At 32.2% G+C, this 115,343-nt stretch carries 110 protein-coding genes, 8 tRNA genes and 2 pseudogenes (1 of these 120 running past the window's edge); 88 read left to right on the top strand and 32 right to left on the bottom strand.

Translation table 11 applies throughout. The features are described 5' to 3' along the window. The 6 genes in view from LW133_RS06260 to LW133_RS06235 are tightly spaced (at most 56 nt apart) and all read left to right on the top strand, a layout consistent with a single transcriptional unit that may run on beyond the window. Window positions 1-264: the end of a peptidoglycan DD-metalloendopeptidase family protein gene (locus tag LW133_RS06260; protein WP_233077555.1), read on the top strand. 897 nt of this gene lie to the left of the window's left edge; only the last 264 of its 1,161 coding nucleotides appear in the window; its start codon lies beyond the left edge, outside the window; its stop codon occupies window positions 262-264. Between the two features lie 56 nt (window positions 265-320). Further along, window positions 321-866, top strand: a complete 546-nt coding sequence (locus tag LW133_RS06255) for an NUDIX domain-containing protein (protein WP_408610469.1) — start codon at window positions 321-323, stop codon at window positions 864-866. Further along, window positions 863-1,693, top strand: coding sequence for a plasminogen-binding N-terminal domain-containing protein (locus LW133_RS06250; protein ID WP_233077553.1), 831 nt, complete (start codon window positions 863-865; stop codon window positions 1,691-1,693). Before LW133_RS06255 ends, LW133_RS06250 begins: the two co-directional genes overlap by 4 nt. A gap of 14 nt (window positions 1,694-1,707) precedes the next feature. Further along, complete coding sequence (locus tag LW133_RS06245; RefSeq protein WP_233077552.1) at window positions 1,708-3,087, top strand: FAD-linked oxidase C-terminal domain-containing protein; 1,380 nt, start codon at window positions 1,708-1,710, stop codon at window positions 3,085-3,087. Next, window positions 3,088-4,026, top strand: coding sequence for an A/G-specific adenine glycosylase (locus tag LW133_RS06240; protein WP_233077551.1), 939 nt, complete (start codon window positions 3,088-3,090; stop codon window positions 4,024-4,026). It begins immediately after the preceding gene. Next, window positions 4,023-5,177 carry an MFS transporter gene (locus LW133_RS06235; protein WP_233077550.1) on the top strand — a complete coding sequence of 385 codons (1,155 nt, stop codon included), beginning with the start codon at window positions 4,023-4,025 and terminating at the stop codon, window positions 5,175-5,177. The genes LW133_RS06240 and LW133_RS06235 overlap by 4 nt, the downstream gene beginning before the upstream one ends. Before the next feature lie 4 nt (window positions 5,178-5,181). Here LW133_RS06235 and LW133_RS06230 read toward each other — a convergent pair whose 3' ends face one another. The 6 genes from LW133_RS06230 to LW133_RS06205 form a co-directional block, all read right to left on the bottom strand. Further along, a complete protein-coding gene (locus tag LW133_RS06230; protein WP_233077549.1) occupies window positions 5,182-5,604 on the bottom strand; it encodes a copper resistance protein CopD in 423 nt (140 codons plus the stop codon). 63 nt (window positions 5,605-5,667) lie between these two features. After that, window positions 5,668-6,948 (bottom strand): outer membrane family protein, encoded by a 1,281-nt coding sequence (locus LW133_RS06225; protein WP_233077548.1) that lies wholly within the window; start codon window positions 6,946-6,948, stop codon window positions 5,668-5,670. A gap of 2 nt (window positions 6,949-6,950) precedes the next feature. Beyond that, window positions 6,951-8,282 carry an outer membrane family protein gene (locus LW133_RS06220; protein ID WP_233077547.1) on the bottom strand — a complete coding sequence of 444 codons (1,332 nt, stop codon included), beginning with the start codon at window positions 8,280-8,282 and terminating at the stop codon, window positions 6,951-6,953. Further along, window positions 8,282-9,379, bottom strand: coding sequence for a 1-deoxy-D-xylulose-5-phosphate reductoisomerase (gene dxr / locus LW133_RS06215; protein WP_233077546.1), 1,098 nt, complete (start codon window positions 9,377-9,379; stop codon window positions 8,282-8,284). Before dxr ends, LW133_RS06220 begins: the two co-directional genes overlap by 1 nt. After that, a complete protein-coding gene (locus LW133_RS06210; protein ID WP_233077545.1) occupies window positions 9,379-10,206 on the bottom strand; it encodes a phosphatidate cytidylyltransferase in 828 nt (275 codons plus the stop codon). Before LW133_RS06210 ends, dxr begins: the two co-directional genes overlap by 1 nt. Before the next feature lie 54 nt (window positions 10,207-10,260). Next, window positions 10,261-11,190 carry a D-2-hydroxyacid dehydrogenase gene (locus LW133_RS06205; protein WP_233077544.1) on the bottom strand — a complete coding sequence of 310 codons (930 nt, stop codon included), beginning with the start codon at window positions 11,188-11,190 and terminating at the stop codon, window positions 10,261-10,263. A 269-nt stretch (window positions 11,191-11,459) separates the two neighbouring features. Here LW133_RS06205 and argB point away from each other — a divergent pair, with 269 nt between their 5' ends. Next, entirely contained in the window at window positions 11,460-12,278 is an 819-nt protein-coding gene (argB, locus tag LW133_RS06200) for an acetylglutamate kinase (protein WP_233077627.1), read from the top strand. Between the two features lies 1 nt (window position 12,279). On the opposite strand, the gene selA is transcribed toward argB, so the two are convergent. Continuing rightward, complete coding sequence (gene selA, locus LW133_RS06195; protein ID WP_233077543.1) at window positions 12,280-13,623, bottom strand: L-seryl-tRNA(Sec) selenium transferase; 1,344 nt, start codon at window positions 13,621-13,623, stop codon at window positions 12,280-12,282. A gap of 230 nt (window positions 13,624-13,853) precedes the next feature. On the opposite strand from selA, the gene fliP reads away from it, so the two are divergent. From fliP to LW133_RS06115, 16 genes are all read left to right on the top strand, one after another. Further along, a complete protein-coding gene (gene fliP, locus LW133_RS06190; RefSeq protein ID WP_408610466.1) occupies window positions 13,854-14,597 on the top strand; it encodes a flagellar type III secretion system pore protein FliP in 744 nt (247 codons plus the stop codon). Further along, window positions 14,594-16,636, top strand: a complete 2,043-nt coding sequence (ppk1, locus tag LW133_RS06185) for a polyphosphate kinase 1 (protein WP_233077542.1) — start codon at window positions 14,594-14,596, stop codon at window positions 16,634-16,636. Before fliP ends, ppk1 begins: the two co-directional genes overlap by 4 nt. 8 nt (window positions 16,637-16,644) lie before the next feature. Further along, window positions 16,645-17,955, top strand: coding sequence for a bifunctional UDP-N-acetylglucosamine diphosphorylase/glucosamine-1-phosphate N-acetyltransferase GlmU (gene glmU, locus LW133_RS06180; RefSeq protein WP_233077541.1), 1,311 nt, complete (start codon window positions 16,645-16,647; stop codon window positions 17,953-17,955). 75 nt (window positions 17,956-18,030) lie between these two features. Then, window positions 18,031-18,267, top strand: coding sequence for an HP0268 family nuclease (locus LW133_RS06175; protein ID WP_233077540.1), 237 nt, complete (start codon window positions 18,031-18,033; stop codon window positions 18,265-18,267). Between the two features lie 24 nt (window positions 18,268-18,291). Then, entirely contained in the window at window positions 18,292-19,611 is a 1,320-nt protein-coding gene (miaB, locus tag LW133_RS06170) for a tRNA (N6-isopentenyl adenosine(37)-C2)-methylthiotransferase MiaB (RefSeq protein WP_233077539.1), read from the top strand. Beyond that, window positions 19,583-20,224, top strand: coding sequence for a lysophospholipid acyltransferase family protein (locus LW133_RS06165; protein WP_233077538.1), 642 nt, complete (start codon window positions 19,583-19,585; stop codon window positions 20,222-20,224). The genes miaB and LW133_RS06165 overlap by 29 nt, the downstream gene beginning before the upstream one ends. Before the next feature lie 31 nt (window positions 20,225-20,255). Further along, window positions 20,256-21,209 carry a hypothetical protein gene (locus tag LW133_RS06160; protein WP_233077537.1) on the top strand — a complete coding sequence of 318 codons (954 nt, stop codon included), beginning with the start codon at window positions 20,256-20,258 and terminating at the stop codon, window positions 21,207-21,209. A 1-nt stretch (window position 21,210) separates the two neighbouring features. Next, a complete protein-coding gene (locus LW133_RS06155; RefSeq protein WP_233077536.1) occupies window positions 21,211-21,738 on the top strand; it encodes a hypothetical protein in 528 nt (175 codons plus the stop codon). A 17-nt stretch (window positions 21,739-21,755) separates the two neighbouring features. Continuing rightward, on the top strand, window positions 21,756-22,319 hold the full coding sequence (locus LW133_RS06150; protein ID WP_233077535.1) for a hypothetical protein: 564 nt from the start codon (window positions 21,756-21,758) through the stop codon (window positions 22,317-22,319). Between the two features lie 154 nt (window positions 22,320-22,473). Next, entirely contained in the window at window positions 22,474-23,892 is a 1,419-nt protein-coding gene (locus LW133_RS06145; protein ID WP_233077534.1) for an OprD family porin, read from the top strand. 19 nt (window positions 23,893-23,911) lie between these two features. Next, window positions 23,912-24,292: a YkgJ family cysteine cluster protein gene (locus tag LW133_RS06140; RefSeq protein ID WP_233077533.1), complete on the top strand. Its 381-nt coding sequence runs from the start codon at window positions 23,912-23,914 to the stop codon at window positions 24,290-24,292. Then, window positions 24,273-25,532 (top strand): tetratricopeptide repeat protein, encoded by a 1,260-nt coding sequence (locus tag LW133_RS06135; RefSeq protein ID WP_233077532.1) that lies wholly within the window; start codon window positions 24,273-24,275, stop codon window positions 25,530-25,532. The genes LW133_RS06140 and LW133_RS06135 overlap by 20 nt, the downstream gene beginning before the upstream one ends. Before the next feature lie 83 nt (window positions 25,533-25,615). After that, window positions 25,616-25,867 (top strand): YfhL family 4Fe-4S dicluster ferredoxin, encoded by a 252-nt coding sequence (locus LW133_RS06130; RefSeq protein ID WP_233077531.1) that lies wholly within the window; start codon window positions 25,616-25,618, stop codon window positions 25,865-25,867. Further along, window positions 25,867-27,318, top strand: coding sequence for a Ppx/GppA phosphatase family protein (locus LW133_RS06125; RefSeq protein WP_233077530.1), 1,452 nt, complete (start codon window positions 25,867-25,869; stop codon window positions 27,316-27,318). The genes LW133_RS06130 and LW133_RS06125 overlap by 1 nt, the downstream gene beginning before the upstream one ends. Next, window positions 27,318-28,331 carry a lipopolysaccharide heptosyltransferase I gene (gene waaC / locus LW133_RS06120; RefSeq protein ID WP_233077529.1) on the top strand — a complete coding sequence of 338 codons (1,014 nt, stop codon included), beginning with the start codon at window positions 27,318-27,320 and terminating at the stop codon, window positions 28,329-28,331. Before LW133_RS06125 ends, waaC begins: the two co-directional genes overlap by 1 nt. Further along, window positions 28,328-29,287: a lipid A biosynthesis lauroyl acyltransferase gene (locus LW133_RS06115; protein WP_233077528.1), complete on the top strand. Its 960-nt coding sequence runs from the start codon at window positions 28,328-28,330 to the stop codon at window positions 29,285-29,287. The genes waaC and LW133_RS06115 overlap by 4 nt, the downstream gene beginning before the upstream one ends. Here the strand turns inward: LW133_RS06115 and feoB are convergent. The 3 genes from feoB to LW133_RS06100 are packed head-to-tail and all read right to left on the bottom strand — an operon-like array spanning window position 29,273 to window position 33,044. Beyond that, window positions 29,273-31,432 (bottom strand): ferrous iron transport protein B, encoded by a 2,160-nt coding sequence (feoB, locus tag LW133_RS06110; protein ID WP_233077527.1) that lies wholly within the window; start codon window positions 31,430-31,432, stop codon window positions 29,273-29,275. The two genes, LW133_RS06115 and feoB, sit on opposite strands and share 15 nt — an antisense overlap. 46 nt (window positions 31,433-31,478) lie before the next feature. After that, the gene (locus tag LW133_RS06105; RefSeq protein ID WP_233077526.1) at window positions 31,479-32,291 is read right to left on the bottom strand and encodes a S1-like domain-containing RNA-binding protein; all 813 of its coding nucleotides are present in this window, start codon (window positions 32,289-32,291) and stop codon (window positions 31,479-31,481) included. A 3-nt stretch (window positions 32,292-32,294) separates the two neighbouring features. Then, window positions 32,295-33,044 carry a disulfide isomerase gene (locus tag LW133_RS06100; protein WP_233077525.1) on the bottom strand — a complete coding sequence of 250 codons (750 nt, stop codon included), beginning with the start codon at window positions 33,042-33,044 and terminating at the stop codon, window positions 32,295-32,297. 69 nt (window positions 33,045-33,113) lie between these two features. Here LW133_RS06100 and LW133_RS06095 point away from each other — a divergent pair, with 69 nt between their 5' ends. From LW133_RS06095 to LW133_RS06075, 6 genes and pseudogenes are all read left to right on the top strand, one after another. Then, window positions 33,114-33,653 (top strand): hypothetical protein, encoded by a 540-nt coding sequence (locus LW133_RS06095; protein WP_233077524.1) that lies wholly within the window; start codon window positions 33,114-33,116, stop codon window positions 33,651-33,653. Window positions 33,654-33,656: 3 nt separating this feature from the next. Then, window positions 33,657-34,364 carry a 3-deoxy-manno-octulosonate cytidylyltransferase gene (kdsB, locus tag LW133_RS06090; RefSeq protein WP_233077523.1) on the top strand — a complete coding sequence of 236 codons (708 nt, stop codon included), beginning with the start codon at window positions 33,657-33,659 and terminating at the stop codon, window positions 34,362-34,364. 187 nt (window positions 34,365-34,551) lie between these two features. Next, window positions 34,552-34,764, top strand: a pseudogene (locus tag LW133_RS06085) (hypothetical protein); the annotation flags it as partial. After that, complete coding sequence (locus tag LW133_RS07440; RefSeq protein ID WP_408610465.1) at window positions 34,757-34,867, top strand: hypothetical protein; 111 nt, start codon at window positions 34,757-34,759, stop codon at window positions 34,865-34,867. The pseudogene LW133_RS06085 and the gene LW133_RS07440, both read left to right, overlap by 8 nt. A gap of 32 nt (window positions 34,868-34,899) precedes the next feature. After that, a complete protein-coding gene (locus LW133_RS06080; RefSeq protein ID WP_233077522.1) occupies window positions 34,900-35,502 on the top strand; it encodes a hypothetical protein in 603 nt (200 codons plus the stop codon). A gap of 226 nt (window positions 35,503-35,728) precedes the next feature. Beyond that, window positions 35,729-36,244, top strand: coding sequence for a DinB family protein (locus LW133_RS06075; protein ID WP_233077521.1), 516 nt, complete (start codon window positions 35,729-35,731; stop codon window positions 36,242-36,244). Window positions 36,245-36,297: 53 nt separating this feature from the next. Here LW133_RS06075 and LW133_RS06070 read toward each other — a convergent pair whose 3' ends face one another. Then, window positions 36,298-37,125 (bottom strand): prephenate dehydrogenase, encoded by an 828-nt coding sequence (locus LW133_RS06070; protein WP_233077520.1) that lies wholly within the window; start codon window positions 37,123-37,125, stop codon window positions 36,298-36,300. A gap of 220 nt (window positions 37,126-37,345) precedes the next feature. Between LW133_RS06070 and bamA the strand changes: the two genes are divergently transcribed. The 5 genes from bamA to LW133_RS06045 all read left to right on the top strand — a co-directional run bounded on the left by bamA (window position 37,346) and on the right by LW133_RS06045 (window position 45,143). Next, window positions 37,346-39,721: an outer membrane protein assembly factor BamA gene (bamA, locus tag LW133_RS06065; RefSeq protein ID WP_233077519.1), complete on the top strand. Its 2,376-nt coding sequence runs from the start codon at window positions 37,346-37,348 to the stop codon at window positions 39,719-39,721. Between the two features lie 10 nt (window positions 39,722-39,731). Then, window positions 39,732-40,778 (top strand): dehypoxanthine futalosine cyclase, encoded by a 1,047-nt coding sequence (locus tag LW133_RS06060; RefSeq protein ID WP_233077624.1) that lies wholly within the window; start codon window positions 39,732-39,734, stop codon window positions 40,776-40,778. Further along, window positions 40,779-42,071: a M16 family metallopeptidase gene (locus tag LW133_RS06055; RefSeq protein ID WP_233077518.1), complete on the top strand. Its 1,293-nt coding sequence runs from the start codon at window positions 40,779-40,781 to the stop codon at window positions 42,069-42,071. It begins immediately after the preceding gene. Then, entirely contained in the window at window positions 42,068-43,495 is a 1,428-nt protein-coding gene (gene gatB, locus LW133_RS06050) for an Asp-tRNA(Asn)/Glu-tRNA(Gln) amidotransferase subunit GatB (protein WP_233077517.1), read from the top strand. The genes LW133_RS06055 and gatB overlap by 4 nt, the downstream gene beginning before the upstream one ends. 202 nt (window positions 43,496-43,697) lie before the next feature. Then, on the top strand, window positions 43,698-45,143 hold the full coding sequence (locus LW133_RS06045) for a sulfatase-like hydrolase/transferase (RefSeq protein WP_233077516.1): 1,446 nt from the start codon (window positions 43,698-43,700) through the stop codon (window positions 45,141-45,143). Window positions 45,144-45,203: 60 nt separating this feature from the next. Here LW133_RS06045 and folE read toward each other — a convergent pair whose 3' ends face one another. The 6 genes from folE to recR form a co-directional block, all read right to left on the bottom strand. Further along, window positions 45,204-45,743 carry a GTP cyclohydrolase I FolE gene (gene folE, locus LW133_RS06040; RefSeq protein ID WP_233038125.1) on the bottom strand — a complete coding sequence of 180 codons (540 nt, stop codon included), beginning with the start codon at window positions 45,741-45,743 and terminating at the stop codon, window positions 45,204-45,206. After that, window positions 45,736-46,668, bottom strand: a complete 933-nt coding sequence (htpX, locus tag LW133_RS06035; RefSeq protein WP_233077515.1) for a zinc metalloprotease HtpX — start codon at window positions 46,666-46,668, stop codon at window positions 45,736-45,738. Before htpX ends, folE begins: the two co-directional genes overlap by 8 nt. Window positions 46,669-46,677: 9 nt before the next feature. After that, window positions 46,678-47,793: a tRNA pseudouridine(13) synthase TruD gene (gene truD, locus LW133_RS06030; RefSeq protein ID WP_233077514.1), complete on the bottom strand. Its 1,116-nt coding sequence runs from the start codon at window positions 47,791-47,793 to the stop codon at window positions 46,678-46,680. After that, window positions 47,786-48,820, bottom strand: coding sequence for an alanine racemase (locus LW133_RS06025; protein WP_233077513.1), 1,035 nt, complete (start codon window positions 48,818-48,820; stop codon window positions 47,786-47,788). Before LW133_RS06025 ends, truD begins: the two co-directional genes overlap by 8 nt. Before the next feature lie 39 nt (window positions 48,821-48,859). Beyond that, entirely contained in the window at window positions 48,860-49,162 is a 303-nt protein-coding gene (locus LW133_RS06020; RefSeq protein ID WP_233038129.1) for a c-type cytochrome, read from the bottom strand. Window positions 49,163-49,281: 119 nt separating this feature from the next. Next, the gene (recR, locus tag LW133_RS06015; protein ID WP_233077512.1) at window positions 49,282-49,863 is read right to left on the bottom strand and encodes a recombination mediator RecR; all 582 of its coding nucleotides are present in this window, start codon (window positions 49,861-49,863) and stop codon (window positions 49,282-49,284) included. 76 nt (window positions 49,864-49,939) lie between these two features. Here recR and dnaJ point away from each other — a divergent pair, with 76 nt between their 5' ends. Both dnaJ and LW133_RS06005 read left to right on the top strand, forming a co-directional pair. Beyond that, window positions 49,940-51,064 (top strand): molecular chaperone DnaJ, encoded by a 1,125-nt coding sequence (gene dnaJ, locus LW133_RS06010; protein ID WP_233077511.1) that lies wholly within the window; start codon window positions 49,940-49,942, stop codon window positions 51,062-51,064. A 125-nt stretch (window positions 51,065-51,189) separates the two neighbouring features. Then, window positions 51,190-51,265 (top strand) — tRNA-Val (locus tag LW133_RS06005). A 232-nt stretch (window positions 51,266-51,497) separates the two neighbouring features. On the opposite strand, the gene cysS is transcribed toward LW133_RS06005, so the two are convergent. Next, window positions 51,498-52,895: a cysteine--tRNA ligase gene (gene cysS, locus LW133_RS06000; RefSeq protein ID WP_233077510.1), complete on the bottom strand. Its 1,398-nt coding sequence runs from the start codon at window positions 52,893-52,895 to the stop codon at window positions 51,498-51,500. A gap of 191 nt (window positions 52,896-53,086) precedes the next feature. Here cysS and LW133_RS05995 point away from each other — a divergent pair, with 191 nt between their 5' ends. The 16 genes from LW133_RS05995 (at window position 53,087) to LW133_RS05920 (ending at window position 65,870) form a co-directional block, all read left to right on the top strand. Beyond that, a complete protein-coding gene (locus LW133_RS05995; protein WP_233077509.1) occupies window positions 53,087-55,285 on the top strand; it encodes a TonB-dependent receptor domain-containing protein in 2,199 nt (732 codons plus the stop codon). 43 nt (window positions 55,286-55,328) lie between these two features. After that, on the top strand, window positions 55,329-55,787 hold the full coding sequence (locus LW133_RS05990; RefSeq protein WP_233077508.1) for a phosphoribosyltransferase: 459 nt from the start codon (window positions 55,329-55,331) through the stop codon (window positions 55,785-55,787). Next, window positions 55,787-57,106: a 30S ribosomal protein S12 methylthiotransferase RimO gene (gene rimO / locus LW133_RS05985; RefSeq protein WP_233077507.1), complete on the top strand. Its 1,320-nt coding sequence runs from the start codon at window positions 55,787-55,789 to the stop codon at window positions 57,104-57,106. The genes LW133_RS05990 and rimO overlap by 1 nt, the downstream gene beginning before the upstream one ends. After that, window positions 57,103-58,089, top strand: a complete 987-nt coding sequence (gene tilS, locus LW133_RS05980) for a tRNA lysidine(34) synthetase TilS (RefSeq protein ID WP_233077506.1) — start codon at window positions 57,103-57,105, stop codon at window positions 58,087-58,089. The genes rimO and tilS overlap by 4 nt, the downstream gene beginning before the upstream one ends. Window positions 58,090-58,163: 74 nt before the next feature. After that, on the top strand, window positions 58,164-59,636 hold the full coding sequence (gene ccoN, locus LW133_RS05975; RefSeq protein ID WP_233077505.1) for a cytochrome-c oxidase, cbb3-type subunit I: 1,473 nt from the start codon (window positions 58,164-58,166) through the stop codon (window positions 59,634-59,636). Window positions 59,637-59,646: 10 nt separating this feature from the next. Beyond that, window positions 59,647-60,330 carry a cytochrome-c oxidase, cbb3-type subunit II gene (gene ccoO, locus LW133_RS05970; protein WP_233077504.1) on the top strand — a complete coding sequence of 228 codons (684 nt, stop codon included), beginning with the start codon at window positions 59,647-59,649 and terminating at the stop codon, window positions 60,328-60,330. A 15-nt stretch (window positions 60,331-60,345) separates the two neighbouring features. After that, complete coding sequence (locus LW133_RS05965) at window positions 60,346-60,534, top strand: cytochrome c oxidase, cbb3-type, CcoQ subunit (RefSeq protein WP_233038143.1); 189 nt, start codon at window positions 60,346-60,348, stop codon at window positions 60,532-60,534. Window positions 60,535-60,545: 11 nt separating this feature from the next. Next, entirely contained in the window at window positions 60,546-61,418 is an 873-nt protein-coding gene (gene ccoP, locus LW133_RS05960) for a cytochrome-c oxidase, cbb3-type subunit III (RefSeq protein WP_233077503.1), read from the top strand. Window positions 61,419-61,427: 9 nt separating this feature from the next. Beyond that, complete coding sequence (locus tag LW133_RS05955; protein ID WP_233077502.1) at window positions 61,428-61,628, top strand: DUF4006 family protein; 201 nt, start codon at window positions 61,428-61,430, stop codon at window positions 61,626-61,628. Between the two features lie 150 nt (window positions 61,629-61,778). Further along, window positions 61,779-62,336 carry a hypothetical protein gene (locus tag LW133_RS05950; RefSeq protein ID WP_233077501.1) on the top strand — a complete coding sequence of 186 codons (558 nt, stop codon included), beginning with the start codon at window positions 61,779-61,781 and terminating at the stop codon, window positions 62,334-62,336. Further along, window positions 62,333-62,896: a hypothetical protein gene (locus tag LW133_RS05945; RefSeq protein WP_233077500.1), complete on the top strand. Its 564-nt coding sequence runs from the start codon at window positions 62,333-62,335 to the stop codon at window positions 62,894-62,896. Before LW133_RS05950 ends, LW133_RS05945 begins: the two co-directional genes overlap by 4 nt. Then, the gene (locus LW133_RS05940) at window positions 62,886-63,173 is read left to right on the top strand and encodes a hypothetical protein (protein ID WP_233077499.1); all 288 of its coding nucleotides are present in this window, start codon (window positions 62,886-62,888) and stop codon (window positions 63,171-63,173) included. Before LW133_RS05945 ends, LW133_RS05940 begins: the two co-directional genes overlap by 11 nt. After that, entirely contained in the window at window positions 63,170-63,574 is a 405-nt protein-coding gene (locus LW133_RS05935; protein WP_233077498.1) for a hypothetical protein, read from the top strand. Before LW133_RS05940 ends, LW133_RS05935 begins: the two co-directional genes overlap by 4 nt. Then, window positions 63,571-63,942: a hypothetical protein gene (locus LW133_RS05930; RefSeq protein WP_233077497.1), complete on the top strand. Its 372-nt coding sequence runs from the start codon at window positions 63,571-63,573 to the stop codon at window positions 63,940-63,942. Before LW133_RS05935 ends, LW133_RS05930 begins: the two co-directional genes overlap by 4 nt. Next, the gene (locus LW133_RS05925) at window positions 63,935-64,858 is read left to right on the top strand and encodes a type IV pilus twitching motility protein PilT (protein ID WP_233077623.1); all 924 of its coding nucleotides are present in this window, start codon (window positions 63,935-63,937) and stop codon (window positions 64,856-64,858) included. Before LW133_RS05930 ends, LW133_RS05925 begins: the two co-directional genes overlap by 8 nt. A gap of 1 nt (window position 64,859) precedes the next feature. After that, entirely contained in the window at window positions 64,860-65,870 is a 1,011-nt protein-coding gene (locus LW133_RS05920) for a glycosyltransferase family 4 protein (RefSeq protein ID WP_233077496.1), read from the top strand. A 116-nt stretch (window positions 65,871-65,986) separates the two neighbouring features. On the opposite strand, the gene lon is transcribed toward LW133_RS05920, so the two are convergent. Both lon and LW133_RS05910 read right to left on the bottom strand, forming a co-directional pair. Next, entirely contained in the window at window positions 65,987-68,395 is a 2,409-nt protein-coding gene (gene lon, locus LW133_RS05915) for an endopeptidase La (RefSeq protein WP_233077495.1), read from the bottom strand. An 11-nt stretch (window positions 68,396-68,406) separates the two neighbouring features. Then, window positions 68,407-69,045 (bottom strand): outer membrane protein assembly factor BamD, encoded by a 639-nt coding sequence (locus LW133_RS05910; protein ID WP_233077494.1) that lies wholly within the window; start codon window positions 69,043-69,045, stop codon window positions 68,407-68,409. 159 nt (window positions 69,046-69,204) lie between these two features. Here LW133_RS05910 and fliW point away from each other — a divergent pair, with 159 nt between their 5' ends. Both fliW and proC read left to right on the top strand, forming a co-directional pair. After that, window positions 69,205-69,627 (top strand): flagellar assembly protein FliW, encoded by a 423-nt coding sequence (gene fliW / locus LW133_RS05905; RefSeq protein ID WP_233077493.1) that lies wholly within the window; start codon window positions 69,205-69,207, stop codon window positions 69,625-69,627. Then, window positions 69,620-70,417 (top strand): pyrroline-5-carboxylate reductase, encoded by a 798-nt coding sequence (gene proC / locus LW133_RS05900; protein ID WP_233077492.1) that lies wholly within the window; start codon window positions 69,620-69,622, stop codon window positions 70,415-70,417. The genes fliW and proC overlap by 8 nt, the downstream gene beginning before the upstream one ends. On the opposite strand, the gene LW133_RS05895 is transcribed toward proC, so the two are convergent. Beyond that, on the bottom strand, window positions 70,414-71,307 hold the full coding sequence (locus tag LW133_RS05895) for a PDC sensor domain-containing protein (RefSeq protein WP_233077491.1): 894 nt from the start codon (window positions 71,305-71,307) through the stop codon (window positions 70,414-70,416). The genes proC and LW133_RS05895 overlap by 4 nt on opposite strands. A gap of 187 nt (window positions 71,308-71,494) precedes the next feature. On the opposite strand from LW133_RS05895, the gene LW133_RS05890 reads away from it, so the two are divergent. The 3 genes from LW133_RS05890 to LW133_RS05880 all read left to right on the top strand — a co-directional run bounded on the left by LW133_RS05890 (window position 71,495) and on the right by LW133_RS05880 (window position 77,425). Beyond that, on the top strand, window positions 71,495-73,753 hold the full coding sequence (locus tag LW133_RS05890) for a TonB-dependent receptor (RefSeq protein ID WP_233077490.1): 2,259 nt from the start codon (window positions 71,495-71,497) through the stop codon (window positions 73,751-73,753). A gap of 397 nt (window positions 73,754-74,150) precedes the next feature. Further along, the gene (locus LW133_RS05885) at window positions 74,151-76,427 is read left to right on the top strand and encodes a TonB-dependent receptor (RefSeq protein ID WP_233077489.1); all 2,277 of its coding nucleotides are present in this window, start codon (window positions 74,151-74,153) and stop codon (window positions 76,425-76,427) included. A gap of 56 nt (window positions 76,428-76,483) precedes the next feature. Beyond that, window positions 76,484-77,425: an ABC transporter substrate-binding protein gene (locus LW133_RS05880; RefSeq protein WP_233077488.1), complete on the top strand. Its 942-nt coding sequence runs from the start codon at window positions 76,484-76,486 to the stop codon at window positions 77,423-77,425. Here LW133_RS05880 and LW133_RS05875 read toward each other — a convergent pair. Both LW133_RS05875 and LW133_RS05870 read right to left on the bottom strand, forming a co-directional pair. After that, on the bottom strand, window positions 77,407-78,264 hold the full coding sequence (locus LW133_RS05875) for a glycosyltransferase (RefSeq protein ID WP_233077487.1): 858 nt from the start codon (window positions 78,262-78,264) through the stop codon (window positions 77,407-77,409). The genes LW133_RS05880 and LW133_RS05875 overlap by 19 nt on opposite strands. A gap of 226 nt (window positions 78,265-78,490) precedes the next feature. Next, a pseudogene (locus LW133_RS05870) lies at window positions 78,491-78,739 on the bottom strand (glycosyltransferase family 2 protein); the annotation flags it as partial. A gap of 132 nt (window positions 78,740-78,871) precedes the next feature. Here LW133_RS05870 and ureA point away from each other — a divergent pair. The 26 genes from ureA (at window position 78,872) to LW133_RS05740 (ending at window position 102,484) form a co-directional block, all read left to right on the top strand. Further along, window positions 78,872-79,549 carry an urease subunit alpha gene (gene ureA / locus LW133_RS05865; protein ID WP_233077486.1) on the top strand — a complete coding sequence of 226 codons (678 nt, stop codon included), beginning with the start codon at window positions 78,872-78,874 and terminating at the stop codon, window positions 79,547-79,549. A 10-nt stretch (window positions 79,550-79,559) separates the two neighbouring features. Then, the gene (ureB, locus tag LW133_RS05860) at window positions 79,560-81,269 is read left to right on the top strand and encodes an urease subunit beta (RefSeq protein WP_233077485.1); all 1,710 of its coding nucleotides are present in this window, start codon (window positions 79,560-79,562) and stop codon (window positions 81,267-81,269) included. Between the two features lie 48 nt (window positions 81,270-81,317). Further along, complete coding sequence (locus LW133_RS05855) at window positions 81,318-81,854, top strand: AmiS/UreI family transporter (RefSeq protein WP_233077484.1); 537 nt, start codon at window positions 81,318-81,320, stop codon at window positions 81,852-81,854. Further along, a complete protein-coding gene (gene ureE, locus LW133_RS05850; protein WP_233077483.1) occupies window positions 81,851-82,375 on the top strand; it encodes an urease accessory protein UreE in 525 nt (174 codons plus the stop codon). The genes LW133_RS05855 and ureE overlap by 4 nt, the downstream gene beginning before the upstream one ends. Further along, window positions 82,376-83,041, top strand: coding sequence for an urease accessory protein UreF (locus LW133_RS05845; RefSeq protein ID WP_233077482.1), 666 nt, complete (start codon window positions 82,376-82,378; stop codon window positions 83,039-83,041). A gap of 13 nt (window positions 83,042-83,054) precedes the next feature. Continuing rightward, window positions 83,055-83,657, top strand: a complete 603-nt coding sequence (gene ureG, locus LW133_RS05840) for an urease accessory protein UreG (protein WP_233038182.1) — start codon at window positions 83,055-83,057, stop codon at window positions 83,655-83,657. Then, a complete protein-coding gene (locus LW133_RS05835) occupies window positions 83,657-84,442 on the top strand; it encodes an urease accessory protein UreD (RefSeq protein WP_233077481.1) in 786 nt (261 codons plus the stop codon). The genes ureG and LW133_RS05835 overlap by 1 nt, the downstream gene beginning before the upstream one ends. 78 nt (window positions 84,443-84,520) lie before the next feature. Continuing rightward, window positions 84,521-84,596 (top strand) — tRNA-Thr (locus LW133_RS05830). Window positions 84,597-84,658: 62 nt separating this feature from the next. Further along, window positions 84,659-84,743, top strand: a tRNA-Tyr gene (locus LW133_RS05825). A 27-nt stretch (window positions 84,744-84,770) separates the two neighbouring features. Further along, window positions 84,771-84,847: transfer RNA gene (locus LW133_RS05820), tRNA-Gly, on the top strand. A gap of 67 nt (window positions 84,848-84,914) precedes the next feature. After that, window positions 84,915-84,989: transfer RNA gene (locus tag LW133_RS05815), tRNA-Thr, on the top strand. Between the two features lie 101 nt (window positions 84,990-85,090). After that, on the top strand, window positions 85,091-86,290 hold the full coding sequence (tuf, locus tag LW133_RS05810; RefSeq protein ID WP_233038184.1) for an elongation factor Tu: 1,200 nt from the start codon (window positions 85,091-85,093) through the stop codon (window positions 86,288-86,290). Window positions 86,291-86,304: 14 nt separating this feature from the next. Then, entirely contained in the window at window positions 86,305-86,463 is a 159-nt protein-coding gene (gene rpmG, locus LW133_RS05805; protein ID WP_095269274.1) for a 50S ribosomal protein L33, read from the top strand. A gap of 22 nt (window positions 86,464-86,485) precedes the next feature. Further along, window positions 86,486-86,561: transfer RNA gene (locus tag LW133_RS05800), tRNA-Trp, on the top strand. Between the two features lie 24 nt (window positions 86,562-86,585). Then, the gene (gene secE, locus LW133_RS05795; RefSeq protein WP_233038185.1) at window positions 86,586-86,765 is read left to right on the top strand and encodes a preprotein translocase subunit SecE; all 180 of its coding nucleotides are present in this window, start codon (window positions 86,586-86,588) and stop codon (window positions 86,763-86,765) included. A 17-nt stretch (window positions 86,766-86,782) separates the two neighbouring features. Beyond that, window positions 86,783-87,304: a transcription termination/antitermination protein NusG gene (nusG, locus tag LW133_RS05790; RefSeq protein ID WP_233038187.1), complete on the top strand. Its 522-nt coding sequence runs from the start codon at window positions 86,783-86,785 to the stop codon at window positions 87,302-87,304. 13 nt (window positions 87,305-87,317) lie between these two features. Further along, a complete protein-coding gene (gene rplK / locus LW133_RS05785) occupies window positions 87,318-87,743 on the top strand; it encodes a 50S ribosomal protein L11 (protein WP_233038188.1) in 426 nt (141 codons plus the stop codon). Window positions 87,744-87,774: 31 nt separating this feature from the next. After that, window positions 87,775-88,479, top strand: a complete 705-nt coding sequence (gene rplA, locus LW133_RS05780; protein WP_233077480.1) for a 50S ribosomal protein L1 — start codon at window positions 87,775-87,777, stop codon at window positions 88,477-88,479. 86 nt (window positions 88,480-88,565) lie between these two features. Then, window positions 88,566-89,051: a 50S ribosomal protein L10 gene (gene rplJ, locus LW133_RS05775; RefSeq protein ID WP_233077479.1), complete on the top strand. Its 486-nt coding sequence runs from the start codon at window positions 88,566-88,568 to the stop codon at window positions 89,049-89,051. 34 nt (window positions 89,052-89,085) lie between these two features. Next, window positions 89,086-89,460: a 50S ribosomal protein L7/L12 gene (gene rplL / locus LW133_RS05770; protein ID WP_233038191.1), complete on the top strand. Its 375-nt coding sequence runs from the start codon at window positions 89,086-89,088 to the stop codon at window positions 89,458-89,460. Between the two features lie 138 nt (window positions 89,461-89,598). Then, a complete protein-coding gene (locus tag LW133_RS05765; protein WP_233077478.1) occupies window positions 89,599-98,247 on the top strand; it encodes a DNA-directed RNA polymerase subunit beta/beta' in 8,649 nt (2,882 codons plus the stop codon). Between the two features lie 82 nt (window positions 98,248-98,329). Continuing rightward, complete coding sequence (rpsL, locus tag LW133_RS05760; protein WP_233038193.1) at window positions 98,330-98,719, top strand: 30S ribosomal protein S12; 390 nt, start codon at window positions 98,330-98,332, stop codon at window positions 98,717-98,719. 12 nt (window positions 98,720-98,731) lie between these two features. Next, window positions 98,732-99,199 (top strand): 30S ribosomal protein S7, encoded by a 468-nt coding sequence (gene rpsG, locus LW133_RS05755; RefSeq protein WP_233038194.1) that lies wholly within the window; start codon window positions 98,732-98,734, stop codon window positions 99,197-99,199. 21 nt (window positions 99,200-99,220) lie between these two features. Then, the gene (gene fusA, locus LW133_RS05750) at window positions 99,221-101,299 is read left to right on the top strand and encodes an elongation factor G (RefSeq protein ID WP_233077477.1); all 2,079 of its coding nucleotides are present in this window, start codon (window positions 99,221-99,223) and stop codon (window positions 101,297-101,299) included. Between the two features lie 160 nt (window positions 101,300-101,459). Further along, window positions 101,460-101,954, top strand: a complete 495-nt coding sequence (locus LW133_RS05745; protein ID WP_233077476.1) for a DUF2147 domain-containing protein — start codon at window positions 101,460-101,462, stop codon at window positions 101,952-101,954. After that, complete coding sequence (locus LW133_RS05740) at window positions 101,954-102,484, top strand: hypothetical protein (RefSeq protein WP_233077475.1); 531 nt, start codon at window positions 101,954-101,956, stop codon at window positions 102,482-102,484. Before LW133_RS05745 ends, LW133_RS05740 begins: the two co-directional genes overlap by 1 nt. 266 nt (window positions 102,485-102,750) lie before the next feature. On the opposite strand, the gene LW133_RS05735 is transcribed toward LW133_RS05740, so the two are convergent. Continuing rightward, on the bottom strand, window positions 102,751-102,975 hold the full coding sequence (locus LW133_RS05735) for a hypothetical protein (RefSeq protein WP_233077474.1): 225 nt from the start codon (window positions 102,973-102,975) through the stop codon (window positions 102,751-102,753). Between the two features lie 262 nt (window positions 102,976-103,237). Between LW133_RS05735 and LW133_RS05730 the strand changes: the two genes are divergently transcribed. Both LW133_RS05730 and LW133_RS05725 read left to right on the top strand, forming a co-directional pair. Next, complete coding sequence (locus LW133_RS05730; RefSeq protein WP_233077473.1) at window positions 103,238-103,645, top strand: hypothetical protein; 408 nt, start codon at window positions 103,238-103,240, stop codon at window positions 103,643-103,645. A gap of 539 nt (window positions 103,646-104,184) precedes the next feature. Then, window positions 104,185-107,703, top strand: a complete 3,519-nt coding sequence (locus LW133_RS05725; RefSeq protein WP_233077472.1) for a type IIG restriction enzyme/methyltransferase — start codon at window positions 104,185-104,187, stop codon at window positions 107,701-107,703. 550 nt (window positions 107,704-108,253) lie between these two features. Here LW133_RS05725 and LW133_RS05720 read toward each other — a convergent pair. From LW133_RS05720 to accB, 6 genes are all read right to left on the bottom strand, one after another. Next, window positions 108,254-108,330: transfer RNA gene (locus LW133_RS05720), tRNA-Met, on the bottom strand. A 40-nt stretch (window positions 108,331-108,370) separates the two neighbouring features. After that, window positions 108,371-108,802, bottom strand: a complete 432-nt coding sequence (locus LW133_RS05715) for a hypothetical protein (RefSeq protein ID WP_233077471.1) — start codon at window positions 108,800-108,802, stop codon at window positions 108,371-108,373. Window positions 108,803-108,922: 120 nt separating this feature from the next. Further along, window positions 108,923-110,026: a UDP-4-amino-4,6-dideoxy-N-acetyl-beta-L-altrosamine transaminase gene (gene pseC, locus LW133_RS05710; protein ID WP_233077470.1), complete on the bottom strand. Its 1,104-nt coding sequence runs from the start codon at window positions 110,024-110,026 to the stop codon at window positions 108,923-108,925. Continuing rightward, entirely contained in the window at window positions 110,026-110,631 is a 606-nt protein-coding gene (locus LW133_RS05705) for a flagellar FLiS export co-chaperone (protein ID WP_233077469.1), read from the bottom strand. The genes pseC and LW133_RS05705 overlap by 1 nt, the downstream gene beginning before the upstream one ends. A 41-nt stretch (window positions 110,632-110,672) precedes the next feature. Next, the gene (locus LW133_RS05700; RefSeq protein WP_233077468.1) at window positions 110,673-112,031 is read right to left on the bottom strand and encodes an acetyl-CoA carboxylase biotin carboxylase subunit; all 1,359 of its coding nucleotides are present in this window, start codon (window positions 112,029-112,031) and stop codon (window positions 110,673-110,675) included. Continuing rightward, window positions 112,031-112,492 carry an acetyl-CoA carboxylase biotin carboxyl carrier protein gene (gene accB / locus LW133_RS05695; protein WP_233077467.1) on the bottom strand — a complete coding sequence of 154 codons (462 nt, stop codon included), beginning with the start codon at window positions 112,490-112,492 and terminating at the stop codon, window positions 112,031-112,033. Before accB ends, LW133_RS05700 begins: the two co-directional genes overlap by 1 nt. Before the next feature lie 92 nt (window positions 112,493-112,584). Here accB and dcd point away from each other — a divergent pair, with 92 nt between their 5' ends. Further along, window positions 112,585-113,172 (top strand): dCTP deaminase, encoded by a 588-nt coding sequence (dcd, locus tag LW133_RS05690; protein ID WP_233038561.1) that lies wholly within the window; start codon window positions 112,585-112,587, stop codon window positions 113,170-113,172. A gap of 176 nt (window positions 113,173-113,348) precedes the next feature. Here the strand turns inward: dcd and LW133_RS05685 are convergent, their stop codons facing one another. Further along, window positions 113,349-113,945, bottom strand: coding sequence for a phosphatase PAP2 family protein (locus LW133_RS05685; protein ID WP_233077466.1), 597 nt, complete (start codon window positions 113,943-113,945; stop codon window positions 113,349-113,351). A gap of 49 nt (window positions 113,946-113,994) precedes the next feature. Further along, window positions 113,995-114,071 (bottom strand) — tRNA-Arg (locus LW133_RS05680). Window positions 114,072-114,205: 134 nt separating this feature from the next. On the opposite strand from LW133_RS05680, the gene rpsU reads away from it, so the two are divergent. Together rpsU and fabG are read left to right on the top strand one after the other, a co-directional pair. Further along, a complete protein-coding gene (gene rpsU / locus LW133_RS05675) occupies window positions 114,206-114,418 on the top strand; it encodes a 30S ribosomal protein S21 (RefSeq protein ID WP_095274037.1) in 213 nt (70 codons plus the stop codon). A gap of 85 nt (window positions 114,419-114,503) precedes the next feature. After that, window positions 114,504-115,247, top strand: a complete 744-nt coding sequence (gene fabG, locus LW133_RS05670; RefSeq protein WP_233077465.1) for a 3-oxoacyl-ACP reductase FabG — start codon at window positions 114,504-114,506, stop codon at window positions 115,245-115,247. Window positions 115,248-115,343 lie beyond the last annotated feature (96 nt).

The following is a 115,343-nucleotide window of genomic DNA, read 5'->3' as shown; positions in this document are numbered from 1 at the left end:
ATGATTAAAAAAGGACAGATTATAGGTAGGGTAGGTAGTACGGGAATGAGTACAGGTCCACATTTGCATTTTGGCGTGTATAAAAACTCTCGCCCTATTGATCCCATGGGGATTGTAAGAACTGCTAAAAATGAGTTAAAAGGCAATAAAAAGCGTGAATTTATAAATCTAGCAAAATCTCTGCAATCTGAACTTGATAGATTGCGTGAAGTGTATGATTTTGAAGTGCAAAAAGCATATTTAGAAACAAAGGCATTAGATTGAAATATTTTTCACCTCCTAAAAAAAGAGTTGATTTTACTAATATTAGTTGTACTCCTATGCAAGATTCTAAATATATTAAGCCCTTAAGGTTAAAATATACAGAAAATGGAATCCCTAAACAATGGGACATTATAAAATCTATGGATAGTGTTTGCATTTTGCTTTTTGATACTTCTAAAGAAGCATTTGTTTTGGTGCGACAATTTCGTCCTGCTGTGTTTTATAATTCTCAAAAAGATGGTTATACTTATGAGCTTTGTGCAGGGCTTGTTGATAAAGAGGGGAAAAGTTTAGAAGAAATTGCAAGAGAGGAAGTTTTGGAGGAGTGTGGATATGATATTTCCCTACAGGAATTGCAAAAAATTGGAGAGTTTTTAAATGCAACAGGAGCAAATGGAAATGTGCAGCATTTGTATTTTGCACAAGTGAGTGATAAAAATAAAGTTAATCAGGGTGGAGGTGTTGATGATGAGTGTTTGGAGGTATTGTATCTACCAAAAAACATAGCTTTGAATTTTATTTTTGATCAAGAGATACCAAAAACAACATCACTATTTTTAGGAATACAATGGTATTTTTATAGTTTTAAGGATGGAGAATGAGATTTTTATTTTTAGGAATTGTTGCTTTGACATTTCTTTTTGCAAATTTACAAAAAGAAGTAAGTGTAGAAATTACAAAAGTAGATTTAGGTAAAAATCAAGTGGAATTTGCAGCGGGGGATTTGCAGATTGGTGAGAGTGGGTGGATTAAAGTTGATTTCCATAATTATACAGGAATTATTAAGCAGGTAGTTGTTATTGCAATTGACAAAAAAAATGCAATAGGTAAGATGATGGATTTTGATACTTTGAAGCAAAAATATCTTCCTAGACCTACTAATAAAGTTAAGGTTGGAGATAAGGTTTATTTCAGAACATTAAACACTAAAGCGTTTTTGGTTGCACCGGATTTAGAATCTTATGAAAAAGTAAAAAATACACATAAAGAAGTGGAATTTTTAAGTCCAGATTTATTGATGGGGTTCTTGCTAGCTTATGGGGGATATGATCCTACTAAAGAGTTTTTTAAAAAAGCTTGCGGGAGCTATGCAGTAGGACTTTTGTATGTGGTAAATGAAAATGCACTAGATATTCTTGATTGCCAAAGCACAATTTCTTTGAAAACAGAGGATTTTGATACTTCAGGAATTAAAGAACCAAAAACCCCTTTTTATTCTCGTATTGATGAGATTAAAACAGGTACGCTTTTTAGTTTTATGCAGTCAAAAAAAGCAAAATATTATTTTCCATATTTTACAAATCTTGCACATCCTGAACGAGATTATCAAACAATGATGGTAAAAGAAAAAAGAGAAATTGATGCAAAATTGCAAGCACAAAAAGAAGAAGAAAAAAAACGCTTAAAGCTTGAAAAGAAAAAAAAATAAAGAAAAATAATTTTATGTTAGCGCGCGAACATTTTTTATTTTTTCAAAATATTGTAGGAGAGTTGGAGTGTCGGCAAGAAGAAGCGTATTTAAGAGCATATGCTTATGATGCAACTCGTGAGATTTACCAACCAGATTGTGTGCTTTACCCGCAAAATGAAGATCAAATTTCTCAGATTCTAACATATTGCAATACTCATCATATTCCGGTAGTTCCAAGAGGTGCAGGAAGTGGAATGAGTGGAGGTGCTTTAAGTATAGAGGGTGGTGTTGTACTTGCAATGGAGAAATATTTTAATCAAATTTTAGAAATTGATAAAAAAAATCTTATTGCTAGAGTGCAACCTGCTGTGATTAATAAGGATTTTCAAAAAGTTGTGGAAAAAGAGGGGTTGTTTTATCCTCCCGATCCTGCATCACAGGATTTTAGCACTTTGGGAGGTAATGTAAGTGAAAATGCTGGAGGAATGCGTGCTGTAAAATATGGAATCACTAAAGATTATGTTATGGCCTTGCGAATAGTTTTACCAAATGGGAAAATTATCCGTGCCGGAAAAAAAACTATCAAGGATGTAGCAGGATATAATCTCGCGGGTATTATTAGTGCAAGTGAGGGGACTTTGGGAGTAATTACAGAAATTACATTAAAATTGCTTGTTAAGCCCAAATATCAGCAGGTTTTAATGGGTGTTTTTCAAGAAATGCAAAAGGCAATGCAAGCGGTTTATGAAATTATGACAAGTGGTGTTGTGCCTGTGGCGTTGGAGTTTTTAGATTCTTTGACTTTAAGGGCGTTAGAAAAAAGATTTCCCGCTAGTTTTTCCTCTGATGCTCAAGTAATGCTTTTAATGCAAATTGATGGGGAGATAGTTGAATATTTGCAATATCAAAAAAATAAGATTCAAGAAATTTTTATAAAAAATCAATGTCAAGATTTCAAAGTATCACAAAGCAAGGAGGAAGCAGATTTTATTTGGTCTTTTCGGCGTAATGCTTCTCAAAGCCTTAGTATTTATGGAAAAAAACTCAATGAAGATGTTACTGTTCCAAGAAGTAATTTGCCTAAACTTTTGGAGGGGATTGAGGACATAGGTAGAAAATATGGTTTTAAGATTCCTTGTTTTGGTCATGCAGGTGATGGTAATGTGCATGTAAATATTATGGTAGAAAATCCAGATGAAGAACATTTAAAAAAGGGTTATGAGGCGGTGAAAGAGCTTTTTATGTTAGTGGTGGAGCTTGAAGGGACATTAAGTGGCGAACATGGTATAGGTATTTCTAAAGCACCTTTTATGTCTCTAGCATTCAATGAAGATGAAATGGAGCTTTTTAGAGCGATTAAAAAAGCTTTTGATCCAAATAATATTTTAAATCCGCATAAAATGGGGTTGTGATTGTTTCAAAAAGCTCATGATTCTTTATTGCGTTGGTATGGTTTGTATGGGCGTAAGGATTTGCCTTGGCGGAATCTTGTGGGGGAAAATGCGGCCTATGGGGTTTATGTCAGTGAGATTATGTTGCAGCAGACGCAAGTAAATGTAGTATTAGATTATTTTTATCGATTTATGCAAAAATTTCCTACTTTTAAAGACCTTTCATTAGCAAAAGAAGATGAGGTATTGGTTTTATGGAGAGGACTGGGGTATTACTCTAGAGCCAAAAATCTTTTAAAAAGTGCACAAAATACACAAGGAAACTTGCCAAATACTTTTGCAGAACTTAAGGCATTGTCTGGTATTGGTGATTATACAGCAGGAGCGATTTTGTGTTTTGGGTATCATCAAGCAGTAGGATTTTATGATACAAATATCAAAAGATTTTTAGTGCGATATTTTGGATTACAAACTTTTAGCCATAAAGTTTTAAAAGAATATGCAGAAAAATTTTTAAATTTTCAAAACCCCTTTGATCATAATCAGGCTTTGTTGGATTTAGGGGCATTGGTTTGCACAGCAAAAAGTCCAAAATGCTATAATTGCCCCCTTAATAGCACCTGTAAAGGTAGGGAAGATCCCTTATCTTTTGTTTTACATAAGAAAATAGAATATGAAAATTTAGTACTAAGGTTTGGAATTTATCAGGAGAGGGGTGGAGTTGCGATGTTTAGGGATAAAAAATGGAATAATTTGTATAGTTTTCCTGAAATTTTAGTTTCTACGGAGGAATATCTTGGAAGTGTGCGACACACAAGGACAAAGTATAGAATTCAAGCAGAGGTGTATAAAATTACAACTATGCCAAAAGATACAGAATTAATTAGAGATTTTGAGGATTTGCCAATGAGTAGTTTGGGTTTAAAAATCTTAGAACTAATAAATAGGATAAAAAAATGAGAAGCTATCAAGCAATTTTAGTTTTAGCATTAAGTGCCTTTTGTATGGGGGTTACAGAGTTTGTTGTAGCGGGAATTTTACCGAAATTAGTAGTGTTTTTTGAAGTTACAGAATCAAAAGCAGGATTTTTGGTGACAATTTATGCAATTGGCGTGGTGATTGGCGCACCTTTATTAAGTGTGCCATTGAGTTATGTAGATAGGCGTAAACAATTATTGATTAATTTGGCAATTTTTATTGTTGCAAATTTAATGATTGGTTTGAGTACAAATTTTTATTTAACAGCTTTAGCTCGATTTATCGCAGGGTGTATGCATGGTGTATTTTTTGTTAATGCAACTTTGAGTGTTTTAATGGTGGCGCCAAAAGGAAAAGAAAACTCTTCTTTGTCACTTATGGTATCAGGGCTAACAATTGCATTGGTAAGTGGTGTTCCATTAGGGACTTTTGTAGGACAGGTTTTTGGCTTTCAAAGTGTATTTTTTTTCATTGTATTTTTAAGTAGCTGTGCATTTATCGGAGTATTCTTTTTGATGCCAAAAAATTTAGAGAGCAAACAAGCAAACTTTTCTTCTTTATATAAGGCTTTAAAGATTCCTTTTTTGCTAAAAGTATATTGTTTGACTGCAGCAACTTGTGGGGGTGCTTTTGTTCTTTATACTTATATTGCAAGTTTTTTATCCACTTTGAGTGGTTTTAATGAGCATGCTATTGGGATTTTGTTGCTCGTGTATGGTTTTGGTGCAATATTAGGGAATCTTTTTGGTGGTAAGCTTACAGATTTGAGAGGGAGTGTGATGGCATTGCGTATAATTTTGGTATGTCAAGTGATATTTTTTTCACTCATGGGAATTAGTGCACATTCTCAAATACTTGTGAGTATTAATTTGTTTATCATGGGGTTTTTTGCTTTTGCAGGGATTTCTCCACTAAAATCTTTTGCAATGATTGCAGCACAAAAATATGCACAAGATTTTAAAGATAGTGCGGTAAGTGTTAATGAGGCATCTTTTAATGTAGGGATCGCATTAGCATCTTTTTTTGGCGGTTTGATTGTAGAGATATTTGGTGTGGGATACAATCCTTTTTTTGCTGCTTTGTTTGTGTTGCCTGCATTATGGATTGTCACCACACAACCTAGAACAATCTAAGGTTTTAGAGATAAAACATAAATTTTGCTAGAGTAATAATTAAAATACATAAAACAAAGATAATGGGATGAATGAATTTTCCCAAAGGATTTTTGCATTTAAAAATAAAATGGCAACTAAGAGAGAAGACTACAAAAATAAAAATTAGTGCTGCAAGACATATTTTGATAAGAAGGAGTTTTTGCAACATGCTTTCTAATGGTTGAGCAAAGTATTTTCCTGCCATAGCACCGCCTGTGATAAAAAGCATCAAAACCACAAAGGGCATAAAACGCGTGATTTTTTGTGAAATGGCATCAAGGGTTTTTTGAGAATCTGTTTTAGTTTTTATTTTTGCAAGTATTACTACATCAAAAAATAAATAGCCTACAAAAATAATTGCACAAAAAAGATGAATAATGAGAAAAAACGGATAAATTTTGTCCATGATAAAGCCTTATAATTGAAATAAGACAATTCTATAGTTTCTATTTAAATATTTGTAGGGTAATTATATTTTATAGATAATTTGTAAAATAAACTTGCTTCTATCACTATGAATATCTTTGTGTAAAACAATAGGATTATTGTGTATATCTACTGCTCCTAGCGTATAGCCTTTGTGTGTAATATCATCAAGATATTGTAATTTAAGATTCCATTTTAATTTTGGTGTGATTTGTGATTCTAGATAAAGTGTTATTGCATTTTCCGTGCTTCGAGGGCTCGTGGTGTGGCGTCCTTGGATTTTGAGGTTGAAATAATTATGGTTATATCCTAGATAAATAATTTCACTTAAAGCATTTCTACCTACAATATCACTTAGTGCACCCGTATCATAGAGACTACCATCCCAAATATCTACAGAAACAGGGTTCCCATAGATTCCGATTCTTCCATTTGCATTGCCAAAGTTTTTGTAGATACTACCACCAAAGTTAAAATTTTTATATGTGAAATTTTGCTCAAACATAAAAGTTTGTGCTTGAGAATCTAAAAGGCTTCCAAAAGCAATACTATCATTTTGTTGTGCAGATAGGTGGTGATGAAAAGCAAAAAGCGAAATTATTGTAGTTTTTGAGGAAAAATTTTTATTTTGATAGGTGTAGCAAAGGTTAATTTGTGGAGCAGTATAATAGTTTGGGCTTAAATAAATAAGGGTTTTTAATAAAAGTCCAAAATGGCTTTGATAATTTGCTCCTAGAATAAAAAGTTCATGATTTTGTGTATAAAATCTTCCAAAGTCATAAAACCAATCAGAGTAAACCGAAGCTCTTGCATCGGAAAAAAGTCCATAAAATAAAAAATCTTGTAAACTATAGCGTAATTCAATCCCTTGATTATAATCGCTAAAAAAATCATAATCTTCTAATTCATATCGCCCTAGTTTTATCATTAAGTTTTTATTTTGAAAGGATAAAAAGGCATTATGTAGGATAAAAAATCGTGGAAATGTATCTGTGTTTATCCCGCTATGTCCTTGGTAAAATCCAATATAGCTGGTAATATTTGGCGCTATGGGAGTATTTTTATTTTGAAACTTTGTACTATCTAAAATAATGCCATTGGCACTTATACCTAATTTGAATTGCAAGAAAGAAAAAGGGGAGTAAGTGATATTTCCTTGCGCTAAAAGAGTACCATAAGAATCTGTAGGATAGAGATTTTGCATAGGATTATAGGTTTTGTTAAAGAAACCAATTTTACTAAAAAGATTGATAGAACCATCGTATTGCAGAGGTTTTGCAAGGGTTATAGTAATGAAAAAAAATAGTAAAAAAATCTTATACATTATTAAAAACTATGTGTGATGTAGGTGGAAATAAAACTACGATCATCCCAGCGTGAATGTTGCAAATATGTTTTATAGATTTTATAATTTTTATGGGTATAGACTTCAAAAATAGTTAAATTGATACCAATATTGAGGTTTTTGGCAATATTATAAGTAGTACCAATAGAAAGACTTTCTTCAAAAACTCTTCTTGATGTAGTTGTGCGATTGAGAATTTTAATAGTATATTTTTCTCCTTTTTTAGCCCAGAAAAAAATTGCACTGAAAGAATCAGGGTCAAAAAGTCCATTATTTGCTGTACCACGATCATAGATTGTATTATCTTTAGCATCAATTCCAATGGGGTTTCCATTGTTTCCTACAAAGGCATTGGGATTATTTATTGTGCCATATAGTTGGAAACCAAGATTGTGTTTCCCCATAGTTTCTGAAGAAATATCAAAGCTTTGTTTGAGGGTAAGAACCACGCCCCCTTTTCCTACTTTTCTACCTTGATAGCCGTATAAATAAGGGCTTTTAGGGTCAATCATTCCTATAATGGGAGCATCTCCTGTATCATAGCTAGAGAGTTTGTCTCTTCCTTCTTGGAAATGAAAAGGTGCTAATATATAAAAATCTGTATGGCTACTAAGTTTTTGAGAAATATTTTTTTTATATCCTAGGTGGATTCCTGGAGCGATATAGCGAGTGAGTTGGAATTGTAAATAAGTATGAATGAGAAAATTTTTTGGTGTGATTTTGCTACCTAGGATCACGGCTGGCATTTTGGTGCCATTGATAAAGCGATATGTTTTTAGCCACTTACCCCCATAACTTGATTTTTTTTCACTAACTGTGATGTAATTATCAGTAATTCCTTTTTTATAATGCATTTCTATAGCTGCATGTCTTCCAGTGAGCCATTCCGTACTTTTTAGGAGGAAACGCCCCACCTGGATACTAAAGGAATCGTTTTTATATCCAAAATAAAGATCTTTTATAAAATAATTTTGAGTATTGCTTGGGGTAGCCTTGATATTACCTAAAAATCCACTATTGTAGCCTACATATTTATAAGCTAATCCACCTTTTGTGTCAGGATTGTTTTTTGTGTCATCAAAAATCAATCCTCCAAATGCAAAACTTGCACCAAAACTAAAGCCGTTATCAAGTATTTTGTTGTAATTGATTGCACTATAAATTGTTCCAAAACTTTCTGTAGGATAAGTGCCTTTGGCATAGTCGATTGGACTATGATTGAAACCAAACTTGCTATATTCTGTAAATTCTATACTAAAATCTTTTGCAAAAATAAAAGTGCATAAGTAGAGAAAGATAGTTTTTAGTTTCATTATAGATCCAATGTTTTAGTAATTTGTTGTTTAATTTCTTGATGTAGAGAAAAAATAGAATCAATATCATTGAGATTTTGAGTGTGATTGTAGAATTTCTCGATAATTTTAAGAAGATTCTCTGCGATTTGTCCAAAGAGAATTTTATTCTCCAAAAATGCATGTACTAAAATATCATTTGCGCTATTAAGGATTGCTCCGAGTTTTGGATTGTTGAGTAATTCTTGCTTGATTTGCCAAATAGGATATCTTTGGATATCAATAGATTCAAAATGTAAATTTTTTAGTTTTTCTAGTGGAAATGAGGGAATAATGTTTTCTTGTGTAGCTTTTTTGGGGTCTAGGGCATAGGCAATAGGTAGTGCCATATCAGGCAGAGAAAAGTGTGCAGTCATTGAACCATCTATAAAATGTATTAATGCATGGACACTTGAGCTTTTTTCAATAATGGCAGAAACTCTAGAGGTGTTAAAAAGCCATTTTGTTTCAAGAAGTTCAAAAAGTTTGTTGACCATGGTAGCAGAATCAATCGTGATTTTATGTCCCATTTTCCAGTTGGGATGCTTAAGTGCATTTTCTTTTGTTTGTTGATAGATTAAATCTAGAGTCATATCTCTAAAAGCCCCACCACTTGCAGTGATAACAAGTTCTTTTATGGGGCGATTATTTAAAAGATACCAGATTCCAAAATGTTCGCTATCTATTGGAATGATGGGATAATCATCAAAGAGCCATCCTCCACTAACTAAGCTTTCCTTATTGGCAAGTGCGAGGGTTTTTTGATATGTTTTTGCATAAAGACTAGGGCGTAATCCTGATAAACCAACAAGAGCATTGACTACAAGTGAAGATTGAGAGTTTCTAATTGCTTCTAAGATTCCATCCATACCAAATAAAACTTTACAATTTTTTGCTTGAAGTTTGGGGAGATCATTTTTATCGGCAATTACAACAATTTTTGGATCAAAGGTTTGGATTTGTTGATTGAGTAGGGATATATTTTTTCCTGCACAAAGCACCTCAACTTGCAAATTAAAGGCTTTTGCAATTTTTAGAGTTTGTGTACCAATAGATCCTGTGCTGCCTAATAAAATCATTAAAGATTCCCAAGTAAAAATAAACTATTAGATTTGTTAGGTAAAAAAGAAGGTAGAATGTAGTGCATGGTAACCGCACCAAATAAAATAGCATCAAAACGATCAAGGATTCCGCCGTGTCCTGGAAGAATATTGCCACTATCCTTGAGATTGGCTTTACGTTTGAGATAACTTTCAAATAAGTCACCTAGTATGCCAGAAATTGCTATGATAAGACTGATAAAAAATGCAAAAAATAAATTATAGTTAAGGAAATATGTGCCAAAAATTCCCCCCGTAACAACAGAAAAAAGAGTTCCTATAATTACGCCTTCTATTGTTTTTTTGGGACTTGTGGGACTTAGTGGTGTTTTGCCAAATATTCTTCCTCCAAAATATGCAGCACTATCACATATTGCAATAATAAGAATAAGCCATACAATAATGAAAACTCCAAAATCTCTATAAAGAGTAAAAAGGATGATAAAAGGTATGGTGGGGTAAATGAAAGCTAAAATAGCTTTGGGGGTAATTTTCTGTTTATAGGCAAGAATTCCAGCCAAAATCATTGTAAAAAACAATGCAGATTCTATAGAAGTTTCGAAAAAGAACGTATAGCACCATAAAACAATTGCAAGGCAAAGATAGGGGACATAAGATTCTTTACATTCAAAAAGTCTTAGAGCTTCTTTAAAACCGAGTAAAAAAGAAACACCAAGTATAATCCATGTAAAAATAACATTATCTAAAATAATATCTATTAAGATGCATGATGCCAAAATTGCAATTAAAATAACACCGGTGACATAACGCTTTGTTTCAGAAAAAAACGCCTTTTTCAGTTTCATTAAATTCCTCAAAATTACAAAATTACGTCACATTATAACAAAAAAAGGAATTTGTTATTCCTGTAGAAAGTCTTTAACATTTTGTAAAGTCTTTTGCACTAAAATATTCTTTGAATTTTCATAAGCCCAAGCAATGTGAGGAGTAATAATGATTTTTTTATGCAATAAGGGGTTTAAAAAAGGGTGATTTTTTTGCATAGGTTCTTTTTCTAAGACATCTGTACCAAAATAAATTTCACGCATTAGAAGTTCTTTTGCTATATCTTCTTCATTGACAATTCCTCCGCGTCCTACATTGATAAGCACAGCCTTATCTTTGAGTAGAGCAAGTTTTTTGGCATTAAGCAAATCTTTTGTTTGAGTTGTTAGAGGAGAATGGATAGAAATAATATCTGAGGTTTTAAGTAATGTGTCAAGATCTTTATAAGTATAATGGGTATCTTGTTTATTTTGACTAATAGAGGCATAAGAGATTTGTGCACCAAAAGCTTCTGCTAATTTTGCTACCTCTTTGCCAATGCTTCCTAGCCCTATAATCCCCCATTGTTTAGAATCAAGTTGTGCTAATCCATCTTGAACATGGGTAAAAATATCACTTTTTGTCCAGTCTCCACTTTTGCAATAAGTATCATAGTATGAAAGATTTGATAAAAGATTTAAGGCTAAAACTAGCGTATGTTGTGCAACACTTTTTGTAGAATATCCCGCAACATTTTTTACTACGATTCCTTGTTCTTGTGCATAGGCAACATCAACAATATCCATTCCTGTTGCCATGATCGCGATAAGTTTTAAATGCGGGCATTGTTGTAAAATTTCTTTTTTTAAAGGAACTTTATTTGTGAGAACTATCGTAGCATCTTGGATTCTTTCATAAATCTCTTGTGTAGAGGTTGTGGGGTAGGAGATAAACTCTCCATATTCTTTTAAAGAATCTAGATTTACATCACCTAGGGTTTTTGCATCCAAACATATAATTTTCATTATTGCTCCTCCAAGAATAAGTTCCTCTATTGTATTATTTTCCTTGAAAATATATAAAATAATTTTTGCAATTTTTAATAAAAAAGGTAAAAAAGTTACCTAAGGTAAAAAAATATTGAATTTTTGTAATTAAGGTTTAATTTAAAAATACGAGAAGATTATTTTGTAAGTTTGGGTTGATAGACTAGTTTTGTATTTTACAATGTAATTTTTGTATAATTTAAAAATATTTTATTCCTTGGAGATGGTTTGTGAATTCTAGCAATATTATTAATATTTTATTAGATTCTCTTCCTTTTATACGGCAGTTTCAAAATCAAGTTATGGTGATTAAATATGGTGGTGCTGCACAAATTAATCCCGATTTAAAGCTTAGTTTTGCGAAAGATATTGCTTTGTTGCATTTATTGGGAATTAAAGTGGTGATTGTGCATGGAGGTGGTAGAAGTATCAATGAAATGCTAGATCGTTTAGAGATTGCTAGTGAGTTTGTTGATGGTGTACGTGTAACAAGTCAAGAGGCAATGCCTGTTGTTGAAATGGTTTTGAGTGGAAATATTAATAAAGAGCTTTGCGATTTTCTTAATACAAATGGAGCGAGGGCTGTGGGGATTAGTGGCAAAGATGGGCACTTGTTTGGTGCGGTAAGTGAAAGTGGAAATTATACAGGCAAAATTACAAAAGTGGACCCTAGCCTTATATATTTGCTTTTAGATGGTGGTTTTGTGCCAGTGATTGCACCAATTGCATATGGAGAGAGTTTAAAACATGAAGGATTTAATATTAATGCAGATTATGTGGCTTGTGAAATAGCTAAAGCAATAAATGCATCAAAGATTATTTTCTTGACAGATATTAAAGGAGTGCTCGATCAAAATAGTAAACTAATTCCAACACTTGATAAGGAACTTTTTGAAACTTTAAAAAAAGAAAATGTTATCACGGGTGGAATGATACCTAAATTGCAATCTTGCTTTGAATGCACAAAAAATAATGTACAAAAAGCTCATATTATTGATGGCAGAATCAAACATTCTTTGCTTTTAGAGCTTTTTACAAGCGGTGGGATTGGGACAGAGATTTATTAATTTAATCAAGATCTTTTAAAATATTTTGTATTTTTGCAAAATGTTCTTGATTAATACATCGTAAATCAAGCAAAATTTGGTTATTTTTGATTCTTGCTATAAGACCTTGCAATCGTAGTTTGACACTAAGGTTTTGTACATTTTTGTGATTGTGTTGTAGTGCTATTGCATAAGAATCAAAAATCATATCTGGAAGGCTACCACCCCCAGCTTTTGAGGTGGTAGGTATAATTTGTGTGGAGAAATTTTTAAGATTTTTAAGAAGCTCTAAGAGATCTTTAGCTTTTTGTAAAATTTCTTTTGTATCTTGATTTAGCAATGCTATTGTAGGGATTTCTTGTAGGGAGTTATGAAGATATGCAAGAAGTGTTTCTTGTAAGAAAATTAGACTAATTTTATCAATACGCAATGCGCGCAATAAATGATTTTTTTTGAGTTTTTCAATTAAGTGTGTTTTACCAAAAATAATTCCTGCTTGAGGTCCACCTAGAAGTTTATCACCACTAAAGCTCACAAGAGATGGGGAAAGTTTTGCAATTTCAATTAAGGAAGGTTCATTGCAAGAAATTCCTTTGATATATCCACTTCCTACATCATAATAGTCAATAATATTATGTTTTTGTGCTAGTTCCTTAATCTCTTTGAAGTCTACATGCTGCACAAAGCCAGTCTGAGAAAAATTGCTTTGGTGTACTTTTAAAAGCATAGTGGTTTCTTCATTGATGGCATTTTGATAGTCTTTTAGATGCGTTTTATTGGTAGCGCCTACCTCAATTAATTTAGCTCCTGATTGTTTGATAACCTCAGGGATTCTAAAACTTCCTCCAATTTCTACGAGTTCTCCACGAGAAATTACCACCTCTTTTTCTTTAGCAAACGTATTGATAATGAGCATTACAGCGGCCGCATTATTATTAACAACAAGCGCATCTTCACATTCAAAAAGTGCACAAATAATTTCTTTTACATGTGTATATCGTTCACCTCTTTCACCTTTCATGAGATCATATTCTAAGTTATTATACTCGCTAAGCAAAGGTAGAGATTTGTGAATAATAGAAGGAGAAAAAATACTTCTTCCCAAATTTGTTTGCAAGACAATTCCTGTGGCATTGATGAGAGGCTGAAAAGATGGAGTAGTAATTTGATGATATTTTTTTTGGATACAAGAAAAGATTTCTTCTTGTCTAGGGGTAGTCGCGATAGTTTTTTGTAAGATTTTTTTGCGAATATCTTGTAAGATTTCTTTTGCTATTTGTTTAAGAAGCACGGGATTATAATGTGCGAAATCCTTATGTTTTAAAATATTGTCTATTTTTGGTAGCAAGGAGAGTAGTTTCTGCATTTTTTTCCTTTTTTTGTATAAAAATATTTCATTTTTTTATCAAGATTTTTTTATAAATTATAGCAATATATGAATTTTTTTGTATTTTACAAAAATGTGTTATTATTTCGGAATTTTGGAGTGTCTTAAATATAAAATGAGGTAGTAAAGAAGAAAAATAAATTACCAAATATTTTTAGAATAAGAGATGCTAAAACAATGTATTTACTTAATAGACAAAGGGTGAGTTTTTGAAAACAAATAAGTTATTTTGGGTGTTTTTATGTTTGACTTGTTCTTTTGTGTTTGCCGCAAATCCTACAATCCCTACAATTAATCTTTCTTTGAGTGCACCTGATACGCCAAAACAACTTGTGACTACCTTAAATGTAGTAGTTGTTTTAACTTTACTGGTTTTGGCACCTTCTTTAGTGCTTGTAATGACAAGTTTTACTCGTCTTGTAATTGTTTTTTCTTTTTTGAGAACTGCATTAGGAACACAGCAATCTCCTCCTACACAAATTCTTGTTTCTTTGGCAATGGTATTGACTTTTTTTATTATGGAGCCTGTAGTTAAAAAATCTTATAATGAAGCAGTCGTGCCATATTTGGATAATAAAATTTCTTATGAAGTAGCCTTTGAAAAAGGAGTAGAGCCTTTTAAGGAATTTATGTTAAAGAATACTAGAGAAAAAGATATTGCATTATTTTATAGAATTAGAAATTTACCCAATCCAGAAACTCCACAACAAGTTTCCCTGATAGCTCTTATTCCAGCTTTTATGATCAGTGAGCTAAAAACTGCATTTCAAATTGGTTTTTTACTATACTTGCCATTTTTGGTTATAGATATGGTTGTAAGTTCAATTCTTATGGCGATGGGGATGATGATGTTGCCACCTGTTATGATTTCTTTGCCTTTTAAGATTCTTATTTTTATTTTGGTAGACGGATTTAATCTTTTGATTGGGAATCTTGTTGAGAGTTTTAAATGAAAGATAAGGCAGTTTTTTTTAATCGTGAATTATCGTGGTTGCAATTTAATTCTAGAGTGCTTGATCAGGCAAGAGATGAAAAAAAACCACTTTTAGAGAGATTGAAATTTTTAGCAATCTATGGAACAAATCTTGATGAGTTTTATATGATTCGGGTTGCGGGACTAAAAAATCTTTATGCTAATGGTATTGTTAAGGCGGGGGTAGACGGTTTAAGTGTAAAAAAACAGCTAGATTTCATTGATATGTATTTGCGGAAAGAGAAGAAAGAATTTGAGGCATTGTATTTTAAAATTTGTGCACAATTAAAAGCAGAGGGACTTGGGATTTATTCATATCAAGAATTAGATGATACATTGAAAGAATATGCCAAGGAATATTTTTACAAGCATTTGTATGTAATTGTTGTGCCTGTGGTAATGGATTTTAAAAATCCATTACCACATTTATATAATCTTAGTGTAAGTATTGTGACTTTATTAAAAGATAAAGAAAATGGTGAGAGAATGTATGGAATTGTGCGGATTCCTAGAGCAATTGAGCGTTTTGTAATGCTAAAAAAAGGAGTGTATGTTAATATTGAGAGTATTGTTGATGCATTTTTGCCTAGTTTGTTTAATGGGTTTGAGGTGTTAGATACTCTACTTTTTCGCATTACTAGAAACGCAGATATTGAAATTGAAGAAGAAGAAGCAGATGACTTTATAGAGCTTTTGAGCGAAGGTTTAAAGGCTAGAGAAAAAGGAAGAGTTGTAAGGTTAGAGTTTGAAAAAAAAATACAATCTCAAGAATTGCAAGATTTTATCCAGTATCAAGTAGGTGTACATAAAGAGGATATATTTTTATATACAATATTGTTGCATGTAGGTAGCTTGTGGGAGATTGCTAATAAAAAAGAGTTTGCTCATCTTTCCAAAAAACCTTTTACTCCCAAGGTTTTACCTCCATTGAATTTTAAAGATTGTATTTTTAAAACTATTTCTAAACAAGATGTTGTTTTGTTCCATCCTTACGAAAGTTTTGAGGGAGTGGTAAATTTTATTCATCAAGCAAGCTTAGATCCTGAGGTCATATCTATTAGAATGACACTTTATCGTGTGGGTAAGGATTCTCCGATTATAGAGGCTCTTATTCGTGCGGCAGAAAGTAAGCAAGTAACCGTTTTAGTGGAATTAAAAGCTCGCTTTGATGAAGAGAATAATTTGCATTGGGCAATGGCTTTAGAAAAGGCAGGAGTACATGTAATTTATGGAGTACCTAGATTAAAGGTTCATGCAAAAATTACCTTAGTGGTGCGTCAAGAAGATAATCAGCTTAAAGGTTATGTGCATTTAAGTAGTGGAAATTATAATCCTGTTTCTGCAAAAATTTATACAGATTTGAGCTATTTTACTGCGAATCCAAAAATTGCAAATGATGCAATAAGACTTTTTCATGCATTATCTACAGGCACTTCTTATAGAACAACGTTGGAATATTTAAATATTGCTCCGACACAAATTAAAAATAAAATTTTATCAATGATTGATGAGGAGATGGTTTATGGAAGTGAGGGAAAGATTATTTTTAAAGCCAATGCTCTTGTAGATAGTGATATAATTAAAAAGCTTTATGAAGCATCAAATGCTGGTGTAAAAATTTGGCTAATTATACGCGGGATTTGTTGCTTAGTGCCAAATATTAAAGGAATGAGTGAAAATATTAAAGTGATTTCTTTGGTGGGAAAATATCTTGAACATGCAAGAATCTATTATTGTGCGCATCAAGAATATATTTATTTTTCAAGTGCAGATTTGATGCCACGAAATCTTGAAAGGCGTGTGGAGATTTTAATTCCAATTACGCAAAAAAATTTGTATCAAAAAATTTTAGATATCTTGCTTATCCAGCTAAGAGATGATATAAATGCTTATGAATTACAAAGTGATGGTAGTTATTTACCAAAAGAGCTTTGTGAGATGATTGATACACAAAGTTTATATGAAGAATATGTTAATAAACTTTATTATTTATATCAGCAAGGAAATATTTCTTTTTAAGGATTGGTATGCGAACTTCAATTGTGATTATGGCTGCAGGAAAAGGTACAAGAATGCATTCTGCTTTGCCAAAAGTTTTACATAAAATTTGTGGAAAGCCTATGCTTTTTTATATTATTAGAGAAGCATTGAAGGTTAGTGATGATGTGCATGTTGTATTGTCGCATCAAGCTGCAATGATTGAGGAAAGATTGAAACAAGATTTTGATAATTTACATTTTCACTTGCAGGATTTACAGAATTTTGCGGGCACTGGTGGAGCTTTAATGCAACAAGGAAGTAAGAAGCTTTTGGATACAAAATATAATCGTATTTTAATTTTAAATGGGGATATGCCTTTAATTTATGTAGATATTTTGGAAAATCTTTTGAGAGTAAATGCGCCGATGGTCTTAGGAATATTAGAATTGCAAGATCCTAGCGGATATGGTAGGATTTTAATGGATGGGGATTGTGTGAAGGGGATTGTTGAAGAAAAAGATTGTACGCAGGTCGAAAAAAAAATCAAAAAAGTTAATGCAGGAATTTATGTGGTAGATAAAAAATTACTACAAGAATTTATTCCAGCTTTGGAAAATCAAAATGCGCAACAAGAATACTATCTTACTGATATTGTACAAAAAGGTGTGCAAAAAGGTGTAGAGATTAAGGTTTTTATGGGTGATGTAGAGAGTTTTATGGGGGTAAATTCTAAGCTAGATCTTTGTAATGCACAAGAAATTATGTTGCAAAGATTAAGGAAAAAGGCAATGTTAAATGGTGTAATTATGCATTTGCCTCATACAATTTACTTGGAAGAGGATGTAGAATTTGTTGGGGAGTGTGAATTGCAAGAGGGAGTGAGGATTATTGGTAAAAGTGTAATTGAAGAAAGTGTGATTAAATCTCATAGTGTAATTGAAGAAAGTATAATTAAAAATAGTGATATAGGGCCATTGGCACACATCCGCCCAAAAAGTGTAATTAGGGATAGCCATATTGGTAATTTTGTGGAGGTAAAGGCAGGGGATTTAGAAGGAGTAAAAGCAGGACATTTGAGTTATTTGGGAGATTGTGAAATTAAAAAGGGAAGTAATATTGGCGCAGGGGTGATTACTTGCAATTATGATGGAAAAAATAAGCATAAAACTTGGATTGGTGAAAATGTATTTGTGGGGAGTGATAGCCAAATTATTGCACCGGTGAAAATTGATTCTGAAGTATTAATTGGCGCGGGAAGCACGGTTAATAAGGATTGTAATATAGGGGACTTGGTATTAAGTAGAGTGGAACAAAAAAATATTGCAAAAGGGTATTATAAAGTTTTCAAGGACAAGTGATTTTTAAAAGAAAATTTACTTTTTTAGAATCACGATGGTATAATTATAAAATTTAGTCAAGAAGTAGGAGTTTTTATGGAGTTAAAGTTAGCAAAAATTGATCATAATGTAGAATCAAATACGATTACTTTGGAAGAGATTATAAAAGCAGCACAAAGTGAAAAATTTTTTTATTTTGCGCAAGAAAACAAGGAAAAAGATTTGCAAAAAGTGATGCAGAACTTTATTGATAAAAATCGTTTTGCAAAACTTAGCAAGGTGTCTTATGGGTTGGATGAAAAAGATTTCGTTTATGAGTTACACATTATTTGATTGCGATTTGAGATAAAAAAGTAAATGAAGCTTTATATTGAAACTTTGGGTTGCGCGATGAATACGCGTGATAGTGAACATATGATTTCTGAATTGCAGAAAAAAGAGGGTTATGAATTAACAAATGATGCAAAAGATGCAGATTTAATTTTGATTAACACTTGCAGTGTAAGAGAAAAGCCTGAGAGAAAATTATTTTCTGAAATTGGACAATTTGCAAAGATTAAAAAAGTGGGTGCTAAAATTGGCGTATGTGGCTGTACAGCTAGTCATATGGGAGAGCAGATTATAAAAAGAGCCCCGAGTGTAGATTTTGTATTAGGGGCAAGAAATGTCTCAAAAATTACTGAAGTATTACATAAGCCTAAAGCTGTAGAAGTTAGTATTGATTATGATGATAGCACTTATGTATTTGATGTTATAAAAAATACTGGAATTAAAGCCTTATTAAATATTTCAATTGGTTGTGATAAAAAATGTGCTTATTGTATCGTGCCACACACTAGAGGCAAGGAAATTTCTATTCCTCTTGATTTGCTTTTAAAGGAAGCAAATAAGCTTGTTGCAAGTGGAGTTAAAGAGATTATGCTTTTAGGACAAAATGTCAATAATTATGGGTCACGATTTTCTATCCCTCATGAAAAAATTGATTTTGCTGGATTATTAAGAGAGTTAGAAAAAATTGAAGGCTTACATAGAATCCGTTTCACTTCACCTCATCCTTTACATATGGATGATACATTTTTAGAGGAGTTTGCACGCAACAAAAAAGTATGCAAATCAATCCATATTCCCTTACAGAGTGGGTCTACGCAAATTCTTCGTGCGATGCGTCGCGGATATACTAAGGAGTGGTATTTAAATCGTATTAAAAAATTAAGATCTTTAGTGCCTGATGTGGGGATTAGTACAGATATTATTGTGGGTTTTCCCACTGAGAGTGATGCAGATTTTCAGGATACTATGGATGTTCTTGAGGCGGTACGATTTGATACAATGTACAGTTTTGTATATTCCCCTCGTCCATATACAGAATCTGCAAGTTGGGGACGAGAAAAAGAAGTGGATAAAGAAGTAGCCTCAAAAAGATTGGCGATATTACAAAATCGCCATAAAGAAATTTTAAAAGAAGATGCAAAAAAAGAACTAGGAAAAACTTATACAATTTTAGTGGAAAATAATAAGCAATCTCCTGTAGAGGTGTTTTCTGAGGGGCGTAGTGATAATGGCAGATTAATAAAAATTCAAGGGGAATTTTTAGATATAGGAAGCTTTGCAGAAGTGGAAATTGTGGCGACAGATGGAGGCAGTCTGATTGGAAAAAGCAAAGCAGTTAAAGCGTAATATTCTTTTATTTTTTTTACCAAGACTGGTATGGGTATTGTTGTGGATACTTTATTTAACATGTCGGAATAGGTTTTATATTTCTAAAAAACTTGAAGAGACAAACTGTATTGCAACATTTTGGCATGGAGAATTTTTAATGCTTCCTTTTGCATATTTAAAATTAAGAAAAAAACCAAAAATTTTTGTAATTTCAAGCAAACATTTTGATGGGGAGTTGATGGTGCGTCTTTATAGTTATTTTGGTTTTAAAACAATCCGTGGTTCCACAAATTATGATGGAGTAAATCGTGGAGGAGTAAAAGTTTTAAAAGAATCTTTTAAATATTTAAGAAATGGATGGGATACAGGAATTACTCCAGATGGACCTAAGGGACCTTATCACAGCATTGCAGATGGTGTTGTTGCGATGGGACAAAAAACTCAAACTCCTTTAAGTGTTTTTAGGGTACGACCACATAAGTGTTGGAGATTGAATACTTGGGATAGATTTGAGATTCCAAAGCCTTTTAGCAAAATTGATTATTATCTAATGGATCCTTTTGTTTTAAAAAAGGAATGGAGTGTTGATGACGCGAAAATAAAAATTTATGAAAAAATGCAGGCTTTATGATAAAATTTTATAGTTTTTGTAAAAGAAGATAGTGATGTTTGGTTTTAATAAGATTTTGCGCTCATTGTTTTCCAATACTTTTATAGCAATTAATATTGATGGAAATATTTGCTATGTAAAAGTTCTACGCCTCAAGGAAGGGAGGATTGTTGAAGATTTTAGCAAAGAATTTAAAATTTTAGAAGGACAGCTTCCTTTTGAGTTGATTAAGTTTATTAAAAATTATAAAAGACGCTATCCTTTTTCTTATATAGGTGTGATGGCAAAGACCTATAATCAAGGTGTGTATAATCCCCAAAGACCAGAGATTTTAGAAAGCAATGGTGTAAATATTAGAGAGTGTAAAGTTTTAAAATTTGATAATTGGAATGCCTATATTAAAAAAAATGAAATTGAGGAGATTCAAAAGCAGCTTGATCGCTTTGGCGGAGTAGATTATATTTTTTCCCCTTTTGTAATTACTTATCTTGCGATTAAAAAAGAACTCGATTCTAAATCAAGACTTTATATTCTTTATGAAAAAAGTAATATTGCAATTTTGATTGCTAATTGTGATGAGGTATATTTTGCGGGATATTTTATGATTGAAAGTGAAATTTCTCAAGCTCAAGAAGAGGTAAAATATGCTAATGATTTATTAGAAAATACTTTTGATATCATGGAGGAATTGGAAGATTTTGAAGATTTTGAAGATTTTGACTTTTTTAATGAAAATAAGGAAGAAGAAGAGGTGGAGCAGACAATTCAAGATATGAATCAGGCATCTATTGTGGCAGGAATCATTCAAAACTCGCTTAATGAATTTTATAGTAATGATCTCTATGAGGAAAAATTTGTTGAAGAGATTGTTATTTTAGATAATGTTGGGATTTCTAATGAGGGGTTAAAATATATTGCCGATACCACTTTGATGGATATTAAAAAGGAGCAATTTGATTTGATGCAAGAGTTGCTTGCAATAATTCAAGTTGAATTTGGATTATGATATGAAATATAGTTTTACTTCTGCACAGACTAAACATATTTTAGGAAAAATTGTCAAAATATGGTTATTTTATATAGTTTTGAGTGTAGGGATTATGGTTGGTTTTTTTGTGGTGTTAAAGATACAGATTAGTTCTATTGGCAACAAAAGTGTTAATGAGGAGAAAAAAAAGGTATTTTTTGATAAAGAGATTGCTAAGATTAGTGAACGACACAAGCGGGCGGAATTTGAATTAAGTATTATTAAATCTGATGACATTGATAATTCTGTCGTTAAAGACGGAATTATCAATTTGTTAAATCTTATTCCTGATCAAATCACAATTAGTTATATGCAAATTAACAATAAATCTCTTATCATTAAGGGAGTGACACCATCTAAAGAGGTTTTTAGATATTTATTACAAAATCCATTAAGTGCAATTTTTGGACGGAGCGAAGTAACATTTTATATGCTTTCAAATGGATGGTATGAGTTTGTATCACAGAGTCATACGCAGGATTTATTAACTACAAATAAAATGGATTGAAAAGGTGAAGCAGAGTAATGGCAAATGAAAAAGAAGTGCGACAATGGTTTGTAAATTTAGATTCTGAACTTGTAGTTAAGAATCTTTTGTTTAGTTTTATTTTTGTATGTTTGGTTGCTATGGGAATAAATTATTTGCTTTTGCCTATGATTAAGGAATATAAAATTACTATCAGTGAAGAAAACAAAAATCGTGCTGTTTTAAATATTGTAAATAATAGATTTAATAGTGTGCAAGGTGCATATTCCTTATTTATTAATCAAAATAAAAAACTTTTAGATACTTTGCATTATCAAATTGAAGTTGAGAATATTAAAAACTTTTTAAGTCATTTTTTTATGGAAGCTAAGGTCGTGCAAAAGCAAAGCATACTAGATGAAGAAGCAGGATTGCTTAAAACAGATTTTGAAATTAAAGTGATTGCTAAAGATTTGCAATCTATACAGAATTTTTTTGATGCTACAAAAGATGCTCCGATGAATCTAAGGGTAATAGTACCATTTGTTATTAAAAAGCAAAAAAAGGGATTAGAGGTAAAATTTGTAATGCAGAATAAAAGATCTACGATAGATTTTTTTTAAAATTTAAAAAAAAGTTAATTATTTTTCTAAAATAAGAAAAAAATATACAAAGCCCATAACAAAATCTTTATTTTTTTGTGATTTAAGTTTTTTTTTATAAAAAAATAGTAATAATCAAGGCATGTGTCATTATAAAATAAAATAAGGAGAGTAGATGAAAACATCAAGAATGGCGACTGCTTTGATAAGTTTGGGGCTTATGGGATTAGAAGCGGGTAGCTTGAAAGATTTTGTTGAAAATGCAACAGTTGATGGATTTGGTAGAGTAAAATATACACATACAGAAGGTGAAGATGGATATGGTAGAGGATATCAAATTCTTTTTAAACCAGAGGTTACCTCGGGAGATGTAGCAGGTTTTAGCTTTACAGGAGGTATATTTTTCTCTACAGGCTCTGCAGCACCAGATGGAAATGCAACAGATGATTCTATTGGTGGAAGTAGAGGATTTAAATTTAATAATCAGCTTGATTGGTTTAGTGTTTCTAAAATGTATGTCACAAAAAAATTTGATAAAGAAAAAACAACAATTAAGTTAGGGATTATGGAAATTAATACCCCATTAAATGCAACTTCTGCATATGGTGATAGAGGGATTGGTGCATCTCTTGAAAATAAAAGTATCGAAGGAATGAAATTTTATATTTCCTTGTATGATTCTTGGATGACAGATAATTTGATGTTGCAGACAACAAACTCTGCAATCCCTGATGTATCGCCAAGTGGTGCTACAAAGAGTATTTATGCATTTCAAGGTGTGGGAAATAATCTTTTGATTGCTGGTTGGAGTGGAGATTTTGGTTCTGTAGGTGTAAAAGATTTGCATGGAACATTTTATTATGCCTATGCAAACAAGCTTTTTGATGCAATGATTTTTGGTGATTTGGGGTATACATTTTCATTCGGTGATTTTAAACTTGATGTAATGGGGCAAATAGGGTATACAGAAATGTTTAAAACCCCTGATTTTTATAGTAAAAGCCCAATACTTGATGGGTATTTCACTACTCGTATTCATGGGCTTGGAAAAAATGTAGAATATGCTAAAAATAGAGGTGTGTATAATCTAAGACTCGGATTCAATTATAAAGATTATAGTGGTGATGTGGGGTATTTAGGAAGCTTTGGAGAGGGATATGGTGCGATGCTTGATAATAAAGGGGCTTTCAAGTATGGTGGTGTATTGTGGAATGCTGTACTTGCTGGAGGTATGATGGGTGTAGGTTGGACAGGCACAGGTGGAATTAAAGATACGGATTTGATACTTGCGTATACAACGCATAGTTATAAAATTAATAAGTTTAAAATCGGGCTTGATTTTGTATATATTGGTGGGCATAATAGAATAGGATATATGAAAAAAGGGAGTGATAAAATTGCCGGTACTACTGCAGACAGAGGGGGAATTGTAGTTGGTAAAACAAATCATACTAGAGATGCTGATATGTTTGAAATTTCTCCAAAGATTGCTTACCAATTTACTAAAAACTTTAGCGTAGATTTTGTGGTTTCACAGATGCTTGGTGATATGCAAATTACAAGAGGAGTGCTAACTATGTTGTATAATTTCTAATTATACACAAGGGTTAGTGGTGAGTGATTTTAAATATTCATTTGATAATAGTGCTTGTGCATCTTGTGGGGGGAAGTGTTGCACAGGTGAAAGTGGTTATATCTTTTGCTCTATTGCAGAGTTGCAGAAAATTTGTGAATTTTTAAAAATTTCATTTAATGAATTTACACAAAAATATGTTAAAAAGGTAGGTTATAATTTTTCTTTAATTGAAAAGAGATATCTTGATGGTTATGCCTGTATTTTTTTTGACACTGAGACTAAAAAGTGTGGTATTTATGATGTAAGACCCAATCAGTGCAAAACCTTTCCTTTTTGGGATATCTATAAAAATGAAGAGAATTTTCAAGAATTACTACAACAATGCATAGGGATAAAAGTTGATAAAAAATATTCTTAGGATTTTTTTAATTATTATTCCATTGTTTGCACAAATTAATGAGGACTTGCAGATTTTTCTTGGTGCTGATGCATTGAGTAATGCGGAATTTAAGAAAGCAAGAGGGATTTATGCCGATCTTTACGAAAAAACTAAAAATATCTATTATGCAAGAGAATTGGCGATTATTGATGCAGGTAGTGGTGATCTAGGTAGCGCATTACAATTTGCTTTGTTATATCAAAATACCACAAAAGATACGAAAGATTTGCCTACAAGTAAAATTATCGCGGATAGCTATATTAAAAAGGGCGAAATACAAAAAGCCATAATACTTTTAGAATCTATTATACAGCAAGAAGAAAGTCCTATGCTTGATAATATTTTGGGTACATTATATCTTAACCAAAAACAACTACATAAAGCATTGGTATTATTGGAAAAATATTATGAATTTTCTAATGATGAAGAAGCGTTAAAAAAGATTCTTGCTATTCATTTTACGCGTAATGAAAACCATAGAGTAGTTGAGAGGTTACAAAAATTTTTTGAAAACAATTGGTGTAGTGATGAATTTTGTAGCAAGAGTATAGAAATTTTTAAGCAATTTGATAAAAATGATATTGCAAATAAGATTTTTAAAAAACATTATGAAGAAAATCCAAATATTAAAAATGCCAAATATTATTTGCAAGTATTAATGAATCAGGAGAAGTTTGATAAAGCAGAAGAGATTGTAAGGCTTTATCCTTTTGATGATGTATTATTACTAGATTTGTTTGTAGCACAAAATAAATTTAAAGAAGCTTCAGAGCAGGCTAGAAAAATTTATGAGCAAAAAAATGAAGCAAAATTTTTGGCTTGGAGTGCGATTTATTATTATCAACATCATGCAAATATTAATAAAGAAGATTTGCAAAAAGTAATTAATGATCTCAATCAAGCGATTGAATATCGCAAAGTACAACGTGAAGTTAATAAGGAAAATGCAAATAATGAGGATGCATATTTTTATAATTTTCTAGGATATATGTTAGTGGAATATAATTTAGATATTATGCGAGGTATAGAATTGATTAAAAATGCTTTAGAAATTGCTCCTAATGCAATTGCTTATATTGATTCATTAGCGTGGGGTTATTATAAATTAGGGGATTGTTCACAAGCTCAAAATACTTTTTCTAATATTCCTAGAGAGCAAGTCGGGCAAGATAAAGAACTTAAAAAACATTTTGAATTAATTAAGAAGTGCTATCGTTAGGTTATTTTTTGTTTAAAAAAATTCATTAAAATGCAGAGCTTTTTAAGTTAAGAGAAGTAGAAAATGATTTTTGGAGTTTGAATATGTCTTTAATGATAAATGAAGAGTGTATTGCTTGTGATGCTTGTCGTGAAGAGTGTCCAAATAGTGCTATTGAAGAAAATGATCCAATTTATGTAATTGATCCTGATTTATGCACAGAGTGTGTAGGGCATTATGATGAGCCAAGTTGCGTGGCAGTGTGTCCGGTAGATTCTATTATTCCAGATCCCGATAATGCAGAAAGTATTGAAGAACTCAAATATAAGTTTGAGCAACTCAATCAGGGTGAGTGATGGCAAAAATTACTACCGTTATTGATATAGGTTCTAATTCTATTAGAATGGCTGTTTTTAAAAAAACTAGTCGTTTTGGTTTTTCTTTGATTTATGAATTAAAATCTAAAGTTCGTATATCAGAAGGTAGTTATGAGGCCAAAGGAATGTTGCAAGAAGCCCCTATGCAGAGAACGCTTAGTGTTTTGGCTAATTTTATGCATATTGCAAAAACCTATAAAAGTCGTAAGATTTTGTGTATTGCTACAAGTGCTATGCGAGATGCACCAAATCGCCAAGTTTTTATTAAGAAAGCTTCACAGGAATGTGGTATTAATGTTAAGGTGATTGATGGTGGTAAAGAAGCATTTTTTGGTGCTATTGCATGTGCAAATCTTTCGCATAATCGAAGTGGTATTATGGTGGATATTGGTGGAGGCAGCACAGAGTGTGCATTGATTGAAGATGGGAGAATTAAAGAATTGATTTCTTTAGATCTTGGAACAATTAGATTAAAAGAATTGTTTTTTGATAAGAGATTAGATTTAAAGGAGGCTAGATTTTTTATTCAAAAACAATTAGATAAAATCCCCGCATCTTTTAAGCATGAGAATATTTTTGGCGTGGGAGGAACAATTCGTGCACTTGCAAAAATGATTTCTAAACAGGAGGAGAACTATTTAAATGTTTTACACGGTTTTGAAATTAATGTAAAAAAATATATAGATTTTTTTACAAAAATTGTGTGTGCAAAAGAAGAAAAACTTATAGATTTGGGAGTGAGTGAGGAACGACAAGATAATATTCAGGGAGGCGTTTTAATTTTACTGATGCTTTTAGAGCAGTTTAAGACAAAGATGATTACAACTTGTGGCGTTGGCGTACGAGAAGGGGTTTTTTTGGCAGATTTATTGCGTACGCACTCCCATCGCTTTCCTAGCGATATTAATCCTTCTCTACAATATTTAAAAGATAGCTTTTTGCTTGATGATTACACTTTAAGAATAAAAACAATTGCAAATAGACTTTTTGATTTATTTAAGGATAGTTTTGGAATCAAGGAAGATTTTAAGCGGTTGTTAAGTATTGCTGCAATTGCATCTGAAATGGGTGCTAAAGTTAATTTTTATAATATGAATAAACATGGTGCTTATATGGTAAAACAGGTTTTAAGTTATGGTTTTTCTTATTATGAGCGTTGTGTTATTGCCCTTTTGACAGAGTTTTCAGAAAAAAAGTTCCCCAAAGATATAGATATTGCACGCTATGGCATTAAGGCAGATTTAGGAAGTTTGCAAATCCTAAGTTATATTTTAAGTCTTTCTCGTATACTTGGAGTTATTGATTTTAAGGGTGAAATCAAGGTTTTTGAAGAGCAGGTTAAAATTTATGGTGTGGAAAACAATTTTTTGGCAAGAGAGAAAATTAGTAAAATTGCGCGTCCTAAAAATCTCTCTGTATTGTTTATGTGATGAGAATTGCAATTATACGACTTTCTGCGCTTGGTGATATTATCATTAGTGCAAGTTTTGTTTCTTGTATTGTGGAGATATTTGAGAATTGCGAGATTGATTGGTATGTAGATTCGCGTTTTGCAGGAATTTTACAAGATTCTCCATTGATTAAAACTTATGCTATACCACTTAAAACTTATATTAAAACTCTTAATTTTAGGGCATTATTTTCTCTGTACCGTAAATTGAAAAAGAAAGAATATGATTATGTAATTGATATGCAGGGGTTGCTAAAATCTGCTTTTATTGGTAGTTTTTTTCAGACAAAAAAATTTATAGGTTTTGATAAAAAATCAATCAAAGAGCCTTTAGCAAGTTTTTTTTATCAACAAAAAGTGGAGATTGATTATCAAGAATCTATTACAAAACGCAATGCAAAAATTCTTTTTGAAGCCTTAAAACCTTCCAAGGATTTTGAAAATTTCTTTCAACATGCAACAAAGAGTAGGAGCAGGATTTTTGGCTATACACAAGGGGCAAAAACATTGATACAACAAGAGATATTTCAAGATAAAAAAAATATTTTATTGCTTTTAGAAGCCTCTTTGGAGGCTAAAAGCTATAGTACTAGAAGAATAATTGAACTTTTAAAGCTTGTAAAAAATAGAGAATGGGGATTTTTGCTATTGTATTATCAGGATTTTGATAAGGCTAAAGAAATATTTGAAACTTGCAAAAATGATGTTGCAATAAAGATAATGCCAAAAATTAATCTTGATGCAATCAAGGCTTTAGTGGATAGTGTAGATTTGGTAATAGGTGGAGATACGGGAATTACACATCTTGCATGGGCTATGAAAAAGGCTTCTATTACGCTTTATGGTAATACACCTCTTAAGCGTTTTGAGCTTTTTGGTATACATAATATCTCATTAAGTGGGAATGAGCAAGCAAATTATGATAGAAATGATTTTTCAATTAATCATATAGAACCATCATTGATTTTAGAGGGTATGGAAAGGGTATTATGAAAATAATATATTTTTTTTTAAATGGGTGGATTGTATTTTTAGGGTTTATTTTTGCAAAGATGCCTCATATTTTATTTTATTTTTTTGTGTGTTTTTTTGCATTTTTAATGCGTTTGGTAGATAAAAGGCGTTTTTATGATGCGATGGCAAATTTGGACTTTGTTTATGGGGATTATTATAGCAAACAAGAAAAAATAGCTATTATTAGGCAATGTTATAAAAATTTTGTTTTTGTACTTTTGGAGAGTATGCGGTTGCCTTATATTAATCAAAAGAAATATTTTGATCGTTTTGAGTTTGAAAATGAAGATAATTTGCTTGATTTTTTGCAAGAAAAAAAAAGTGTAGTTTTAGTGTCTGCTCATTATGGATATTGGGAATCTCTAGGTAGTGCTATGCCTTTGAGGGTGCAAAAAGTGGTTCGAAATTATGAGGAATATAGTTTTTTTTCGTTGGGCAGATTGACAGATTTTAATTTTATTAATCAATTAATTATTAAAAGGCGAGAAATTTTTGGTGTAAAATTGATTGATAAAAAAGGGGCATTTAAAAAACTAATTAAAATCTATTCTTCAAAGGATATGGTTGTAGGCACAGGGATTTTGGTAGATCAAAATATTTCCAAAACCGAAGGTGTTGAGGTTCAGTTTTTTGGAAAAAGGACAACACATACTACTATTGCATCACTACTTTCAAGACGATTTGATATTTTTATTGTTCCTATTTTGATTGATTTTAATAAGGACTATTCTAAATATATTGTGCGTGTTTTGGAGCCTTTTAAGGCAATGCATACTCAAGATATGCAAAAAGATATTTTAGAATGTACACAAAGACAAGCTGATGTTATAGAAAATATGATTAAAAAGAATCCTTCAAGCTGGTTTTGGTTTCATAAAAGATGGAAAAGTTTTTACCCAGAGATTTATCAAAAAAAATCACTAGATAAAAAATAAAATATAAGTTGTTGCATAAAAGCTTAGAAGAGCAATAATATAAGCAACTATACTTGTAAAAATAAACAACTCAAATACGCTTTTAAATCCATTAGTTTCACGACCAAAAGTAATAGTTGCTGCAAAACAAGGAATATAGAAGATGATAAACATAATAAATGCAATCGCAGTTGGCATAGAGATGGAGTTTTTTATAGCACTTTGCAAATCTTGAGAAGTTTCATCTTGAGAATCTCCTAATGCATACAAAACACCAAGTGTAGATACAACTACTTCTTTTGCGGCAAATCCTGTGAGTAGAGATACAGAAAGTCTCCAATCAAAATGCATTGGAGAAAAAATAGGTTCGATTAAAGCTCCTAGTTTTCCAGAATAACTCTGTTCTAATAAAAGTTCTTGAAGTTCATTTTCTAAATACCAGATTTCTTTTTCTTTTTGTTCTTGGGGAATTTGAAGTGACATAACCTCTTTAATCTTTTTTTCATAAGTGTTTTGTAAAACTTCATTTTTAGGATATTGTGATGCAAACCATATTAAAACAGAACCAAAAAGTATAAAAGTCCCTGCTTTTTTGAGATACATGAGAGATTTGGTATAGATGCTAAACCAGATGATTTTATAACTAGGGAAACGATACTTTGGCATTTCCATTACAAATGGCTCATCACTGCCTTTAAAAATACTAAGTTTTAAAAATTTTGCCATCAATAGTGCAATTATTGCACCAAAAATATAAATAAAAAAAAGTATAAGTCCTGCATATTTTGCTGGAAAAAATGCCCCGATAAATAAAACATAAATTGGTAATCTTGCGCTACAACTCATGAAGCCAATAATAAAAAGTGTGATCATTTTTTCATTCTTATTTTGGAGAGTTCTTGTAGCCATATATGCAGGAACACTACAACCAAAACCGGTGACAAGAGGAATAAAGCTTTTGCCATGCAGACCAAATTTATGAAAGATTCCATCTAGTAGAAAGGCTACTCTTGCCATATATCCTGTCCCTTCTAAAAGCGAGATACCAAAATATAAAATTACAATGAGGGGTAAAAATGAAATTACTGCACCAACTCCACCAAAAATTCCATCACCAATAAGTGAGGCAAGATCTTCATTAGGGATGAAATTTTTACTAAATTCCCCTAAAATCTTCATGCTATTTTCTAGGCTATCTTGCAAATATCCTCCGATAAAAAAGGTTAATTCAAACAAAATAAACATAAAAAATAAAAAGATAGGGATTCCTAAATATTTATTTAAAAATAAATCATCTATTTTTTTAGTCTTGAGTAGACTTGTATTTTTTTGTTTGATACATTCTTGAGATGCACCTTTTGCAAAAGCGAAAGCTTCGAGGGCAAAAATATTTTTTATACTAGTTTCTTGAGTGTTTTTTCTGAGATTTTGTAATTTTTGTTGTAAAAAATTATTGAGTTCAAAATAACAGGGTTTATCGTGCAAAAAATGATAAATTTTTTTATCTTGAGAGAGAAGAAGAAAGGCGATATTTTTATTTGTATAGTCGGGATTATTCTCTTGTATAAATTGCTTAATTTCTTGATATTGCGCATTGTTTAAAAATAGAATTAGGTCATCAATTTCATTTTGAATTGTGGCGCTATAAAATTTTTTTGGAGGGCAGAAGGGTTGTTGGTGGGTGCGCAAGATAAGATCAAGAAGTTTTTGTTGATTTTCTTTTTGTGTTGCTGAAGTTGTGATGCAAGGCACACCAAGAATATGAGAAAGAAGATCGGTATCAATTTGGATATTTTCTTTTTGTGCTTCATCATGCATATTAAGTGCAATGACTGTTTTTTTATGTAGTTCTAAAATTTGCGATGTGAGAGCAAGATTTCGTTCTAGGTTTGTAGAATCTACAACATTTAGGATAATGTCATAATGTTGTGTTTCTAAAAATTCTTTAGTAACTTTTTCTTCCATTGTGAAGTCTTCGAGTGCGTAGATTCCAGGCAGGTCAATAATTTCAAAAAAGGTATCCTTGTAAGTGAGATTTGCTTGTGCTTTTTCGATGGTAACACCTGTAAAATTTCCTACTTTAAGATGTGCCCCGCTAAGATAATTAATAAGAGATGTTTTACCCACATTGGGTTGCCCGATAAGTGCTATAGTGATTTTTTGCATAAAAGACCTTAGTAAAATAAACTGTTGAGATTATAGCTAAATAGGATTAATTCCTATTATCCAGTTTGTAAATTTTATTATTTTCTAATTTGGCATATTTTTGTTCAATGAGTTCTGTTAGTGTTTTTTTAAATAGTTTTTTACTCATTTTAAAATGTTGTTGGATAATTTCAGTTGGTGTATCATAGTTAAAATCTAGGATTTTTTGGTGTTGTAGTGCAATTTTGAGGGCATTTTTTTGTTCTTGATAATCAAGTTTTAAGTCCAATTTGCCATCTTTGCGAATTTTTTGAATATAAACATGGATAGATTCTAAAAAATTGACTGGAGCTTTGAGTTCATTGTGATAAAGGATTCCATAATAATTTTTATCAACAATACATCCTATACCTAGAGGGGTTTTTTCAAAAGCAATAGCAGGGAGTTTCATATAGCGTTTTTTATGATTTTTGAAGGGTTTTAAATGGTCTTTGATTCCTAGTTTTGCGATCATGCGATTTTGTTTATCAAGTGTAATAAAGACACAAACTTTATCACCTATTTTAAATCTATTGGGGTTTTTAGTTGGCATGAAAATATCTTTGTCTAATCCAATATCTAAAAAACACCCAAAATCATCAATATTTTTTATATGTAAAAATGCAATTTCATTGTGTTGTGCTAGAGGAATTTGTGTGGTGGCTACAATTCTATCTTCAGAATCTGTATAGACAAAAACTTTTACAATGTCATTGAGTTTGAAATTTCCTTGTAGGAATTTTTTAGGCAACAAGACTTTGTTTTGATCCTCATCACTAAGATAAGCACCAAAACTTGTAAAACTTGTAATTTTTAAAGTATTGAAACATCCAATTTTCATATTTTATTTGTACTCATAAATAAAGGGAACGCCTTTAATTAAAGCAGAATCAGCAATTTTTTTTGTAATGTTTTCTACTTTTTTAACTTCTTTTTCATCGGCTTTTGTAGCTTTGAAAGTAGTAGAATAAATTTGTTGAATGATATCAACTTTTGCCTTTGTGTCTTTTGCATTTTGGATTCTCTCAAGTATTGTTGCAGCTTTTTTAATGGATTCTTGCCCCATATAGGCTACTAAAACCATATAGACATTACTATCTTTTAAGCGATCTTCAATATGGCGTAATTCATCTTGGCAGTGAGGACACATAGGATCAGACACAATATAGGTAATTTTTTTATTATCTTTTTTGCTAGATTGTAATTTGATGACATAGTCTTCAGGAATAGATTCAAAAAGTTTGTTGAGCGAAGCAGAATTAATTTGTTTATCATTATCCATCTGGATTTTTTGCAAAACTTCTGCAACAAGTTTTGTGTCATTGTCATCTTTTGCAAAAAAGACATTAGTGAGGACAAAAAGCATGTTTCCATCTTTATTTGTGATCACTGGAATTTGGTTTTTTGAAATACTATCTTTTAGAATAACGATTTTTAAATTACTATCTGATTTGAGATCTTTAATATCGTCAATTGTGATTTTTTGTTGTGTTTTGTCTTGGATAAGTTTTTTGAGATTCTCTTCTAGTTTAGTGGTATTTGCTTGTAGTAAGGAGCCAAAAATAAACACAAATATTACAAAAATTTTATACATAAAGTTTCCTTTGCAAAGAAGTTAAAAAATAGAGTAAAATTCTACAAAAAATAAGGCAAAAATCAAACAATGGGCAAAAAAATATTCGTTTTATTTATTATTACGGGAATATTGCCATTGTTCTATGCACTTTATAGTATTGATAAAAGTAGAGAGTTTTTTAAACCTTTATTGCATTTTTTTGGTAATGTTTCTGCGATTTTTCTTGTTGTATTGATGGTGTTTGGAGCGCTCTCACATTTTTTTAAACAAAAAATATTTTTACAAAAAATTTTATTTATTTTAGGTTTGTATGTTTTGATGTATGCGAGTTTGCATTTAGGAATCTATATTTTTGTAGAAGTTTTTTGGGATGAATTTTTTAGTGAAGTTTTTAAGAGAATTTATTTATTATTGGGTTTTATTGCTTTTTTATTGATTTTTTTCTTAAGTTTTTCTTCGATTTTTAACAAGGCGTTTTTTTTCAAAATTTCTTCACTTTCTTATGTAGCTGCTTTGCTTATAGGGATTCATATTTTATTGGGACAAAAGATTCCTTCCATGTTTTCTTTCATAATTTTTGCTATATTTTTATTTTTAATTTGTATGAGATTATTAAAAAAAGGATAAGCATTGATTATTATACCTGCACGCTTGAAATCTACGCGTTTTCCTCAAAAAATGCTTGCTGATATAGCAGGTGTTCCTTTGATTGTTAGAACTGCACAAAATGCTGCAAAAGTTGATGATGTTGTGGTGGCGTGTGATGACATGATTTTGTTTGAAGTATGTCAAAAACACAAAGTAAAAGTTATTATGACTTCCACAGAACATCAATCTGGTACTGATCGTTGTGCAGAGGCTTACAAAAAGTTGGGATTATCAAAAGATGAAATCATTTTAAATATTCAGGGCGATGAACCATTTTTGGAAAAAGAAGTGATTGTAAAATTACAAGAGACACTTAAAAAATCTGATTTTATGGCAAGTCTTGCAAAAAAAATCACGAAAGAAGAAGCAAGAGATTCTAACTTAGTAAAAGTGGTGCTATCAAATGATAAAAAAGCAATTTATTTTTCAAGATCTATTATTCCTTATAATCGAGATAATATAGATTTTACAGGTTACTTAGGGCATCTTGGGGTATATGGTTTTTTTGGTTGGAGTTTAGAAGAGTTTTGTATTTTGCAAAAAACACAGCTTGAAGAAATTGAAAAACTTGAGCAATTGCGTGCAATTTTTCATCAAAAAACCATCATGATGGATGTGGTTGAGACAAAAAGTATAGGTATTGATACACAGGAAGATTTGAAAAAAGCTTTAGCATTGCATAATGAGTAAAAAAATATGAGAATTTTTGTAACTTGTTTTATTGTTAATGGTGGCGATGACAGGATGTGCTAAAAAGCATTTATACGGAGATGCAATATCTAAGATTGAAGAGAAGCTAACAAATGCACAACTTAAGGAGATTCCTAAGTAGCTTGCTCGTGATTTTGTGCAAACCTCTTAACTTGATGGTAAAAAATATGTAATTAGTTTATCAGATATTACAAATGTAAGTGATCAAGATATTGATATTGAATTTTTTGGCAGATCTTTAGTGCGAGAAATACGAAAAAATTCTGATGTAATTTTTATTAATTCTATTGCAAGAAGTGGTGGTAAAAGAGATGATATGCTTTATTGGGTAAGAGATTTGAGAAAAGAAAAAGAATATAATCAAGAGCAGATTGTATAAAGAAGGAAAACTTATAGCACCAAATCTTTCTTTAAGTGGGAAAATTACACAAAAAAATACCAAGATCTCTAATGGAAAAATTAAAAAAGAATATGTTTTTTAATTTCTGTTACTAGTATTGAAACAGGTGAGGTGGTGTGGGATAAGGATATGATTATTACACAGATTAAAGATGTTAAGGAAGAGAAGCAATCTTATAATTTAGGGAAGAATGCAAGGCAATATACAAAAAGTTGGGAACTTCAGCCAGAGAAACCTTACGATAATAGCTTAGCGTCTCAAGAAGATTTCGACAAAGCTAATTATTCCACAGGAGAAAAAGGATTTCCAACAGATTTTAGAGTGTGGGAGGGTGTTTCATTAGAACGAAAAATACCTAAACAACAGCCACAACAACAAAATATTACACCTACGCCTCAACCTCAAGAGCCTGTTAAACAAAAAACACAATATGAAGAGTTCGTTGAGGCTGGTAAAGATGTTAGCCCTAAAAGAATAAGCGAAATATTTTCAGATGCTGGTGATGATTTACATATAGCTGTAAAACAATTTCAAGAGGCAGGTTTTCCTCAAGCAGATATAGATAAAGCCTTGGAGTTATTAAAATCTCAAAAACAAAAAGAAGAACCTGTAACTTATGAAAACGTTAAAAAAACACGAGGTAAAGATTTTGCAAATGAAGCTTTTAGAATAGCAGCAATTGAAGTTTGCTGCATATTGGAGGCGGTGGGCTTATAGGAATTGAGCACCTTGACTTTGTTTCTTATGTAGATGTGGGACTTTAGTATTTTTTTAGGATATTTGGGGAATGAATTTTGGATTACGCTATTATTTTCCCCTATGGATAAAAGCTGAAAATTCAAAGAGTTTGACATTTAATTTAGGTATATCATTTATATATTAAGTATATTTATTTGAGATTTTAAAATTCTAGATATAGTTTTAAAAACTAAGGAGTTTTATGATGGAAAAAAATATAATTTTATTACAAGCAAAATATAATCAATATGCAAATAGTAATCTTTTTGCGTTACTGGAACAAATAGATTCTAAAATTTTAACACATAATATGGGGACATATTATAAAAGCATTTTAGGAACAATTGAACATTATTTGACAAGTTCTATTGTTTTCTTTGCAAGAAATTTTTCAGGCCTTGCAGATAAAAATATCTGCATACAAGAAATAATGTCATTTTTGGAAGCAGATTTTGTTTTAAAATCAGAATATAAAAATAATCTTGCAGCATTAAAAATGGTAGTACAAAAAGTGGATTCTAAGATGATTGAAATTATTGAAAATATGAGTGATTTTGACAAGGATACAAAACTAGAGATCGGGAGTTTTTCTATTACAAAAAACCGCGCACAACTTTTGCTAACTTTTTTAAATCATAACACACATCATCGTGGTGAAATTTCTGCTATGTTGGATATTTTGGGTGTATCAAATAATTTTGCGGGGATGCTAATGATGTAATCATTTAGACCCTTTTTTGGGTCTAATATTTTATAAGGTAAAATAAATATAAACTACATAAATTTTTGCAACTCGTTTGCTTTCTTCATCCACTCTTGTAGATTTGCATAATCTTTGTTTTCTATCATGTTTTTTGCTTGATGGATTTGATATAAAAATAACTCTAAAGATTCTAATACATTTTTCCTATTGTGTTTAATAATATCCCTCCACATAATTGGAGAGCTTTTTGAAATCCTACTCATGTCTTTAAATCCCCCACCTATAAGTGTTAAAATTATCTCTTTTTTTTCTTGTGTTAAGACGGTATTGGCAAGTGCATAGCTAATAACATGGGGTAGATGTGAGATAAGTGCGATATGTTTATCATGATCTTTGCTGGACATCTTGACAATTTGCATACCAATAGTAATGAAAATTTCCTTGCAGAATGCAACTTGAAACTCCCCGCTTTCCTCAATATCAGTTAAAATTACAATTTTGTTCTTGAACAAATCTTTTATAGCAGCCTTTGGTCCATTTTGTTCTGTTCCACTCATAGGATGGGCGCCAATATAGTTTTTTTTGATATTATCTGGAATTGCACGCGTGATATTTGCTTTCGCGCTACTAAGATCAATAATTGTGGTGTGCTTGGCAATTTGTGGTAGTAATTTGAGTGTGTCAATCACGCAGTCTAGCGGAATAGCTAAAAATATTGCATCACATTGCGCAATCTCTTCAAATTTTACGCACTCATCAATAAGTCCAAGGGATAGTGCTTGTTGCATATGTAATGAATTATTGTCATATCCTAAGATTGTTTTAAATATTCTTGTTTCTTTAAGTGCTATACCTAGAGATCCTCCCATAAGTCCAAGACCAATAATACCCGCTTGCATTTTCCCTTTTTTCCCTTTCACGAATTGTAGATTGTAACATAGATGATGATAAAAAAATTAAATCAAAAAATTAAATATTTTTTAATTTTTTTTGTGGAAAAGTGTCGTATTTACAAAAAGAAAGGGATAATAATGTATAATATCCATTTATTTTTTCTTGTGTGATTTAGGGGCTTTTTGATTGAAGATTAAATATTTAATATTAGCCATTGGGATATGGATGGGCTATTGTTATGCAGATGATAAGATCTTGGAAGTGCAATACGATGGTCTAGTATATATGTCAGATCTCTTGGCTCAAGAAGTTACAGGGATACAAAAAGGTGATGTACTCAGTAAGGAAAAAGTCAATCAAGCTGTATTAGAACTTTATAACCAGGGTTATTTTAAAGATATTTACGCAACTTTTGACAAGGGTATTTTGGTATTTCATTTTGTAGAAAAACCTCGTGTTGCTAGTGTGGAAATTAAAGGATATGGCACTGAACAAGAAAGAGAAGGATTGTATAAGCAGATTAGCATAAAAAAAGGTGATGTTTTTGATGATCAAAAACTAGATCAAGCAAAAGAGATTTTACAAACTATTTTGGAAGTACAAGGGTATTATGGTACGACCATTCAGCTAATAAAAACAGAAATTAGCGCAGGGGTTTATGCAATTACTTTTGATGTAAATCGTGGAGATACAATTTATATTACACATGCCTTTTATGATGGAAGGAATAAGCTTCCTATTAGAGATTTAGAATCTTTGTCTGCAAATAAAAAGAAACAATTTTTGGGATTTTTGTGGGGGAGAAATGATGGGAAATTACGTTTGCAAGAATTAGAATTTGATGGTATGCGTATCCAAGATGTTTATATGCGACATGGTTTTTTAGATGCAAAAGTATCTTCACCATTTTTGAGTACTAATTTTTCAAATTCTAGTGCATCGCTTTATTATAAAATTGATGAAGGAAAACAATATAGTGTTTCTGATATTGATATTAAAATTGATAACGAAGTAGAATCTATTGCCAAGCTTAAAAAAATTTCTCGTGTGAAGATAGGAAAAATTTTTAATATTGAGGATTTAAGAGCAGATGCGCAATTGTTAAAACAAGCCATTGCAGATCATGGTTATGCTTATGCAGTCGTTTCTCCTGATTTGGATAAAAATGAAGAAGAAGGAAAAGTTAAGGTTGTTTATCATATTCAAGTAGGACAAAAAGTCAAGATTGGAGATGTGATTATTACGGGGAATACACGTACCGCAGATCGCATCATTAGGAGGGAGATTTTACTGGGACCTGGAGAGACTTATTCTTTAACCAAGATTATTTCTTCGGAGAATGCATTAAGAAGACTAGGTTTTTTTGAGAGTGTTAAAATCGATCAAAAAAGAATCAATGAAGGTTCTATGGATCTTGTGGTTAATGTATCAGAAGGTAGGACAGGTGAGTTACAATTTGGTATGGGATATGGAAGTTATGGGGGCTTGATGATCAATGGAACAGTTAGTGAGAGAAATCTTTTTGGTACAGGGCAAAGTGGAAGTGTTTATGCAAATATTTCCACAGGATCTGGTTTAAGTTATTATGGAATCAAGAATGCCGGTAAGTCTTTTTCTGGGAATATTTCTCTTACAAATCCTAGACTTTTTGATAGCTACTATAGTGCTTCATTTAATCTCTATGCTACATATTCTGTAAATTATAATTATGTACAGCAAAATGGTGGTTTTGGTATTACTATAGGTAAATTATTGACAAATACTTTGAGAGCTAGTATTGGCTATGATTTAAATATCTTAAAAACATCTAATTTTACCTCACCGCTTTATGAGCGTTATTATGCTTCAAAAAATAGAGTTGTAGGGAGTTTGGATACTATAGCAGGGCCTTTTTTTGTAAGAGGACTTTGGGAAAAAGATTACAGTTTACCAATTACAAGTTCAATTACTCCGAGTCTTAGTTTTGATAATACAGATGATTATTATTTTCCAAAAAATGGATTTATCGCTTCAGGATATGCGCAGTTTAATGGGATAGGTGGTCATGTTTATAATACAAAGCTTTATGCGAAATTTGCGGCATATTATCATCTTAAAAATCTAACAGGGATTGATCTTATTGCACGCTACAAGGCGCAGGGGGGATATTTTTTCCGTTATAGTGAAGAAGGTTTTTTACCCATTAATAACACATTTTATCTTGGTGGGGTTAGTACCGTTCGTGGTTTTAGAAGTGGATCGATTTCTCCTAAAGATGAGTTTGGCTTATGGGTGGGGGGCGATGGACTTTTTACTAACTCTGTAGAACTTTCTTATGGATTGCTAGAAGCGGCAAAGATGAGAATATCTGCTTATTTTGATTATGGTTTATTAAGCTATCGAGTGTATCCTAATGGTGATAGAGATTTGGCGAATTTTAAAAATTTTGGTATTTTGGGAAAAGGTGAGAGTGTGACAACTTGGCGGGCTGCAGTTGGGGTTGCATTAGAATGGGTATCTCCGATGGGACCTATTGTTTTGGTATTTCCGATTAAAACATTTAATAGGCAACCAGGTGACCTTACTTCAAGTTTTGAATTTACATTGGGAACGCGTTTTTAAGGATAGGAATATGACAAGAGTAAGCAATGATGAGATCTTGGATTTGATGAGAAATGCCTCATTAAAAGAGTTAGGCCAAAGAGCATATGCAATCAAAAAAGAATTGCATCCTGAAAAAATTACCACTTTTATTGTGGATAGAAATATTAATTACACAAATATTTGTTGGGTAGATTGTGAGTTTTGTGCCTTTAAGCGCAAAATTAATGAAGATGATGCCTATATTTTGAGTTTTGCAGATATTGATAAGAAAATTGATGAACTTTTAGAGATTGGTGGGACACAGATTCTTTTTCAAGGTGGTGTCCATCCTAAATTAAAAATTGATTATTATGAGGAATTGGTAGAGCATATCCATAAAAAATATCCACAGATCACTATTCATGGATTTTCAGCTATCGAAATAAACTATATTGCCAAAGTTTCCAACTTAAGTATTCAAGAAGTCTTACTGCGTTTAAAGGCAAAGGGACTTTCTTCAATTCCTGGGGCAGGTGCAGAGATACTTAGTGATAGAGTAAGAGATATTATTGCTCCAAAAAAATTAGATTCTGATGAGTGGATTGAGGTGCATAGACAAGCGCATAAATTAGATATAAAAACGACTGCTACAATGATGTTTGGAAGTGTGGATAATGATGAAGATATTGTTGAGCATTGGCAAAGAATTAGAGATTTGCAAGATGAAACAGGTGGTTTTAGAGCATTTATTTTATGGAGTTTTCAGCCTAATAATACTCCCTTAAAGGCCAAAATGCCACATTTACAAAAAGCTTCTTCTAATCGTTATTTGCGATTGTTAGCTTGTAGTAGAATCTACTTAGACAATTTTAAAAATATCCAAAGTTCTTGGGTTACGCAAGGTTCTCATGTTGGTCAACTTGCATTATTTTTTGGGGCAAATGATTTGGGAAGCACAATGATGGAAGAAAATGTTGTTGCGGCTGCAGGTGCAAAAAATTCTATGAATCAACAAGAAATGATAAGTCTTATTAAAGATTCTGGAGAATTTCCAGCTAAAAGAAATACTGCTTATGAAATTTTAGAAAGATATTAAATGAAGAAAATATTTTTAGTTTTTGTATTGTTTTTAGGAGTGAATATGCAAGCAAATGAAGTAAGTTATATAAAAATTAATAATCAACAAATTCCTGTAATTTTTGAACACTCATCTCTTATTCCTGTGGGATTTTTGCGTTTAAGTTTTTTGGGAGGAGGGAGTGTTAATGATGGTGAATTATCGGGTTTAAGCCTTTTGAGTGCTAGCTTGTTAAATGAGGGGACAAAAACATTAGGTGTGATTAAGTTTTCAGAAGAATTAGATAAGAGAGCAATTGAGATTAGTGCGATTTCTGGGGCAGAGACTTTAAATATAGAAGTTCAATTTTTGAAAGAAAAACAAGGAGATGCTTTAAAACTTTTGGGTGATTTGCTTTATGATCCAAATTATAGTGATGAAACTTTGAAAAAAATTAAAGAAAATGCAATCAATCGTCTTTTGATTAAGGAAAATGATTTTGATTATATTGCAAGTAAGAATCTTTCTGCAATGCTTTTTCAAAATACTCCATTTGCTAAGAATATGACTCCTGCTACTTTAAATAAAATTACCCTTGAAGATATCAAAGGACTTATTAATAAAAATTTTACACTTTCAAGATTGGTGATTACATTTGGTGGAGATATTCAAAAAGATGAATTTTTAAAATCTTTGGAAAATATTTTATCTAAAATGCCACTAGGCATTCCCAATACTTCTGTGAAATATCATGCAAATGCGCAGTCTCAAACCAAAGTAGTGCATAAACAAACAGATCAAACTTATATCTATTTTGGGGCACCTTTTAATTTGACAAATATACAAGATGAAGGCTATAAAGCAAAAATTTTAAGTTTTGTTTTAGGGGCAAGTGGTTTTGGTTCAAGGATTATGGAGGAAATTCGTGTAAAAAGAGGTTTAGCCTATTCTGCATATTTAAGAATAAATATTGAAAAAATGATGAACTATGCTTCTGGATATTTACAAACAAAGCTTGAAAATCAAGAACAGGCTATTGCATTAGTAAAAGAAATTGTTGCACGTTTTGTGCAAGATGGAATCACGCAAGAGGAATTAGATAGTGCTAAGCAGTTTTTACTGGGTAGTCAGCCACTAAGAGAGGAAACGCTTTCGCAAAGATTGGAAGCAAAATTTTTTAATTATCTTTTGGGATTGCCCTTAGATTTTAATAAGACGCAATTGCAGCAAATTCAAGAAGTTAGTCTTGAAGAAATCAATGCTTATATTAAAAAACATACAGAATTAAATAATTTGAGCTTTAGTATTGTAACTTTAGAGGAGAAAAAATGAGTGTTTTTGAAACAATTATAGGGTTAGAGGTGCATGTTCAGCTAAACACTAAGACAAAAATTTTTTGTGGTTGTGCAACAAGTTTTGGCGATGAACCTAATAAAAATGTTTGTCCTGTGTGTATGGGGTTACCTGGCGCATTACCTGTTTTAAATCAAGAGGTAGTAAAAAAGGCTATTTCTTTTGGCACTGCAATTAACGCACAGATCAATCAAAATTCTATTTTTGCAAGAAAAAATTATTTTTATCCGGATTTGCCAAAGGCTTATCAAATTAGTCAGTTTGAAATTCCGATTGTAGGTAGGGGTAATATTGAAATTGAAGTAAATGGCAAGAAAAAAATTATTGGCGTAACAAGAGCGCATATGGAAGAAGATGCAGGGAAAAATATTCATGAAAATGATTTTTCTAAAGTAGATTTAAATCGTGCTTGTACACCACTTTTGGAAATTGTTAGTGAGCCAGATATGCGTAGTAGTGATGAAGCAATTGCATATCTTAAAAAATTACATTCTATTGTAAGGTTTTTGGGTATTAGTGATGCAAATATGCAGGAAGGTAGTTTTAGATGCGATGCAAATGTTTCTATTCGACCTAAGGGTGAAGATAAATTTTATACGCGTGTTGAGATTAAGAATCTCAATTCTTTTAAATTTATTCAAAAAGCAATTGAGTATGAAGTAGAACGCCAAAGAGATGCTTGGGAGAGTGGAAAATATGATTCTGAAGTTGTGCAGGAGACGCGATTATTTGATACTGTTAAGGGTGTTACGCGTTCTATGAGAGGTAAGGAAGAAGCAGCGGATTATCGTTATTTTCCAGATCCTGATTTGTTACCTGTTTTTATTGATGAAAGTTTAATGCAGGAGGGTCGTGATATTCCTGAAATGCCTGATGAAAAAAGAGAGCGTTATGTAAAAGTACTTGGAATCAAAGAGAGTGATGCGGGGGTTTTGACTGGGGATTTGGATATGGCACTTTATTTTGAAGGAATGATTGAGGAGGGGGCTAGTGCAAAAGGTGCAGTTACTTGGCTTACAACTGAACTTTTAGGAAGGCTTAAGGGGGAAAATACCTTACAAAATTGTGGAATTAGCTATCAGGTTTTAGCTACATTAGTAAGAAGAATTGATGAAGGTAAAATTAGTGGCAAGAGTGCCAAAGATATTTTAGATGTTTTGGTTGAGCAAAAAGGCGGAGATGTGGATTCTTTGATTGATTCCATGGGCTTGGCGCAGGTAAATGATGATGGAGTGATTTTAGAAATTATTGATAGTGTTTTGGCTTCTAATCAAGATAAAGTTGAAGAATATAAAAGTGGTAAAGATAAATTATTTGGATTTTTTGTAGGTCAGGTTATGAAAAATTCTAAGGGTGCAAATCCTGCTAGAGTGAATGAATTACTAAAACAAAAGTTAGGTTGATGGTGTAAAAATTATTTTTGATTTTTACACCATTTTTAGATTTGTAAAAATTTTCTTAAATTAAGCAATTTAGGGTTTTAATTACAAAAATTGTGTTTAATGGCTTTGTAATAATATCTATGCAATACATGCAAAGCCCACCCAATTCTTATAAAGACAACTTTTGCCATTCTTTTTAATCAAAATTTATAGGGATTTTTTTATGTTTTATTTAAAAATTTTTTGTGTGGCCTGTATTGTTTTTATTGTAAGTTTGGGGAAATGGAGCGTTGGAAACTTTGGTGTATTAACATATGAGCAGATTTTATTTCATTTAAAAAGCCCACTACTTCATGGAATCCCAATAATAATTATATTAGATTTTATAAAAGATTGTGTTTTGCCTATAATAGTTTTTTGTCTTGCATATTTTTTTGTGAAGAAATATACACATAAATGGATTGAGAGAATAGTTTTTGCAGGATTGATGGTTATAGGGATTATTCTTGCACAAAAATTTTGGCATTTTGATACGCTTTATTTTGAAGCAAAAAATATCGAAAGTTATGGGGAGTTTTATGAAAAATATTATAAGCAGCCACAAAAAAGCCAGATTATTTTTCCTGAACATAAGAAAAATTTAATTGTGATTTTTACAGAATCTATGGAGGCGAGTTATGCAAATTTTAAGGGGCAAAATCTCATTCCAGAGTTAGATGCAATTGCCAAGAATAATTATAGCTTTAATGGACTTTTAACATCGCGGGAGGGGGGTAATGATTTTTGGCAAGTTTTTGGTGTGGGATGGACAATGGCAGGGATTGTTGGTTATAGTTGTGGAATCCCGTTAAATATTCCAATTGGCGGAAATGATTTGGGAAAAAGAATGAATAGTTTTTTGGGCGGAGCTATTTGTCTTGGAGATATTTTGCAAGCTGAGGGATATAGACAAGTATTTATGCTTCCGCATAAGAAAAAATATTCCGGTATTGGTGCATTTATTAAGACACATGGAGATATGGAGATTAGGGATTATACATATTTTAAGAAAAATAATAATTTACCAAAAGATCATAAGGGCTTTTGGGGAATTAGAGATGATTTAACTTTTATGTATGCTAAAGAGGCTTTAGAGCAGTTAGGCAAAAACACTAATACTCCTTTTGCACTTTATATTCTTACAATTGATACACATGCGCAAGATGGGTATGTAGATCCCAATAAATGTGTAAAGAATTTTAAAAGTAATTATAAAAATGCAATTGTATGTACAGATAAAATTGTGGGCGAGTTTGTTGCTTGGTTGAAAAAACAGGATTTTTATAAAGATACGACAATTTTTATTGTTGGTGATCATCTCTCAATGGTGCAGAATTTTTTCCCATCAGATAAAAAACGAGAAATTTATAATGTTTTTATTAATCCGCATTTTTTTCATACATTTAATCCAATGTATCCTAGAAAAATTAGTCATTTTGATTTTTTCCCTACTATTTTAGATTCTTTGGGTGTAGAAGTTAGGGGATATCAAATTGGTTTAGGAGTAGATTTAAATGCCCCTACTAAAACTTTACTTGAAAAAAATATTATCAATGAAGAAATGAAGAAAAAATCTAAAATCTATGATCATTTTTTATTTGATACTCATCCTTTTTTTGGGTATGAATAGTTTTATTTTTAAGAGAGTTTTGAATTTATGGATTTTTTGAGTGACAGAGTTTTTAAAAAATTAAGATTTTGTGAGTGCAATAAATTCTGCTCGGGTTTTAGAATCTGTTTTGAATATTCCTCTTAATGCACTTGTATGTATTGTCGTGTGTTGTTTTTGTATGCCTTGCATGCGCATGCAAAGATGTGTAGCATTGCAAGTTACCATTACCCCTTTAGGATTAAGTTTTTCCATTAAAACATCTGCAATTTGATTGTTGAGGCGTTCTTGGATTTGCAAGCGATGTGAAAAAATATCTACTAATCTTGCCAAACCACCGATGCCAGCAAGCTTTTTATCAGGAATGTAGCCAATAGTAATGCTTCCAAAAAATGGTAAAAGATGATGCTCACACATTGAGTAAAATTCTATATCTTTTAGAATAATCATTTCATCAAAACATTCTTCATTAAATACACTACCAAGTGATGCATCAATATCTTTTTGATACCCATCAAGTAGATGTAAATAGAGTTTTTGGATTCTTTGTGGAGTATCTTTTAATCCTTCACGATTGGGATCCTCGCCAATTTTTAGTAAAAGTTCATTAAAATTAAACATATTTTTTTCCTAACAAAACCCGAATCCTATTTTGAATGCTAGGGTGAGTGCTAAAAGCTTCATTATTAAAAATATAAGCTGCTTTTCGTGTGGGATTGATATCAATGGTGTTGTAATTGTTTTGTCCATAGTCTTGAGAGATTTTTTGCAAAGCAGAAATCATTGCTTGATTATCTTGCATTAAATATGCCGCTCCACTATCTGCCATATATTCTCTGGATCTGCTTAAATACATTTGTAGAAATAAGCTAAAAATAGGTAGGATAAATTGAAGGATTAAGAGAATAGTGCGCGCCAGATTTGCCCCTTGATTGCGATTGCTACCAAAAAGAAAAAAAGCAGCATAATTTGCAACAAGTAACAAAATATTACTTAATATTCCTACACATAAGGTTAGACGAATATCACCATGACGGATATGACTAAGTTCATGTGCAATTACAGCTTGAAGTTCTTTATCATTGAGTTTGTCAATAATTCCTGTAGTGAGTGCAATAAGAGAATTTTTTTCATTCCAGCCACTAGCAAAGGCATTCATGTAAGGTGCATCAATAATATAAAGCTTGGGGGTAAATGAGAGATTAGAGACTTTAATAAGGTCCAAAAGTAGATTATAGATTTTTTTTTCATGGGGATTTAGAGAGTTTTTAGGGTTAATTTCTTTGTAATTACTACCGCTTAGCATAATTTGAGAAAAACTGCTAATACTATAAAAAATAATCAAACAAGCAACAAGACACATGCAAAAAGTAATAGTAGGGAAAATTCGAAAACTTACTAATAGGTAGAGTGCATTAAGAAAATTTGTTGCATTAATTCTAATAATGTCAAAAAGCAAACCAATAAAAAGAAAAATCGCAATATAGGTAAGGATTACAAAGATACTTTTTTGGTGATTGTTACGGATAATTTTTTCAAAATGCATAAAATCTCCTTAATCAACTTTGATGGTTTGATGTGCAATTTCTTCGATAAAAATTGTAGCATAACTTCCCTTTGGAAGAAAAAATCCTATTTCAAACCATGCATTATTTTCTTTATATTGATAATTAATATCTTCTGGCCATATCCACGCATAGCGTCTTGTGCCTAATGCATATTTTTCTAAAGCAGGATCCAAAAAGCGTTGTTCAATTGTCAATGCATTTTCTAGACTTAAAAAAGATTTTTTACCATATAGTAATCCTGTGGGGGCGAGAGATCTTTGCAGGAATCTATCAAGATCATTGGTTTGTAGTGTGGTATGGAAAGTTTTTCCAAAGGGATAGTGCTCTAAAACATCTCCACAAAAAATTTTAAAAATTTGCTGTTGATTTTTAATGGAAACAATACTGGATTTATCTAGAGAAATATTTTCTTGTTTGAGTGCTTGTGCAATCTCATGGGGAGTGAAGTTTTGAAAAATTTTATTGAGCTTCATTCTATAGTTTAGCCATTGATTAAAAAGATAGCTTTGGTAACTTGAGATGAGAAAATTCTGTAAAGTTTTGTTGCGATATTTTGTAAGACTTTGCACAATCTTTTGTCCTTCAAGATAATTATCTCCATCTCTTCCAAATCTTTGATAACCAAAATAATTTGGCAAACCATGAATTTTGATATTTTCGATAGCTTCTTTGATTTGTAATGCCATAGTGGGATTGACTTTTTTGAGACGGATAAAAAAAGAATTTCCTTTAAGATGTCCGATTTTGATTTTATTGTTATGGTAGGTTTGATCTAAAATTTTTATTCCTTGCTCTTTGAGGCTATCAAGATGACTAGAAAGTGTGGTAGTAAATTTTTTATTAATAGAGATATATTGTGTGGTGGTAGCTGCTTTGTCCTTTAGGCCTGCATAACCAAATTCTTCTTTTTTACACCCCAAATGTGAAGCAAGAATTTTTAGCATATCTTGCGTGCTTAATCCTTTTTTGCGAATATGTAAAATCACATGTTCACCACTTTGGCTAAAGGGATAAAGTGGAATTTCTTTGACAATAAAGTCGCGTGCATTTTGTGAAAAATAAAAATTAATAGGTGAATGATTTAGGGCGTAGATTTTATTCATAAATAATAGTTTTTTTAATAAATGGAGATAGGCGTGTTAGAATCTCATGAGGAATGGTGTGAAAAATTTCTGCTAATTTTGTTACATCATCAAAAATACAGATTCTATTTTTTGTGCTAAGTACAGAAATGCAGTCCATAGAGGTTCTTTGCAAAACTAAATAACCATCGGCGCTATAATAAGGAATCTTTGTTTCATCAAAACGAAATAATCCATCTCCATACCCTATATCATAGGTGCTAACTTCACTTTCTTTTTCTAGGATACTTGCACCGCTATACCCAATTTTAGCACCTTTTGGAAGATGGTGTGTACAGATTTTATCCGCCCAAAGACTAGCAATGGGTTGTAAATTTTTGCTAGCTTCTAGAGGGAAATTTGCAGTGCAATATCCATATGCTGCAATACCTATGCGCACTAAATCATCATTAATTTCCAAGCTTCTTAGTGCGGCAGAAGAATTTAGAGAATGGAAACGCGGTTTTTGAAAGCCTATATTTTGAGCAAGATATAAGACTTCTTTTTTGAGAAGTTGGAATAAATTTTGCGCATCATCAAAATCCTGCATTAAATCATCTCCATAGCCATTATGCATAAAAATCCCTACTAAATCATGCTTGTTGTGTAAAATTTTTGTAATAGCATCTTTTAGCTGTGTTGGCATAATCCCATTGCGATTCATACCTGTATTGATCTTTAATTCCACTTTTGAATTTTGCGGTAATAAGTCAATTTGCTCTAAAGAATGGATAGTGGGGTGGATATTTGCAGGTAGTGGTGTGTTGGGGATTCCATATAATAGAGTGATATGTTCAAAAAGATTTTGGATTTTGCAAGCTTCTTGGATATTTTTTACAAAAACACTTTTGATACCATATTCTTTTGCAAGACTAGCTATTTCTTCTAACCCATGCCCATAAGCATTATCTTTTAGGACAATACCTAATTTATTTTTATCTTTTAAATGTGTTGCAATGATATCAAGATTGTTTTCAAATCTTTTCTTGTTAATGAGGAGTTCAGCCATTTTTTATAGAGGTGTGCCAAAGATGTTGGCACATTAAAATTATTTTGCAGGTAGGCTAGAAATATACTCTGCTAATGCTTCAATATCTTCGTCAGAAATATTTTTCATTTGAGCATACATAATATTTTTATTACCACCATTATCAGCAGTACCTGCTTTATAACCTTTAAGATCTGCTAATAATTTCTCTTTTGATTGACCAGCAATGATATGCTTTGCACCAGGAGCCATTTTTTGTCCTGTTGGTCCGTGACACATTTTACATTTTGTGAAAACAGCAGGAGCTTCTGCAAACACAAGACTCATAAAACCAGCTAATGCAAAAAGAATAAATTTTTTCATTTTTCTTCCTTTATGTTTTGATTTTGTTTAATTAAACAATGCGGGGTAATTATACTATAAAATTAAATAAATCATCTTGTTTTGATAAAAAAGTAATGATATTTAGATGGTTTTGGGTTTTAGATTTTAATTCTAGAAGTGAGGGCACGAGATAAGGAGAGTTGATCAACATGATCCAGACCAATTCCTGTTGGCACACCTTGCGCAATTTTGGAAAATGTAAGGTTGAGGTCTTTTAGTTTATCTTCTATATAGATCATAATTGCGTCATTTGCTAATGTGGGAGTGAAGGCAAAAATAATTTCTTGCGTATTTTTTTCTTTGAGATTTTGTTTGAGTTGTACGAAATTAATTTCTTCTAGATTCTTGATTACAAAATAAATTCCCCTGTAATCACCAGTCTCTTCAATGGTAAAAATATCTTTAGAATGCAATACCATGCAAAGCTGAGAAGTGTCGCGTGTGGAATCAATGCAGATTTCACAAATTTCATTTTCACTTAGAGCGTTACAGATTTCACATTCTTTGACATTATTAATAGCATTTTCTATACAATGAGCAATTTTAAGACCCAAAAATTTATTTTCTACACTGAGGGCATAGGCCATTTTTAGCGCACTTTTTTTGCCAATAGTAGGCATTTGTTCTAGTGCTTCAAGGAGGGATTTAAAATGGTGTAAATTATTCTTATATGTTTTCATGCTTTCTAACTCAATGTTTTATAAACTATATTTGCTATAATTCTACCATTTTTTAAAAAAATAAATACTGTGAGGAATGGTTTTGGAATATTATGATATTTTGGAAATTAGTGTAACAGATGATAAAGAAGTGATTAAAAAAGCTTATAGAAAAATGGCTTTAAAATATCATCCTGATAGAAATCCTAATGATAAAGAAGCCGAAGAAATGTTTAAAAAAGTTAATGAGGCTTATGAAGTTTTAAGTGATGATAATAAGAGAGAAATTTATAAAAAATATGGCAAGGAAGGATTGCAAAACGGGGGATATAGCGGCTTTAGCGGTGCTGATTTTAGCGATTTGTTTGGGGATTTGGGTTCGATTTTTGGCAGTGCTTTTGGAGGGGGATTTTCTCAAAGAACTAGAAAACAGACAGCGACTTTTAGTGAAGATTTGGAATTTATGTTGAATTTAAATTTTAAAGAAGCAGTTTTTGGTTGCAAGAAAAAGGTAAGTGTAGAATATAAAAGTTATTGCAAGGATTGCAATGCAACAGGTGCAAAAGATGGAAAATTACAAGAGTGTGTGCATTGTAAGGGAAGAGGGCAAATATTTGTTCAGCAAGGATTTATGGCTATTGGACAAACTTGTCCACATTGTCGTGGTAGCGGGCAAAGTAGCACAGAATCTTGCAAGTCTTGTAAAGGGCAGGGATTTGAGATTTTACAAGATGATTTTGAGATTGATATCCCAGAGGGTGTGGATAATGGCAATATTTTGCGCGTGTCTGGTCGGGGAAACTTAGTAGGGAAAGATAAAAAGAGAGGGACTTTGTATGTTCAGCTTGCAGTAGAAGAAGATGATCATTTTATTAGAGATGGGGATAATATTTTTGTAGAAGTACCTGTATTTTTTACTTCTATTGCATTAGGAGTGAATATTAAAGTTCCTACTTTAAGAGGTGAGGTAGAGTTAAAATTACCTCAAGGTACTAAGGATCAGGAGCAATTTATTTTTAAAAATGAAGGGGTGAGAAATGTGCGTAGTGGCAGAAAAGGAGCTTTTGTTGCGGTGATTAAGACGATTTATCCTAAAAAGCTTTCTGAAAGACAACAAGAGCTTTTGAAGCAATTGCATGAGAGTTTTGGTGGTGAGAGTGAGCCGCATAAGGGAATTTTTGAAAATATTTGTGACAAAATTAAACATTGGATTACTAAATAATAACTAAGTAATAAATATAGTTTTTAAGTAGAGGGAGGGGGATAGCAAATATTTAGAAGTTAAAATGTTATTATAAATTAAGAAAAAATAAAACTTTTTTTGCTATGATTTTAAGCAATATCTAAGATCGCGTAGCTCAGTTGGTAGAGCACTACCTTGACATGGTAGTGGTCGCTGGTTCAAGTCCAGTCGTGATCACCATTTATTTTTCTTCACCTTATTTTTTTACGACCTTAAAGTAAAATATTTAAAAAGTAATCAATTGTATAGATAAAACATCTAAGTTTAAAAGTTAGTATTTTAAATTAGAGTAGAGTTGTATAAAAATGGTTTTAATCCAAAAAAAATATAAAAATTAAAGAGTTTAGTACCTCAGCTACCCCTCCTTTTTTAAGAAATTTTTTGAAATTTATAAAGTTTTTGCTATATATATTTAGATTTTTTCCCAGGTGCTACCATCGTTATGGTCAAGAATCTTTATTCCCTGTTGATTTAAGAAATCGCGGATAGAATCTGCAAGAACATAATTTTTTTGTGCTTTGGCTTCTAGTCTTTCTTTAAGTTTTGTTTCAATTTCTTGTCTTTGCGTTTCTGAAACCCCTAGTTGAAAATAACTTATACTATCTTTATATCCGATTCCAAGAAGATTTTGCACAAAAATAAGATTACTTGTAATTTTTGCGTGTAATGCTTTATCTTTTGGAGTTTGATCAAGGCATTGATTAGAGTGATTTAACATTTCTTCTAAAGTACTTAGTGCTTTGGAGATATTTAAATCATCTTGCATTGCTTCTAGAATTTTTTCCTCAAATATATGATCTTTTTCTGGAGTTGTGGATATTAGCCTTTTTTTAAGGCGATAGATTTTATCAAGACGCTTTTTGCTACTTAATAAATCTTCTTCATTAAAATCTAAAATTGAGCGATAATGAGTAGAGAGTAGGTAGTTGCGTAAAATTTCTCCATCATAGGATTTTAGTGCGTCGCAAACAAAAAAACTATTGCCTAAGCTTTTGCTCATTTTTTCCCCATTGATATTTACAAAACCATTATGTAGCCAATATTTTGCAAGTTCTTTATTGTGCATACAGCGTGTTTGGGAAGCTTCATTTTCATGGTGAGGAAATAAAAGATCTGCCCCACCACCATGGATATCAATACAAAAATCTTGGTCTTTATATGCAAGATATTTATCAATCATTGCAGAGCATTCTATATGCCATCCAGGACGCCCAAAACCAAAGGGACTTTCATAACCAATATCATCTTTTCCTTTATAAGCTTTCCATAGGGCAAAATCTCTAGGATCTTTTTTTTCTTCATTATCTTTAATACGGCTTTGATTTTCATCATCAATGCCTCTTTGGCTAAGATTGCCATAATTTTTATCTTTAGTGACATCAAGATAAACATCTCCACTTTTTGTTTGATAAGCATAACCTTTTTGCAAAAGTGCTTGAATAAAATCAAAAATTGCATCTAAGCTTTGTGTAGCTCTAGGTTCTAGGTCAGGGCGTAAGACATTAAGTGCTTGCATATCACTATTATAAGAATCAATATGGGTTTTTGTGATGGCTTCAATAGGAATATTTTGCTGTAAGGCTTTAGTAATAATTTTGTCATCAATGTCTGTAAAATTTTTGACAAGTGTAGTGTGATACCCACTAAGAGTAAGGGTACGCTTTAAAAGATCAAAAACAATAGAGCTTCTTGCATGGCCTAAATGTGCTTGATCATAAACTGTTGGACCGCATACATAAATCTTTACTTTATTTTCCACTAGAGGAATAAAATCTACTTTTTTTTTGAGCTTAGAATCATAAATTTTCATTTTTTGCCTTGGCTGTTTGGTTTTTAGATTCTTGTTATTTTAACATATAAAAATAAAGCTTTGGAGAGCAGAAGATAATACAGAAAATATGTATTTTATTTAAAAAAATTAACATTTTATTAACAAGTTTTTATTTTAATAATAATTATTACTTTTAAAATAAGTCTAATGATTTTTAAAAAAGGAAAAGTATGAAGAGTAGAATCCTTGTAACTCTATTGGCAACTTCGTCAGTAAGTTTGATTCTTGCACAAGAAAAAGAAATGCGACTTGATAAAATTGTAACCTCGGCATCTGGTTATAATCAAGATATTAAAGACGCACCAGCATCTATTTCTGTGGTAACAAGAGAGGAAGTTGAAAGCAAACCTGTGAGAGATTTGGCAGAAGCAGTAAGCCTGGTTCCTGGCGTATCTATTGATCAAAGTATTGGAAAAACAGGGGGATATGATATTTCTATTCGTGGTATGCCAGCAAGTTATACATTGATTTTGATGGATGGGAAACGACAAAACACAACATCTGCAGGTTTTCCTAATGGTTTTACAGAAGCATTTGCGGGATTTATGCCACCCATTGCAGCTATTGAGAGAATCGAGGTAATACGAGGCCCTGCTTCAACACTTTATGGAAGTGATGCAATTGGTGGGATTGTGAATGTTATTACTAGAAAACAGCTTGATTCTTGGAGTGGAAGTCTTACTCTTGATAGTGTATTTCAAGAAGATTCTGCTTTTGGGAATCTTTATGGTGCATCTTTGTGGTTAGGTGGACCTTTGGATCGTGCCAAAAAATGGACACTTTCTTTAAGAGCTAGAGATCAATATCGTGCCGCTGTGCCAACTTCTGCACTCAAAGTTGTGCCAAGTAATAATGGTGATAATACTGCAGCAGGTAGAAATGTTATTATAGGGCTTAGTGAGAGCAATAATTCAAGTTTTGGAATGAGGCTAGGTTATCAGATGGATCCAAAAAATTATTTTTATCTTGATTTTGATCATGGTTTGCAGTGGTATGATAATTCACAATCTTTGTTGGGAACGATAGGAAGTCGAGGTGGATATAAAAAGAATGTATTTTTTATGCGCAACAATGTAATTTTTGCCCATCAAGGAAAATATGAAAATTTTCAAACAGATACAAGCTTGCAATACCTCTCAACATTAAATTATGGAAGAGTGATTACTTCTTCTGCAGTTCCTGCAGGAAGTCCTCTTGTAGGAGAGGATAGGGGATTGCTTGGACAAGATGTAATTTTTGAGCATCGTGGTGTATTTCATATTGCAGAATCTAGTGTTATTACTCTTGGGGGAAGATATTGGTTTTCATCTTTAATTGATAAAATTGTTCCTACGGATTCTTTTTTATATCATCATAATTTAGCATTATTTGCAGAAAATGAAACAATATTAAGAGATAATTTAGCATTGCAATTAGGAATGCGTGGAGAATATAATTCTTCTTTTGGTTTTCATGTATCTCCTCGTGCTTATCTTGTATGGAATATTTTGCAAAGTGGCCATGGTAATAGAGATTCAAATCTAGTGCTTAAAGGTGGTATTTCCACGGGATATAAAACACCCACAGTCATTCAACTTACAAAGGGGATTAATGGACTAACAGGACAAGGAGCAACACCAACATATGGTAATCCCGATCTTAAACCAGAGTCCTCAATTAATTATGAAACTAGTCTTTCTTATGAAAATAAATTTATTGATACGGGAATTACAGGGTTTTTTATCCAGTTTAGAGATAAGATTCAAACTGCAAGTGTAGCAAATGGAGTGCAAATACCGGTATCAGGAGGAGGACCCTGTTCAGCAGTATCGGGAAATTGCTCTTATTCAATTAATGCAGATTCTGCAATTTCTTATGGAGTGGAGAGTTATTTTGGTATTAAGCCTTTAGGAGTTGGTTATGGGCATATTGATTTTAATCTTTCTTATACCTATAATCATACAGAACAAACTTCAGGGGTTGCTAGGGGATTGCCACTTACTGGAATTCCAGAGCATACTTTTAATGGTGCAATAAATTATGGTATGCCATTTGGTTTAGCCTTTTATTTGCGTGGAGAATTGCGTGCTAACCAACTAAGAACTTATATAGGAGGAAGAAGTGGAAGTAGTGCATCAGATCAAAATGCTTTAGATCAATTCTTGGCAAAAAATCCTAATATTAGCAAGTATTATAAACCCTATTTTTTATTACATCTTGGTGGGAGCTATGCTTTAAATAAAACCTTAAGACTAAACTTTGGAGTTTATAATTTGTTAAATTGGGATTTTGTGGATTATGTTCAAGCTTCTGATGGAAATTACTATAACAACTATAATTATATTCGCGAGGGGAGAAGATATTATATTTCTTTAAGTATGGATTTTTAAAACCCTGCTATAATAGGCATTTTTAATTTAAAAGGTTGTTTTAATGTATTATGCTTATCATGATTTTTTAGAAGATTTAAAGGTTTTAAAATACAAAGTAGAGGAAAAAATCGGTATTCCTGATGCCATTGTTTGTATTGCTAGAGGGGGAATGACAATGAGTCATATGCTTGGGCTCGCGTGGAATATTAGAGCAGTTTATAGTTTAAATGCAATGTCTTATAGTGATGCAAAAGTGCAAAGTTCATTGATTATTGAAAATATGCCTTGTATTAAAGAAGAGCATAAAAAAATTATTATTTTGGATGAAATTGTAGATAGTGGAGTGAGTTTGAGTGAAGTGGTACATAAACTCAGTACAAATTTTCAACATGCTACTTTTTATACAGCAACAATTTTTCAAAAAAATACTGCAAAAATTAAGGCTGATTTTTTTATACGCGAACCCAATGAGTGGGTAGATTTTTTTTGGGAAACAGATTTACTTGAGGATAATAAATAATGGAGAAGACCTTGCATTTGGTTTCTTTGGGGTGTACAAAAAATCTTGTGGATTCTGAAGTAATGTTAGGAAGACTAAAAGACTATGAAGTTATTGATGATCCCAAAAGTGCAGATGTAATTATTGTAAATACTTGTGGGTTTATTCAGTCTGCTAAAGAAGAAAGTATTGCAATGATTTTACAAATGGCACAGGAGAAAAAAGAAGGTGCTATTATTGTTGCTAGCGGATGTTTAACACAGCGCTATCAAAAAGAACTCAAAGAATTGATTCCAGAGATTGATATTATCACAGGCGTAGGAGATTATGATCGGATTGATGTGATGATTAGTCAAAAAAAAGGACTACTTTCAGAATCTGTATTTTTGGCAGATGAAAAAAAAGATCGTGTGATTACAGGGTCAAATATCCATGCTTATATTAAGATTTCAGAGGGGTGCAACCAGTCTTGCAGCTTTTGTTCCATTCCAAGTTTTAAAGGAAAATTAAAAAGTAGGAGTATTGATTCTATTTTGAAAGAAATAGAGATTTTGACTCAAAAGGGGTATAGAGATTTTACTTTTATTGCTCAAGATTCTAGTTCATATTTAAGAGATAAAAAGCAAAATGATGGATTGATTTCTTTAATTAATGCTATAGATCAACAAGACTTAGCGCGTAGCGCAAGGATTTTATATCTTTATCCTACAACTACTTCTATAGATCTTATTTGGGCAATAAAAAACTCTAAAATCTTCCAAAATTATTTTGATATGCCGATACAACACATGAGTGCAGAAATGCTAAAAAGAATGAAGCGTGGTGCTTCTAAGGAAAAACATATGGAACTTTTGCAGGCAATGAGAGAGGTACCAAATAGTTTTGTTAGAAGTACAATTATTATCGGACATCCCCAAGAAAGCGAGGAAGAGTTCCAAGAACTTTGTGAATTTTTAGAGAATTTTGTTTTTGATCGTCTAAATATTTTTGCATTTTCATCTGAAGAGGGGACTTTGGCAGATAGGATGCAAGAGAAAATTCCTACAAAAATTATCAATCAAAGAATTAAAAAGGTTGATGACATTATTAAAAAACAACAAAAAAAGATTTTCGAGGATATGGTGGGGCGGCGTTATGAGGTACTTTTGGAAGGGAAAAGTAGTGTAAGTGAATATTTTTATAGTGCTAGAGTGCTTACTTGGGCGCCAGAAGTTGATGGGGAAATTTTAATCAATGATAGTGAGTTAGAGGATTTAGTTTTGGAGGCAGGGTATTATCAAGTAGAAATCACAGAGGTAAAAAATATGATGATTTTTGCAAAAGTTACCCAAAAGATTTGATAGATTTTAGTGATTTAAAAAACCATAAGAATCTTTTAGGTTTTTCAGGAGGGGCAGATTCTACAGCATTGTTTTTTTTAATGTTGAAAGCAGATATATGTTTTGATATGGCAATTGTGGATTATCAGATACGCAAGCAGTCTTATCTTGAGGTTTTGTACGCACAAGAATTAGCAGAAAAATATAATAAAAAGCTCTATATTTATAAATCAGAAAAAATTATTAGCGATTTTGAAAATCATGCACGCATGGTGCGTTATGATTTTTTTGAAACATTGATAAAAAGATATGATTATAATCATTTGATTTTGGGTCATCACCTAAATGATCGCTTAGAGTGGTTTTTGATGCAGATGATAAAGGGTAGTGGATTAAATACAATTTTAGGGTTTGAGCGTGTGGAAAAAAGAGATGGTTATAAGATTATTCGTCCAATGCTAGAACTTTGTAAAGCCGAAATTTTAGAGATCGTCAAACCTTATAAATTTTTTGAAGATTCTAGCAATCGAGATACAAAATTTTTACGCAATAAAATTCGCCATTCTTATGCAAATTCTCTTATAAATGAAAATAAACAAGGGATTTTAAATACTTTTAAATATCTTCAAAAAGAAAAAAATAGAATCTATCATCAAGAAATTTTACAGCTTGCAGATATATTTTATTTTGAAAAAAAACAAGAATTGGAAAATCTTCATGGTATTGATGTTATTTTAAAGCAAATGGGCTATGTGCTTAGTTTTAAACAGCGTGAAGAGATTGTTAAGCAAAAATACAGTCTAATTTTGGCAAAAAAATATATCATTGACTGCAATGTAGATTTTATTTTTGTGAGTACCCAAAATGAAGAGTGTGTGATGCCTAAAGTTTTTAGAGATGAGGCAAGAAGACTTCTTATTCCTAGGCGATTGAGGGCTAAAATTTTTTTTTTACTAAAGAAGGGGATTTTAAAAAAAAATCAAATTATTTTTAAAAAAAGTTAGATTTTTAAGGTTTTGCTAAAATAAATAAGACTAAAATGCTACCCATGCAAAATAGCAAAATTAAGGAGATTTCAATGCAACAAGAAGCAAAAATGCCTGTGGAATATGATTATTCTATAGCAAAATTATTTTTATATTCTATGTTGATATTTGGATTTATCGGTATGTTAATTGGTGTGGTTTTGGCTCTACAACTAGCATTCCCAAGTCTAAATTATTTAGCAGGAGAATATAGTATTTTTGGAAGATTGCGTCCACTACATACGAATGGAGTTATTTATGGCTTTACATTAAGTGGCATTTGGGCAGCATGGTATTATTTGGGTCAAAGAGTTTTAAAAATTACTTATTATCAACATCCTTTTTTAAAATTTATAGGACTGTTGCATTTTTGGACATATATTGCCTTGCTTGTTTTGGCGGTTATTAGTCTTTTTGCAGGTTTTACACAATCTAAAGAATATGCAGAATTAATTTGGCCATTGGATTTATTAGTGGTGGTTGTTTGGGTGTTGTGGGGGATTAGTATGTTTGGTAGCATGGGTGTGCGACGCGAACAAACAATTTATATTTCATTGTGGTATTTTATTGCTACCTTTACAGCGATCGCAGTACTTTATATTTTTAATAATCTTGCCATCCCTACTTATTTTATTGCACAAACTGGAAGTATTTGGCATTCTATTTCTATGTATGCTGGTAGTAATGATGCTATGGTGCAATGGTGGTGGGGACATAATGCAGTAGCTTTTGTCTTTACTTCTGGAATTATTGGAATTATTTATTACTTTTTACCTAAAGAATCTGGTCAGCCAATTTTCTCATACAAATTGACTTTATTTTCTTTTTGGAGTTTGATGTTTGTGTATATTTGGGCAGGTGGACATCACTTGATTTTTTCAACTGTTCCTGATTGGATTCAGACTCTAGCATCGGTATTTTCTGTAATTTTAATCCTACCTTCTTGGGGAACTGCTATTAATATGTTACTTACAATGCGTGGTCAATGGTATCAATTAAAAGAATCTCCTTTGATTAAATTTTTGGTTTTAGCATCAACTTTTTATATGCTTGCAACATTGGAAGGATCGATTCAGTCTATTAAATCTGTTAATGCTTTAGCACACTTTACAGATTGGATTATTGGGCATGTGCATGATGGTGTTTTGGGGTGGGTAGGATTTACGATTATTGCAGCAAGTTATCACATGATTCCTAGAATCTTTAAAAAAGAAATTTATTCTAAAAAGATTATTGAGATGCAGTTTTGGATCATGACAATTGGTATTGTCCTTTATTTCTCGAGCATGTGGATTGCTGGTATTACGCAAGGTATGATGTGGAGAGATGTTGATATGTATGGAAATCTTACTTATCAGTTTATTGATACAGTGACAAAATTACACCCTTATTATGTGATTAGAGGTGTTGGTGGATTGATGTATTTGGTAGGCTTTATAATGTTTATTTATAATGTTTTAATGAGTATCATAGCATCAAAGCCATTACAGCGTGAACCAAACTATGCCACACCAATGGCTGCTTAAGGAGAAATAAATGTTTAGTTGGTTAGAAAAAAATCCATTCTTTTTTACGATAGCGTTTTTATTGGTGTTTTCTGTTGCAGGAATTGTTGAGGTATTGCCAGATTTTACAAAATCTGCAAGACCGATTGAGGGATTAAGACCCTATAGTGTATTGGAAACTGCAGGAAAACAAGTGTATATCAAAGAGGGGTGTTATGCTTGTCACTCTCAATTAATTCGTCCTTTTCAAGCAGAAGTGGATCGTTATGGTGCTTATAGTTTAAGTGGAGAATATGCTTATGATAGACCATTTTTATGGGGTTCAAAAAGAACGGGACCAGATCTCCATCGTGTAGGAGATAGTAGAAGTACGGATTGGCATAGCAATCATATGTGGGATCCTGAAAGTGTTGTTCCCGGGTCTATTATGCCTGCTTATAAACATCTTTATAAAAAGAATGCAGATTTTGAAACCGCATATGCAGAGGCTTTTACACAAAAACAAGTATTTAATGTTCCTTATGATATTGAAGATGGAATTAAACTTGGCAATATGGATGAGGCAAGAAAAATTTATATACAAGAAGCTGCACAAATTGTTGAAGATATGAAAAATGCAGATGTGAAAGCTGCTTTTGAAAAAGGTGAAGTACAAGAAATTGTAGCATTGATTGCATATTTAAATAGTCTTGGTCAAGGAAGAATTGCAAAATAATTTTTGGAGTATAACATGGAAACAGAAGTATGGCGCGGTATTGCTTATGTAGTTATTACTTTTTTGCTAGTGATTTTTTTGTATGGCTATATTTTTAGTTTATATAGAAGACAAAAAAATGGCACTTGTGATTATGAGAATTATGCAAATCTTGCTTTAAAAGATAGGCTTGATGATGAAGTTATTGAGGAAAGAATAAAATAAAAGGAAGAGTAATGGGTTGGTTGAGTGATAATATAAATTTAATGGCTTTAATTGCTGCAATTATAATTTTAATTTTGACAATGATGATTTCATCTTTTTATATTAAAAAGATGCGTGATAGCAAGGCAGATGGAGAATTAACAGATCATAAGTGGGATGGAATTTCAGAGTTTGCTAATAATTTACCAATAGGTTGGACGATTAGCTTTATTGTACTTATGATATGGGGTGCTTGGTATGTGTTTTTTGGTTATCCTTTGAATGCATATTCTCAAATTGGCGAATTTAATGAAGAAGTTCAAGAGTATAACCAAAAGTTTGAAGAAAAATGGAAAAGTCTTTCGATGGAAGATAAGAAAAAAATGGGGGAAGGTATCTTTTTGGTGAAATGTTCGCAATGTCATGGAATTGATGCAAGTGGTATGGGTGCAAAAGCACAGAATCTTACAAGATGGGGTAAATATCAAGGTATAGAGGATACTATTAAACATGGAAGTGTAGGGTTAAATTATATGGCTGGTGAAATGCCTTCTATAGAATTAGATATAAAAGATTCTGAAATATTGGCAAAGTATATCATGGCAGAAATTTCTAATGCTCATCTAAAATTTGAAAACTTTGATGCAAAAAGTCTTAAGAAAGGTAAAGAACTCTGGGATAGTGCGACTTGCTCATCTTGTCATGGTGATGATGGAAAAGGTAATGCAGGTTTAGCTGCTGATTTGACACAATATGGCACTGCAGAATTCCTTAAAGAAGTGTTATCTAAGGGTAAAAAAGGTCATATTGGAAAGATGCCATCTTTTGAATATGCAAATTTTAGTGATGTGCAAATTGAAGCTTTGAGTGCATTTATCAATTCTTTGGAACCACTTGACGATTAAGGAGAAATAATGAATAAGTTGTTTGGAATCAATGGGATTTTAGGGCTTTTGATTGCTGTAGTATTATTGCTTGTTGTTGTATTTCTTTTAGGATATCAAGGGATTATGATTCAAAAAGAACAAGCAAGTAACTATTACACAATCGACAGAAGTGCGGTAGAGATGAAAAGTATTGATAATATCCAGCATTATAAGTTAAAGGATAAATAATGAAATTTAGTACACTTGAAAAAGTTTTGGCAGTTTTTATTGTGGCGATGATTGCAACTTCTATAGTTGTGGCATTAGTACCTAATATGTTTTTACACATTATTTAAGTTTTATATAATGCAATACATAAAAAGGTTGTTTTATTGTTTTTTGCTTTTACCTTTTTGTGTATTTGCAGATGTTTTTGTAGTGGGTGATACTTTTTTGCTTAATCCAAAGACATCGGCTATTATTGAAAAAATTGGTGATGAATTTTTTCAAAAAACAGGTATTTCTATGTATGTGGTTTTAAAAAAAGATTTAAGTTTAAATAAAGAGGAACGCCGACAATTTGTATTAAGAAATCTGATGAATACACAGAATTATTTTGTAATTTTATTTGCCCTTGAAGATAAAAAAATTGATTTTTTTATGAGTAGAAATTTGGAAAATACCATAGATGTGGATAGTGTTTATTCTGAATTTATGGTGCCATTTTTGCCAGTTAAAAAATCTGATATACTTGATACTGCAAGAATCTCAGCCATTCTATTAAATGGTTACGCACATTTTATTGATGCATTTGCGCGATACAAAAATATTTTAATACAATCTAATATTATTGATAGGAATGGGGAGATGTTGGCACAGGTCGCACGCGTGGCGATTTGGATAATGTTGCTTAGTTTGATAATAGGATTTGTGTGGATCAGAAGGAGAAGGAAGTGAAAAAAAATTATTGGCCACTAGGAATTTTATTGATTATTGTTATTGGGGTGGTACTTTTGGTACTTTTGGTATATATTTCTTTATTACAGCCTAATCTTAAAGATAATTCGTATTTGCAAGATTCTAGTGTCGTGGAGAAGAATACAGATTTATTTTTAGGGGAAACAAAAAAATTTGTCCAATCTTATGAGACGCAGGTGTATTTTGCAGGAATGAGCGATCTTTTTTTTCCGCCTTATTCCATAAAGGCTCAAAAAATAGAGAGAAAAAATCATAAAGAACTTTTATTGAAAGTGCAAGCACATAATATTGTGACATTAAAATTTATTCCTCTTGTAAAAAATCCACCAAAGATTCTTGATTACAAAGTTTATGCCATGCGCTATTATGATAAAGATTACCGCGATAAGGTTGATCATTTGCCGCAAAATCTCATAGAATCTTCTTTTGATTTTTATCCTCAAAAAGCAGGACGCTGGAAAGTAGTTTTAAAAATCAAAATTTTACACGATGGGGAAGAAAAAGAGGTTTATTTACAAAGAGATTTTCTTGCTAAATAGGGCTTTTATTACTTTAGAAGTTCTAATAGCTTTGATGCTTACTTTTTTTGTATTACAGATATTTTTTGATTTTAGAAAGCATTATCAAGAAATTATAGAAAGTATTAAAATTTTGAGATTACAAGGGGTTTTGCAAAAAGAGTTAATCTTAGGAGAAAATCTTTTTAAGACAGATGGAACTATTACTACGCAAAATAATCTTGTTTGTCAAGTGCGTATTTTGCATAATAAAGGAAATATTTTTTATAGGTATTTTGAGGTCAAGCAATGCGAATGAAATCTTTTGCTATGCTTGAATTTTTGGTGGGTTTGATGGTTTTTGCAATAATTAGTGTTATATGCACAAAGCTTGCTTTTTATGCCAAAAAACAAGAAGTAGTTATTTTTGATCTTGCATATAATTTTTTAGAAATACAAAATGCTCTAATACAAATCTCTCATCTTTTAGATAATGCTTCTAAAATTATTCTTGAAGATTCTAAAATCATTTGGCATGATGAGGAAAATAAACATGAAATATTTTTTGATAATCAAACACTTTTTTTAGATGGCTTTGTAATGCTTGAGGGAATTTTTGGCTTTGAGGTTAGGGAAATCAAGGAAGATATTTTACTAAAAATTTGCGGAAAAAAATCTTGTTTGATGCGCATGCATTTGCGTTATGGTGATACGTATTGAAAGCTTTTGTATTGTGGAAAACTTTAATTGTTTTGGTTGCATTAATTAGTGTAGCTTTTATGATGCCAAAAGCCTTGAGCATTCAAAAAGATAGTATGAGTAATTTTTATGGTAGTTTTCAAAATGAACTTTATGCAAAAAGTGTATATTATATTGCTAAGGCTTGTTTAATGCGATATGACTTAAAAAAATGTGAAGAGGATTTTATTGATTTTCAAGATGGATTCTTGGGGAGTTATAGATTACAAGAAAAAGATAAAAATTATATTGTAGAAATTTCTATAATGCACAAAAACCCAAGAAATTTACATATAATAAGGCACTTTATTAGAAAATCTATAAGGGGATCGCGTGTATCAGATGCTTGAAGTTTTAGGCGATTTGATCGCTAGAGGGGTGAGTGATATTTTTTGTTATGCAGATAAGCCATTGTATTATAAAATACAAGATCATTTATACCAAGGTAGAATTTTAACACAACAAATACTTTTGGATTTTTTAGTGCAACATACAGATAAATCATTAATTCATGCAGTTAATGAGGGGGATGAGAGAGATTTTTCTTTTTCCTATCAAAAATATTTTTGTCGGGTACATGTATTTTTGTCTGAAGGGTCAATAGCTGTATTTTTAAGAATTCTTCCTCAAGAAGTCTTAAGTCTTTTTGAAAATAAGATTTTTGATTCTTTTAAAAAAGTTTTGGAAAATGAAAAAGGTTTGATTTTGGTGGTTGGTGCTACAGGTAGTGGAAAAACAACAATGGCAAATGCGGTTTTAGATTATTTGAATAGTTCTTTTGTAAAACATATTGTGTGTATTGAGGATCCTATTGAATATAGGCATGTTAATAAAAAAAGCTGTTTTACTTATCGTGAAGTTGGCAAGGATACAAAAAGTTTTGAAAAAGGTATTGTGAGTGCGATGCGTCAAAATCCTGATGTGATATTTATTGGAGAGTTGAGGGATAAAAAAAGTATACAAACTGCTTTATTTGCAGCGCATACAGGGCATGTTGTACTTGCTACGATGCATGCTAGAAATAGTGTCGGCGCTATCTCACGGCTTTTGAATGTTTTTGAAGATAAGATGCGAACGATTGAAGTTGCAGAAAGTTTGGTAGGGATTATTGCACAGCAAAAACAGAATTTAGAATTTGATTGTGAAATTTTGCTAAATACTCTTGCGATCAAAAATCTTATCAAAGAAGAAAAACTTCATCAAATTCCTTCGGTTATGGCACTGGCACAAAATCAAGGAATGAAAGTTTTTAAAAATAAGGACTGACATGTGGATAGGTTTTTGCGTAAGTTTTTTATTATGTTTAGGCTGCATAGTTTTGGCAAAATTTTTTGGAATCGGTGTAGATTTTATTGTGGCTAAAAAGCCACAAAAATTTCATCAACAAAATATTTCTCGACTTGGAGGTGTGGGGATTTTTGTCGGATTTATTGTGTTGTTTTTACTAAATTTTCCCTTTAATTTATCTAATATTTTAATTTTTCTTGGCTTGAGTGTTGTTTTCTTGGCGGGGGTTTTGGAAGATGTTTTAGAGATTTTATCTCCGAGGGTGAGGTTATTTATCCAGCTTTTGGGGATTATAATCTTACTAAGTTCTGGAGTGGGATTGATTACAAATCTTTTGCCTTTGGCGATGCTTCCTTGGTATTGGGGGGTAGCTTTTAGTCTTTTTGGAATTCTTGGTGTATGTAATGCAATTAATATTATTGATGGACTCAATGGCCTTGCGAGTGGTATTGCTTTAATTGTCTTTGCGGCAATTATTTTTGTGGCATTTGGAAGAGAGATTGATTTTGTATATAGAATTGCACAAATGGCTATTGTCGTAATTTTGGGGTTTTATGTCTTAAATTTTCCTTTTGGTAAGATTTTTTTGGGTGATGGTGGGGCATATTTTTTAGGGACTTTGATTGCATTTTTACTTGGGGTTTTAAGTGATCATGGTGTTAGTGCTTGGTTTGGTTTGTCTGTAATGATTTATCCTGTATGGGAAGTAATATTTTCTATTTTAAGACGCAAAATAAAAGGACAAAAAGCAATGCACCCTGATGGTTTACATCTCCATTCTTTACTTTTTAAAATTAATCGAAATAATTCTTTTAGTGCATTGCTACTTGTGTGTTTATATGCATGTTATGTGTTTTTAGTGTTAGTTTGTGTGGATAACACGATAGGTTTTATGTGGGCATCTTTTTGTTTTTGTATTTTATATATGGTTTTTTATATTTATCTTTATAAAAAATATAAAAAAATAGAAGCAGGAAAAGTTGGTATTTAATAGGGGTATACAAAGTAATTAAAAATTTTAGTTTTCGTAAAGATTTAGATGGGGGGGCTTAAGGATTTCATTCTGAAATTTTTTAGGTGGTGTGCCCCCTCTTTTTAATTATAATCTTAAATTAATGTATGTTTTAAAACTTCTTTGATTGTTTTAACGCTGATAATTTCAAGATCATTTAGTACTTCGTTAGGGATGTCGCTCAAGTCTCTTTCGTAGTTTTTTGAAGGAATAAGGACTTTTTTCATTCCTGCCTTATGTGCTGCAATAAGCTTTTCTTTTAATCCACCAATAGGAAGGACTTCGCCAGTTAATGTGATTTCACCAGTCATAGCAATATCTCCATGGATTTTTTTGTTAGTAAGAATAGAAGCAATTACACTGGCCATAGCGATTCCGGCACTTGGACCATCTTTTGGTGTAGCACCTTCTGGTACATGGAGGTGTATATCATAGAGGTTATAAATTTGCATATCTTTTTGTTCTTTTGATTCTTTGTTCTTTTTCTTTTCTTTTTTGATAGTAAAAAATTTTTCATCAATTAAAACTTTGATAACAGAAAAAGCAATGCGAGCAGATTCTTTCATTACATCTCCAAGACTTCCTGTAAGCATTAGCGTTCCCTTGCCCTTGATTTTGATGGCTTCAATTTTTAGGACATCGCCCCCAACACTAGTCCATGCAAGACCATTGATAACACCGACTTTATCCTCATTGTCACCTTTCTGGATTTCAAAGACAATTTTATCAAGATAATTTTTTAAATTTTGTGAAGTAATAGTGGTTTTTTGTTGGTTTTGTAGAATCTCTTTTGCTCTTTTTCGTATCAAAGTGGCAATTTGACGGCGTAAGTTTCTTACACCTGCTTCACGTGTGTATTTTTCAATTAAAAGTGTGATAGCGTCTTGATGAATAGAGAACTCAGAGGGTTTTAATCCGTGTTTCTTAAGTTCTTGAGGAATGAGATATTTTTTTGCAATTTGTTCTTTTTCTTGTGGGGTATAGCTAGAAACCTCGATAAATTCCATACGATCACGCAATGGAGCAGGGATATTAGAAATATCATTTGCGGTAGCAATAAATACAATTTGTGATAAATCAATATTAAAATTTGCATAATAATCCCTAAAATCAGTGTTTTGTTCAGGATCTAATATTTCTAATAGCACGCTTGTGGGGTCTCCACGCATACTGCGCCCTACTTTGTCAATTTCATCTAAAACTATAACAGGATTCATTGCTTTCGCTTCGATAAGACCTTGTACAATCCTTCCTGGCATAGCACCAAGATATGTGCGTCGATGACCGCGTAATTCATTGACATCTTCTAATCCACCTAGTGCAATTTTTACAAGAGGTCTCCCGATAGCAGTAGCAATGGAGTTTGCAAGACTTGTTTTACCTACACCAGGAGGCCCATAAAAACAAAGAATTGTACCAATAGTTTTAGTAGGTTTTTGCTCACGCTGTTCTAAAAGCTCTTTGATGGCAAAAAATTCCACAATTCTCTCTTTTGGTTTTTTTAGTGAGAAATGATCCTGGTTAAGTTGTTTTTCTACAGAATTAATGGAGAGCTTTTTTTTGGCATGTTTGTCAAAAGGAATTTCAAGTACCCATTCAATATAATTTTGCACTATATTAGAATCAGCACTATCTTGATGCATCTTACTAAGACGATCAATTTGTTTTTTAATTTCTTTGTAGGCATCTGCATGAATAAAAGCTTTAATAGTTTCTAATTTTTTATTGTAATTTTCTATTTCTTCATCTCTTTGTTTGTCTAATCCTAGTTCTTTTTGGATTTGTTTTAGTTGTTCTTTAAGAAAATACTCTTTGTTGGTTTGTTCCATTTTTGTATGAACTTTATTTTTGATTTCTTTTTGGAGTTTTTGGGTTTGTGTCTCTTCGATTACATAGTCAATTAACATCATTAAACGTTTTTCTACGCTATTGCTTGCAAAAAGATTGTAGCATTGTTCTTTTGTGGGGCGCAGTATTGATGCAATCATATCTATAATGCGGTTTGGTTCTTCATTTTCTTCTATATTATCCTCAATGGTTCTAAGAAGATCTGGCGGGAAAAACTGGCTAATGTTTGCAAGAATTCTTACTTTTTCTTTAAGTACCTCGATAATAGCTTGAATTTTTTCTTGATTGTATTTTTTGTAGGTAATAGGTTCTATGATTCCTCTTAATGGGTCTTGACTCTCTATGGAAGCGATTTTTCCTTTTACAATACCTTGAAAGAGGATTTTAACTTTTCCATCAGGAAGGTTGACTTTTCTCATAATATTACCAAGCACACCAACATCATAGAAGTTTTGCGCATTTTGGCTATGATCTTTGATATTTTTTGCACAACAGACAAAAATCATATCTTTGTCTGTGATGGTGCTATTAATAGCTTTGATGCTTGAGGGATCAGTAATAAAAATTGGTGTAATCATAAAAGGGTACATAAAGGATTCTTCTTCAACAATTATAGGAACTTCTATTGGGAAGTCAATTTTATGTTTGTTTTGCATATGGCATTCTCCTACCAGTTAAAAATATAAACATACCAAGGAATATGTGATCGTGTGGGTTTTGCTTGTTCTTCAAGATCATAGTCGATACGATTTAAATACAACTCTTCTGCTTCTTTTTTATGTTGTTTTGCATAAACATTGGCAATGGCACGATTGAGTTCATTTTTTCCTAAAATAAGGCGTAATACTATCGTCTTGACAATATCAGCATATTTACTTTCAGGGTGTTTTTCTAAAAAAAGTTCTGCTTCCAAAATAGCATTTTCTAAAAAATCTTGATCCTTGCTATAGTTGGTGAAAGCAAGATAATGCGCGCGTATTTTAAGATAAGTAAGGTAGTCACTTGTTTCTTGAGTACCATAACGCTTAAAATATTCATCAAAATAATAATCAGCCAATACAAATTCTTTATGTTCTTGATGGGCTTTACCTAAAATAAGCATTGCATCTGGCAATAACGGGGAATTAATGTGCTCACTTTGTAGAGATGAGAAGAAATTGTCCGCACTCTCAAGATTACCCAATTTAATCTCTTTTAGCATTTCTTGATACCAATAGGTAGCAGGTTTGTTAAATTCATTTTTTTCTTTTGAACAACCAATAAAAAAAATAAAAATCGTGGCATATATAGAAGCAATTATTTTCACAAGTTTCCTCAAGAAGTTTATTGTCGCTGTAATTATATTATGAAAAAGTTAAGAAAAAATTTTTAAAATTTGATTTTTTAGAGAAAAATTAGATAAAATAAAGGGAGTAATTGGTTTTTCCAGTTTGTAAAATCCGTGTTTGATGAGGTTTATAGAATTATGATTTTTGATGTAAAATCCCCTATATTAGGTTTTGAGAAAGTCAAAAAAATGAAGCTTGAAAAGATTGATGATGTTTTTATGCGTCTAAGTAATGCTGAGGACAATTCTCCTGTCTTTACACTAATCAATCCATTTGTTTTGAGAGAGTATGAATTTGATGTACCTGCGGCAGTAAAATTACTTTTGGATTTGGAAAGCACAAAAAATATTTTTATTGCAAATATCATGGTTGTGCAAAATCCAATCCAAGATTCTACGGTAAATTTTTTAGCTCCTGTGATTTTTAATTTTGATAATCAAACAATGGCACAAGTTGTGTTAGATAGCCTTAAATATCCTCAGTATCAATTAGCAGAACCTATATCAGATTATTATAAAAACGAAGAAGCCAATGAAATGATGGAAAAGATTAGTGACTAAGCAAAAGGTTTTAATTCTTGGCTATGGTCAAATGGCTATTGCAATTATAAAGGGTATTTTGCAGGCCAAACTTTATGAAAAATATGATTTTGAGATCTCTGGACGCAATTTACAGAAAGCGAGAGATTTCTTGCAATTACATAATATCCAAACATATTTTAATGTTTTAGAAAACTCTTCCTCTATTTCAGTTGCAGATAAAATTGTTTTTTTGTGCGTAAAGCCTTATGGTTTAGGGAGTTTTGCTTTTAGCGGTGAAGCATTTAAGGTTATTAGTGTGATGGCAGGTGTGAGCATTCAGGTGATTCGAGAAAAAATTCAGGCAAAAACTTATGTTCGTGTGATGCCAAATACTGCAGCTAAATATCAAAAATCTTCAAGTGCGGTTTATTGTGAAAATTATTCTTCGATATCGGTTGATGTGTTGGATGAAAATCTTGATTTGTTAGAGAGCTTTGGTAATGTCGTGAGTGTAGGAGAAGAAAAACTTATTGATGCAAGTATTGCCACAAGTGGTAGTTCACCAGCCTTCGTTGCATTAATTGCACAAGCTTTGATTGATGCGGGTGTACGCGAAGGATTGGGGCGCATGCAAAGCAAGGAGCTTGTTAGGGGGATGTTTGAAGGATTTGCACTTTTATTAAAGCATGAAGATCCACAAAATATTATTGATGCAATTACTAGCCCAGCGGGTACAACGATTGAAGGATTAAGTGTATTGGAAAAAAGTGGTGTGCGTGGTATAATTATTGAGGCTTGCCACCAAGCAGTGGCAAAAACCAAATATTAAGTATTTTTTTCTTTTGAGGGAAGATAGGCAAATTTTACATAAATAGATAGACTGGTGATAAGTATTGCTACCCCAGCGATAAGATAAACTGCATAAAGAATCTTGTCAGGTTCGCTAATTGCGAATTTAAATACCAACATTAAAGATTCAATAGCTAGGGCGATAATAATAGATCCCAAAAACCTTACCATTGTATGTTGCAGAGCATGAGAGTTGTTATCTGTATTTTTTCCTAAAACTTCTGCTTCAAAGATAGCTTTTACAAGATCAAAGATTGCCAGAGCCAATGTTAGTTGTATAATAGATTTAAAAATTTCATCAATATTAAAGCTTTTAAAATGTCCTAGAGCGATATAAAGACTTAATACACCTTTAGAAAAAAGTGAAAGACAAACTAAGGTTAAAACAAAAGAAAGTAATCCATAAATTATTGTGCTAATTTGTGAGCATGTATTTGAAAATTTAGAAGGCGCACTGATATTGATTGCAGTTTTTAGAGAAAGATCAATGCATACAATGTAAAGAAGTTTGTGATTTTGATCATATACGGGATAAGAGGCTGTGACGATTAATTTTCCGGTTTCCATAGTAGGATAGGGGTTTGTAATAATGCATTTTCCCTCACGTACAGCCTCATAATAATAGGCGCGATCTGCGAAATTTTCTGTGCAAGTGATGCCTTGCGGGTTAATTTCATTGCCTACAGCATCTAAAACATAGATAGAATCAAAGGCATTGATTTCATCTTTAATTTTTTCAATCCCTAATAAAACGCTTTTTAAATTTGTACTAGGGATAAAGTTTTGAATATTTTGTGTAAAAAGATAGCACATATATGCACGCAATTCATATCGTATTTTTCGATATACTAATATATCTCTAGATAGCATAAAATTCCTTTTGTTTTTCATTATTTTATAAAAAAACTTATAAAAAAACTTATAAAAAATTAATTTTTATAAGTTTTATTCAATATCTATGTTTTATAAAATTATGAAGTTTTCTTGACAAGTATAAGTGGTTTCTAGTATAGTAATATTTTTTTAAAAAAAGTAATATCAAACTTAAGGAAATATTATGTGTAAAAAATACTGGCCTCTTGTTTTTGCACCTTTTGTATTGACAGGAATATTGGTTGCAGAAGAAACAAAAAAACTTGAAGCGATAGTAAGTACTTCAAATAAAATCCCTACTTTAATTTCTGAAGCTCCAGGCAATGTGAGTTTAGTTGATTCTGAACAAATTAAAAAGCAATCCAGCAAACAAATAAGTGATATTTTAGATAAAGTGGCGAGCATTAGGGTAGATAAGAATACAGGATATAATGGTCGCCCTCAAGTTTTTATGAGGGGAATACCTTATGGAACTCTTTTGATGCTTGATGGAGTAATTCTTAATGATTTGGAGGGAGAGTTTAGAATTATGCAATCCATTTCTCCTTTTGATATTGATCGTATTGAAATTGTAAGAGGAGCATTTTCTAGTCTTTATGGGACAGGAGGTATTGGTGGGGTGATTAATTTTATTACTAAAATGCCAAAAAAATTAGAAATGCAAGCAAGTTTGGGTTATGGTAATGAACTTGTGACAACTCAAGCAGAAAAAGATTTGGTACGAGGATATTTAAGTTTGGGAAATGTGTTTTTAGATGGGCGTTTAAGAGTGCGTGCAAGTTATTCTTTTAGTTCTAGTGATGGTGCTTATAGGGTTCCTGCAATTGCAAGGCTAGATAATGGTCAGACTGCTAGTGATGTTACTTTGCAAAATGGGGCAAATATCCAAAATGGCATGGAAGTAGGATGGGTAGGGAGAAGTGCTTATCTCACACAAGATGCAAGATTTAAGGCAGAATATGATTGGGGAGAGAACGATACTACAAACCTTATGTTAAATCTCTCAACAATCAGTGAAAATCAACATTCTCCAATCACAAAGTTAAAAGATAAAAGTGGTGCCAGTGTTTTTGGCTATGCGACAAGTGATGATAAATATTATAATCCTTTTATAGGTTCAGGATGGGCGGGATTTAGGCAAGAATATAATATTGTTGCTTCTATTGGTCATAAGCATTATTTTAATGAGACTTCTTTTTTGAATATTGTGTTTTCTAGTGTGAATTTAATAAACTACTGGGATGATGGTTGTAATGGTAAAAATTGCTCAGGACCAGGGAGAGATGTGACTAATGAAGCAAAGAATTCTTATATTTTTGGTGGCAGGGGAAGTAGTAGTGATAATTATGCCTCTAGTAACTATTTGGATATTACCTATACCAACGATTTAAATAAAAACCACTCTATAGTATCAGGAATTCAAGCACGCTTAATGTTTGCGCGTAATCAAAGGAGTTATGTAAGTGATTTTGCCTCTAAATATTTTTGGCAGACTTATGATTCTTATTGGGGTCAGGATAATAGTGCAGCTTATACTTTGGCAGCATTTGCTTCTTGGCAGGCAAGGTGGAATAAATATCTTTCCACTAATCTTGGTTTAAGATTAGATTATTGGAAAAATTTTAATATGAGTACAATTGACATTACTTCAGATAATCCAAATTTACAGAAATTTGATGGTGTAAATGAGTTTTTTCCTTCTCCAAAATTTGCAATTAATTATAGCCCTTGGAAATATACTGCCATTAAGGGTTCAGTAGGTTTAGCATTTCGTGCACCTAATACAAGACAAATGTTTGCGCATACACATGCAGGAGATAATCAAGTTTCAAATCCAACATTATCTCCAGAGTATGGAGCACAATTTGATATTGGAATTGAACAGCGCAATCCTTATGGTGGTGTAGCAAAGATTTATTATTATCACACAGAGATGTTTAATGCAATTTATAAGGGAGGAGCTGGAACAGCAGAAGATCCTTACAAGAATCAAAATGGTGGCAGAAGTCGTTTTTATGGTGTGGAAATTGAGATTGATCAAAAAATTTATGGAGATTTGAGTTTTGGTGCAAATTATACTTTTACAAAAGCAATTTTATTAAATGATCCTAAAAAACCTCAAAATAATGGACATCAAATGGCTTCAATCCCCTTGCATATGGGAGGAATTTCATTAAATTATGGTGGAAATAGAGGTTTTTTTGGAAGTTTGCAAATGCAAGGACAAAGCGATGCATACACAAGCATTGAAAATAAGCCAGTAAAATTTGGTTTTGGAAATGTCAATAAGCGTTTGATCTTTAATTTTAAAGCAGGGTATCAATTTAAAAACAATACCTATTTAAGTGTGAGTTTTTTAAATTTTACTAATCAAAAGTTTTGGGATTATTATCGCGGATCAGGTGCTAGTTTTTATGTAGAGATTGGTAGTAAATTCTTTTAAGGAGCAAAAAACTAATAAGATTTTAAATTTTCTTATGTGTATTATTTTGTATTTTGTCTTGGAATATAAGATTGTTTTGGAAGACATGAATTAAAACCTTATTAAAAAATTCTTTATCTTAATATTCTTTATAGAAATTCCTACCATGTTAAGGATATGGAAAAAGTGGTGGGAATCTAGTTGTGTTTTTGATGATGATATTGTGATCAAACTGCCCCATTAATTTTGATTGAAAAATTTCTTGCCGGTTATTATGCAAATTAATTTTTATAAGTTTTATTCAATACCTATGTTTTATAAAATTTATGAAATTATGAAGTTTTCTTGACAAGTATAAGTGGTTTCTAGTATAGTAATATTTTTTTAAAAAAAGTAATACTAAACTTAAGGAAATATTATGTGTAAAAAATACTGGCCTCTTGTTTTTGCACCTTTTGTATTGACAGGAATATTAATTGCGGAAGAAAAAAATCTTACACCGATTGTAAGCACATCAAATAAGATTCCAACACTTATTACTGAAGCACCTGGTAATGTAAGCTTTGTGGATTCTAAAAGAATAAAGATTCAATCTAGTAAGCAAATAAGTGATATTTTAGATAAAAGTGCTGGAATAAGGGTGGATAAAAACACTGGCTATAATGGTCGCCCTCAAGTTTTTATGAGGGGAATACCTTATGGAACTCTTTTGATGCTTGATGGAGTAATTCTTAATGATTTGGAGGGAGAGTTTAGAATTATGCAATCCATTTCTCCTTTTGATATTGATCGTATTGAAATTGTAAGAGGAGCATTCTCCAGTCTTTATGGGACAGGAGGTATTGGTGGGGTGATTAATTTTATTACTAAAATGCCTACAAAGCTAGAGGCTCGAGCAAGTTTGGGTTATGGTAATGAGATTCAAAGAAACAAAGCCGAAAAGAATCTTGTAAGAGGTTATTTTAGTGTCGGGAATGCCTTTTTAGATCATCGTTTAAGAGTGCGTGCAAGTTATTCTTTTAGTTCTAGTGATGGTGCTTATAGGGTTCCTGCAATTGCATCTGGAATTAAACAAGGACAAAAAGCAGGAGCAACGCATTTAGATGGTTCTGAGATTAATAATGGAGATATTGTAGGAGAAGTAGGAAGGACGGGTTATCTTACACAAGATGCAAGAATAAAAGCAGAATATGATTGGAATGATTCTAATACGACGAGTTTGAGTATTAATTTTTCACACATTAAGGATAATCAAAACAATGCTCTTTCTTTTATGAAAGATAAAAATGGCTCTGTCTTTGGATATGATATTTTAAAATCTGATGATAGTAGTTCTGTAGGATATTTTAATCCTTTTGTGGGGACTGGCTGGGGAGGTTTTCGACAGGAATATAATATTGTTGGATCTATTGGCCATAAATACTATTTTAATGATGATGATTATTTAAATATTGTTCTTTCTAGTGTGAATTTAGTTAGTCATTTTTCAAATGGTTGTAATGGACTAAATTGTCAAGGAAAGGGGGTTGTAGAAGATCATGTTGCAGAAGCAAGAAGAGTTTATCTTTATGGAGGTCCAGGAAGAAGTTTGGATAATTATGCTTCAAGCAATTATCTAGATATTAATTATTTTGGAAAAATTAATAAAAATCATTCTATTATAGCTGGATTCCAGGCTAGATTAATGCTTTCTAGAAATGAACATAATTATGTCAAGGATTTTGGTAAAGAGAATTTTTGGGATTTTTATGATGGAGTATTTGATAGAAATACGGGTGGTGCTTTTGTATTGGCATCTTTTGTTTCTTGGCAAGCAAGATGGAATAAATATCTTTCCACTAATCTTGGTTTAAGGCTAGATTATTGGAAAAATTTTAATATGTCTACCTTAGATAGCACAGCAGATAATCCCTTAAAACAAACTTTTGATGGTACAAATAAATTTTTTCCATCTCCAAAGTTTGCTATTAGCTATAATCCTTGGGAATTTACTACAATAAAGGGGTCTATTGGATTGGCCTTTAGAGCGCCAAATACCACAGAACTTTATGCACATGCCCATAATGGAGATTTTCAAGCTTCAAATGTGAATCTTTCTCCAGAATATGGTTTGCAGTTTGATATAGGGATAGAACAGAGAAATTCTTATGGTGGTGCAGCAAAGATTTATTATTATCAGACAGAAATGTATAATGCAATTTATAAAAGTGGTTCAGGGATACAGAGCGATCCTTTTGTAAATAAAAATGGTGGTCATAATCGTTTTAATGGTGTGGAGGTAGAGGTAGAACAAAAGATTTTTAGGGATTTAAGTATTAGTGCAAATTATACTTTTACAAGAGCAATTTTACTGAAAAATCCACAAAATCCTGCGTATAACGGCAAGATGATTCCGTCGATTCCAAAACATATGGGAGGAGTGGCATTGAATTATGGAGGTAATGGAGGATTTTATGGTAGTTTGCAAATGCAGGGGCAAAGTGGAGCTTACATAAGTATTGATAATAAACCTATAGAATCTAAATTTGGTAATATTACCGCGAGATTAATTTTTGATTTTAAAGTTGGATATGAGTTTAAAAACGAAAATTATTTAAGTATTAGCTTTTTTAATTTTACAAATCAAAAGTTTTGGGATCAATATCGTGGATCTGGTGCAAGTTTTTATGTTGAATTTGGTGGGAAGTTTTTTTAGGTAAATTTTAGGTAGAAAATACCAGAAGTAGTTTTGGATTAAAAAAGAGGACAAGAATGATTAAAAAAATTTTTTTGGTTTTAGGTTTATTGATAGTAGGTATGAGTGCCATTGAAGCAAAAACTATGGAATATGAAGATTATTTTGGAAAGCATACAATTGATCATTTTCCTCAAAAAATTGTATATTTAGGGACTTATGTAGAGATTCCTCCTATGCTTGGGATTTGGGATAAGGTTGTAGGACTTTCTGGTTATGCATTTGAGATAGATATTATAAAAAATACTCCAGATTTAAGTAGGATAGAGAAATTTCCTACCGGACATTATGCCAATATTGATGTAGAAAAATTAAAAACAATGGGAGTTGATTTGGTTGTCACTTATCCTGCAAATCTTCAAGCTATTGCATTTGCTGAAAAGTTTGGTATTAAATTCTTATCTTTGAAAACTCAAAGTGTTGCGGATGTATTTGAGCATATTAGAATACAAGCAAAGTTATTTGGTAAAAGTGATATTGCAGATAACAAGCTTGCTGTGATGCAAGAAGTTTTGGATCTTATTAAAAAACGCACAGAGAATGTAGAACAAAAAAGAGTCATTGAAATTTTTACAAAAATCAATCATCTTAGTGGTCATCAGAATATGGATTCTGCAATTTTGAAAGCGGCAAGTGTAGATAATATTGGGTTGAAATATATTAAACAGGGAAGAGCGGAAGTAAATTTAGAAAATATTATTAAAGAGGATCCTGAAATAATTTATTTATGGTGGTTTAGCCCTTTAAGTGTGGAAGATGTTTTAAAGCAGCCTCAATTGAAAAATATTCGCGCTGTGAAAAATAAACAAGTTTTTAAACTTCCTGCTATGGATATTGCAGGGCCAAGAATGCCATTAATTGCACTTTTTATTGCAATGAAAGCCTATCCTGAAAGATTTTATGATATTAATTATGAGGAATTTGTTAAAAAATATTATCATCAGGTTTTTGAATTATAATGCAGAATTAGGTTTTTTAGGAAGGCTTTAAGCTTTCTTAGAGCAACACGAATAATATTATTATGTTTAATAAATATCATTTTGATTTGGATTTTTTCTTTGAGAGAAAGATTTTTATAATAAACTTTTATAATAGGGTTGATATTATGCGGATCAATTTTTTTACATTGAAAAAAAATACCCCATTGTGTCAGAACGCATAGAGTAAGAAAAGCAAAACAAAATCTTTGCAAAATCTTTTTTTGTTCTATAGTACTTTGGGAGGCATTCTGCATGTTTTTTAGTGTTGTAGTAATTCTTAGATAGCAAGATGCTCCCGCATAGATTTTTAGCTGCTTATAGGTTTTAAAAAATTTTTTGATTTTTTCTAGATGCTCGGGCATTTTTGGTGGGAAATCGTTATCTAAATAAAAATTTGAGAGAGAATGTGGGCGAATGCGATAGATAATACCTATAAAATCTTTCGTTACAATGGAGTTTTTGGCAAGTAAAAAAAGTATCGTTCCAAAATCACAATCTTCATAATCCATTTGAAATTGAAATCTTAGATTATAGGCATTAAGAAGATCAGTTTTAAAAATTCCTTTCCATACCCAAGTGAAATAAAAGTTTTTATAATGTGAGAAAAAATCTATTCCATCGCGGTATAATCGGTTTTTTTCTTGATTAGAATCTTTTGTAAAAGTTTTGCTAGTATGTATATAGTTTTTATGTCCATGGCATACAATGTCATGCTGCCCATTTTGTGAAGATTCAATGCATTTTTGGATACAATCTTTTGTGAAATAATCATCACTATCGATAAAATGTATGTAGCGATTTTCTGGCAATTTTTGCAAAATACATGGAAGGTTATTGCAAAGATCTGTTTGTATATGGCGAGAATCTATATAATAAAAATATTTAGCTATATCAGCGATATTTTTGGATTGTACAGGACTTGAAAAATCATTTTGTCTTTCTATGGATTCTATAATTTTTAAATCTTGTGTGCTACCCCCCCCCCCTATGAGTTTTTTTATCTTTTAAAGGATTTGTATTTTCTAAATAATCTCTTAATAAGGTACCTTTTATAAATTCAAGCCCCATATTCCTTGCACTAGATAATCCGCCATTGGGTTTATCAATAAGTAAAATTCTAGAATCTTTTTCACAGTATTTTTTTGCAATTTCTAAGCTTTTATCAGTACTCCCATCATTTATTAGAATAATGTCTAAATTATGGTAGGTTTGATTAACAATACTATCTAGGCATTCTTTAAGATAATCTTCAACATTAAAAATGGGCACAATAATAGAAACAAGAGGTTGCATAAAATTCTTTCTTTAAATAATTTGAAAATTAGGTTTGAAATTATTACTTATAAGTGTTAAATATTTGTGAAGATATTTAAAAAAATATGTTTAAATTATATTTCATATCAAAAAAAAATACAAGGAGATGCAATGAGACTCACTCCAAGAGAATTGGATAAAATGATGCTGCATTATGCTGGCGAGTTGGCAAAAAAGCGTAAGGAAAGAGGAATAAAATTAAACTATGTAGAAGCAATTGCTTTGATTAGCATGGAGATTATGGAGCTTGCTAGGGAAGGCAAAAAAAGTGTTGCAGAATTAATGAGCTATGGTAAACAAATACTGAAAGCTGATGATGTGATGGATGGAGTTGCAAGTTTGATTCATGATGTACAAGTTGAAGTAAGTTTTGCAGATGGTACAAAACTTGTAACTGTGCATACTCCGATTGAAGATAATGGTAAGCTAAATCCTGGAGAATATATTTTAAAAGATGAGGATATTATTCTTAATGCAGGTAGAGAATCTATTAAAATTGTGGTAACAAATAATGGAGATAGACCAATACAAGTAGGGTCACATTTTCATTTTTTTGAGACAAACAAACTTTTGAGTTTTGATAGAGAAAAAGCTTATGGTAAGAGATTAGATATTGCATCAGGGACTTCTGTGCGATTTGAACCTGGAGAAACAAAAACTGTAGAGTTGATCGATTTTGGTGGGAATCAAAGGCTTTATGGATTTAATGATTTGAATAATGGGCAAATTAGTCAGGAAAATAAACAAAAAGCGTTGGAAGTGGCAAAAGCTAAGGGATTTATAAAATAAGGAGATAATAATGATTAAAATTTCAAGAAAAGAATATGCTTCAATGTATGGGCCAACTACTGGTGATAAAGTAAGATTAGGCGACACAGAACTTTTTGCTGAAATTGAAAAAGATTATACGATTTATGGTGAAGAGATTAAATTTGGTGGCGGAAAAACTATTCGTGATGGTATGGCGCAATCTGTAAGTGCAAATGCAAATGAATTAGATACAGTAATTACAAATGCTATTATTATTGATTATACTGGAATTTATAAGGCTGATATCGGTCTAAAGGGAGGTAAGATTGTTGGTATCGGGAAAGCAGGGAATAAAGATACACAAGATGGTGTTTGCGATACAATGATTGTTGGTGCAGGCACTGAAGTAGTAGCAGGTGAAGGGTTGATAGTAACTGCTGGGGGAATTGATACGCATATCCATTATATTTCTCCTACACAAATTCCTACAGCACTTTATAGCGGTGTTACAACAATGATTGGTGGTGGTACAGGTCCTGCTGCAGGGACATACGCGACAACTTGTACTCCTGGAAAATGGCATATGAAACAAATGCTTAGAGCTACAGAAGAATATGTGATGAACTTTGGCTTTTTTGGCAAGGGGAATAGTTCAAATGAAGAAGCACTTAGTGATCAAATTAAAGCAGGAGCTTTGGGATTAAAAGTGCATGAGGATTGGGGTTCAACACCAGCAGCTATTAATCATTCTTTAAATGTTGCAGAAAAATATGATGTGCAAATTGCAATTCATACAGATACTTTGAATGAAGCAGGGTGTATTGAAGATACATTGATGGCTATTGGTGGTAGAACAATTCATACTTTCCATACAGAAGGTGCTGGTGGTGGGCATGCGCCAGATATTATCAAAGCTGCAGGTGAAGCAAATATTTTACCAGCATCTACAAATCCAACGATTCCATTTACAAAAAACACAGCAGATGAGCATCTAGACATGCTAATGGTATGTCATCATTTGGACAAAAATATCAAAGAAGATGTGGCTTTTGCAGATAGTAGAATCCGTCCAGAGACAATTGCAGCAGAAGATGCGTTGCATGATATGGGGATTTTTTCTATTACAAGTTCAGATTCTCAAGCAATGGGGAGAGTGGGTGAAGTAATTATTAGAACTTGGCAGACAGCTGATAAGTGTAAAAGAGAATTTGGAAGATTGGAAGAAGAAACAGGAGAAAATGATAATTTCAGAATTAAAAGATATATTTCAAAATATACAATTAATCCAGCGATTGCACATGGTATTTCTGAATATGTGGGATCTATTGAAGTTGGAAAAATTGCAGATCTTATTCTTTGGAAGCCTAGTATGTTTGGTGTGAAGCCAGAAACAATTATTAAGGGTGGAATGATTGTGGCCTCTAAAATGGGCGATTCTAATGCTTCTATCCCAACTCCAGAACCTATTGTGTATGTAGATATGTTTGGAAGTCATGGGAAGGCAAAGTATGACTGTGGCATTACTTTTGTTTCTCAAGTTTCTTGTGATTTGAATATTAAAGAAGAATTTGGTTTAGAGCGAAAAATTCTACCAGTGAAGAATTGTAGAAATGTTACAAAAAAAGATATGAAATATAATGATGTGATTACACCGATTGAGGTAGATCCTGAAACTTATGAAGTCCGAGTAAATGGTAAAAAAGTTACTTCTAAATTTGTTGATAAAGTTTCTTTGGGACAACTTTATAACTTATTTTAATAGTATTTCTACCTTTATTAGGTAGAAAATTTATCTTAAGGAGGAAGAATGTTAGGTATTGTATTATTATATGTTGCGATTGTTTTGATTAATAATGGGATTTGTAGACTTGCAAAAATTGATGGAAAAACTACTTCTATCATGAATATTTTTGTAGGTTTTTTATCTATTGTTGCAAATGTTATTGTGCTAATTCACGGAGATATGGCACAGGGTAGCGCGGATATTGATGGGGATGGGCGTGTCGATTTTTATGCAGCGGCAACAGGATTATTGTTTGGTTTTACATATTTATTTATAGCATGTAACAATCTTTTTAAACTTGATGCTAGAGCATTTGGCTGGTACAGCTTGTTTGTTGCAATTAATTCTATTCCTGCTGCTTATATGAGTTATATAAGTAATACTACTGAAGGCTTTTGGTTTGCAGTAATTTGGCTTGCTTGGGGTATTTTGTGGCTTACAGGATGGATTGAGACTGTGCTAAAAATTGAATTATCTTTTGTGCCTTATTTATCAATTTTGGAGGGAATTTTTACGGCTTGGATTCCTGCTTGGTTAATTCTTACGGGATATTGGTATTGATTAGAGTAAATAAAATATTAGGCAATATCCATACGCAGGCGTTAGAAAATTACCAGAGCGATATAATAGAAATCGCTTGGTATGATACTCGCAAAAAAATTGCTAGGTTAATGACGCAGGCAAGTAGGGATATTGCAATGAAGTTAGAATCTGCTCCAAAAGAGGGGATTAGTGATGGAGATATTATTTATCAAGAAAATGGATTAGTGATTTTTTTTAAAATCTTAGCAACTAAGGTTCTATATCTTTATGCAAAAGATGTTGTTGAAGTTGCAAAAATTAATTTTGAATTGGGAAATCGACATGCCTCATTGTTTTTTGGAGATAGTGAGTTTGAATTTCAAACACCCTATGAGTTGCCATTGCAAAAACTTGCAGAAAAGCTTATGGTAAAATATGAGATCAAAGAAAGTGTTTTGGATTCTAAAAAGCGATTAAATGTGAGTATGCCACACTCTGAACCAAATGCAAAAATAGCGTTAAGTAATACATTTAGTGTGAATATTATTAAGGAAAAGTAGATGGATTTTTTATTATTACAGGTTAATGATTCGTTATTTCCAATCGGGGGTTATACTCATTCTTTTGGGCTTGAGAGTTATATACAAATGGGAAGGGTAAAAAATAAAGAACAAGCATTTGCGTATTTGAAATCTAATTTAAATACACAAGTGCTTTATACAGATTTATTGATGATTAAGTTGATTTATAAGGCAGGCGAGAATCTTGACCGAATCTTAGAGCTAGAAGACTTGGCAAATGCAGCTACTCCTGCAAGCGAGATGCGTGATGGTATGAGAAAACTAGGAATGCGATTTTTAAAAACCATACAAGCCTTGCCCTTGGAGGAAAAGGAGTTTCTTAAACAATATAGGGAAAGGACAGAATTGCCGATTCATGCAAGTGTGTATGGTGTGTTTTGTATGGTGAATCAAATTGATTTTGAAAAGGCTATTAAGCATTATCTTTATGCTCAAAGTTCTGGAATTGTGACAAATTGTGTTAAAACAATTCCTTTATCTCAAACTGATGGACAAATTATTCTAACACGCTTGCATCAAGAATTTGATGTAATTTATAAAAAATTGCAAAGTTTAGAAGAAGGGCATTTTTGTAATGCTAGTATTCATAATGATATTAAAGCAATGCAACATGAGAATCTTTATTCTAGACTATATATGTCATAAAAAGGAGTGAAATATGGTAAAAATTGGGATTTGTGGGCCTGTTGGTAGTGGAAAAACCGCACTTATAGAATGTCTTACGCGTTTAATGAGCAAGGATTATTCTATTGGTGTAATTACAAATGATATTTATACTAAAGAAGATGCAGAGTTTATGAGTAAAAATTCTGTAATGCCACGAGAGAGGATCATAGGGGTAGAAACGGGTGGATGTCCACATACTGCAATTAGAGAAGATGCTTCTATGAACTTAGAAGCTGTAGAAGAAATGATGCAGAGATTTCCAGACATTGAAATTTTGTTTATCGAGAGCGGTGGTGATAATTTAGCAGCGACTTTTAGTCCAGAACTTGCAGATTTTACAATTTTTGTGATAGATGTGGCAGAAGGAGATAAAATTCCTAGAAAGGGTGGTCCAGGTATTACAAGATCAGATTTATTGGTGATCAATAAGATTGACTTAGCACCTTATGTTGGTGCAGATCTCGGAGTAATGGATAGGGATTCTAAAAAAATGAGAGGTGAAAAACCTTTTATTTTTACTAATATTCGCCAAAAAGAAGGGGTGGAAAAAATTATTTCTTGGATTAAAAAATATGCACTTTTAGAGGAAATATAATGAATAATTACACACAAGCCACAAAGTTACATCTAAAGACAAAATTGGGTGTTAGTGGAAAAAGTGTTATTGAGGAAATGTTTTTTACGCCACCGCTTAAGATCATTGACCCAATTTATGAGGGTGATGTGGCAAATATTATGCTTTTATCTGTTTCTGCAGGATTAATGAAGGGGGATTGTCAGGATATAGATATTTTTATAGGCAAAAATAGTAAAATTAAATTAACCTCCCAAAGTTTTGAAAAAGTTCATAATACACAAGATGGAAAGGCTTTGAGACGAACAATTGTTCATGTAGAAAATGATGCCATGCTTGATTTTTTTCCTTTACCTGTAATTCCATTCGCCCAGTCAAATTTTGAAAATACAACACAAATTTTTTTAGATGCAAAATCAACGCTTTATTATAGTGAGATATTTTGTGCTGGCAGGGTGAGTAGAAATGAAGTTTTTGATTTTACGCGTTTTGATTCTAAATTACATATCTTTATTGATAAAAAAATAAAATTATATGACAATATGTTATTGGAGCCAAAAGATGTGGAACTTCAAAATATGTGCATGTTTGATAATTATACTCATTATTTAAGTTTGGTTATTAAAAATGATATGATTGATTTTGAAGAATTTAGGGAAATGGTATTGCAAGAAGAGGGGAATATAGGTGTAAGCAAACATGATTGTTTTATTTTGCTTAGAGCTTTAGGAAGAGGTTCAGAAGAACTGCTAAATCTACGAGAAAAAGTTATTCTAGAGTATCAAAAGCGTATAAAAATAAAATAAATGAAAAATCACCTCATTTTCTTGACAAAAAAAATTTTTTTGTCTATAATTTCACATCAATATTTTAAATAATATTGTGCTGGTTTAGCTCAGTTGGTAGAGCAGCTGCCTTGTAAGCAGCAGGTCGGGGGTTCAAGTCCCTTAACCAGCTCCATCAAACCTTATACAGACTTTCTGTTTCAGTGTTTGACCAGTTTCTCTATAGAATATTTTGTTGGTGAGATACTCAAGTGGCCAACGAGGGCAGACTGTAAATCTGCTGACTTTGTCTTCCGTGGTTCGAATCCACGTCTCACCACCACTTGATAGAGATTTTAAAGATAATGATGCGGGAATAGCTCAGTTGGCTAGAGCATCAGCCTTCCAAGCTGAGGGTCGCGGGTTCGAGCCCCGTTTCCCGCTCCATTTACTGGGAGCTGAAATTCTACAAAAAATATTTTTATAGCTCCAATATTATTGTATAATTTAGGGTGCCCATATAGCTCAGTGGCAGAGCACTTCCTTGGTAAGGAAGAGGTCGGCGGTTCAATCCCGCTTATGGGCTCCAGTTTTTCAAATTTTAAGCATTTAAGAGATTTAAAAAAAGTATAAGCACTTTTTGTGTAAAATATTCACTTTAAATCTCAAAAACTAAAATAGGAGTAAAAAATGGCTAAAGAAAAATTTGTCAAAACAAAACCTCATGTTAATATAGGAACAATCGGGCATGTTGACCATGGTAAAACTACTTTAAGTGCTGCTATTTCAGCTGTTTTAGCGACTAAAGGTTTAGCAGAGCTTAGAGATTATGATAATATCGATAATGCTCCTGAAGAAAAAGAAAGAGGTATTACTATTGCAACCTCTCACATTGAATATGAAACAGAAAATAGACATTATGCTCACGTAGATTGTCCTGGACATGCTGACTATGTTAAAAATATGATTACTGGTGCTGCACAAATGGATGGAGCAATTCTTGTTGTTTCTGCTGCTGATGGCCCTATGCCACAAACAAGAGAGCACATTCTCCTAGCTCGTCAAGTAGGTGTTCCGTATATTGTTGTTTTCTTGAATAAACAAGATATGGTTGATGATCAAGAGTTGTTGGATCTTGTTGAAATGGAAGTTAGAGAATTGCTTAGTGCTTATGATTTCCCAGGTGATGATACACCAATCGTATCTGGTTCTGCTTTGAAAGCATTAGAAGAAGCTAAGTCTGGTAGTATTGGTGAATGGGGTGAAAAAGTTTTAAAATTAATGGCTGAAGTTGATGCTTATATTCCAACTCCAGAAAGAGATACAGATAAAACCTTCTTGATGCCTGTAGAGGATGTTTTCTCAATTGCTGGTCGTGGTACTGTTGTTACAGGTAGAATTGATAGAGGTGTTGTAAAAGTAGGCGACGAAGTAGAAATTGTTGGTATTAGAGATACGCAAAAAACTACAGTAACTGGTGTTGAGATGTTTAGAAAAGAACTTGACAAAGGTGAAGCTGGTGATAATGTAGGTGTTCTTTTGAGAGGAACAAAGAAGGAAGAAGTTATCAGAGGTATGGTACTTTGTAAGCCAGGTTCTATTACTCCTCATAGAAAGTTTGAAGGAGAAATCTATGTTCTTTCTAAAGATGAAGGTGGAAGACATACTCCTTTCTTTGATGGATATAGACCACAATTTTATGTAAGAACTACTGATGTTACAGGTTCTATTAAATTGCCTGATGGTGTAGAAATGGTTATGCCAGGAGATAATATTAAGATTAATGTAGAATTGATTACTCCAATTGCACTTGAACTAGGAACTAAATTTGCCATTAGAGAAGGTGGTAGAACTGTTGGTGCTGGTGTTGTTACAAAAATAGTAGAATAATTTAAGGTATAGTAATGAAAGTTAAAATAGGATTGAAGTGTTCTGAATGTGGAGATATCAATTACAGCACTACAAAGAATGCTAAAACAAATACAGAAAAACTGGAGCTTAAAAAATTCTGCCCAAGACTTAACAAGCATACAATACATAAAGAAGTTAAGTTGAAAAGCTAAGGGATTTTCCCTTAGCTTATTTAGGTCAGTAGCTCCAATGGTAGAGCGTCGGTCTCCAAAACCGAGTGTTGGGGGTTCGAGTCCCTCCTGGCCTGCCATTTATTTTGAATGGAAGTGAGATTATGAACAAAATAATTACATATTACAGATTAGCTAGAGAAGAACTTTCTAAGGTAATTTTTCCTACAAAAGAGCAAATTAGAAATGCATTGATCTCTGTTGCAGTTGTTGTGATTTCAATTTCTATTTTTTTAGCTATCGTAGATCTTATTTTATCTGCTTCTGTATCTAGTATTCTTTGAATATAGGAGAAGGGATTATGTCATTAGATTGGTATGCAATACAGACTTATTCTGGAAGTGAGCAGTCGGTAGAAAAAGCGGTAAAAAATCTTTTAGATAATGCAAAGATAGAATGTCGCATAGTTGTTCCTACTGAAGATGTTTTTGAGTATAAAAATGGTAAGAAGATTATCAAAAAGAGAAGTATTTACCCTGGGTATGTATTTATTCAAGTTGATTTAACAACTTCAATTTGGCATATGATACAGAGATTGCCAAAGGTGTCTAAGTTTATTGGTGAGGATAAAAAACCTACACCATTGAGTCAGGTAGATATTAATTCCATTTTGGAAAAAGTTGAAAAAAGATCAGATCCTAAACCAAAGATCTTTTTTGGTAAAGGGGAAGTTGTTAGAATTATAAATGGACCTTTTGTTAACTTTACAGCTGTTGTTGAAGAGTATGATGTTGAACATGAGAAATTAAAGCTTAATGTTTCCATTTTTGGAAGAAATACTCCTATAGAAATACTGTATTCACAAGTAGAAAAAATAGTTTAATTAAGGATTAAAAATGGCAAAGAAAATTGTTGGTGAATTAAAACTTCAAATTCCTGCTGGTAAGGCAAATCCATCCCCGCCCGTTGGTCCTGCTTTAGGTCAAAGAGGTGTTAATATTATGGAATTTTGTAAAGCTTTTAATGAGAAAACAAAGGATATGGGTAATTTTAATATACCTGTATTAATTACTGTTTATCAAGATAAGAGCTTTAGCTTTATTACTAAGAAGCCACCAGTTACAGATCTTATTAAAAAAGCTGCTAACATTACGAAAGGCTCAGATAATCCATTAAAGAATAAGATTGGCAAATTGACACAAAAGCAACTTGAGGAAATTGCTAATACAAAAATGGAAGATTTAAATGCTACAGATATTGAGGCAGCTAAAAAGATTGTAGCAGGCAGTGCTAGAAGTATGGGAATAGAAATAGTAGATTAATTTTAAAATTTAAATTATGGAGATTTTAGGTATGGGAAAAAAGGTAGCCAAAAGATTACAGAATTTGTTATCAAAATTTGATAATACTCAATTATATAGTTTAGAAAATGGGGTAAAGACTGTTAAAAGTTTAGCTTCTGCTAAATTTGATGAAACTGTTGAAGTCTCATTAAAGCTTGGCGTTGACCCAAGACATGCCGATCAAATGATAAGAGGAGCTGTGGTTTTGCCACATGGTACAGGTAAAAAAGTAAGAGTAGCAGTTTTTGCCAAAGGCTTGAAAGCTGATGAAGCAAAAAATGCAGGTGCTGATGTCGTTGGCGATGATGATTTAGTTGAAGAAATTAAAAATGGTAATATCAACTTTGATATGGTTATTGCTACTCCAGATATGATGGCTCTTGTTGGTAAAGTGGGTAGAATCTTGGGACCAAAAGGTTTGATGCCAAATCCAAAGACTGGAACTGTTACTATGGAGGTTGGCAAGGCTGTTGAGAATGCTAAAGGCGGTCAAGTTAATTTTAGAGTGGATAAGAAGGGTAATATTCATGCTCCTCTTGGAAAAGTGAGTTTTGCTGAAGATAAAATTAAAGAAAATTTGGTAGAATTCATTAAAACAATTAATAAATTAAAACCAGCGAGTGCTAAGGGTAAATATATTAGGGGGGCCGCATTGTCTTTGACAATGTCACCATCTGTTAAACTTGAAGCACAGGAATTAATTGACTTAAAATGATTTTATCTTTAGACTAGAGACTATAAGGGCTTAGGCTTAATTGTATTAACTCCTTATATGAAGTTTAAGTCTAGAAAGGAGGAAAAATGACTAGACAAGAAAAACAAGCGTTGGTAGAAAACTTAAGTTCAGAGTTTAAAAATGCAAATTCTTTAATTGTTTGTGATTATAAAGGGTTAAGTGTTTCAAAACTTGAAATATTAAGAAAGGCTGCAAGAAGCTCTGATGCAAAGGTTCAGGTAATTAAGAATACTTTAGCAAAAATTGCTTTTAAAAATGCAGGTTATCCAGATTTTGCAATCAATGATACAAATATCTTTGTTTGGAGCAATGATCAGATTTCTTTATCGAAGTTTGTAGTGAAGTTTTCTGAAGAAAATAAAGATCTTTTTAGTGTTAAGATGGGTTGTTTTGATGGTGAAATTGTAAATAGTGATCATATTGTTTCTGTTTCTAAATTGCCAAGTCGTGATGAGCTTATTGGCATGTTGCTTTCTGTTTGGACTGCTCCAGCGAGATATTTTGTTACTGGTTTGGACAATCTTAAAAAGAAAAAAGAAAATGATAATTAATGTTAAAAATTAAATATTAAAAAAGGAGTATAAAATGGCTATAACAAAAGAAGAAGTTTTAGATTATATTGGTAATTTATCTGTTTTAGAATTATCGGAATTAGTAAAAGAGTTTGAAGAGAAGTTTGGTGTTTCTGCAGCTCCTACAGTTGTGGCTGGTGCAGGTGCTGTGGCTGGTGCAGGTGCTGCAGAAGAAAAAACTGAGTTTAATGTAGTTCTTACTGATGCAGGTGCTAACAAGATTAACGTTATTAAAGTTGTAAGAGAAATTACTGGTTTGGGTCTAAAAGAAGCTAAAGAGGCTACAGAGGCTACACCAAGCGTACTAAAAGAAGGTGTTAGCAAGGACGATGCTGAAGGTTTCAAGAAAAAATTAGAAGAAGCTGGTGCAAAAGTAGAAATTAAATAATTTTTCACCGGAGTTTTTAAACCCAAGGTCTTTAAGATGACTTTGGGTTTTTTGCGTTTAAACATTCTAGGCAAGCTTGTTTAGCAAGTTTTTTTAGAGTGTTTGCTCTTTTTTAATCTACATATGAAGGTTTTTAGTATGTTAATGAAAACAAAAATAAAAAATAGACTACGCGTTGACTTTACACAATCATCACAAAATTTAGAAATTCCTAACTTATTATTATTACAGAGAGATAGTTATGATTCTTTTTTAGAGTCTAAAGATGGTAGAGAAAGTGGTATAGAAAAAGTTTTCCGTTCCATTTTTCCTATTCAAGATGCGCAGAACCGCTTAATATTAGAATATGATGGCTGTGAGTTTGGTAAACCAAAATATACAGTTAGAGAAGCTATGGAAAGAGGAATTACTTATTCTATTCCTCTAAAGATTAAAATTAGACTTTTATTATTAGATAAAGATGAGAAAACTGAAAAAATAAGTGTTAGAGATATTAAGGAACAGAGTATTTTTATTAGAGAAATTCCTTTAATGACAGATCGTACCTCTTTCATTATTAATGGGGTGGAGCGTGTTGTTGTTAATCAATTGCATAGGAGTCCCGGAGTAATTTTCAAAAAAGAAGAATCTTCAACTTCTTCTAATAAGCTTGTTTATACTGGACAAATTATTCCAGATCGTGGTTCTTGGTTGTATTTTGAATATGATGCGAAAGATGTTTTGTTTGTTAGAATTAATAAACGTAGAAAGGTGCCTATTACAATCTTGCTTCGTGCTATGGGATATAATAAGCAAGAAATTTTGAAAATATTCTATCCATTATTAAATATTAAAATTAAAAAGGATAAACATTTTATTGAGTTTAAGCCTGAAGCTTTTGAAGGCAGAGTGGAATTTGATATTAAAAATACGGAGGGTGAAATTGTTGTAGAGGCAGGTAAGCGTCTTACGAAGAAAAAAGCACAAGAACTTTTTGAAAAAGGTCTAAAGTGGATTGAGTACCCTACTTTATTGGATAGATATTTGGCAGAGCCTGTTATAGATCCTAAAACAGGAGAGGTATTGTTTGATACTCTTACGCAGATTGATGAAAGTAAGCTTAAGAAGATTATGGAACATAAGGTTAAAGAACTTGTTGTTGCAGATGATTTGGCTATTGGTCATGATAGTGGTATTTTAAAATCTTTTGCTGTTGACGCTGATCCTCTGAGAATATTAAAGCAAACGGAAAAAATTGAAGATGAGAATGACCTTGCTGCGATTAGAATTTATAAAGTTATGAGGCCTGGCGAGCCTGTAACAAAAGAAGTGGCTAAGCAATTTGTGAAACAATTATTTTTTGATCCTGAGAGATATGATCTTACACGTGTAGGACGCATGAAAATGAATCATAAATTAGGATTAGATGTCCCTGATTATATTACTGTACTTACACAAGAGGATATTATTAAAAGCATTAAGTATCTTATTAAGGTAAAAAATGGTCAGGGTAGAATTGATGATAGAGATCATTTGGGTAATAGAAGAATTCGTGCTATTGGAGAGCTTTTGGCAAATGAATTACATACAGGTCTTGTTAAAATGCAAAAAGCTATTAAAGATAAACTAACTACCCCAAATGTAAATTTAGAAACTTTAATGCCTTTAGATTTAATTAATTCAAAAATGATTACCTCTACTATTTTGGAATTTTTTACAGGAGGACAGCTTTCTCAATTTATGGATCAAACAAACCCATTGTCTGAGGTGACGCATAAAAGAAGATTATCTGCGCTTGGAGAAGGTGGATTGGTAAAAGAAAGAGTTGGGTTTGAGGCAAGAGATGTACATCCTACTCATTATGGAAGAATATGTCCTATTGAAACGCCTGAAGGCCAAAACATAGGACTTATTAATACCTTATCAACCTTTACACGTGTTAATGATTTAGGCTTTATTGAGGCACCTTATAAAAAAGTTGTTAATGGAAGAGTGACTGATGAAGTCTTATATCTTACTGCAACTCAAGAAGATGGACATGTGATTGCCCCAGCTAGCACTAAGATTGATGAAAATGGTAATATTATAGAAGATTTGGTAGATGCTAGAGTGGGTGGAGAAATTACTTTGAGTGAAAAAAGTAAAATTACTTTGATTGATTTAAGTCCAAGAATGCTTGTTGGTGTAGCAGCATCTTTAATTCCTTTCTTGGAGCATGATGATGCAAACCGTGCTTTGATGGGTTCAAACATGCAGCGTCAAGCTGTTCCTCTTCTCATACCGGATGCACCTATAGTGGGTACAGGTATCGAGGGAGTTATTGCAAGAGATGCATGGGAGGCTATTAAGGCTACAAGAGCGGGTATTGTTGAAAAAGTAGATGCAAAAAATATTTACATATTAGGTGAGGATGACAACGGTGCATATATTGATAGCTATCCTTTACAAAAAAATCTTCGTACCAATCAAAATACAAGTTTTACACAAAGACCTATAGTAAAAGTAGGTGACCAAATTACTGCAAATCAAATTATTGCAGATGGTCCAAGTATGGACACTGGAGAATTAGCATTAGGTAAAAATGTTAGAGTTGCTTTTATGCCTTGGAATGGTTACAACTTTGAGGATGCTATTGTTGTTAGTGAGCGTTTAATCAAAGAAGATTATTTTACCTCTGTACATATTTATGAGAAAGAAATTGAAGCACGTGAATTAAAACATGGAGTAGAGGAAATTACAAGAGATATTCCTAATGTGCGTGAAGATGATATTGTACATCTTGACAATAGTGGAATTGTAAAAATTGGTACTTATGTTAGTGGTGGTATGATTTTAGTAGGTAAGGTTAGTCCAAAAGGTGAAGTAAAATCTACACCAGAAGAGAGATTATTACGTGCAATCTTTGGAGAAAAAGCAGGTCATGTAGTGAATAAGTCTCTTTATTGTCCACCATCTTTAGAAGGAACTGTCGTTGATGTAAAAATTTTGACAAAAAAAGGTTACGAAAAAGATGAGCGCACCAAAAGTGCTTATGAACAAGAAAAGGCAGTATTAGATATTGAACATCATGATAGATTGACAATGTTGGATAAAGAAGAGAGATTAAGAATTAATACAATGTTGGCTAAAGAGGCGTTGGGTAGTCAAGCAGTATTAGAGAAAAAGACATATGAAAAAGGTGATTTTATCCCTCAAGATGAAATTGCAAGTATTAGCCGCTTTACTTTAAATACACTTATTAAAAGTTATCCAAAGGCTGTGCAACAAAAGTATAATCAAATTAAAAGTAATTTCTTAGAGCAAAAGAAAACTTTAGGTGAAGAACATGAAGAGAAGCTATCGATCTTAGAAAAAGATGATATTTTGCCAAGCGGTGTTGTTAAACGCGTAAAAATTTATGTTGCAACAAAGCGCAAACTGAAAGTTGGAGATAAAATGGCGGGGCGTCATGGCAACAAAGGTATTGTTTCTAATATTGTTCCCGCTGTTGATATGCCATATACTGCTGATGGAGAGCCTGTAGATATTGTTTTAAATCCTTTGGGTGTTCCTAGTCGTATGAATATAGGGCAGATTCTAGAAGTGCATTTAGGTTTGGTTGGTAAAAAATTTGGTGAGCAGATTGCCGATATTTTAGAGCAACAAAAAACTAATTTTATTGCAGATTTGAAAACTAAAATGTTAGAGATTGCAGGTGTGGTTAGTAATGATACAGCAATGCAGAATCTCATTAAAAATCTTAGTGATGAAGAATTGTTAGATTATGCTCGTGACTGGAGTAAGGGAGTGAAATTTGCTATCCCTGTATTTGAAGGTATTACTCAAGAAAAATTTGATAAGCTTTTTGAAATGGCAAAAATCGCTATGGATGGAAAAACAGATCTTTATGATGGGAAAACAGGAGAAAAGATCCGTGAGCGTGTAAATGTTGGTTATATGTATATGCTGAAATTACATCATTTGGTAGATGAAAAAGTGCATGCAAGAAGTACGGGACCTTATAGTCTTGTAACACAACAGCCTGTTGGAGGAAAGGCTTTATTTGGTGGTCAAAGATTCGGTGAAATGGAAGTTTGGGCACTTGAAGCTTATGGCGCTGCTCATACTCTAAAAGAAATGCTTACTGTAAAATCTGATGATGTTAAGGGTAGAGAGAATGCTTATAAAGCTATTACAAAAGGTGAGGCAGTGGGAGAATCTGAAATACCAGAGACATTCTATGTTCTCACAAAAGAACTTCAATCTCTAGGGCTAGATGTAAATATTTTTGGTGATGATGTAGATGAAGATGGGCAACCTAAACCAATTTTGATTGAAGAAGATAATCGCCCAAAAGATTTTAATACTTTCCAGCTTGTTTTAGCAAGCCCAGAGCGTATTAGATCTTGGAGTAGAGGAGAGGTTAAAAAACCTGAGACAATTAATTATAGAACATTAAAACCAGAGAGAGATGGATTGTTCTGTACTAAAATTTTTGGTCCAGTAAGAGATTATGAATGTCTTTGTGGTAAATATAAAAAACCACGCTATAAAGGTATAGTGTGCGAAAAATGTGGAGTTGAAGTTACAAGTGCTAAGGTTAGAAGATCAAGAATGGGGCATATTGAACTTGTAACGCCAGTGGCACATATTTGGTATGTAAGTTCATTGCCAAGTAGAATAGGAACGCTTCTTGGTGTAAAAATGAAAGATTTAGAACGCGTGCTTTATTATGAGGCTTATATTGTTAAGGAGCCTGGCGAGGCATTCTATGATAATGAAGCTACAAAACCTGTAATGAAATATGATGTGCTTAATGAAGAACAATATCAAGAGATTAGCAAACGCTTTGAGGATAGAGGATTTGTAGCAGAGATGGGAGGGGGTGTTGTAAAAGAATTACTTGAGGAGCTTGATCTCACTGAGTTATTACGATCTTTAAAAGAAGATATTAAAAATACTAATGCAGAATCTAAGAAAAAGATTATTATAAAGCGATTGAAAGTAGTTGAAAGCTTTGTAAATTCTGGAAATAGACCAGAGTGGATGATGCTTACTGTGTTACCTGTGTTACCACCAGATTTACGACCATTGGTCGCATTAGATGGAGGAAAATTTGCAGTAAGTGATGTAAATGATCTTTATAGACGCGTGATTAATCGTAATCAGAGATTAAAGCGCCTTTTAGAGCTTGATGCACCAGAAATTATTGTAAGAAATGAAAAAAGAATGTTGCAAGAAGCTGTTGATGCCTTGTTTGATAATGGTAGAAATGCAAATGCAGTTAAAGGTGCTAATAAACGACCATTAAAGTCTCTTTCTGAGATTATCAAAGGTAAGCAAGGAAGATTCCGCCAAAATCTTCTTGGAAAGCGCGTAGACTTCTCTGGAAGAAGTGTAATTGTTGTTGGACCAAATTTGAGAATGGATCAGTGTGGATTGCCAAAAAATATGGCACTAGAATTATTTAAACCTCATCTTTTGGCTAAGCTTGAAGAAAAAGGGCATGCTACAACTATGAAGCAAGCAAGAAAAATGGTTGAGTTAAAAACCAATGAGGTGTGGGAATGTTTGCAAGAAATTGTTGAGGGATACCCAATTTTGCTTAATCGTGCACCAACATTGCATAAGCAATCTATTCAAGCCTTCCATCCAAAACTTATAGATGGTAAGGCTATCCAATTGCATCCTTTGGTATGTTCTGCATTTAACGCAGACTTTGATGGTGATCAAATGGCGGTGCATGTGCCTTTATCGGAGCAAGCAATTGCAGAATGTAAGATTTTAATGTTAAGTTCTATGAATATTTTATTACCAGCTAGCGGTAAGGCTGTGGCAGTCCCAAGTCAAGATATGGTTCTAGGACTTTATTATCTTTCTTTGGAAAAAAATCATGTAGATGGTGAGCATAAGTTATTTGGTAATATTGATGAGATAATGATTGCTTTAGATTCTGGTAATTTAGATATTAATGCAAAAATTCGTACAGTAGTTGATAATAGAATGTTAAATACAACTGTGGGGCGATTGATTTTAAAATCTATATTGCCGGATTTTGTTCCAGTTTCATTATGGAATAAGACTTTGAAAAAGAAAGATATTGGCACCTTGATTGACTATGTGTATAAAAATGGTGGCATCGGAATTACAGCAACATTTTTGGATAATCTTAAGAGTTTAGGCTTTACATATGCTACTAAAGCAGGTATTTCTATTTCTGCTGCAGATATTATTGTGCCAGAAACTAAGCAGAAAACTATTGAGTTTGCAAAATCTGAAGTAAAGAAAATACAGGCACAATATGATCAAGGTTTATTGACTGATCAAGAGCGCTATAATAAAATTATTGATATTTGGACAGATGCAAACAATAAAATGTCTAAAGAAATGATGGCGTTAGTAGAAACAGATAAAGGTGGATTTAATTCCATTTATATGATGGCTGATTCTGGTGCTAGAGGTAGTGCGGCACAGATTAGACAGCTTTCTGCTATGCGTGGTTTGATGGCAAAGCCTGATGGCACAATTATTGAAACCCCGATTGTGTCAAACTTTAAAGAAGGTTTGAATGTATTAGAGTACTTTACTTCTACCCACGGCGCTAGAAAGGGTCTTGCAGATACTGCTTTAAAAACAGCAAATGCGGGATATTTGACAAGAAAATTGATTGATGTTTCACAGAATGTAAAAATTGTAACTAATGATTGTGGAACACATGAAGGTGTAGAAATTACAGATATTTTCTCAGGTAGTGAAGTGATAGAATCTTTAGAGGAAAGAATTTTTGGCAGGGTTGTTGCAGAAGATGTGATTGATCCAATTACTAATGAAGTTCTTTATAGTGCAGGGACTTTGATTGATGAGGACATCGCAAAACATATTATAGAGGTTGGTATCAAGTCTGTGATTATTAGAACTCCTGTAACTTGTAAGGCTGAAAAGGGTGTTTGTGCTAAATGTTATGGTTTAAATCTTGGTGAAGGTAAGATGAGTAAGCCTGGAGAGGCAGTTGGTGTTATTGCTGCTCAATCTATTGGTGAGCCTGGAACACAGCTTACTTTACGGACATTCCATGTTGGTGGTACAGCATCTAGAAGCCAAGAAGAGCGTGAAATTGTTGCGGAAAAAGAGGGCTTTATACGCTATTACAATATAAAAACTTATACCAATAAAGAAGGTAAGAAAATTGTTGCAAATAGAAGAAATGCTGCAATTCTTGTGGTAGAGCCTAAGATAAAAGCACCATTTGATGGTGAAATTAAAATAGAGACTGCACATGATGAAACATTGGTTTATATACTAGGAGCAAAAGAAGAAGTAAAATACCATTTGCGAAAAAGTGATGTAGCTAAGCCAAATGAACTTGCTGGCGTAGGAGGTAAGATCGAAGGAAAACTCTATATTGCCTATGCTCAAGGGGAAAAAGTAAGTGCCGGTGATAGTATTGTTGATATTATTAAAGATAGTTGGAATGTATCAAATCGTATTCCTTATGGTAGTGAATTATTGGTTGAGGATAATGCGCCAATTGCACAAAGTATTGTGGCAAAAGAAAATGGCGTGATTAAGTATTATAATCTTACAACAGATCATCTTAAGCGTGCAAAAGATGTAAAAAAAGGTGAGATTGTTAAAGAAAAAGGTCTGTTTGCTGTTGTTGCTGATAAGGATGATCGCGAGGCAATTAGACATTATATTGCCCGTGGATCTAAGATTTTGGTTAATGATAATGAAGAAGTAGATTTTAATACAGTGATTGCAGAGCCTGAAGTAGCAAAAAATACGGTGGTTGCAACTTGGGATCCATATAATACACTGGTTCTTGCGGACCAAGCAGGTAAAGTAAGGTTTGAAGATATTATTCCTGGTGTTAGTGTTGCGGAAAAAGAAGATGAAAACACGGGAACTAAAAATCTTGTAGTTAATGAATATTTACCAACAGGATGTAAGCCTACACTTGTAATAGAAACTGATAATAAAGAGAGTATTCGCTATCCACTTGATGCAAAGACAGCTATCTTGGTGTCAGAAGATAGTAAAGTAGCAGTGGCTGATATTTTGGCGAAAGTTCCAAAAGCTACAGCAAAATCTGGAGATATTACAGGAGGTCTTCCAAGAGTATCTGAATTATTTGAAGCTAGAAAGCCAAAAGATGCAGCAATTCTTTCGGAGATTGATGGAGTTGTAAGTTTTGGTAAGAGCGTGAGAAATAAAGAGAGAATTATTGTAACTTCAAAAGATGGTAATAGCGTGGAATATCTTGCAGATAAGAGTAGAGAAATTCTTGTTCGTGCAGATGAATTTATCCATGCAGGAGAGGCAATGACTGAAGGTGTTGTTTCAAGTCATGATATTTTAAGAATTAGTGGTGAAAAAGAATTGCATAAATATATTATTAGCGAAGTGCAACAAGTCTATAGAAGACAGGGTGTAAATATCGCTGATAAACATATTGAAATTATTGTTTCTCAAATGCTTAGACAGGTTCGTATTATCGATAGTGGTAACACTAAATTTATTGAAGGTGATTTAGTAAGTAAGCGTTACTTTAGAGAGGAAAATGAAAGAATTTTAAGTCTTGGAGGAGAACCTGCTGTAGCTGAGCCTATTTTATTGGGTATTACAAGAGCCGCTGTTGGAAGTGATAGTATTATTTCTGCTGCTTCTTTCCAAGAGACAACTAAAGTTCTAACAGAAGCAAGTATTGCAGGTAAAAAAGATTTTCTAGAAGATTTGAAAGAGAATGTTGTTTTGGGTAGAATGATACCGGTAGGAACAGGCTTGCATAAAAATAAAAAGATTTCTTTAAAAACCTTAGAGCAAGAATAAGATTACTCTAAGGATAATAAAAGATTTTTTATTGTAGAATTAAACATTTTTAGAAAAATAAAAAAAACGAAAGGAAAAATAAGTGCCAACTATAAATCAGTTAATTCGTAAAGAAAGAAAGAAAGTTATTAAAAAAACTAAATCTCCTGCTTTGATGGAATGTCCTCAAAGAAGAGGAGTTTGTACTCGTGTATATACAACAACACCAAAGAAACCTAACTCTGCTTTGAGAAAAGTTGCAAAAGTTAAGCTTACTAGTAAGATTGAGGTTATTAGTTATATTCCTGGAGAAGGTCATAATCTACAGGAGCACTCTATTGTGCTGGTTAGAGGAGGAAGGGTAAAAGACTTACCTGGTGTTAAGTATCATATTGTAAGAGGTGCGTTAGATACTTCTGGTGTTGCTAAGAGAACAGTTTCAAGAAGTAAATATGGTGCTAAAAAAGCAAAACAAGGTGCTGATAAAAAATAAGGAAGGAATGAGATGAGAAGAAGAAAAGCCCCAGTTAGAGAAGTTTTAGGTGACCCAATCTATAACAACAAGGTGGTCACGAAGTTTATCAATAAGATGATGTATGATGGTAAAAAAAGTATTGCTGAGAAAATTATTTATGCAGCTTTTGACAAAATAGAGGAAAAAAGTGGTGAAAAAGGTATCGAAGTTTTTGAAAAGGCTTTAGAAAAAATTAAACCACTTGTAGAAGTTAGAAGTAGAAGAGTAGGTGGTGCTACTTATCAAGTTCCAGTAGAAGTTAGACCAGTAAGACAGCAATCTCTTTCTATCAGATGGATTTTAGAAGCTACAAGAAAAAGAAATGAAAGAACAATGGTTGATAGACTTGCAAATGAGCTATTAGATGCTGCTAGTGATAAAGGTGCTGCGTTTAAGAAAAGAGAAGATGTACATAAGATGGCAGAAGCTAATAAAGCATTTGCACATTATAGATGGTAATTAAAAAGATAAGGAAAATATATGGCAAGAACAACCCCTTTAAATAAAATTAGAAACATCGGAATTGCTGCGCATATTGATGCGGGAAAGACTACTACATCAGAAAGAATTTTGTTTTACACAGGTGTAAGCCATAAGATCGGTGAAACACATGATGGAACAGCTACAATGGATTGGATGGATCAAGAAAAGGAGCGTGGTATTACCATTACTTCTGCTGCTACAACTTGTTTTTGGAATGGTCATCAGATTAATCTTATTGATACTCCTGGACACGTAGATTTTACAATTGAAGTTGAAAGATCTATGAGGGTTTTAGATGGTGCTGTTGCTGTATTTTGTTCTGTAGGTGGTGTACAACCTCAGAGTGAAACTGTTTGGAGACAAGCAAATAAGTATGGTGTCCCAAGAATGGTTTTTGTTAATAAAATGGACAGAATCGGGGCAAATTTTTATAATGTAGAAGAGCAGATTAAGCAAAGATTAAAAGCAAATCCTGTCCCTATTAATATTCCAATTGGTGCAGAAGATAATTTTAAGGGTGTTGTGGATCTTATCCAGATGAAAGCGCTTGTATGGAATAATGATGCAATGGGTGCAAAATATGATGTTGAGGAAATTCCTGCAGAATTAAAAGATAAAGCACAAGAGTATAGAGAAAAATTATTAGAATCTGCTGCAGAGCAAGATGAAGCGTTAATGGAAAAATATCTTGGTGGCGAAGAGCTTACGATTGAAGAAATTAAAAAAGGTATTAAAATTGGTTGCCATAATATGACGCTTATTCCTATGTTATGTGGCTCATCTTTCAAGAATAAAGGAGTTCAAACTCTACTTGATGCAGTAGTTGATTTTCTTCCTGCACCTACAGAAGTTGCGGATATTAAAGGTGTTGATCCAAAAACAGAAGAAGAGATTCGTGTAGAATCAACAGATAATGGTGCTTTTGCTGGTCTTGCATTTAAGATTATGACAGATCCATTTGTTGGACAACTTACATTTGTTCGTGCTTATAGAGGAGTATTGGAGTCTGGAAGTTATGTGTTAAATTCTACTAAAGGCAAGAAAGAAAGAGTTGGTAGATTATTGAAGATGCACTCTAATAAAAGAGAAGATATTAAAGAGGTTTATGCTGGAGAAATTTGTGCTTTTGTTGGTTTAAAGGATACTTTGACAGGGGATACTCTCTGTGATGAAAAAGCAGCTGTAATTCTAGAAAGAATGGAGTTTCCAGAGCCAGTAATTCATATTGCAGTGGAGCCAAAAACAAAAGCTGATCAAGAAAAAATGGGTATTGCTTTAGGCAAGTTGGCAGAAGAAGATCCAAGCTTTAGAGTAAGTACGCAGGAAGAAACCGGTCAAACTTTGATTGGCGGTATGGGCGAGCTTCACTTGGAGATTATTGTAGATAGATTAAAAAGAGAATTTAAAGTAGAAGCAGAAGTAGGACAACCGCAAGTTGCATTCAGAGAAACAATTAGAAGTTCAGTAAATAAAGAATGCAAGTATGCAAAACAATCTGGCGGTAGAGGACAATATGGTCATGTTTTCATTAAACTTGAGCCAAAAGAAGCAGGTACTGGCTATGAATTTGTTAATGAAATTAGTGGGGGTGTAATTCCAAAAGAATATATTCCTGCCGTAGATAAAGGGATACAAGAAGCTATGCAAAGTGGTGTTTTAGCGGGATATCCTGTGGTAGACTTTAAAGTTACTCTTTATGATGGAAGTTATCATGATGTTGATAGTTCTGAAATGGCATTTAAGATTGCTGGTTCTATGGCATTTAAAGATGCTTGTAGAGATGCAAATGCGGTATTACTAGAGCCTTTAATGAAAGTGGAAGTAGAGATTCCAGAAGAGTATATGGGAGATGTTATTGGGGATTTAAATCGTAGAAGAGGTCAGATTAATTCTATGGAAGATAGAATGGGGTTAAAGATCGTTAATGCTTTTGTTCCGTTGGCTGAGATGTTTGGATATTCTACAGATTTACGTTCTGCGACTCAAGGTAGGGGTACTTATTCTATGGAGTTTGATCACTATGGTGAAGTGCCTTCTAATATTGCTAAAGAAATTATTGAAAAACGCAAAGGATAACTACCTTTTTATGTGTGTCTCAATTAAGAGGCACACACCTTCTTGATTTTTTATATATTAATTTTTACTCCTTTAATTTACACTACATTAAAAAACAACTTCATTTAAAATTGATATTTTTTTATTAGGATTTTAGAAAATTTTATTTTGAAGGATTTAAATGCGTTTTATTTTATTTTGTCTATTTTTATGTATAGGCTTTACTAAGGATATTTCTGGCTATTATCTTTTGCCAAAAAATGAGAAAGGTATAGAAAGCATAGTAAGAATTTTTAAACATGATCAAAAATATTATGCTTATGGTTTTGCTTCAAAAGATGGAAAATCTGCAGGGTTAGATATAAAAAATCCAGATGCAACTTTGCGTAATAGAGAAGTTCGTGGCATATTGTTTGTTTGGGATTTAGAAAATCAGGAAAATAGCAACAAATTTTTTAATGGAAGAATCTATAACTATGCTGATGGTAAGACTTATTACCTTAAAGGAGAAAGCATAGATGATATGTTAATTTTTAAGGCAAGTGTAGATTCTAAGGGATTATTTGGAAAAACATTAAAGTGGAAAAAAATGACAGATGAAGAGATGAGAGATTTTATAGACAAAGATGTGTATTTTGATGATGTGCAATTGCAGTTAGATAAGAAAAGAAAATAATGAGAAAAATTGTATTGATTGTGGCGTTATGTGGTTTTTTGATGACTTCAGAGGGTGGTGATGTAAAAACAAATCATTTTTCTTCATTATGGGGTAGGATATATCAAGGGAGTATTGGTTATAAATATCTTGCATTTGGAGAAATGTCTGGTATTCAGAATCTGCAAATTACATATGGAATGTGGGATAAAAATAAAATGGGAATTTTTGCTGAAGTACTCTTTCCTTTTAATCAAGTAAATCTTCCTCAAGGTATGTCAAGATTGAGTGCTATTAATTTATTTTGGATTTATGATATTGCGATAACAAAAATTATTTCTATAGCACCAAAAATTGGTTATGGCTTAAGTGTCGCAAATTATGGCTCAAAAAATCATTTGGTATGGAAACCAAGTTTTGGACTAGACTTGAGTTTTGAATTAATAAAATATCTTGCCTTGTATATAGATTATGATTATAGCTTTTACCATATCGACAATTATTTTTCTCATTTAAATTATTTTGGCTTGGGTTTAAGGGTTAAATATTAATAAAAACAGAGATTGCCTATTAAGTCTGTCTTGCAGGTCTTAAGGGCTTAAAATCTTCAGTATTTTTTAGTTAAATTGACGTTAAAAAAAACAATAGAAAAGTATATGGAATTATCAATATCTTTGGTATTGTAGCTTTTATCTATTGCTTTTATTTTTTCTTAGTTTTACTATGGTGTTAACATTGTCAATACAAATTATAAAGCTCTTAAAATTGAAAATTAAGCGTTTTAATCTTTTGTCTTTGAATTTTTAAAAATAAAAAGTTATTGCTCTTCAAGCATTTTGTGTTTGTGCATAATAATAAGCAAATCATCTAGCGCTTTACTTTTTTCATAATAATGTAAAAATGGTTCTACCCATGGTGGCAAGTTTTTATTTTCTTTCCAATTGGTGGAAATGCCAGTATAGCTAACTCCTGCAATCTTAGCAAAACTCTTTCTACTTAAACCAAGGGTTTTAATTTTTTTATCAAAATCTAATCGTGTCATAAAATCATCCAAAACTTAAAAATAATCTTAATTATAATTAAAAAATATTATTTATCAAATAATAAAAATATTTTTTCTGTTATTTCTAGAATAATTTTATGACACGATTAGATTTTGATAAAAGAAAGAAGCAAAGAAAATTTTGTCTAAAATATAATATTTTAATATCAATAAATTATTAAATAGCAGCAATTTTGTCCATTTGAAAACTCATAAGATAGTCTATACAATACTCTTATATAAAATTTTAAAGGAGTATTATATGGAAATTAAAGCAAGTGTTATAAGAAGATATGAAGTTGAGTATTCTAGTAAAAGTTTTTTTCATAATAAACCTCATGATTTAATAGAAATATTGCAATGTTTTGATATTAAGCATAATGTTAGTGTATTGTCAGATAGGTATGGAAGAAATTTTCAATATGATGGTATTGAAATTTACTCAGAAGATATTGATAATTTAGATATTAAAACAATAGAAAAAGAATTTGGTAGTAAATATTTAAATGAAAAATATGGAAAAAGTGGAGAAACTCTTAAAGATGAATTTAAAGAGTTTGTAAAAGAGTTAAAGCAAGATTTCCCGTATGCAAAATACTATGGTTGTTACTTTATTAAATTTTTAATAAATAAAGAAAATGGCAATGATAAATATTTTAGAACTTATTAAAAAGCTAGAATTAATTAAGCAGAAACCCTATCTTTCTGCTTTCTTTATAAGAGCTTTATTATAAAATATTTTGAGATGGATAAATTTAGAAGAAATAAGAATATTAAAGTCTCACCCCCCCCCATTTTTCCAAAGAATATAAAGTTTTGAAGTATCAAATCTATATGATTAAAGATAAATTTAATAAGCCAGAAAAAATATAATAATTTTCTTGAAATTTGAAGTTAGCGAAAAACTTAGAGGCAAAATCCTTGTAGTTTGTCCTCCAGCTCTTAAAGCAAATTGGGAAGATCATTTTGACAAAGTAGGCATCAATTGCCATAGAACAATAATAACTCATGATATATTTCACGGAATTATAGAACTATAAAAATTATAAAATAATGATAATTAGCAAAAAGGAAGCAAAATATTACAGAAAAGATTGATCAGGAAGTTAAAAGATAATTTTTTTTGAACAAAAAGTATTTTTACTTGAATTTCCCAATCCTTTTATTTATAATTTACTTATTCTTTTTTTATCAATTTGAAGGAGTTTTATGATTAATTTTAAGTCTATCATTCTTAAAGATTTTGTTAAGCCCTATTCTCCTCCAAGTCCATCTCAAGAAGTGATGGAAAGTTTTTCTCAAACGATTCAAGATTTTTTACAAAGAGCTTTTATGCAAAGTGATGAGGAATTCCAAAAAAATGAAATCAATAGGTTTCTAGCCAAAACCTATGGTTATGACTGCAATACTTTAGGTAAAGTCGATAGTGCAATTTATGTTGATAGAGAAGCGCAAGTGCTTATTGAAGTCAAGGCCTTTGAAAACAAAGCTGAATTCCCCAAAGATAGTCCATTATCTAAAGCCTTCTATGAATCAATCCTGTATTTTCTTAGAGAAACTCAAATAGCAAACAATAATTCCATCAAGCATATTATTCTTTGCAATCCTTATGAATTTTATCTCTTTGATGCCAAGAGTTTTAATATTTTTTCTAAAGACAAAAAAATCCAAAAATTCTACAAAAATTGTGATGGCAAAGAGGGGACAAATACCAAGACTGAGAAGTTTTATGCCGATTTGGAGAATTATCTCAAAGATGAGTTTGAAGGAGAGCTTCCTTATACTTATTTTTCCTTTCAAAATAATCTCTCTATCCAAGAGCTTACAATAATTTATCAACTCTTAAGCCCTCAAGTGCTTCTTAAGGCTAGAAAAACTATTGATGCTAATACGCTTAATAAAAATTTTTATGATGAGCTTTTGTATATCCTAGGACTACAAGAAGTAGTTGAAAATGGAAAAATCCTCATTAAGCCTAGCAGCACTCCTAATACTCTTTCACACGCGATCTCTCAAGTTTATCAAGATATTGATGAAGAGAGTATTTTTACCCTTATCACCACTTGGAATAATAGAATCTTATTTCTTAGGCTTTTAGAATCTATGCTTTTGGGCTTTAAACATATTGATAAGCCTTTTTTGGATTTTTCAACCATCAGAGACTTTAAAACCCTCCAAACCCTCTTTTTTGAAGTGTTGGCAAAAAAGCAAGATTCTCGCTCTCCCTCACTTCCTAAGGATTTTCTCTCTATTCCATATTTAAATTCTAGTTTATTTGACAAGACATCTTTAGAATATCAGGGCAAAGAAATTGGAATGCTTGATTCTTTATCCCTTACTCTTTTTTCTCATTCAATCCTTAGAAAAGATCCAAGGTTCAAAAACAAAGAAACTCTGCCTTTGCTTGAATATCTTTTTGAATTTCTTCACGCTTATGATTTTACCACTACGCCCAAAGATATTAGCGATGGGATAAAACAAAATCACGATCTCCTTATTAATTCAGCCGTACTTGGACTTGTATTTGAAAAACTCAATGGTTATAAAGAAGGAAGCTTTTATACCCCAAGTTTTATCACAAGCTTTATGTGTAAAGAGAGTATTACTCAAGCTGTTTTAGAGAAGTTTAATTCTATTTATTCTTGGAAGTGCAAAAACTTAAAAGAGCTAAGAGAGGAAATGGGATTCAAAGGATTTCTTGAGTATAGAGAGGAATATTTTAAAACCTTGCTTTCAATAACAATCTGCGACCCTGCTGTCGGATCTGGGCATTTTTTAGTCTCTGCACTTAATGAAATGATAAAAATTGCCTACACTCTTAGATTAATTCCCTCACTCTATGAATCTACTTTAGAGTTAGAAAATGATGAAATCCAAATTAAAACACAAGATAAACTTCATCAATATATTAAACCAACTTCTATGGAGCAACTCTCCCATCAAATCCAAAAAGAAATGTTTGATCTCAAAAAGTCCATCATTGAAAACTGCCTTTTTGGCGTGGATATCAACCCAAATTCTTGTGAGATCACCAAGCTTAGGCTATGGATAGAGCTTCTTAAATACAGCTACTATCTCTTTGATGAAAATGGTAAAAATACCAATGCGCTTGAAACTCTTCCAAATATTGATATTAATATCAAGTGTGGAAACAGCCTGATTTCGTATTTTGATCTCAAACAAAGCTTGACACATTATCCCAATATCAAGCCAAGAATTCAAAACTATAAAAATATGGTAAAAAACTATAAAGAAGGGTTCTTTAGCGACAAAACTAAACTAAACTCTCAAATTAAGGAATTGTTGACTGCTTTTCAAAAATTTTGTTTCAAAGACAAATATAAAAAAGAAATGCAGACTTTTCAAAAACAATGTGATAAGTACAGAGAACTCTATGGTAACTATTTAGCTAAAGATGACGATGAATTAGTTTTATATATTTCAGAGAATCCTTTTCCAAAATATGAACACATTAATGAAGCTCAAGAAGAAATCCACAAACAAGCCTGTAAAGATTTCTCAAGCCTTAAACAAGCTTATAATACACTCTATAATCTCTCAAGCAATAATCCTTTTGAATGGCGGTTTGAATTCCCTGAAGTGCTAGATGATGAAGGTAATTTCAAAGGATTTGATTGTGTGATTGGCAATCCGCCTTATGGAGCTTCACTTACAGATTTTGAAAAGAAAAAATACAAAGAAATTTACAAATCAAGTTCAAATGATACAGCACAGCTTTTTATATTTTTGGCAGATAAGCTTTTGTGCAAAAATGGAATCAATACTTTTATTGTCCCAAAAGCTTTGACATTTGCGACAAACTGGAAACAAATTAGAGAGTTTTTGAAACCAAATGTGAGTCAAATTATAGATTGTGGCAAGGCATGGAGCTATGTTTTGCTTGAAATGATTATCTACTCAAAGAAAAAAGACACTCCAACCCATAGCTATGTTACTGGGTTCTTGAATGAAGAGCAGGGGATTTCCCAAGTGCTTGAAATTCCAAAAGAGTATATTGATCTTTTCAACCTATATCCCAATGATTTATCTCAAAAAGAACTAGAGATGGGAGTAAAAATAAGAAAGAAAATACCTTTAAATCTTATTGATTGTGGAGAGAATGTTTGGGGGGATGTTTTTTACAAGCATATCAACAATAAAGGTGAATTACAAGTTTATGGGGGTAAAGAAATTCAAAGATATTTTATTAAAGGAATCAAGGGATATATTTCTAACTCTTTAAAAATAAGTCCAAAATCGATAATTAGAGAAAATAGTGTTTTGATGCAGAGAATTATTGCTCACATTGAAAGACCAAATCCACACATAAAAATGATAGGAACGATTGTGAAAAATCCCAATAATATAAGAATTGTCAATACCATTCATCAGATTATTTGCAAAAATGAGTTTCCAAATTGCTATATCTTGGCTCTTTTGCACTCAAAATTTTTAAATTGGTATTGTTATCGTTTTGCCTTTGCAAAAGCAATAAGGACATTTCAATTTTCAACAGAAACAGCAATGCGTATCCCAATCCCAAAAATCACAGAATCCAACCAATCTATAGCAGATGAAATCATCGCTTTAGTCGAGGAGATTTTAAAAGCAAAAGAGCAAAACCCAAAAGCCAACACCCAAGAGCTAGAAAAAGAAATTGATTCCCTAGTCTATTCCCTCTACACTCTCACTCCTGAAGAAATCGCAATCATTGAAGGAAAGGAGTGAGAATGAAGTTTTCAGAGTGATAATTGTTAATAAAAAGATTTGATTTAATCTTTTAAATAAATTTATCCAGACTACAAAAAAATTAGATTTTTTGATTAAAAAATGGAAGTTAAAGCCAAAAATCTGTCCCTTGACTATAAAAACAATCTTGACTTGTTAAATCAGAGGATTCATTCTTCCTGTAAAAAAGAATTAAAGCATTTTGAACTTGAAGATAAATGATTATTTTTAATTTAAAGAATATTAAAAATTAAAAACCTTGCATATTAGAATCTTTAAAATTAGATAGATTATTTTTTGGTATATGTAAAAAAATATCTTTGTATTGACCAAGATAGTGATTTGTAAGGATTTTAACAGCTTTATAAAATTTTTAAATCGAGTAAGAAGAAAAATTTCTGCGGTATAATTGAAAAATTTTTAAATAAGGAGAATGAGTAATTGTTAAAATGTGGATTTAACTAGTATAGGTTAAAACTGCTAACATGGATTTTTAAACAGAAGCATTATGAATAATTCTAATAGATTGTTAATTTTTCTATTTTTTGCATGGTGTCAAAGGAGAGAATTGAACTCTCGACCTCCGGCTTATGAGACCAGCGCTCTAACCAGCTGAGCTACCCTGACAGTTAGTCGTTATTCTACAAAAAAATAGATAAAAATTAGCTTAAGAGCTAATATCTATTTTTTCTTGAGAAGCAAAAGCATTTTTATAGCGTTCGATAAAGTTTTTATTTTGTATGCCAAGAGTATCGCTATAACCATCTTTTTGGGATTTTTGATGTAGTTTTCCTCCATAAAAACTTGTTAGGGAATAAAGCGATTGTGCAGCAACAATTTTTTCCCCCTCACTCATTCCAGCTGTTGCACGCTCAAAAGCCTTGTATTCAGGATCACTCATAAGTTCTAAAACTAATAAACCATAAGTCTGGCGTTCAGGCAGTGTTTCTGGAGTATTAGGGAGGGGTTCATCGATGGGTTTTGTAATTGTGTTTGTTGTAGGAGTGCTTTGTGTAACGCTATTTTCTGATACTTCTTGTTTGGCATTCAAGAGTTCTTTTAGCATATTGCTAGAATTGAAATTGTTGGAAACTTGCATTTTTTACTCCATTAATATTTGAAGTAATAAAAGCAAATTTAATTCCTTTTTTATGAAAAAATTAATTAAATTATGATTTTTTAACGAATAAAATAAGAGAGAAATATAGGATTAGGGGGATTATATTTTAGAAAATAGATAGAGGATTTTTTGTGCGATTTTTTCAGCTTGATGTAGTTCTAATTTATGGTGACAGGGAATAGAAAGCGTGGCATTGTAAAAGGCTTCTGTTTGGGGGAGAGAGATATTTCCAAAAAGATTTTTATAATAAGAAAAATGGTAAATAGGTTTGTAATGTACTTGTACTCCTAAGCCATTTTCTTGAAAAAGCTGAAAGACTTTTTCTTTTTTGGGCTGGAGTGTTGGATTGAGTAAAATCGTGTAGAGGTGGTTGCTAGAGATATAGGGGTTATTTTGATGAATAGTTGTGAAATATGGGTTGTTGGCAAAAAAACTATCATAAAATTTCGCAATATTCTCTCGCACTTGTATAAAATGTGGAAGTTTTTTGAGTTGAGAGATTCCAAGCGCAGCTTGAACTTCATTCATTCTAAAATTAAATCCATTGCATATTACATCATAATGCCATAAATTTTTTTTGATTACTCCATGAGAGCGCACAAGCTTTGCTTTTTCATAAATGGCTTTGGAGTTTGTGAGAAGCGCTCCACCTTCTAGGGTTGTCATGGGTTTTACTGGATGAAAACTAAAAATTGTGGCATCAGCAAGGCCACCGACTTTTTGATTTTTGTATTCGCTACCTATGGCATGGGAGCTATCTGAAATGAAAGAAAGGTTATATTCTTTGCAAATCGCTTTGATAGAATCAATATCTACGCTTTTGCCACCATAATCCACACTTACAATAGCTTTTGTTTTTTTGGTAATTAATGGGATAATTTTTTCAGGATTGATATTTCCATCTTGTTTGATATCGCAAAATATTGGGGTTGCATGATTTTGTAAAAGCATATTTGTAGTGGCTACAAAACTAAGAGGAGTTGTAATGACTTCAGAATTTTCTAAATTTAAAGCATTATAGGCTGCATAGAGTGCTGAAGTGGCAGAGTTAAAAACCAAAGCATATTTAGCGTTGCAAAATTTACTTAACGCTTTTTCAAATTCAAGAGTGATATTACCTTGGGTGAGGAGGGGATTTTTTAGAGCTGTGATTACTTCTAAAAAATCATCTTCCTGCAGAAATTGTGTGCTGTAGGGTTGCATTATGCAAGAAGCCTTGAAACCTTATCAAGAGAAAGTGCATTGAGATTATGTGATTTTTCAAAGAGTGGAGACTTTAGCATCTTGCTATCAAGCTTTGTGTAATCTTTGTTATCAGTTGTAAGGGTTTTGCTAATATCATTTTGCAAAATCGCAATTGCTTGTTTTGCAAAGTTTTTTTGTGTTTTAATTTCTTGATTAAATTTGCGTATTTCTGCATCACTATTGAGATGCGAAGCTTGTTCTTTGATTGCTTGTGAATTAAATTTAATATTTTTAGAAAAATTTTTAAAATCTTGATCAAAAACTTTTTTTCCATCAAATGTGCTTTGGGATATAGTATTTTGTATTGCTTGTTTTGATGCAGAATCTTGTTTGTTGTTTAATAGGTGTTGCGTGTTTGCATCAATTTTATCAAGAGATTTGCTAAGTGTTTGTAGAGCACCAATAGCCTTATTTGCTTCTTTGATGTGTGCAGCATGATTAGTTTGTGATAACGCTAGGGTGTCTTGGATAGTCTTGGGTTTTTCTTGAATATTCTTTTTTGCCTCTTTATCATTTTTATGAATGAGGTTAAAGGTATTAGAGGCATGTGGTGTAATTTTCATAATTCCTTCCTTGAAACTTATTGAACTAATACAAGCATTTTTTATTCCATATTTTGTTCCAAGTATTTGGTGTGTATCGCAGCATTTTTAAATACAGAATTATTCATCATATCAATGTGGAATGGAATGGTTGTTTTGATACCTTCTATACAGAATTCTTTTAATGCGCGCTTGGTTTTTGCAATAGCCTTTTCTCTTGTTTCACCCCAAACAATCAATTTTCCAATCATAGAATCATAAAACATCGGCACAGTGTAGCCTGCATATGCATGAGTATCAAGTCTTACATTTGCTCCACCTGGTGCAATCCATTTAGTAATTTTTCCTGGGCAAGGATAGAATTTTTTAGGATCCTCTGCGGTGATTCTACATTCAATTGCATGGCCATTGAAGGTGATGCTATCTTGACTTGGCAGGGTTTTTCCTTCTGCAATTTTAATCATCCATTCTACCATATCAAGACCACTTACCATTTCACTAATTGTGTGCTCTACTTGTAATCTTGTATTCATTTCCATAAAATAAAAATCTTTATTGTTAGAATCTAATAAGAATTCAAAAGTTCCGGCACCCACATAACCGATATATTTGGCAGCTTTTACAGCAGTGTCTAAAAGTTTTTGTCTTACTTCTGGTGATAAAACAACCGCAGGGGTTTCTTCGATAAGTTTTTGATTACGCCTTTGGACTGAGCAATCTCTCTCTCCCACATGGATTACATTACCATGTTTATCGGCTAGAATTTGCACTTCAATATGTTTAGGATTGTGGATAAATTTTTCCATATAAATTGTGCCATCTCCAAAAGCACTTAGTGCTTCAGATTCTGCGGCTAAATAGAGATTTTTTAAAAGACTTTCGTTTTCTACAACCCTCATTCCTCTACCACCACCACCAGCAGCGGCTTTGATAATAACAGGATAGCCAATTTTTTTGGCTACTTCTTGAGCCTCTTGATAGCTCTTTAGTGCCCCATCACTTCCCATAATAACAGGGACACCTGCATCTTTCATCACATCTTTAGCCTTAGATTTGTCGCTCATTAATACCATGACTTCGGAATTTGGCCCTATAAATTCTATGTCGTGATGCGAACAGATTTCTACAAAATTTTGATTTTCGCTTAAAAATCCATAACCTGGAAAAATTGCATCAGCTTCAAAAAGCTCTGCTGCGCTCATAATAGCTGGGATATTAAGATAGCTTTCACTTGATTTTGGACCACCGATACAGATTTTAGTATCTGCTAAATCAAGATAATGAGTATCTTTATCTGCAGTAGAATAAATTGCAATTGCCTCTTTTCCCATTTCTTGAATAGTTCTAATAGCACGCAGAGCAATCTCTCCACGATTAGCAATTAAGATTCTTTTAATCTCTTTTTGTTCCACTTTTTTCATTATAGTTTCTCTACTTTTACAAGTTTTGATCCAAATTCAACTGGTTGTCCATCATTAGCTTCAATTGCAAGAATCTTGCAGTCAAAATCTGCTTCAATTTCATTCATAATTTTCATTGCTTCTACAATTCCGATTGTCTGTCCTTTTTTGACAGTATCACCTACTTTAACATAAGGTGCTGCTCCTGGAGATGGGCAATGATAAAATGTTCCTACCATTGGAGAGGTGATAAATTCTCCAGAAGTGTGATTTTGCTCTGTGGGAATAGGGGCTTGGCTTGGCTGTGTGGCAGCTGTGGGTGCTAATTGTGCAGGGATTGCAGGCTGCACAAGTGGAGTATTTGATAATATATTTGAATTTTTGTCCATTTTGATTTCAAAATTTTCTTGTTTGATTTGTAGCTTAGCAATATCACTTGCGTTGAAGATTTCGACAAGTTCTTTTATCTCTTTTAAATTCATATTTTAATCCTTATTGCAATTAACATGCATAGAGTTTTTAACTCTGCTATAATACCAAAAATAAGAGTAGTTTTGTAAAAAAGGATAAAACAATGGGTTTGAAATCTGATAAGTGGATTAAAGAGATGTGTCAAAAATATCAAATGATTGACCCGTTTTGTGAGAATCAAGTTGGTACAGGGTTGGTTAGTTATGGGTTAAGCAGCTATGGGTACGATATCCGCGTAGGTAGTGAATTTATGATTTTTACAAATATAGGTGCGACTTTGGTGGATCCTAAAAATTTTGATAAAAATAGTGTCGTCAAGGTTGATGCAAGCAAAGATAAATATTGCCTCGTGCCACCAAATTCTTTTGCACTTGCAAGAACGGTTGAATACTTTAAAATGCCAAGAAATGTATTGGCTATTTGCCTTGGAAAAAGCACTTATGCGCGTTGTGGGATTATTGTCAATGTTACGCCATTTGAGCCGGAATTTGAAGGACATATTACAATTGAAATTTCAAACACCACGCCATTGCCTGCAAAAATTTATGTTAATGAAGGTATAGCACAGGTGTTGTTTTTGGAAGGTGATGAGGCTTGCGAGGTCAGTTATAAGGATAAAAAAGGAAAATATCAAGGTCAAAAAGGAATTACACTTCCAAGGATTTTGGGTAAAAACAATCATCATTTATGATACCAGGAATTAAAAATCATTTAATTTTTGGCGGATAATTTTAGATTCTAGTGATGTATGATTGTGGGTACTAAAATAATTATTACAGAATGTTTTGTGCTGTTGAGAGATAGTAACAGAGGATAAACGAGGTTTTTATTGACTTATAAAAAGCATACAAGATGAAAGATTAGCGCTTAGAATCTGTGATAAAAAGAAAGTGATATTTGTTTGTTAGTTGCACCATTATCTAGCGTTTGACTATCGACATCTACCTGGAGATTGATATTATATTTTGAGCTTACAAGATAAGAGAGACCATATCCTAGAATTGCTCCTGCAATTACTTGTGTGATGCTATGTCTTTTTGCATAAACGCGTGAGACGCCTACAAGGGTAGCAAGGACTGTGGTAGGTACACCAAGCTTCCATCCATAGCGTCTTTGCATAAAACCTGCAGCAGAAAAGGCTGATGCGGTATGTCCTGATGGAAAACCATTGTAGCCTGTATTATCAGGTCTTTTACTAATAGCGGCTAAATTAGGGTGAGATTTCGCAATTTCTGAAAAAGTGTATTTAGTTGCAAAGGTAACTGCAAGGGTACTGCCTATGCCGATTGCTAATTGTCCTACACCTTTATAATCTTGTATGGCAAGAGAGTAGGTTGCTGCAAATAATGGGAGAAATTGAAAGATGTCGCCATAAATTTGAAAGGCACTTTTGTCTCTTGCCTGCGCTTGAGAATTCAAGGATAAAACTACTAAGATAATTAGCAATAAGCGTTTGAAGTTCATAGTAAAAAAACCTTAAAATAAAATTCTACGATTTTTAAATTATTAAGTATGGTATGCCCAGAGGGATTCAAACCCCCGACCTACAGGACCGCAACCTGTTGCTCTATTCAGCTGAGCTATGGACACATTTATGTAATATTTTGTAGAAAAACAATTGTAGCTAAAAAACTTTAAAATTATTTGAAAATTTTGAAAAATATCGTAAAATAGTGCTGCAGGATTTATCTTGCTTAAAATTTTTAAAGAAAGTGGGTGATTTTATGCCTGGTATCAAAGTTCGTGAAAATGAATCATTTGATGAAGCATACCGCAAGTTTAAAAAGCAAACAGATCGTAATCTGGTAGTAACTGAATGTCGCGCTAGAAGATTTTTTGAATCTAAAACCGAAAAGAGAAAGAAACAAAAAATTAATGCGAAAAAGAAAATGCTTAAAAGACTTTACATGCTTCGTAGATATGAATCTAGGTTGTAAAACTCAAAAGAGATTGGCATGTCCAGTCTCTTGCTACAAACATATTTTTATTTCATCAATTTTATTTTTTTGTTGGAGGTTTTGAATGCAGTTTAGTGGAAAGAATGTTCTTATTACTGGTGCAAGTAAATCAATTGGAGCAGATATTGCAAGGGTTTTGGCAGGTTATGGCCTTAAGGTTTGGATTAATTATAGAAGTAAGCCAGAGTTAGCAGAAAATCTCAAAAAGGAGATCGAAGATAAGGGTGGCAAGGCGGCAATTATTGCATTTGATGCGACAAATGAAGAGGCTTTTATCGAAGCGATTAAAGTGATTGTAGAGAGTGATGGAGAACTTTCTTATCTAGTAAATAATGCAGGCATTACAAATGATAAACTTGCTTTGAGAATGAAAACAGAAGAATTTATGGGTGTAATTGATGCGAATTTAAAATCTTGTTTTGTAGGTTGTAGAGAAGCTTTAAAAATAATGAGCAAGCAAAGAATGGGTAGTGTGGTTAATATTGCTTCCATTATTGGTGAAAGGGGGAATGCAGGGCAGACAAACTATGCAGCTAGTAAGGGTGGCATGATTGCTATGAGCAAATCTTTTGCTTATGAAGGTGCACCAAGAAATGTAAGATTTAATTGTATTACTCCTGGATTTGTGCAAACTGATATGACTAATGAATTGAAAGAAGATGTAAAAGAATCTTATATGAAAAATATTCCATTAGGGCGTTTTGCAGATGGTGTGGAGATTGCAAATGCTGTAGCATTTTTGTTGAGCGATAGTGCAAGCTATATCACAGGCGAAGTTTTAAAGGTTAATGGTGGATTGTATATGTAGGGATTTTGTAATCCAAATTTAAAATAATAAATTATTTAATCTTCTAGGGGGTATAGAGGAGCTATTCCTCTATACTTACCTTTTTATTTTTGCTAC

The organism is Helicobacter anatolicus, assembly GCF_021300615.1.
Lineage (GTDB): Bacteria > Campylobacterota > Campylobacteria > Campylobacterales > Helicobacteraceae > Helicobacter_H > Helicobacter_H anatolicus.
This window is presented reverse-complemented; position numbering and strand designations above follow the sequence as displayed.

Bases quoted from the DNA above. Each gene is read 5' to 3' on its own strand.
- LW133_RS06255 (WP_408610469.1), top strand. From the start codon at position 321: ATGCAAGATTCTAAATATATTAAGCCCTTAAGGTTAAAATATACAGAA.
- LW133_RS06250 (WP_233077553.1), top strand. From the start codon at position 863: ATGAGATTTTTATTTTTAGGAATTGTTGCTTTGACATTTCTTTTTGCA.
- LW133_RS06245 (WP_233077552.1), top strand. From the start codon at position 1,708: ATGTTAGCGCGCGAACATTTTTTATTTTTTCAAAATATTGTAGGAGAG.
- LW133_RS06235 (WP_233077550.1), top strand. From the start codon at position 4,023: ATGAGAAGCTATCAAGCAATTTTAGTTTTAGCATTAAGTGCCTTTTGT.
- LW133_RS06230 (WP_233077549.1), bottom strand. From the start codon at position 5,604: ATGGACAAAATTTATCCGTTTTTTCTCATTATTCATCTTTTTTGTGCA.
- LW133_RS06225 (WP_233077548.1), bottom strand. From the start codon at position 6,948: ATGTATAAGATTTTTTTACTATTTTTTTTCATTACTATAACCCTTGCA.
- LW133_RS06220 (WP_233077547.1), bottom strand. From the start codon at position 8,282: ATGAAACTAAAAACTATCTTTCTCTACTTATGCACTTTTATTTTTGCA.
- dxr (WP_233077546.1), bottom strand. From the start codon at position 9,379: ATGATTTTATTAGGCAGCACAGGATCTATTGGTACACAAACTCTAAAA.
- LW133_RS06210 (WP_233077545.1), bottom strand. From the start codon at position 10,206: ATGAAACTGAAAAAGGCGTTTTTTTCTGAAACAAAGCGTTATGTCACC.
- LW133_RS06205 (WP_233077544.1), bottom strand. From the start codon at position 11,190: ATGAAAATTATATGTTTGGATGCAAAAACCCTAGGTGATGTAAATCTA.
- selA (WP_233077543.1), bottom strand. From the start codon at position 13,623: ATGCAGAAACTACTCTCCTTGCTACCAAAAATAGACAATATTTTAAAA.
- ppk1 (WP_233077542.1), top strand. From the start codon at position 14,594: ATGAAAGATAAGGCAGTTTTTTTTAATCGTGAATTATCGTGGTTGCAA.
- glmU (WP_233077541.1), top strand. From the start codon at position 16,645: ATGCGAACTTCAATTGTGATTATGGCTGCAGGAAAAGGTACAAGAATG.
- LW133_RS06175 (WP_233077540.1), top strand. From the start codon at position 18,031: ATGGAGTTAAAGTTAGCAAAAATTGATCATAATGTAGAATCAAATACG.
- miaB (WP_233077539.1), top strand. From the start codon at position 18,292: ATGAAGCTTTATATTGAAACTTTGGGTTGCGCGATGAATACGCGTGAT.
- LW133_RS06155 (WP_233077536.1), top strand. From the start codon at position 21,211: ATGAAATATAGTTTTACTTCTGCACAGACTAAACATATTTTAGGAAAA.
- LW133_RS06150 (WP_233077535.1), top strand. From the start codon at position 21,756: ATGGCAAATGAAAAAGAAGTGCGACAATGGTTTGTAAATTTAGATTCT.
- LW133_RS06145 (WP_233077534.1), top strand. From the start codon at position 22,474: ATGAAAACATCAAGAATGGCGACTGCTTTGATAAGTTTGGGGCTTATG.
- LW133_RS06130 (WP_233077531.1), top strand. From the start codon at position 25,616: ATGTCTTTAATGATAAATGAAGAGTGTATTGCTTGTGATGCTTGTCGT.
- LW133_RS06125 (WP_233077530.1), top strand. From the start codon at position 25,867: ATGGCAAAAATTACTACCGTTATTGATATAGGTTCTAATTCTATTAGA.
- waaC (WP_233077529.1), top strand. From the start codon at position 27,318: ATGAGAATTGCAATTATACGACTTTCTGCGCTTGGTGATATTATCATT.
- LW133_RS06115 (WP_233077528.1), top strand. From the start codon at position 28,328: ATGAAAATAATATATTTTTTTTTAAATGGGTGGATTGTATTTTTAGGG.
- feoB (WP_233077527.1), bottom strand. From the start codon at position 31,432: ATGCAAAAAATCACTATAGCACTTATCGGGCAACCCAATGTGGGTAAA.
- LW133_RS06105 (WP_233077526.1), bottom strand. From the start codon at position 32,291: ATGAAAATTGGATGTTTCAATACTTTAAAAATTACAAGTTTTACAAGT.
- LW133_RS06100 (WP_233077525.1), bottom strand. From the start codon at position 33,044: ATGTATAAAATTTTTGTAATATTTGTGTTTATTTTTGGCTCCTTACTA.
- LW133_RS06095 (WP_233077524.1), top strand. From the start codon at position 33,114: ATGGGCAAAAAAATATTCGTTTTATTTATTATTACGGGAATATTGCCA.
- LW133_RS06075 (WP_233077521.1), top strand. From the start codon at position 35,729: ATGGAAAAAAATATAATTTTATTACAAGCAAAATATAATCAATATGCA.
- LW133_RS06070 (WP_233077520.1), bottom strand. From the start codon at position 37,125: ATGCAAGCGGGTATTATTGGTCTTGGACTTATGGGAGGATCTCTAGGT.
- bamA (WP_233077519.1), top strand. From the start codon at position 37,346: ATGGGCTATTGTTATGCAGATGATAAGATCTTGGAAGTGCAATACGAT.
- LW133_RS06060 (WP_233077624.1), top strand. From the start codon at position 39,732: ATGACAAGAGTAAGCAATGATGAGATCTTGGATTTGATGAGAAATGCC.
- LW133_RS06055 (WP_233077518.1), top strand. From the start codon at position 40,779: ATGAAGAAAATATTTTTAGTTTTTGTATTGTTTTTAGGAGTGAATATG.
- gatB (WP_233077517.1), top strand. From the start codon at position 42,068: ATGAGTGTTTTTGAAACAATTATAGGGTTAGAGGTGCATGTTCAGCTA.
- LW133_RS06045 (WP_233077516.1), top strand. From the start codon at position 43,698: ATGTTTTATTTAAAAATTTTTTGTGTGGCCTGTATTGTTTTTATTGTA.
- folE (WP_233038125.1), bottom strand. From the start codon at position 45,743: ATGTTTAATTTTAATGAACTTTTACTAAAAATTGGCGAGGATCCCAAT.
- htpX (WP_233077515.1), bottom strand. From the start codon at position 46,668: ATGCATTTTGAAAAAATTATCCGTAACAATCACCAAAAAAGTATCTTT.
- truD (WP_233077514.1), bottom strand. From the start codon at position 47,793: ATGAATAAAATCTACGCCCTAAATCATTCACCTATTAATTTTTATTTT.
- LW133_RS06025 (WP_233077513.1), bottom strand. From the start codon at position 48,820: ATGGCTGAACTCCTCATTAACAAGAAAAGATTTGAAAACAATCTTGAT.
- LW133_RS06020 (WP_233038129.1), bottom strand. From the start codon at position 49,162: ATGAAAAAATTTATTCTTTTTGCATTAGCTGGTTTTATGAGTCTTGTG.
- recR (WP_233077512.1), bottom strand. From the start codon at position 49,863: ATGAAAACATATAAGAATAATTTACACCATTTTAAATCCCTCCTTGAA.
- dnaJ (WP_233077511.1), top strand. From the start codon at position 49,940: ATGGTTTTGGAATATTATGATATTTTGGAAATTAGTGTAACAGATGAT.
- cysS (WP_233077510.1), bottom strand. From the start codon at position 52,895: ATGAAAATTTATGATTCTAAGCTCAAAAAAAAAGTAGATTTTATTCCT.
- LW133_RS05995 (WP_233077509.1), top strand. From the start codon at position 53,087: ATGAAGAGTAGAATCCTTGTAACTCTATTGGCAACTTCGTCAGTAAGT.
- LW133_RS05990 (WP_233077508.1), top strand. From the start codon at position 55,329: ATGTATTATGCTTATCATGATTTTTTAGAAGATTTAAAGGTTTTAAAA.
- rimO (WP_233077507.1), top strand. From the start codon at position 55,787: ATGGAGAAGACCTTGCATTTGGTTTCTTTGGGGTGTACAAAAAATCTT.
- ccoN (WP_233077505.1), top strand. From the start codon at position 58,164: ATGCAACAAGAAGCAAAAATGCCTGTGGAATATGATTATTCTATAGCA.
- ccoO (WP_233077504.1), top strand. From the start codon at position 59,647: ATGTTTAGTTGGTTAGAAAAAAATCCATTCTTTTTTACGATAGCGTTT.
- LW133_RS05965 (WP_233038143.1), top strand. From the start codon at position 60,346: ATGGAAACAGAAGTATGGCGCGGTATTGCTTATGTAGTTATTACTTTT.
- ccoP (WP_233077503.1), top strand. From the start codon at position 60,546: ATGGGTTGGTTGAGTGATAATATAAATTTAATGGCTTTAATTGCTGCA.
- LW133_RS05955 (WP_233077502.1), top strand. From the start codon at position 61,428: ATGAATAAGTTGTTTGGAATCAATGGGATTTTAGGGCTTTTGATTGCT.
- LW133_RS05935 (WP_233077498.1), top strand. From the start codon at position 63,170: ATGAAATCTTTTGCTATGCTTGAATTTTTGGTGGGTTTGATGGTTTTT.
- LW133_RS05925 (WP_233077623.1), top strand. From the start codon at position 63,935: ATGCTTGAAGTTTTAGGCGATTTGATCGCTAGAGGGGTGAGTGATATT.
- LW133_RS05920 (WP_233077496.1), top strand. From the start codon at position 64,860: ATGTGGATAGGTTTTTGCGTAAGTTTTTTATTATGTTTAGGCTGCATA.
- lon (WP_233077495.1), bottom strand. From the start codon at position 68,395: ATGCAAAACAAACATAAAATTGACTTCCCAATAGAAGTTCCTATAATT.
- fliW (WP_233077493.1), top strand. From the start codon at position 69,205: ATGATTTTTGATGTAAAATCCCCTATATTAGGTTTTGAGAAAGTCAAA.
- LW133_RS05895 (WP_233077491.1), bottom strand. From the start codon at position 71,307: ATGCTATCTAGAGATATATTAGTATATCGAAAAATACGATATGAATTG.
- LW133_RS05890 (WP_233077490.1), top strand. From the start codon at position 71,495: ATGTGTAAAAAATACTGGCCTCTTGTTTTTGCACCTTTTGTATTGACA.
- LW133_RS05885 (WP_233077489.1), top strand. From the start codon at position 74,151: ATGTGTAAAAAATACTGGCCTCTTGTTTTTGCACCTTTTGTATTGACA.
- LW133_RS05880 (WP_233077488.1), top strand. From the start codon at position 76,484: ATGATTAAAAAAATTTTTTTGGTTTTAGGTTTATTGATAGTAGGTATG.
- ureA (WP_233077486.1), top strand. From the start codon at position 78,872: ATGAGACTCACTCCAAGAGAATTGGATAAAATGATGCTGCATTATGCT.
- ureB (WP_233077485.1), top strand. From the start codon at position 79,560: ATGATTAAAATTTCAAGAAAAGAATATGCTTCAATGTATGGGCCAACT.
- LW133_RS05855 (WP_233077484.1), top strand. From the start codon at position 81,318: ATGTTAGGTATTGTATTATTATATGTTGCGATTGTTTTGATTAATAAT.
- LW133_RS05845 (WP_233077482.1), top strand. From the start codon at position 82,376: ATGGATTTTTTATTATTACAGGTTAATGATTCGTTATTTCCAATCGGG.
- ureG (WP_233038182.1), top strand. From the start codon at position 83,055: ATGGTAAAAATTGGGATTTGTGGGCCTGTTGGTAGTGGAAAAACCGCA.
- LW133_RS05835 (WP_233077481.1), top strand. From the start codon at position 83,657: ATGAATAATTACACACAAGCCACAAAGTTACATCTAAAGACAAAATTG.
- tuf (WP_233038184.1), top strand. From the start codon at position 85,091: ATGGCTAAAGAAAAATTTGTCAAAACAAAACCTCATGTTAATATAGGA.
- rpmG (WP_095269274.1), top strand. From the start codon at position 86,305: ATGAAAGTTAAAATAGGATTGAAGTGTTCTGAATGTGGAGATATCAAT.
- secE (WP_233038185.1), top strand. From the start codon at position 86,586: ATGAACAAAATAATTACATATTACAGATTAGCTAGAGAAGAACTTTCT.
- nusG (WP_233038187.1), top strand. From the start codon at position 86,783: ATGTCATTAGATTGGTATGCAATACAGACTTATTCTGGAAGTGAGCAG.
- rplK (WP_233038188.1), top strand. From the start codon at position 87,318: ATGGCAAAGAAAATTGTTGGTGAATTAAAACTTCAAATTCCTGCTGGT.
- rplA (WP_233077480.1), top strand. From the start codon at position 87,775: ATGGGAAAAAAGGTAGCCAAAAGATTACAGAATTTGTTATCAAAATTT.
- rplJ (WP_233077479.1), top strand. From the start codon at position 88,566: ATGACTAGACAAGAAAAACAAGCGTTGGTAGAAAACTTAAGTTCAGAG.
- rplL (WP_233038191.1), top strand. From the start codon at position 89,086: ATGGCTATAACAAAAGAAGAAGTTTTAGATTATATTGGTAATTTATCT.
- LW133_RS05765 (WP_233077478.1), top strand. From the start codon at position 89,599: ATGTTAATGAAAACAAAAATAAAAAATAGACTACGCGTTGACTTTACA.
- rpsG (WP_233038194.1), top strand. From the start codon at position 98,732: ATGAGAAGAAGAAAAGCCCCAGTTAGAGAAGTTTTAGGTGACCCAATC.
- fusA (WP_233077477.1), top strand. From the start codon at position 99,221: ATGGCAAGAACAACCCCTTTAAATAAAATTAGAAACATCGGAATTGCT.
- LW133_RS05745 (WP_233077476.1), top strand. From the start codon at position 101,460: ATGCGTTTTATTTTATTTTGTCTATTTTTATGTATAGGCTTTACTAAG.
- LW133_RS05740 (WP_233077475.1), top strand. From the start codon at position 101,954: ATGAGAAAAATTGTATTGATTGTGGCGTTATGTGGTTTTTTGATGACT.
- LW133_RS05735 (WP_233077474.1), bottom strand. From the start codon at position 102,975: ATGACACGATTAGATTTTGATAAAAAAATTAAAACCCTTGGTTTAAGT.
- LW133_RS05730 (WP_233077473.1), top strand. From the start codon at position 103,238: ATGGAAATTAAAGCAAGTGTTATAAGAAGATATGAAGTTGAGTATTCT.
- LW133_RS05725 (WP_233077472.1), top strand. From the start codon at position 104,185: ATGATTAATTTTAAGTCTATCATTCTTAAAGATTTTGTTAAGCCCTAT.
- LW133_RS05715 (WP_233077471.1), bottom strand. From the start codon at position 108,802: ATGCAAGTTTCCAACAATTTCAATTCTAGCAATATGCTAAAAGAACTC.
- pseC (WP_233077470.1), bottom strand. From the start codon at position 110,026: ATGCAACCCTACAGCACACAATTTCTGCAGGAAGATGATTTTTTAGAA.
- LW133_RS05705 (WP_233077469.1), bottom strand. From the start codon at position 110,631: ATGAAAATTACACCACATGCCTCTAATACCTTTAACCTCATTCATAAA.
- LW133_RS05700 (WP_233077468.1), bottom strand. From the start codon at position 112,031: ATGAAAAAAGTGGAACAAAAAGAGATTAAAAGAATCTTAATTGCTAAT.
- accB (WP_233077467.1), bottom strand. From the start codon at position 112,492: ATGAATTTAAAAGAGATAAAAGAACTTGTCGAAATCTTCAACGCAAGT.
- dcd (WP_233038561.1), top strand. From the start codon at position 112,585: ATGGGTTTGAAATCTGATAAGTGGATTAAAGAGATGTGTCAAAAATAT.
- LW133_RS05685 (WP_233077466.1), bottom strand. From the start codon at position 113,945: ATGAACTTCAAACGCTTATTGCTAATTATCTTAGTAGTTTTATCCTTG.
- rpsU (WP_095274037.1), top strand. From the start codon at position 114,206: ATGCCTGGTATCAAAGTTCGTGAAAATGAATCATTTGATGAAGCATAC.
- fabG (WP_233077465.1), top strand. From the start codon at position 114,504: ATGCAGTTTAGTGGAAAGAATGTTCTTATTACTGGTGCAAGTAAATCA.